We start from the raw sequence: 112,391 nt of genomic DNA on the forward strand, positions 1-112,391 counted from the left end.
CGAGCCGGGCCACGGTGAGGTCGTGGTGAAGATCCGCGCGTCGGGAATGTGCGGCTCGGATCTGCACTTCTATCACGGCGCCTTCGACTTCGATCGCTCGGTGATCCAGGGCCACGAACCCTGCGGTGAGGTGTACGCGATGGGCGCGGGCGTGGACGCGGCCCAGGCCGCGGTGGGCGATCGCGTGATGATCCACCACTACTTCGGCTGTGGCACCTGCCGTCGCTGTCGCGCGGGCTGGCCGCAGATGTGTGAGACCGCGCCCGGCAAGACGATGGCGGTCCATGTCCACGGCGGACACGCCGCCTTCACCGTGGTCCCGGTCTCCGCGCTGCTGCCGATGCCCGACGGGCTGTCGTTCGAAGCCGGTGCGGCCATCGGGTGCGGCACCGGCACCGCGTGGGGCGCGATCAAACGACTCGGTGAGGTATCGGACACGACCACCGTCGTCATCGGGCAAGGCCCGGTGGGGCTTTCGGCGACCATGTTCGCCGCGTCGATGGGCGCCCGGGTGATCGCGGTCGATGTCGACGACCGCCGTCTGGCCAACAGCGCCCGGTTCGGTGCCGGCCTGGTGGTCAATTCCCGAGAGCGCGACTTGGCCGAGGCGGTCGCCGAGTACACCGGCGGGCGCATGGCCGACGTCGTTCTCGAGACCTCCGGCCGGGCCGGCGACGACGCTCTCGCTGTCCTCGGCACCTTCGGCCGCGCGGTATTCACCGGCCTGCCCGGCGATGTCCAGTTCACGACGCAGGCCGTCTACAAGAAGCAGTGGACGCTCATGACGTCCTGGACCATGTCCTCGATCGAACAGGCGCGCTGCGCTGATTACGTTGTCGCGCACAACCTTCCGGTCGACGAGCTGTACTCGCACACCTGGACCATCGAGCAGGCCGACGAGGCATACCGGTGGTTCGACAAGCAGGACGCAGGCAAGGGCGTCTTCCTGTTCGACTGACCGCCGCGCGTCTTGTGTGATTCGGAGAAAACCATGACAACTGTTACCCACCCCCTGCCCACCTTCGTCGGCAATGCCCAGCGCAACCTGATCGGTGGTCGCTGGGTGCCCGCCGCGTCGGGCGAGACCATCCCCGTCGTCAATCCCGCCACCGGCGCCGAACTCGGCACCATCGCCGCGGGCGGCGCGGCGGACATCGATGCCGCGGTCGCGGCGGCCCGGGCCGCCTTCGACGGTGAATGGAGCCGGTGGACCCCGCATCAGCGGCGCTCGCTGATCCTGCGGGTCCACGACCTCGTCCTCGAGAATTTCGACGAGCTCGCGACCATCGAGACCCTGGACATGGGCGCACCCCTTACCCGGACCCGCGGTCTGCGCGAATGGACCTCGCAGGTACTGCAATTCTTCGCCTCCCAGGTCGACGCGGGCGCGGCCTCGACCCCGCCGAACTCGCTGCCCGGCGACTTCCTGACCCTGCGCTACCGCGAGCCGGTCGGCGTGGTGGGCGGCATCATTCCCTGGAACGGCCCGCTCATCGGCCTGTGGTGGATCTTCGGTCCGGCGCTCGCTACCGGGTGCACCGCCGTGCTCAAGCCCGCTGAAGACGCGTCGCTGTCGGTGCTGCGCGTGGCCGAATTGCTGACCGAAGCCGGTGTGCCCGACGGCGTCGTCAACGTGGTGACCGGCTACGGGAAGGACGCCGGTGCCACCCTGGCCGAGCATCCCGGCGTCGACCGGATCGCATTCACCGGCTCGGTGGGCACCGCGCAGACCATCGTGCGGGCCTCGGCCGGGAACATGAAACGGCTGCAACTCGAGCTCGGCGGCAAGTCACCCGACATCGTCTTCGCCGACGCCGATCTGGACCTTGCCGTGCCGGGCGCGGCGATGGGCGTGTACACCAACAGCGGTCAGGTCTGCGTCGCCGGGACGCGAATCTTCGTCCAGCGCGCGATCCACGACGAATTCGTCTCGCGCATGGCCGAATTCACCCAGACGATTCGCGTGGGTGACGGCCTCGACCCGAACAGCCAATTGGGCCCGCTGATCTCGCAACGACAGCTCGACAGGGTACTGAACTACATCGACATCGGCTCCGGTGAAGCCGAGCTGGTCAGCGGTGGACGGCGTCTGGACGGCGACCGCGCATCGGGCTTCTTCGTCGAACCGACGATATTCGCCTCCGCGACCAACGAGATGACCATCGCCCAGGAGGAGATCTTCGGCCCGGTGGCGACGGTGATCCCCTTCGACGATGTGGACCAGGCGCTGCACCTGGCCAACGCCACCCCGTACGGCCTGGCCGGCGGTGTCTGGACCAGGGATCTCGCCACCGCCCACAAGGTTTCGCGCGGCATCACGGCCGGCACCGTCTGGGTCAACTGCTACGGCGTGCTCGACCCCTCCGTCGGATTCGGCGGCACCAAAATGAGCGGCTACGGCTGGAAGGGCGGGCGCGAACATGTGGAGAGCTACCTCTACCCCAAGGCGGTGTACATGAACCTGGGTTGACCGGCAACGGCGATGATGCATCACGCACGGAGATTGTGACTCGGCACACTATGTGTGATATATAATCTACAAATCTAAATCATCCGGGGCGGGGTTAGAAGGTCGACTATGAAACAGCCGTTCGATTCCAGCGACGAGGTCGCGGCGCGCCCAGCGAGGGGTCGGTCCGTCGGACCCGCGGTGGTCATCGGTACCTCGTTGGAATGGTTCGACTTCTACCTCTACGCCTCGATGGCGGCACTGGTGTTCGGCAAGGTCTTCTTCCCGTCGAGCAATTCCTCGATCAGCACCCTCGCGGCGTTCGCGACCTTCGCGGTCGGCTTCCTGGCCCGTCCGCTCGGTGGCATTCTGTTCGGGATTCTGGGCGACAAGATCGGACGCAAGGCGGTGCTCTCGCTCAGCTTGCTGATCATGGGCATCGCGTCCGGCTTGATCGGACTACTGCCGTCCTATGAGTCGATCGGCATCGCGGCGCCGATCCTGCTGGTGATCCTGCGGATCCTGCAGGGCTTCGGCGCCAGTGCCGAACTGGGCAGCGCCATCGCTGTGGCCTATGAGTACGCCGACGAGAAGACCAGGGGCCGTTTCGGTGCACTGCCGGCGTTAGGTGCGCAGGTCGGCCTACTCGGCGCCTCGCTGGCGGTAACCGGTGTGACCAGCTTCGGAGACGAGTTCCTCTACGACTGGGGTTGGCGTATCCCGTTCGTCGCGAGCTTCGCCGTCGTCGGCGTCGGCTACTGGATCCGACGGAACATGCCGGAGACGCCGGACTTCGAGAGGGTCGCCGCGCAAGCCAAGCAGCGCAAGGGTTTCCAGGTGTTCAAGGATCTGCTGAAGTCCGACTGGCGTGGACTCGCGGTGGTCGCCGCGGTCTACGGTGGCTACGCCGCGATCTCCTACACCTTCAAGACCTTCTCGCTGTCCTACCTCACCCAGTTCCAGGACGTGGCCGCCAACGTCGGCGCCTTCGGCATCACCTTGGCCAGCACGGCGGCGATCGTGATGGTGCCGTTCTTCGGCAGGCTCTGCGACAGGGTGGACCTGCGGCGCGTCATGGTGGGTGGCGCGGTGGGCGTCATGCTGCTGGCGTTTCCCATGTTCTGGGTCCTGAACACCGGTGAGCCCGTGCTCATCTGGGCCCTGCTGATCCTGGCGACCGGTGTGCTCGCGCCGCTGATCATCGTGGCCGCGAGCCCGTTCATGGCGCGACAGTTCCCCACCGAGGTCCGTGCGTCGGGTCTCGGTGCGGGCCGCGAAGTCAGCGGCGCGACGGCAGGCGGGCTGGTCCCGCTGGCCGCACTGGCGATCGTCACCGTCTCGCCCACGCACGCGACCTGGGGTGTCTCGCTGTTGATCATCGGCGCGGCCGTCCTGGTGGTCGTCGGTGTGCTCTTCGATCAGAAGGACCGGGCGCACTCACGGATCGTCGGTAAGGATCCGATGACGGAGGCTGAGGCGTATTGACGATGCCCCTTTACAAAGAGCATTTAGAACATAATGCTGAATGTTCACGGCCTCGCTGGGCATGAAGTGCCCGCGGCCCGGGGCCGATGTGCCGAACCATCGGTAGAGCACGACGGGAGAGGAAGCTCATGGCAACCGACAACATCGAGCACGTCCGAATCAAGGCCCTGGCCTGGGACCTCGCGGCCGACATCTACTATCCGCCAGGGTTCGACGCCGAACAGACATACACCACGATCATCAGCGCCCACCCCACCGGTAGCTGCAAGGAACAGACCTCGGGCAATATCTACGCCACGGCGCTGGCTCGGCAGGGATTCGTCGCGATCGCCTTCGACGCCAGCTTCCAGGGCGACAGTGGCGGCGAACCACGCCTGATCGAAGACCCCGGATTCCGTACCGAGGACTTCAGCTATGTCATCGACTACCTGGTCACCCAGCCATGGGTCGACGAGAACCGCATCGGGGTACTCGCGATTTGCGGCGGCGGCGGCTACGCGGTGAACGCCACCATGACAGAACGACGTATCAAGGCGCTGGGTACCGTCACCGGCGCCAACGTCGGGCGCCGGATGCTCGAGGGGTTCACCGAGTACGACCCGCTCGGCGCGCTCGAGGCGATGGCCGCGCAGCGCACCGCAGAGGCGCGTGGCACGTCCGAGCAGGTCAACGATCTGCTGCCGCCGTCTCCGGAAGCGGCCGCGCAGGCGGGTCTGACCGATATCGATCTGGTCGAGGCGACCGAGTATTACAAGACCGATCGTGGGCGTAAACCCAACGGCCGCACCAGCTTCCTGTTCTCCCGTCAAGCCCGTCTCGTCGGCTGGGACGCGTATACCCGCGCCGAGATCCTGCTCACCCAGCCACTGTGCATCGTGGTCGGCGACAAGCCCGGCGCGTTCGGCGCCTACCGCGACGCCTTCGAGCTCTACCAGCGTGCCGCCTCTGACGACAAGGAACTCGTCGTCTTGGAAGGGGTGTCCCACTACGAGCTCTACGACCAGCCCGAAGCGGTCTCGCAGGCGCTGGACCATCTCATCCCGTTCTTCAAGAAGCACCTCTGAACGGAGATCTACCTCGCAGGTGACGGCCGGGCTCGATGCCCGGCCGTCTCTCTGTCTCGCCGGGCAGACCCCCGTGCCGGTGATTGGCGACCGCGAACGCGGGTATGCGCCTGTCGTACGCAGATAAAGCATTATGCGTAATCATCGACAAGGGTTGGACTGGGGAGACGCACATGGCAAGGATCAAGCTAGAACCGCTCGCGCAGCAGGTGGTTGTCGTAGCTGGTGGATCCAGCGGGATCGGACGGGAGACGGCACTTCGTCTGGCCGCTGCAGGAGCCAAGGTCGTGGTCGCGGCGCGGAACGAGGAAGGCCTCGCGACACTCGTACGTCAGATCGAGGACGCCGGCGGCGAAGCAGTTTACGCGGTCTGTGACGTCAGCGACCGAACTCAGGTCGAGGCCGTTGCCGAACTGGCCGTAGCGACATTCGGTCGCATCAATACCTGGGTCGCGGTGGCCGCGACGGTCGTCTACGCGGATTTCGAGGAGACCACGCCCGAGGAATTCCGTCGGCTCATGGAGGTCAACTTCATGGGGCAGGTGCACGGTTTCCAGGTCGCACTACCGCACCTGCGGCGTGCCGGGGGCGGTGCGCTGGTATCGGTCGGATCGGGTGAGACGGTGATTTCCATGCCGCTCAACAGCGCCTATGCCGCGTCCAAGCACGCGGTGGAAGGGATGATCGATGCGCTGCGGCGCGAGCTGAAAGCCTCCGGGATACCGGTTTCCGTCACCAGTATCAAACCGGCCGCGATCAACACGCTCTTCTTCACCAACGGCCGCAACAAGATGGACGTGAAACCGAAGGGCGCTCCGCCCTTCTACGATCCGTCCGTCGTTGCGGACTGTGTGCTGTTCGCCGCCGCTCACCCGGTGCGCGATCTCTATGCCGGGGGCGCGGCCAAACTTATGAAGGTGACCCAGCACCTCACTCCGAGGGTGGCCGACGCTTTCCTGGCCAAGTTCGGTATTCCGTTGGAGCGCACAGACGAGCCAGCCGGGAACGCCGACGGCAATCTCTACGAGACCAGCGGAGATGCCCGCGTGCAAGGCGATTTCAGCAAGCAAGCCCTCCCTGCCAGTCCCTACACATGGTTGGCGACGCACCCCGCCGTTCGGCGTCTGATCTGGGCCGGTGCCGCGGGTGCGGTGGGAGCAAAGTGGGTCGGAGGGCGCGCGATGCGGCGCGCCTGAGGCACGCGACGGGCCCGTATTCGTTCGGTCCTCAGGCGCGATGACGCTTGTGAGGCGGGTCGACGAAGATGTCGTATTCCAGATCGCCTACGCCACCGTAGGGCGAGAGATCGGTGATGCCCTCGGCGCGCAGCACATCGACGTCGAGGAACGTGTTCCCGGTGACGGTGCGCGCTTCCTTTCTCAAGAGCGCCACGGCGGCATCAGCCATGATTTCTTCGACTGGCTCGGGCAGATTTTTGCGATTCTCGGACTCGGGTTCCTCGTTGCTGCCCTGATCTAGGGCGGGGAGCGGGGCTGGACCGACCCACTGACAATCGTTGCACTGGTGGCGGGCCCCGCGCTGTTGATCGCGTTCATCGCTACGGAATTGCATGTCCGTGCCCCCGTCCTTCCACTGAACATGTTCGGGAACTCGGCCTTCTCCGCATCCATCGCCAACGGATTCGCTTTCCAGTTCGGGGCCTACGGACTGCAGTTCATGATCGCGATCTTCCTGCAGAGCCGATGGGGATACGACGCCCTCGGCGCCGGCCTGTTCTTCGTTCCCTTCGCCGCGCTGTGGACTTTTGCAACCCTCGTCCTGAACAGGCGATGGGCCTACAAAGGAGCACGCTGGTTGCTGATCGCAGGCGCTGTCGTCGCGGCGCTGGCTTCACTGATCTGCCTGGGCGTGAGTGATCGAAGTAGTTGGCCGGTGCTGCTGCTCGGAACCGCTGTCGCAGGATTCGGATGCGGGCTCTTCGGGCCGAGCTGCAATGGAGCGGCAATTTCCTCGGCAGACCCCGACTACGCGGGGCTCGCCTCCGGGGTGTTGAACACTGCCCGCCAGATCGGCATGGCGGTCGGGATCGCCGTCTTGGGACTGTGCCTGGTCCAAACGGACCCAATACTCGGCGCACGGATCGGCATCGCCATAACAGCTGTCGGGTTTGTATCCATCGCTATCTCCGCTTACCGCTATCTCCCCGGGCACCAGAACTGATGGCAGAGACCGGGCACCGCACCGCCAGCAGCGAGGCCAGCGGTCTCGCTCCACGTTCCCCTACCTAGCCAGCGTAAGTCGGGCACTCGGAGGGGCGCCCTACAGATGGCAACGGGTTTCCGCAGTCGGCCCCGGCATGCCACCCGCTCGCGGCTGCACCGTCGCGAGCGGGCTGATGACACAGGGGTCGTCAGGCCGACTGCGGTATTAGTCGTGTTGGAGGTCATTGAGCACGCCGCTTGATCCGATAGTTGTCAGTGACCCGCAGTCCGCTGGCCTTCCGGGATGCGACCTGGTTGCTTGCGTGGCCGGGCGGAGGGAACCGATCGCGCGGCAGCCCGTTCTCGGGATCTGCCAACAGCGGTTCTGTGGCAGGAGTAGATCGGGGCTGTTAGCGTCCAAAGCATGATGCGGTGGGGAAAGTCTGTCGTCGTGCCGAGTGTGAGATCAGTTCCGGGGTGGCTGTACTGTGACTGATCTCTACGAGCAGTGGCGCGAGGTCCGTGAGATCTTGGACCGGGGACGCAGAGCTACTGGGCATTTCGCGATCGCGTCGGTAGACAGCGATGGCGTTCCGAACATCACGCCGGTCGGCACGGTCTTCTTCCGCGAAGATCGTACCGCGTTCTACTTCGACCAGTACACATCGGCGCTTGCGCGCAATCTCGATACGAACCCCCGCGTCTGCCTGATGGCAGTCGATCGTGGCACGTTGTTCTGGTTCCGATCTTTGCTGGTCGGCCGATTCGCTGTGGCCCCCGGCGTGCGGCTCTACGGAACAGCAGGAACTCTCCGTCCGGCAACAGACTCGGAACTCGCACAAGTACGGCGGCGGGTACGTCCGATGCGATTCCTCAAGGGTGGTCGGCTGCTGTGGTCGGACTTCCGCCACGTTCGTGACATCACCTTCACCTGCTCGCGACTTGTGCGCTACCCCATGATGATGGCGAATCTTTCCCAAACTGATTCGGTGCCCTTCCACGATCCTGAGGTTTGACGCTGCCGTCCGGGAACAGCCCCACAAGTTGTACGCACTCTTCTGCCGCTGGGCGTGCGGTCACGAACGTTCGCATCTGCCGATTTGCGCTCGATCACGAGGCCAGGAGTGGCTACCACAGACCGGTCGTTCGCGCCATTGGCCCGTGCCGCGCCGACGCACCTGCGGTGGTGGGTCGGGCTGAACCCGACCGGACCCGCCGCGCCTCGGTGCTCGGCCTGCATATGACTGCACTCGGGCTTGCTTAGCCACACGAACAACCCTGCACCAGCGCCCGCGATCGACCTGCGGAAGGCGCCGATGACTTGATGCCCATGACCATTTTGGCAGTGAAACTGATCCACGCCGGTGGCGGTCACGGCAAAACCCGTCTGGCCGACCAATCGATCCCCTTCGGGCGCGCGGCAGTAACAGCCACGCAGGAAGTTCACCACGACGTCGCGTTCAGGCATTGCTGTTCTGCCCCTAGTCGGTCATTGTCGCTCCATGGAGCTCACACGACGAAACATCCTGCACAACAACAGGACTTGCCGCTACGTACCTGATCCTGCGGGAGCTCTGAGGGTAGGTCTTCGGTCACCAGTCGATAACCTGCGGGCCGTTGAGTTGCGTGCACACATCGTCGGTCTGCGCGGTCTCGTACAACAAGGCCACGAATGCACGCATCCGGGCGCTCGTGCCCGCCTTCGGCCAGATAGCCGCGAACCTGATCGGATGCTCCTCCTCGACCGGGATCCAGGTGACACCGGGGCTGCCGGCATGGGTGGCCGCACCGACGCTGGCCAGGGAGACACCGGCGCCCGCGGCGACGAGGAAGGGTATCTCCTGCCAGGAGATAGCGGCATGGCCGTGGGGAATCCGACGGCCGGTCGGGGTAAAGCGCGGAAAGTGGTAGTCGAGCCAATGTTGTGGGGCCACGCCGCCGATAGTCAGCAAGGTGGTGTCCGCGAGATCTTCCAGGGACACCGAGGTGCGGCGGGCGAGTGGATGGCCACTCGGTACCAGCAGAGCTCGGTTGGAGAAGAAAAGCTCCGGGCCCACAGTGAGATCGGGCTCGTCCACGGGTAGCTCGGTGACCTGGAAATGCACCTGCTGGTTGCGCAGCGGGCTGTACGGGTCGGAGAGCTGGATCTCCTGAATCCTGAATTCGCAGTATCCGACTCGGGGCCGCCGCCAGGATTGATTCTGTTCCCATCTAACCGACCGAGAACGGTGCCGATACGGCCGCCGATCGATTCGAACTCATCTCCGAACGAAATGAATCGCACTATGCGCTTAGTTCCATGGTTGTTCCTTTCCCACGTCGAGATTCCGGTCAGATCAGGGGCGTACGTGCTACCGCGGCGGCCATTTCTCGATAGCCGGCATCGTTGGGGTGCTTGTGGTCTCCGCTGTCGAATGCGGGGTTGAGACCTTCGGGATCGCCGGGGTTGGCGAGGACGCGGTACGTCTCCACGGAAAGGTCTTCGTTGTGACCGGTGACTCGGCGGGTATCGGCGCCGCCACCACGCGCGTACTCGCCGCCGAAGGGGCATTTGTCGTCGGGGTGGCACGGACAGCCGCCGCGATCACCGACCGCAGTGCGGGTATCGAGGGAATCGCGGTAGACGTGACCGACCCCGACGCACCCGCACGCATCGTCGACGCCGCCCTGGAACGCCACGGGCGACTCGACGGGCTGGTGAACAATGTCGGCGGATTGTGCTCGCGTGCAGGCTTTCTCGACGTGAGCGGCGAGCAATGGCGGCAGAGCTTCGAGCTCAACTTCCACTCGGCGGTGAGCATGACCAGAGCAGCGCTCCCGGTGCTACTCGAGCACAGGCCCGCGAGCATTGTGCATATCGCCAGCGAGGTCGCGCGGCTACCAGACACGCCGATCATCGATTATGCCGCAGCCAAGACCGCATTGTTGGCAGTCTCCAAGGCGCTGGCTGCGGATTTCGGGCCGCGCGGAGTACGCTCCAACATCGTCTCGCCCGGACCGATTCGCACGGCATTGTTCGACGCTCCAGGAGGTTTCGCCGAGCAACTCGCCGAACGCTTCGGGCTGCCGGCCGAAGAAGCCGTCGACCATTTCGTTCGCAATGTGCGTCGACTACCGAGTGGCCGCATCGGCACGGCTGACGACGTCGCTCGCGTTGTCGCGTACCTACTGTCGCCACTGGCCGGGCAGGTCACCGGCGCCGAATGGGCCGTCGATGGCGGAGCCCTCTGCCAGCTCTGACACCGCTGGACTGGTCACCACACTCCGTGAATCACCTACAGCGGATAGCTTCGACAACCAGCCACGCGCTCAAATGCACAGGGCGTCGTTTCTATTGTCGATCTAACCCCGCCGTGCGCACCATCGAAGCAGCGAAACGGACTGGCGCGTTGCACGACGGGTCGGTTCTTTCCGCCCAGTTGGGCGGTGCGCGCGCGTTACCGGGCTGTTAGCGCGCCGCGGCGTGGGTGGCAAGGACAGTCTGCCGATCTCCGTTACACGGCTGGACCCATTCGCCGGGCACTTCGATCCATACCCAATAGCCGCGGCGACGGCAGGCACGATAATTTGATGTCGGCATCAGCCATCGCAAGTCCGTTCGAGCAGGTCCCGCCAGGACACGTCGGTCTTCACTGACCCGACCCGGCCGGCCATAGTCAACCGTGCCGGCATCGGACCTGTGGCCCTACTCCTGTCGTGCGCTCACCCTGTGTGTTGGCAAGTGTCCTGGCCCGCAAGCGATCCAATCAGACGACGGCAGAAGCGACGTGCGCTTGACAGGTACAGGATGGGCCAATCAGCGCCTAGGAATCAGCGACGGTTCGTCACATCGTGTGAATTGACTGGCGTCCAGACGAAAAATCAGGTTTCATGGACTGCGGAAGAGCCGTTGACAGGGATCACAGGAGTCTGTCATGTCATCTTCCAATCAACCCTCTTCGCCGAATCCGGCCAACCGCCCGGTCGAGCGTGATGATGGTGTCGACCCCGACGCAGTCCGCGTCGTCGGCCCTCGAGACCTACCCGTTCTCAATGCTGCTGCAGCAGATGCACTTTTGCGGCCGCTGCAGCGAATCCCGCGTTCAGAGCCAGCCCTCAGTCAGTTGGCAACTCCGGCAGAAGCCGCGAAGTACCTGCGAACTTCCGTCGGAAAGCTCGCCAATGACCGGCACCACGGCGTCGGGCCCTCCTATGTGAAGTACGGCCGCAGGGTCCTGTATCCGTGGGACGCTCTACGCGCCTTCATAGAAGAGCGCACGGTCGGCGATGACTAGTACCACTCGCAGACTCCGTAGCCAACTTACAGCTATCTTTATGGGCTTTCATGTTCGTCCTGGTCTTCCTACGCTCTCGCTGGACGTCATAGCTGATGGCGAGCCCGATCGCGCCGAAGCGACCACGTGGCCGGGAGGTCGGTGAAGTATGCCGCAGATTGAGCTGGAACCTGGAGTCCCAGGGAAGTTCAGCGAGCCGAAGTGGAACCCCGCGCGCCGACATTTTCAGATTCACTGTCTGGTGGGCGAGCCGTATGGGAAACCGTCGAAGCTGCACGCCTCGGGGAATAGCAAACCGAAAGCCCGCGCGAATCTGAAGAGACGCGTCGCCGGATGGAAGCCAAGAGTCGAATCGCTCGGTGCGTACAGCTCGAATGTGACTGTCGAGGAACTGTGCCAAGCCTGGCTTCACCGCTATGAGCGCGACGCGACGAAACGCCCCCAGAACGCCAAACACTATCGTCGGGAGATCAACCCTGCGACCAAGGGCCGAGGCGACAAAGACAAGATCACGATTTCGGGTTCGGTGCTGGGCAAGATGAAGGCATTGAACGTCAGGCCATTCCACGTCCGCATTCACCTAGAGCAGATGAACGGAACCGCGTACAAGAAGAACAGGCAGAAGTCGATCCTGCGCAACGCGTTCCAGTTGTTGATCGACGACGGCCTCCGAGATGACAATCCGGTGAACAGCGTAGCGGGTAACGGTGGCGCCCGCACGAAGGCAACCGACCGCGCACGCGGTCGGAACCCCGTCAACCCGTACTTTCCTGCCGAGCCGCAGCCGTTCAGCAGGAACGAGATGAACCAGTATTGGGAGGCAGAGCGTGACTACTTCCCTCGTCCCAACGCTAGCCGTTGGTTCGAGCAGCGATACATGGACTTCACGCTCCTCGCGTACGAACTAGCTGCGCGTCCCAGCGAAGCGCTTGCTGTGCGGCTGGACGAGGACGTCGACTACGACCGGTGCGAGGTCACGATTGCAGGAACAATTATCGATTCTGAGCTGCGCGTACATCAGGTCAGGAGCATTGTCGAGCAGTACAACCTCCAGGACGGTGAGATCGTCTACCCACGGGGCTGGCCAGATTTTGACGACGAGGACGTGGTGTGCGTCGCGTATCGGCAGCCGTTCACCAAGACTGCGAAGTCGATGCGAACGATTAGAGCTGGCCCCGCATGCATGGCGATGTTGCGGCGCCGGAGGATCGGCGCGAGGCCTGGACATCGACTGGTTATCCCGTCGCGCACGGGAAAGGTAGTGCGGTCGGAGCGGATGTCGTTGACCTGGAGCAAAGTCGTGAAGGGAACCGGCCTGCAATGGTCCACTCCCAGGACACTGCGCTCCACACGCGCGACCCGGGTAGCGGAAAAGTACGACCTGCCGGCTGCTCGGCTGATCCTCGGGCACGAGGTGGATTCTCCTGTAACAGCACGGCACTACGTTCCTGACGCGCGCCGGGTTGTCGATCTGGCTGATGCGCGATGATGGCCGGTTATGCCTGCTGACCCGCTCAAGACGTCCACAAAACGGGCACGGGACGGCATCCGACAGCAGTAATAGCAGGTCAGACCAAGTAAGGAGCTGGAGCGAGCTACCACGAGCCGATCCTGCACCGGCGTCGTCGTGAGTTCAAGGCCGCGCAGAAGTAGTGGTGTCGAGTGCATGAAAAGTAGCTCATAGCAGCTCTTTTCGCTTGCGGCCCCGCCTCGGAGATCTCCGAGGCGGGGCCGCTGCCGTCACCGGACATCATCTTGGTTACCGGGTCGTCTGCCTCGAAACGGTCAGTGAAGCCCATGTCCGGCACGGGCCCGGCTGGGACCGGTCGGGGTGCCGAGCATCTGGTAGTAAGAAGTATAGATATTCGCATCTGAATATGTTTGCAACTCACGACACGGCGGAGAGGCGCGGCTGTGGGCTGTGAGGCAAGTGGGCTTCGCGATGAATCCGGAGCAGCAGAATCTGCAGTTACCGGCAAGGTCTGGGTAACGACCTGCGAGAAGGCGATATCCAAGCGCCTTCGGCCCTACGCGGACCGCGGCAGCCGGTCGTCCGGGACCAAATAGGTGATGCCGAGATCGCGCAGGACGATGCCGGGCTCGCTCGCGTGAACCGGACCGAGCGCCTTCACCAGATCCACCGACGTCAGATGATCGGCCGGGTGAACGCCGTCGGTGGGATGGAAATCGACTGTGGCCGTGGCAGTTCCAGCTGCGGTTGTAGTGACCAGGCGATAGCGCAACGCAACGGTACCGGTGTCTCGGGTGCGGATCGAACGGTAAGTGATCCGGTCGCCCAGGGTGTAGACGGCACCGGCCTGCTCGGGAGTGTCGGAGCGTGAGCCGGTGAAGGCGGCGTCGTCCAGTACGCGCAGACCGGAGAAGTAGTAGCCGGGCAACATCTCCTCCGGCACCGTGTTCCACGGATACACGCCGTCGTCGGGTAGCTCGAGCTCCTCGATCAGTTCGATCCTGGTGATCTCCCGCGTCGCGGCGGCGAGCGAGCGGGTGAGCCGCGCCGCGACCGCCGACTGGAAGCCGCCGGTGGCGTGCAGGCTGGACGATCCGTTGCGGCAGGCGTCCCGCACCTCGTCCAGGGGGAGGGCTTCGAGGGGCAGCGCGGTCACCACGTCACGGCCCGCGCCGAGCTGGGCGACAACCGCATCGACATCGGCAGTCAGGTGGACGACCACCGCGGCCGAGGAAGGGGGCGCGACAGCGATATCGGGGTGCGCGGCGATCCGGTCGGCGAGCGGCCCGGCGCCGAGCACCGCGACCAGCAGCGGGGAGGTCATACTGTCTCCAGACGGTATCGAGGGCTCAGGTCGGGCGTCGCGACACCGGCCGGCGCCGCACACAGTTCCGGGATGACGTCGAGCATCGCCTTGACCGAGATGTCGGTGACCGCGGACCAATCGCCCTCGTAGGACTCGTCGTCGAGTTCGTTGCGCATCTCGATCCGGGCGGGGCTGCCGTCCAGCGTGATCACATGCCCGCCGGCCAGGCTGCGCGGATGATCCGGCCCGAGGTGGGCGTTGCCCGGGCCGACGTGCCAGCATTCGGCGTTGGTCATGAACAACCGGTCGCCGAGGTAGCCGCGGTAGCTCATGTGGATGGCGCCGACCGTGCCCGGCTCGATCACACTGCCGCCGGCCTGCACCCGGGTCCGCGCCGGCACGGGATAGACGTGCCGTTCCACCCGCACCTCCTCGGCGCGGGCGCCGAACAGCGTGTGCGCGACGGTGGCGAGCACCGCGTCGAAGTAGAAGTGCTGCATGAGCGCGATGGCGTGGTCGGAGTCGACCGCGCTGAGCGGCATCCCGAAACCGAGGCTGGCCAGACCGCCCCACATGCCGTCCGGCGCGGCCGAAAGATCACCGACCTCCAGGAATTTCACCTCGCGCACCTCGTCGAGCAGCCCGGCCAGACGCAGCAGCAGTTGCTCCACCATGAGTCCGGGGTGCAGGCCAGTGCCGTGCAGCGATACCCCGCCCCGCAGGCAGGCAGCCTGAAGTCGCTCGCCTGTCGCTCGGCGTGGGATCGCCCGGTCCACCACCGGTGCGGCCAGACGCTCCATGACCGGACCGGCGAACCGAAGCGGGCCCGAATCTGCCACGCGCATGAGCGTTTTCAGCGCCGACAGCGCCTTGGGCAACTGCGGCCCGAAGGCGCCTCCGGTCACCCGCATCTGCGCGACAGTGCGCAATACCTCCAGCGGCGAACGCGATTCGGACAGCCAGGTGGACATGGCCGGATTGTGATAGGACGCCGCGGACACCACGTTCTTGCCGGACTCGAGCAGGTCGAGCACATCGGCATCGGCGCCCTGCACCAGAGACGGTGTCGTCGGCGTGTGCACGACGCAATCCGCTTTCAGTGCAAGGATTTCCGCCTTGGACGTAGTCGCCGTGATGCCCACCGGCGCCAGCCCGACCAGTTCGCCGATGTCCTTGCCGTGCTTGTGCGGGCTGAACACCTTGACTCCCACGACCTCGAAATCGGGGGATGCCAGCGCTGTGCGCAGCGCCCGCCCGCCCATATCGCCGGGGCCCCACACGATCAGCCGATACGGACGTGTCACAACCGCCTCCTTGCCGTTGGCGGTATTTCTAACACGCCAAGTCGTGAGATATATAGGCTTTGAGTCTCTTATTGTCTCGTTGCGCGATCTGCCGTAGCTTCACCTTCGAGTCAAAACGCTGAGTTCGTTCACGATGGCGGCAGCGCCAGAGGTGTCACTGTGCAGAATCAACCACCCGCAGCCGAGCTGCTGGAGTCCCTGGCCGAACTACTGGAGAACACATTGCTGCCGGCCTTGCCACCCGCGCTGCAGCACCGTGCGCGGGTGGGGGCGAATCTGGCCAGGATCGTGCGGCGCGAGATCGATCTCGCGCCGGCGGCGACGCGGCACGAACACGAACTACTCGCCGCGGCCGACGACGAGCGCGCCCTGTGGCAGGCGCTTGTCGAGGTGGTGCGCGCCGACCTGGCGATCGCCAAACCCGGTTACGACAGCTGGGAGGGGCAGTGACCACCGATCTCGTCGCAGGTCTGGCCGAGTTCCTGACCTGGACCTGGGCCGCGCCTACGCGAGTAGACGAGCTGGAGTACCTTTCGGCCGGTGCGCGCCGACGCAATGTCGGCTTCACCGCGCACGTCGAGGGGGAGCGGGCCCGCAAGCTGGTCGCCACGCTCGTGCCTGCCGCCGTGCAGATCATGTCGGTCGAGGATGAGGCGGCGGTGCGTGAGCTGGCGCGCACGCACGGAGTGGCGGTGCCCGCGGTGGTGGCGGTCTGCGCGGATCCGGCCGTGGTGGGCGAGCCGTTCGTTGTCAGCGAGCACGTGGCCGGGGAGACCGTCCCGCGCAGGGTATTACGCCTCATCGCGGCCGCGGGCACCGCCGAGACGGTGGCCCGCGAGTGGGGCGAGGCGATGGGCAGGCTGCACGCCATCGATCCGGCCGTCGCTCCGCGCACCGTGCCCGCCGCGGGCGCCGATCCGGCCGCGGCCCTATTCGCCGCGGCCGAGGCGGACGTGCGTGTGCTGCTCGGCGACCGGCCGGTGTTCGAGCTGGCGCTGCGCTGGCTGGAACAGCGGCTCCCTGGCCCGCCGCCGCGCACCGCGCTGCTGCATACCGACCTGCGCAACGGCAATATCGTCGTCGCCGCCGACGGTTTGCGGGCCGTGCTGGATTGGGAGGGCGCTCAGCGTTTCGGCGACCCGATGCGTGACGTCGCCTGGCCCGCGCTGCGGATGTGGCGCTTCGGTGCGGACGAACGAGAGTTCGGCGGTTTCGCCGACCGCGCGAGCTTCCTGCGCGGCTACCAGGCCGCGGGCGGTGACTTCGACCTCGACAGATTCCGCTGGTGGAAGGTGATGGGCACGCTGGCCTGGGGCGTCGGCCTGGCCGCCCAGGCCGCCGCGCATGTCGACGGCAGCGTGCGCGACATCGTCATGGCCGCCAGCGGACGTCGTGTTTCGGAAATCGAGTGGGACCTGCTCATGCAGATTCGTCCCGAGGCGAAAGGTTAGGAGAGACAGTGGATTTCGAACTGCCCGAAGATCTGGCCGGATATCTGACCGAGCTGGATGCCTTCATCGAAGCCGAGATCGTCCCGCTCGAGCAGCAGGCCGACAACATTCGTTTCTTCGACCACCGCCGTGAGGACGCCCGCACCGACTGGGACCGTGGCGGCCTGCCGACCGCGGAGTGGGAGCGACTACTGGCCGAAGCGCGTCGTCGTGCCGATGCCGCGGGTCACTACCGCTATGCCTTCCCACGCGAGTTCGGCGGGCGCGACGGCACCAATCTCGGGATGGCCGTGATTCGTGAGCACCTGGCCGGACGGGGGCTCGGTCTGCATTGCGACCTGCAGAACGAGCACGCCATCGTCGCCAACAATGTGGGTCTGCTGCTGATGCTCGAGTACGGCACCCCGGCCCAGCAGGCCCAGTGGGTGGACGGGCTGGCCGCGGGCACCAAGTTCTTCGCCTTCGGCATCACCGAGCCCGATCACGGTTCCGACGCCACCCACATGGCGACCACCGCTGTCCGGGCGGGCGAGGACTGGATCATCAACGGCGCCAAGACCTGGAACACCGGAGTCCACATCGCCGACGCCGATCTGATCTTCGCCCGCACCGCGGGGCGACCCGGCGACGGACACGGCATCACCGCGTTCCTGGTGCCGACCGACGCGCCCGGCTTCCGGATCGAGGAGTACCTCTGGACCTTCAACATGCCCACCGACCACGCGCGCATCTCGCTGACCGAGGTGCGGGTCCCGAGTTCGGCGATCTTCGGGCAGGAGGGTCTCGGGCTCGGCGTCGTCCAGCATTTCTTCAACGAGAACCGGATCCGCCAAGCGGCCTCCAGTCTCGGTGCGGCGCAGTACTGCATCGACCAGTCCGTCGCCTACGCCAAGGAGCGCAAGCCTTTCGGCAAGCCGCTGGCAGTCAACCAGGCCGTCCAATTCCCGCTGGTGGAATTGCACACACAGTGCGAGATGCTGCGCGCGCTCGTTCACAAGACCGCCTGGTCCATGGACACCTACGGCACTTTCGCTGCCTCCGAACAGGTTTCGATGTGCAACTACTGGGCCAACCGGCTGTGCTGTGAAGCCGCCGACCGGGCCATGCAAGTGCACGGTGGTCTCGGCTACTCGCGGCACAAGCCCTTCGAGCACATCTATCGGCACCATCGGCGCTACCGCATCACCGAGGGGGCGGAGGAGATTCAGATGCGGCGGGTGGCCGGGTACCTGTTCGGGTTCATGGACCGAACCGCGGTCAAGGGGGTGTGAGTCAGCCTCCTCTATCGCCGCCTGGGTCGAGGCGAACTACACCGTGGTCAGCGTCGGCGGCACCACGGTCTACGGCCTCACCCAGTCGGTCGATTCGTGAGTTCGCCCCGGTGCGCGGGTGTTTCACGCACCGAGGATCGACCCGGCCGGTTCCATTCGAATTGGTATGGATAGCCATACCTGGTGGTATGGTCGCCCCGTTCGGGTGGGCAACGGTGCCGCCCGGAAAGGGTTCGACCATGGAACATCCGATCGACCGCCGCCGGTTGCTACGCGCAGCGGGGGCGGGTCTGCTCGGCGCGGCGCTGCTCGAAATACCGGTCTCGGCCTTCCCGCCCGGCGTACGAAGTCCACTGTTGTTTCATTCCCCGCAGGTCGAACCGTTCGTCGACGAGCTACCCCGGCTGCCCGTGTTGCGGGGCACCCGGCTCGATCTCATCGCCTCGACCACCACCCATCGCTTCCACCGTGACCTGCCGGAATCGGCGGCACTCGGCTACAACGGCCTGAGCTATCTGGGCCCGACGATCGAGCATCCGGTGGGCACAGCACTGCGGCTGCGGTTCGAGAATCGCCTGACCACCCACCCGCTCGCCGACGACGTCGACACCAGCCTGCACGGCGTCGCAGCGAGTTTCCGCACCGCCGCACCGTCATCGCTGCACCTGCACGGCGGTGTGACACCGCCCGACAGCGACGGGCACCCGGAGCAACTCGTCTATCCCGGCGGCGGCATCGACCACGAATTCCCGCTGGCCCAGGACGCAGGACACCTCTGGTATCACGACCACGCCATGGGTATCACCCGACTCAACGTCTACGCCGGGCTGGCCGGAATGCTGCTGCTGCGCGACGAATTCGACACCGGCGAACCCGGCAATCCGCTCGGCCTGCCCGCAGGCGAGTTCGAGATTCCCCTCGTCCTGCAGGAGAAACTGTTCACCGCCGCTGGGCAACAGTCGGTCCGTTCGACTCCGATCGTGCCGGCAGGCGGATGGGAGGGCGGTGCGGTGGGCGACATCGGTCTGGTCAACGGCAAGATCTGGCCGTACCTGCCGGTCGCCCGTGGTCTGTACCGGTTCCGGGTGCTCAACGCGGCGTCGTTCAGTGTGTGGAATCTGTTCTTCGGCAACCGGATGCGGTTCTGGGTGATCGGCGGCGATCACGGGCTGCTCGACGCCGCGGTCGCCGTCCGCGAGTTGCGGTTGTCACCGGGCGAACGGGTGGACGTGCTCGTCGACTTCGCCGAGTTGGCGCCGGGCGAGACCGTGGAGCTGTGCAACGACGAAGCACCGGTATCCCAAGCCGCGATCCTCGGCGAGGTCGCGATGCCGAGGTTCTGCCAGTTCCGGGTGCAGGATCGGCCCGGTTGGTCCGGCGGCGTGCCGCAACGGTTGCGCGGCGGGGCATTTCAGCCGCCGATGGTGCCGCCGATCGAGACACCGACGGTGATTCGCGATGTCACCGTGAGTCAGCCCTACGAACTGCGGGTGCCGCCGGCGATCATGTCGCTCAACAACCTCACCTTCACCAGTCCCGAGATCGAAATGCCACGGCAGGGCACCGTCGAGCAGTGGAACATCATCAACATCACGCCCGATCCGCACCCGATCCACTTGCACCTGGTCACTTTTCGCATTCTCGGCCGGACGCCGCTGCGGACTCTCGACTATCAGAGCGCGCATCCGCAGCCACCGATCGGGACCAGGTGGGCGCCGTTGGCCGATGGCTTCCTAGCCGGTCCGATGCAGCCGCCGCAGCCGTGGGAAGCGGGCCGCAAAGACATCGTTCGCGTCGATGGCGGCACCGTCACCAGCATCATCGTCCGGTTCCCGACCGCGGCCGAATTGGGCTTCGATCCGGACGCGACGTTCCCGCGCCGGGTTCCGACCGAGCTCGCCGGGGGCCACGATCACGGCGACCACCGGCACTCCGACCATGCGACCAGTGCGCTGCAGGGCTATGTCTGGCACTGCCACCTGCTCGACCACGAAGACCACGACATGATGCTGCGATACCGCATTGTGCCGTAGCGGGTGGAGATCGGCGCATGAACGGGGTCGCGACGCGGTGACCTGCGCTCGGTGGCTCCGAGTCACCGGCACATGATGGCGCACCGCGCGTTACCGTAGGTCGCGATGGCGTACGCGGCCATCGCGGGCCCGGATGGCTGTGTGACTCCGAAAACCACTGAGTCATAAGCGATGCCGAGACCGAACCCCGCGCTGCCGATTCCGCACTCGCGGCGACCGCGGTGCTGCCGGCGGCGGGTGTGGTGCTGTGGCGAAAGGAAGGGTCGCGGTTCCCGCCAAGGGGGGCCGGCCCTGTGACCTGCGGCTTGCCAAGTATCCGGTTGATCGCCAGGTACCGTTGCGCGGTGAACCCAGCTGATGTGCGACTCCTGAAAGACGGCGATCTCGAGACCCGCGAGGACAATCTGCGGCTCCTGCTCGTGCGGGCTGAGGACGGCGATGCATCCGCCGAGGAGACGCTGCGCGCGCTCGTTCGCGACTATCCCGACTACCATCGGTCGCTCTACAGCAGGGCGCTGAACCGGGCGGAGGTCTTCGGCGACGACACCCTGCGCGAACCCCTGCTCGCGTCCCTCGCCGACACCCGTTACAACTGCCAGGCATGGGCCGCGATGGGCTGCGCGGCCCTCGGCATCCGCGATGCGGTTCCCGGCTTGGTCGCGATGCTGGACCACCCACAGGACATCGCCCGAGACCAGGCGGTGATCGCCCTCGGCGTCCTCGGCGACGAAGCGGTGGTCCCGGCCCTCGCGCCCCTGCTGCAGGACTCGATCAGCGGAATGCGCGAACGCACCGCCGAAGCGCTCGGCATGATCGGTGGTGACGCGGCACTGGCAGCGCTCTGGGACGAATTCGAGAACCGCCGCTATTACCGCATCGGCTACATCGCCAGTGCGTTGTCGGAGTTCGCTCCCGGCATCATCCCGAGGCTGATCGAGGCGGCCTCGGGCGACGATCCCGACAAGCGGTACTGGGCGGCCGTCGCCCTCGGTTCGACCGGCGACGATCGCGCCGTGCCGACACTGGAACGATTGATGGCCAACGATCGCGGCTCCACCGTCTTCGACGGCATGGTGAGCGTCGCCGCGAAGAAGGGCCTGCGCACGCTACGCAGAATCCAAGCCGCGATCGCCGCGCGCGAATCCTGAGCGTTCAGCTCGAGAAACGTTGTCGGTGGCGGGCGATAGTTTCGTCCGGTGTCAGTGAATATCGATGTCGCCCTGACTGTTCGGGGGCTCGCGAACGAACGCGAGTGGGTGGGAATGACCGACTTGCTCGTCGAAGTGTTCAAGGACGAGCGGCTGGAAGACGAGGTGTTCGTCTGGATGGGGGAGACCGAGGACGGTCTGTTCGTCCGCGCGGACTCGGACTACCCGGTGATCTTCAGCGGATTCTTCCGCTGGAGTGAGGCTTTCGAAGATCGCCTCACTCGTCGGGTGACGGCGCTCGTCCCGCAGGCCCGCGTGGCTTTCGACTGGGGGTATCCGGATGAAGAATGACAACACCGGCCACGAATGGCCCGACGTACTGCCGGAAACAGCGCCGGCGATACACAGAAATCTGGACGTGACGGTCGGCGGGCGCACCCTGACCACACTCACCCGCACCCAGCTGAGCTATTGGATCAGCAAACTGCAATACAGTCGCGGCGGCCCGTTTATGACGGTATCCCGTCCTGACCACCCTGAATTCATCCAGACCTACCGTCACAGCGACACCGACTTCTACCTCGAGATCCGCTCACCCGATTCCCTCGACGAACTGGCATCGACAACGTTGCGCGATGGTGAATCGGCCGCCGAGCTGATCTGGGAGTGGTTGGAACGCAAGGGAACCCGCCTGGGCGTAGGTGGATCCGACAACTCATAGGATCTTCGACGGCCTCGGTCCGTGAAACTCGTGAACCGGCGACTCGCGGTGCTGGTGGCCGAAACCACGACAGGCTCTCGTACGGTGGTGGCATGGGCGCACGGATGGTGGTTGTCGGGGCGGATGCGACGGGGATGGCGGCGGCGTCGCAGGCGCGGAGATTGCGCGATGCCGGTGAGCTCGAGATCGTGGTGTTCGAGAAGGGGCACCATTCCTCGTATTCGGCGTGCGGGATTCCGTACTGGGTGGCCGGTGACGTTGCCCATGCCGATCATCTGATCGCGCGCTCGGTGGCCGAACATCGCGCTCGTGACATCGACCTGCGGATGCGGACCGAGGCTCTCGAGATCGATCCGGTGGGGCGACGGGTCCTGTCTCGCGATCTCGACACCGGCGCACAAGCGTGGACGGGTTACGACCAGCTCGTGTTGGCCACGGGGGCGACACCGATCCGTCCGCCACTGCCCGGGATCGACGCCGAGGGGGTCTACGGAGTGCAGACCCTCGACGACGGGCAGGCGCTGATCGAAGGCCTGGAGTCTGCCGGCGGGCGTAGAGCCGTTGTGGTGGGTGCGGGCTACATCGGTGTCGAGATGGCTGAGGCGTTGGTGCGTCGGGGGTTCGAGGTCACCATGGTCACTCGGGGCGCTGAACCCATGTCCACGTTGGATCCGGATATGGGTGCGCGCGTGCGAGAAGCCATGGAGGGGATGGGAATACGGGTCGTTCGCGGTACCGAGGTAACCGGAATGCGGACCTCGGAGGAGGGCAGGGTCCGCGCCGTGACGACCGCCGACACCGAGTACCCGGCCGATGTGGTCGTGCTCGGGATCGGCGTGCAACCGGCGACCGAGCTGGCGCGTCGGGCCGGGCTTCCGCTGGGGGAGAGCGGTGGTCTGCTCACCGATCTCGCTCAGCGCGTGCGCGGATACGACGACATCTGGGCCGGCGGTGACTGCGTGGAGGTGCTGGACCTGGTGTCGGGCTCGCTGCGCCACATTCCGCTCGGCACCCACGCGAACAAGCACGGGCAGGTGATCGGATCAGGGGTCGGCGGCGGATACGCCACCTTCCCCGGCGTGGTCGGTACCGCCATGAGCAAAGTCTGCGACCTCGAGGTGGCGCGGACCGGCCTGGGAGAGGACGACGCTAGGCGGGCGGGGTTGCAGTTCCACTCCGTCACCATCGAATCCACCGGTCGCGCAGGGTATTTCCCCGGCGCGGAACCCATGACGGTGAAGATGCTCGCCGAACGTCGCACCGGGCGGCTGCTCGGCGTGCAGATCGTCGGCTACACCGGCGCCGCCAAGCGAATCGACATCGCGGCAGTGGCGCTCACCGCCAGGATGACGGTGGAACAGGTGACCGCGCTCGACCTCGGCTACGCCCCACCGTTCTCCCCGGTATGGGACCCCGTCCTCGTCGCGGCTCGGGCGGCTGTGCGTGCGGTGGCGACGGGTCACTGACGCGGAGGAGTCACCAGAAGTCGGGGGCGAGACCCCACGACGCGCATTCTGCCGTCAGCAGCTCACGCAGGGCGGTGCGGCTGGGAAAGCGGTCAGGGTCGGCGCCGGTGACAGCCAAGGTGACCGTGTGGCCGTCGGTGGAGAAGGAGAGATTCACACCTACCTCCACTCGGCGGAACATGGCGGTGTCGTTGGTGCAGACGACAGGCCGCATGAGGACGGCGGAGGCGTGATGACCTGCGAAATCGGCTACGCCACTAGCAGTTTCGCCGAGGTTTGTGCACAGGCATTCTGGGGCCTTGGCGGTGCGCGCGAAACGACGGAGGACGAAACGGGGCAGGATCATCTGCAACGGCTGGAGGTGTTGCAGAGCGGGCGTGGTCGCCGGGTCGCGATAGGCGGTAGCCGCGCGCTTCACAGCCGAGCGAACGGCGGCGAGGTCGATGCGTTCGCCGGTGCGGTAGGTGACCGAGATCGGCAGGCCGGTGGTGGCATTGGCCCGGGGGTCGTCGGGGATGCGCATCGAATGGGGGATGTCGACGCGGATGCCGGCGGTGTCACCGACGCGCCCGCTGCGCCCGAGGAGACCGGCGCCCAGGGCGATCAGGAGCCCGTTCGTGGTGCCGGAATGCCGTGTGGCGGCGGCGTTCCACTCCGCGAGATCGACCTGGACCACCAGATCCGCCGGTGACCACTGGGCCGGCAGGGGCAGCTCGGGCAGCGCGGGGCGAGGGTTGCGGTCCGGCTCGATGACGCCACGGGTGGCGATCGCCGCGCGAATCCCGTGTGCGACCGCACGTAGCTGGCGGCCCGCGTCGATGATATTCGCACCCAGGGTGTTCCGCGGCTGCGTCCCGACAAGCAGGCCCGAACCGGTGGTCACGTCCGGGCTCTCATCGAGCCGCGCCAGTGCGTCGCCCACGGCGAACAGCACCGCGCCGCCGTCGGATGCCACATGCGAGGTGACCAGCGACACCAGCGTCCCACCCGCCGTGGTCGGCGCCGCGGACAGTCGCCACACCCGACCGGTCTCGGGATCGAAGTCGACCCGGCTCTGCGCGAAGTACCAATCGAGGATCTCCTCGTCGATGACGGGCACCGAATCCCAGACCAGCGGAAGCGATTCCGTCGCGGGCAGCCAGTAGGGACGGGCGAACGGCACCCGGGTCGGTTGCACGCGCCGGGCCAGGAAACCCTGGGTCAATCGGGTGTGGAATCGGGCGAGTAGTGCGGGGTCGAGGGGCTCGTCGAACCGCCACGCGAGCTGATTGACCAGGGCGTTGCCGTAGAGGCTGTGCAGCTTGAGGAACAGGTCGTCGTCGGCGGTGAGCCGGTTGACGCCGACCCGGGAGATGACGGGCGGGGTCGACATGGTGAGTGTCATCAGAACTCCTCAGCGAGCACGCAGGGTGCGGACGGTCAGGGGTGCGAAGACGGCGGCGATCACGAGCGAGGCCACCACCGACCACAGGGCGTCGGTGCCGATGACGCCGTTCTCGGCGAGCCCGCGCACCGCGGACACCAGATAGGACACCGGGTTGTAATCGGAGACATAGCGCAGCCAGGTCGGCATCGCCGACTCGGGCACCAGGGCATTGGACGCGAAGCTCAGGAAGGTGAGCACCAGCATCGACATGCCTTGGACCGCGGCGGGTCTCGATACGGTGACGCCGATGAACGCGAACAACCAGCTGATCGCGGTGGTGGCCAGGACGACGAGCACCGCACCGGCGGCGAACCCGACCGGATGATCGGGCCGATACCCCATTGCGACCCCCACGATCACCACCGTGGTCGCGGCGATGACATACCGGGTCGCCCCGGCCAGCAGCGCTCCGGCGACCGGTGCGGATCGGGCGATCGGCATGGCGACGAACCGATCGAAGACCCCGGACCGAATGTCTTCGGACAACTGCACGCCGGTCGCGACCGACGACGTCAGCACGATCTGCACCAGCACGCCGGGAATCAGAATCGGTAGGTAGGCCTGCATGCTGCCCGCGATGGCAGTGCCGAAGATGCTGCCGAACAGCAACGGCCCCACAATGGGCAGCAGCAGCGCGTCGTAGAGCAACTGCGGGCTGTGCCGGAAGGTGAGCAGACCGCGCCACGCCATCATCAGCGACTGGAACAGCGAGGCGCGCAGGCTGACATGGGTGATCCGGGGACGGCGGTCGATCGTCGGTGCTGCGGTGAGCTCGACGGTGCTCTCGGCGATGGTGGCAGTCATGGTGGCCTCGGTCTTTCGGATCAGGCGGCGACGCGGTCGGTGCCGGTCAGCGCGAGGAAGACCTCGTTGAGATCGGGACGGTCGACAGCGAACCCGCGCAGTGCGATGCCCGCGCCACGGCAGGCGGCGACGATATCGGCGGCGGTGCCCGCATCGGTGAGTGCGACGGTGAGCATGCCCGCCGACGACCCTTCCGGTACCTCGCCGGTGAGCGAGACGATGATGGCCTCGGCGTGCGCGGATCGGGCGGGGTCGGCGAGTTCCAGGCGTAACACCTGATCGCCGATGGACGACTTCAACTCGGCCGCAGTGCCCTCGGCGACGATCGTCCCGCGGTCGATGACGGCGATCCGGTCGGCCAGCGCGTCGGCCTCTTCGAGGTACTGCGTGGTGAGCAGAACGGTCGCGCCGCGGGCGACCAGACGCCGGATCACGCCCCACATCTTGTCGCGGGTGTGCGGGTCGAGTCCGGTGGTCGGCTCGTCGAGGAAGATCAGCGGCGGATCGGTGATCAGCGTCGCCGCCAGATCGAGCCGCCGGCGCATACCACCGGAGAACTGGTTCACCGGCCGGTCGGTGACCTTCGACAGCTCGAACTCCTCGAGCAGCTCGGCACTGCGGCGTGCGGCATCACGGCGGGACAGCCCGAGCAAGCGCCCGAAGAGCCGCAAATTCTCACCGGCGGTGAGGGTTTCGTCGACGGAGGCGTACTGGCCGGTGAGCCCGATCATCGAGCGCACGGCGGTCGCGTCGCGTGTGATGTCGTAGCCGAAGATCTCGGCGGAGCCGCGATCGGGACGGACCAGGGTCGCGAGCATGCGCACGGTGGTGGTCTTACCCGCGCCGTTGGGGCCGAGCAGGGCGAACACGGTCCCCGCCGCGATGGTGAGGTCGACGCTGCCGACGGCGGTGAAATCGCCGTAGGACTTGCCGAGACCGGTGGTGCGGATGGCGATGTCGGTACTCACAGTTGCCTCCCGGCGGAATGGAGCAGTTCAGGGGCGTCCGGCGAACCCCGCAGCGCCTCGACGGCATCGGCGGCTCGCTTGACACCGTCGGTGGTGAAACCGGCGGCCCAGGAGGCCGCTCGCTCGACCACGTCGGGACGCGAGACCTGGTCGAGTAGTGCGTCGAGGCGTTCGGCGGTGAGCTTCGTCGCGGGAATCGTGGCCGCGAGACCGAGTCGCCGTAACGCCTGGCCCCAGTAGGGCTGGTCGGCCTGGACCGAGCAGATCACTTGCGGCACACCTGCTCTCAGTGCGGCCGCCGTCGTGCCGGCGCCGCCGTGGTGCACGGCCACGGCGCAACGAGGCAGTATCCGAGCGTGGTCGATGTGACCGACGATCGCGACGGCATCCTCGAATCCCGGATCGATCCTCGCCCAGCCCGACGCCAGCAGCAGCCGACGGCCCCGCCGGGCGCACACCTCGCGCAACATCGCGACGAAGGCAGCCGGATCGCCGACATCCATGGAACCGAACCCGACATAGATCGGCGCGGTTCCCGCATCGAGCCACGCATCGAGATCCTCGGCCGCGGTGGCGGCAGGTGCGTGGCTCGCGAAACCTGGTACACCGGTGAGGAATCCGTCCACATCGGTCAGGAATCCCGTGAACGGGCCCGGCAACTGCTGACGCAGACCAGGGAACAGCCGCGGGTCATAGGCCTGGATTCGCGCAGTCGCCCCAGCTTCGGCGGACGCTACCGATGACGCTGTCGCCGCGCGAGCGGGCGGCCGCCCGCTCGGCAGAACGGGGGCCAACGCGGCCGCACGTGCCCATGCCAGGAGCGACCAGCCCCATCGGTGCACGAACCCGGGAAGCCGGTCGGCCCAGCGCACCGGCGCGACCGGGACCGTACTGTTCGGCTGGATCGGGAAGAAGTGCACCGCCGCGAACGGCAGTCCGAGCGCCCGCGCCACCGCCTCGGCCACTTCCTCGCCTGCCATCCCCGCGACCACCAGGTCATGTCCGGGTGCCAGTGTGCGCAGGTCGTGAAGCTGCTCGGGCACGCCACGCCGTTGCAGATCGAACAGCGCCCGTAGCCGGGCGCGCGGATCGCGGCCGGCGAACCGTCGATCGGTGCGCTGCGCCACCAAGAGGTCGGCCGTATCGCAGCCGAACGGCACCGCCGCAACCCCGTGGTCACGGGCGAAGGCGACGAGGTTCGGGGCGAGCGCCAAGGTCACGTCGTGACCGCGCGCACGCAGCGCACGAGCCAGCAGGATGCCGGGTTGGGCGTCTCCTCGGCTGCCGGTGAAGGCCAACAGGGGGCGCATCCGCTCACCCCGCCTGCACGGCGACACGCAGCGTGCCGGCTCGCAGAGCTCGGGCATCGGTCGGCATCGGTGTTTCCGCCACGACCGACGGCGGCAGTCCGTCGGCCGCCGACCCCGCACGAACCGCTGCGGACGGCTGTCCGGCGCCGGCCTGGTCGACCGCCGGATCCGCGTGCACCGCGGCCGTGATCGACGACAGTGCCTGACCGAACGCGGTCAGGAACTCGTCCATGACCTCGGCGGGGAAGCCGGCGGGATACCGTGTCGACACGTACAGGCCGTCGGCGGCGCGCACAACCCACAGGAACACCTCGTCGGCCGAGTACGACTCGGCCCGCAGGGTCCGTCCGCGCAGGTCGGCGACCAATTCATAGCCGGGCAGTACGCGGATGTCGAGGAAGGAGATGCCGAAACGCGGCGTCTCGGCGACATCGAGCAGGTCGAGGACGCGCGACCAGGAGGCGTCGTTGGCGGTGCGTGAACGACGCAGTGCGGCCCGCGCCAGATCCATGGCTCCGGCGATGCCGACACCGGGGGTGAGCGCGATATCGACCGGGACCACATTGACGAACCAGCCCATCGACTCCAGCCAGCGCAGATCGGGGCGGGTCGCGATCGGCATCGCGGTACGCATCCGGTCCGCGCCGAACCGCCGCTGATTGGCCACCGCCAGCGCGGCGAACACCGCCACCGACATCCGGTGGCGCACCTGGTCGAGGACCGCTTCGACCTGCTCGAGTTCGGGGAGATCGAGCAGCCGTCGCGACACACTGGGCTGGGGCAGATCCGCGCGCGCGGGCCGCTGGGCCTGCGGGGCGAAGCGCGGCATGGCACCGTCGGCGAGGAATTCGCGCCACGTCGCGACCGCGGGCGAATCCGGACCGAGTTCGGCCGCGCTCGCTCGCTCCAGGACGGCGAAGTCGGCCGCGCTACCGAAGGTGACCGACTCGCGCGACGCCTCGCCCGCCATGACCTCCCGGTAGAGCGTGCGCAGTTCGAGGATCAGGATGGCCTGGGCGTAGGCGTCCATCACGGAATGATCGGCCGCGACGAGGACGGTGAAGTCACCGGTGGCGGCGTGCTCGACCGTGGCGGCCAGGCAGTGCGGCCACACCAGTGGCGACAGGCGCTCTTCGAGTGTGCCGCTGAGGAATTCGTTGATCCGGGTACCGTCGGTGCAGTCGGCAACGGGCTGTTCGGTGATATCGACGGCGGTGGGCGCGGCGACGAGTCTGCGCGGCTCGCCCGCCGATGCAGTGGTCACCGTGGTGCGCAGACCCTCGTGCCTGGCATGCCAGCGCCGCAGCGTCTCACGCCAGGTGGGACCGTCGAGCGGGGCGTCCATCTCGAAGACGGTGCCGATCCAGCGCCCGCGACCGGGCAGCGGATCGGTGGGATCGACGCTCGCGCAGTAATCGGCGTGCACGCTGGTGAGCGGGCGATCGTCGGGCTGCCACGCGTCGGCGGCGAGCTCGGGCGTCCACATCGACAAAGCGCCTGAACGGATTTCGAATTCGGACAGGTGGGTGTATTCCATGACCGGTTCACCTCGTGACGAATGCATGCCGAAGCGGCGGAAGGATGGGGGAGGAGAACACCGCACTGTGTCACCTGCTGCGTTGAACTTCGGCGGTGAAAACATTTCCGTGAAGCCTCGGCGAGATTGATCGTATATGTGATTCTGCTGAGAGCGGCACAGTGATGGGCATCACGGTTTAGCTGAACAAAACTCTGTTGCCTGCTGCTTTTTGCGATTGCGGCACGGATTCACCTGTCCTGCATCGGGGTTGGAAAAGGCCGTATTCGGGTACGTGATTGTCTGTCTATATTTTGTTCATTCCGGATGGGATGATTTTTGTAGGCACCATCACACTGTCGGCAGCCGTCTTTACAGGTGCGTTTCCCTGGCGTTCACCTGGCGCGTTTCATATGGGCATTTCGCTATATGGCGACCGGTGCATCCGATGATCGGCTGCCGGATTCATCCGGTCACGGCGATCAGGCTCGTCACCGGAGACCATCATGGTCGCTGTCATCTGTCCGTTATCACAACGTTGCTCACTCGATGCCGGTTGCTATGGTGAACGCGCGAAGTGTTCGTTCGGATGTGAAGGAAGACAATGGGAAGCACTGCCCTCGACATCATGGCGTTGGTCCTCAACCGCGTCACCGAGTTCTGGAACTGGATGGCGACCGGATCGTCGGGATTCCCGCCGCTGTGATCGGCTGACATCACGTGGTGTCCGCGAAACCCCTGGAGGCCGTTGGCCTTCGGGGGTTTCGCCGTCACTGCGGGGGCGGGGCGCTCGTAGAGTGGGCTGATGACGACGGTGGGGACGGTTCGGGCGCCACGGCGATGGTCGGTGGCGATGCGGGTCACCACCGGGGCCGCGATGGGGGCGATCGCGCTGATGCTAGTGGTCGATGCCACGCACATCGACGTTCTCGGCTGGGTTCTCGCGGTACTGATACTGCTGGCCTGCGGGCTGTCGTGGATGATTCTGGCGCCGATCGGGTGTGCTCGGTATCGGGAGTACCGAGCCGTCGCCGTCGCGCCGGTAGTGGTGATCGCCGGGCTGGGTCTGGTGTGGTTCGGGGTGCCGGAGAAAGTCGGGTGGTGGCTGTCGGCCGACGCGATGACCGATGCCGCGCAGAGCTGCCGGGAATCGGAGGAAGAGTGGTTCGGGGTCATTCGGACCGACAGGGTCAGGTCCAGTGACGGCGGGTGCCAGTTCACTATCGACGACATGGCGATTGTGGGCGGTCTGGCCTACTTCCCGCCGGGAACTCCGCCGCCGGATCACGGCGGTGCGGGATATCAGCCCGTCTACACCCCCTATGACGGGAACTGGCACCGATTCGCGGTGACGATGTACGACCACCCCTGACCTCCGTGCCGAGTGTCCGATTCATGTCGGACCCCGGCGTTACCGTTGTCGCACAACCCGAGTCGAGGGAGGGTGGCGATGGCCGAGAAGATGCGCGAACGTGCGCAGCGCCCGGAGGATCTGAGTCGGCTGGTGGTCGAGCGATTGAACGCCGGTGATGTGGACGGACTCGTCGAGCTGTACGAGTCCGACGCGGTGCTCGCACTGCCCGACGGTGTCGTCGCGACGGGCGTGGACGAGATACGGGCGGCGTACGCGCGGCTGGTCGCCGATCGACCGGTGTTCCAACCCGGGCACCAGGCGCCCGCCTTGCTCGCGGGCGATCTGGCGCTGACGTCGTCGCGGTTGCCGGGAGGCACCGGCGCGACCGTCGAGGTGGCGCGCAGGCAACCCGACGGGAGCTGGCGCTGGATTCTCGATCAACCGAACGCGCCCTGGGTGGTCAGCGAAGCGGGAGAACGGTCGAACGTGCCCGGATGATCAGTTCGGGTTCAGGCCGGTCGCGAAGACGACGACGACCTTGTCGTCGGTCACCTCGCTGACCCGCACATCGGTCCCGTTGCTGGCCTGCGACTGGCCGACCGGAACCGTGATCTGCTGACCGCCGACGCTCAAGGTGACCATGTCACCGTTCACCGCGACGAGCTCCACGTCGATACCGAGCACCGAGGCTTTGGCGCTCACTCCACGATCGAAGGTGACGGTGCACCCGCTCACACTGCATTCGGAGGTGGTACCGGGTCCGGTCATCGTGCACGCGGAAACAGTGAGGGGAAGCAGGAGGGCGAACGCGGAGAGCGTGATCAGCCGTCGAACAGGCATGGCGTCAGTGTAGTGCGTCGAAGACACAACGGAACGGTCTCACCAGGTTGCCCGCCGATCACACCGGGAATACCGTCGCTGTGAGGTAACTGGCATCGCAGCATCGGTGCCGATCGTGTCGGGCGGACGACCGGCCAGCCGGGTGTTCACCCGCGGGTCGGCCGAGATCGGGAGGTGGCGCACGATGATCGCGAGCGAAATGACTGTTGCCAGTCGCTGGTGGTGGCGTCCGGGGTGGACGCCGGGTCGTTCGTTCTACAACTGGCAGATCATGCCGACCCAGCCGGTCGCCGACAAGCTGGTCGAGATCTTCGCGCCCACGTTGTCACGCCTGCCCGGACTCGAACAGGTCGATGCCGCCCGGCTGCGGATCGGCGTGCAGGGCATCGGGTTCGCCGACGGGGTCAAAGGGGTGCACCTGGCGGCGCTGGTGGCGGGCGCCCGCGACCTGCTCGCCGAACTCGCGCCGTTCCAGCTCGCCTTCGGGCCGCCCGAGGTCACCGCCGAGACGATCCGGCTGCCGGTCACTGTGTCGGAGGAACTGCTGCGGGTGCGCGCGGATCTGACCGATGCGCTGACCGATGTGTGGATCCGCGAGCGGATCCCCGATTTCGGGGAGCCGCTGCGTCCCTACCTGGCGCTGGCCCACGTGACCCACCCGTCACCGGTGCACGAGATCCGCACCGCGCTCGCCGAGGACGGGTTCGCCGACTTCGCCCTCGACGACACCGTCTCGGCGGTCTCGATGGTCGAGATGCAGTGCGAGGACGGACGTTACGACTGGTCCGACATCAGCACCGCCGAGCTGTTGCGGGAGCCGGACCCGGTCGTCGAGCGGAGCGTGTTCGACGACCCGCTGTTCGGTCCGCTGCGGCAGCCGACGGTGGCCGCGTTCAAGAGTTGAGCCGCGGCGGCGGCGCGCCGTGCGGAAGCCGCGGCCCCACCGCGAGCTGGGCGCCGGCGATGCGCCCGTGTCCCCACCCGAGCTTCTCCCGATATCGACCGATGTGCTCGGTGGGGACCGGCGCGTCCGGCGGCAGCGGGGTCACCTCGGGCGCGACGTAGAGCGCGTCGGTGGGGCAGTACGCCTCGCACATGAAGCAGGTCTGGCAATCGGATTGCCGTGCGATAACCGGGATCCCGCCGTCGACGCGGTCGAAGACGTTGGTGGGGCAGGCACTCACGCACTTGTCGCAGCCGATGCAGTCCTGCGCGCGCAGTAGTTCGATCACGACGCCACCGCCAGACCCGAGTTGTGCGCGTCCGACGGATCGACCCACGGCTGGTCGAGACCGCCCGAGTGCAGGTGGTGATGCTGTGCCGCGTCGAGGTCGGGATGATCGGCGCGCTTGCTCATGCCGCGAGTCTCGGTGCGCGCCAACGCGGATCGGTACACGAGACGTCCGACCGCGGTGATCGCCGCCGCTTGCCGGGCCCTGACCCGCTCGTCGCCGGTTCCGCCGCCGAGACCGGCTGCCGCGACGTCCCACAGTTCGTCGAGGCGAGCCAGTGCGGGGCGCATCCGGTCACCGTGGCGCAGGTAGTTCTTCTCGAAGGGGATCAGCTCGTCCTGCGCGGCGGCGACGACTTCCGCCGCGGTCACCGACGGTGCGTCGCCGGGGCGCAGGCCGACCCCGCCGATGCCGTGCACCGCACCGGTGGATCGGGTCGCTGTCACAGCATGTTCGGCGGCGCCCGTGCCTGCCCAGCTTCCCGACGACATCGCCCACGCGGCGTTGTGGCTCCCGCCTCCGGTGAAACCACCGCAGATGCGTTCGCGGGTGGCCGCGTCCCCCGCGACGTAGAGGCCGGGAACTGTTGTCGCGCAGTCGTCGTCGACCACGTCGATGCCGCCGGTGCCGCGCACCGTGCCCTCGGCGAGCAGGTCGATCTCGAATCGGTCGGTGAACGGATCGATGCCGCGCCGGTCGAACTGCAGGAAGAAGTTCGGCTGACCGACCCGCATCTGCGCCTGCACGCTCTCGTCCGCGCGATCCAGCTGGGCGAACACCTTCTCCTGCAGGAGGGTTCGGGCGATCACCGAGCGGCCCTTCGTCGACCCCGCCTCCTCGAGCACCCTGCCGTCCTCGCCGAAGAAGGTGGCGTAGCCGTAGTAGGCGGTCTTGGTGATGGTGGAACCCTTGGGCACGATGGCATAGGCGTTGGAGAACTCCATACCGGAGAATCGCGCGCCGGCCTCGGCCGCCATCAGCGCGCCGTCACCGGTGTCGACGTTGGTGCCGAGGGCACGCGAGAGGAACGCACAACCACCGGTCGCGAGTACCACCGCTCCCGCGGTGATCCGGTAGTCCCGGTCGAGTTGACGCTGGTAACCCGCCGCGCCGCGCACCGCGCCCGCTTCGTCGACCAGCAGTTCCAGCGCGGGGGAGTGATCGTGGACCTGGACGCCGAGCCGGGTGAGCCACGCGCGCATCCGGCGCATGTACTCCGGCCCCTGGACGCCCGTGCGCAACTGCGCACCGGTGGCCGGGTCGACCGGGAACGGGTAGCGGCCCTCGACGGCGAGCCGGTTCATGTTGACGTAGGTCTGATCGAGGACGCGATCCATCCAGTAGTGGTCGGCGAGGTAGCCGCCGAGGGCTTCCCTGCTCGCTTTCGCGTTGGCGCGGGCCTCGGCCTCGGGCGCGACATACCAGACACCGGTGCCCGAAGGTGCTGTGGCGCCGCTGGTTCCGCAGTAGCCCTTGTCGACCAGGATCACCTCGGCGCCTGCCTCGCGGGCGTGGATCGCGGCCCAGGATGCCGCGGGACCGCCGCCGATGACGAGCACGTCGGTCCTGGTGTGCCATGGTTCGGTCATAGTGTGCTCCTGTGTGTGTCGCGCGGGGAGGTGGTGGCCACCGAGGGCCGAGAATGCGGTGCCCGCATCGAGGACGCGGGCACCGCAACGGTTCTCAGGCGCCGGTGAACTTCGCGCCGGCGATCGGGGTGGACGACCGGCCGTCGACGCCGACCGGGATGTCGCCCTCGAGGGTGGTGCGGTAGAGGACCCGGGTGACGTCGAGGTGGTCGAGGTCGCTGGGGGCCAGGTGCGCGGTGGCGCGGTTGTCCCAGAACGCGATGGAGCCCTTGCTCCAGCGGAAGCGGACGGTGTAGGAGGGATGGGAGATCTCGTCGAACAGCAGCTGCAACAGGGCATCGCTCTGTGGCGGGGTCAGCCCCAGGATCCTGGTGGTGAAGCCGGGGTTGACGAACAGCACGCGCTCACCGGTCACCGGGTGGACGCGGACGACGGGGTGTTCGGTCACCAGCGGCGCGGCGGCGATCTTGCGGGCGTACTCGCTGCCCGCCTCCCACGGCGGGATCCGGCCGCCGAAGCGGTGTTCGGCGCGCAGCCCGTCCAGGAAGGTGCGCAGCGATTCCGGCAGCCCGGCGTAGGCCGCGGCGAGGTTGGTCCACTGGGTGTCGCCGCCGGTCTCCGGCGCGATCTCGGCGCGCAGGATCGAGGCCGCGGGCGGGTTGATCAGCGGCGAGACGTCGGTGTGCCACTGGTTGGTGTAGCTGAACTTCTTGCGGCCGAACTTCTTCTCGTAGAGGCGACTGTCGACAGCCAGGATCTCGGGGTGCTCGGTGGGCGCGTCGTCGTCGTAGGGGTGTGACGGGGTGACCGCGCCGAAGCGGCGCGAGAACGCGATCTGTTCGGTGTGCCCGATCTGCTGGTCGCGGAAGAACAGCACCTTGTGCCGGTGCAGCGCCGCGGTGAGCTCGTCGACCTGGGAGTCGGCGAGTTCCTCGCGCAGGTCGACGCCGGTCACCTCGGCGCCGATGTGGCCCGCGACCGGGGTGATCTCGAGAGCGGTGACGACGCTGGGGTTTTCGATGGTGGTCATGTCGGTGGTCCTTCGTGGGAAGTCTGTTGCGGGGGTGCGGGAGTCCTCACTCCCGACAGGAACTGCTCACCACCCGCATGAACTCGATATCGAGTCGGCGGGCGCGCATCAGGCGCTCACCCGTGCGTCCTGCTCGGCGAACTGGCTTTCCACCGGAGCGAGCCCGTAATGGCCGCGCAGGGTGGTGGATTCGTAATCGGTGCGGAACAGTCCGCGTTCCTGCAGGATCGGCACCACGCGGTCCACGAAGTCCGCCAGGCCGCCGGGCAGGTAGGGCGCCATGATGTTGAACCCGTCGGCCGCGCCCGCGTCGAACCAGCTCTGCAGCTCATCGGCTACCTGTTCGGGGGTGCCGGCGAAGGTGCGGTGACCGCGGCCGCCGCCCAGCTTGCCGATGAGCTGACGCACCGTGAGGTCCTCGGTCTCGGCGAGTTGCTTGACCAGCGTGAACCGGCTCTTACCGCCCTCGATCTCGCTCTCGGCGGGCAGCGGCGGCAACGGAGCGTCGAGCGCGTGCGCGGTGAGGTCGACGCCGAGCATCGAGGACAGTTGGCGCAGTGCGTAATCGGGCGAGATCAGGTCGGTGAACTCCTGCTCGAGCGCCCTGGCCTCCTCGACAGTGTCGGCGATGAACGGCACCAGGCCCGGCAGCACCTTCAAGTCGTCGTGGGCGCGACCGTATTTCGCCAGGCGCGACTTGAGATCGCGGTAGAACTGCACGCCCTCGTCGAGGGTGCGCTGGGCGGTGAACACGGCTTCGGCACGATGAGCGGCGAACTCCTTGCCCGATTCCGAGGACCCGGCCTGCACCAGCAGCGGACGACCCTGCGGTCCACGGGGGGAGTTCAGTGGCCCGCGCACACGGAACCGTTCGCCCGCGTAGTCGAGGGTGTGCACCCGGCTCGGGTCGGCGAAGACACCGGTCTCGGTGTCGAGCACGATCGCCTCGGCTTCCCAGCTGTCCCACAGCGCCAGCGCCACGTCGACGAATTCCTCGGCGCGTTCGTAGCGGCGGGCATGCTCGGGTATCGCGTCGAGCCCGAAGTTGTAGGCCTCGTCGACATTGCCGGAGGTGACGATGTTCCATCCGGCCCGGCCCGCGCTGATGTGATCGAGCGAGGCGAACTTGCGTGCGAGATTGAACGGTTCGTTGTAGCTGGTGGACGCGGTGGCGATCAGGCCGATCCGCTCGGTGACCGCGGCGATCGCCGACAGCAGGGTGATCGGTTCGAACACGGTGAGGGTGTTGCGTTCGATCCGCGGTCCCACGGCGAGGGTGTCGGCGAAGAACACCGAGTCGAGCTTGCCGCGCTCGGCGATGCGGGCCAGCTCCTGGAAGTGGCGCACATCGAGTACGCGCTGTTCGTCGGTGCGGGGATGGCGCCACGCGGCCTCGTGGTGGCCGACGCCCATCAGGAAGGCGTTCAGGTGGAAAGTCTTGCGAGCCATGGTGATCTCCTGATCAGGCGTTGGTCGGTGAGGTGCGCCAGCGCGAGAGCCGGCGTTCCAGCGCGACGAGGGCGAAGTTGAAACCGAGACCGATCAGCGAGATCGCGACGATCCCCGCGTACATCTGCGGAATCTGGAAGTTCTGCTGCGCGGCGGTGATGAGATAGCCCAAACCGGCTCGCGCGCCGATCATCTCGGCGGCGATGAGGACCAAAATCGAGCCCGCCGCGGCCATCCGGATGCCGGTGAAGATGGACGGGATCGCCGCGGGCAGAATCACCTTCTGGAACAACCGCAGTGGCGAGAAGCCCAGTGAGACCGCCGATTTCACGAGCAGCGGGTCGACGGTGCGCACGCCGGTGATGGTGTTGAGCAGGATCGGGAAGAACGTGGCGTAGCCGATCAGCGCGATCTTCGAGGTCTCGCCGATGCCGAGGATCAGCACGAACACCGGCAGCAGCGCGAGCGCGGCGGTGTTGCGGAACAGTTCGAGCACCGGATTGAGGAAATCCGATACCGGCTTGTACCAGGCGATGGCGATGCCGACCGGGACGGCGATCACCAGGGCGAAGGAGAAGCCGGTGACCGAGCGGGTGAGGCTCGCCGAGGTGTGTTCGGCCAGCTGGCCGTTGCCCGCCAACTCGAAGAAGGCCTGCACCACCGTGGAGAACGGCGGGAGGAATACCTCGTCGACCAGGCCGAACCGGGGCGCCAACTCCCACGCGCCGAGCAGCAACGCGAAGGCGAGCAGTGGTTTGGCGATGCGGAGCACCGCGCTGCCCGCCGAGCCCGCCGCCCGGGTGAGCGTGGAGCGGGCAGCGGGCGCCGCGATGGGGGTAACCGGCGATGCGGCCGGTTCGGCGGCGGCGACTTCGACGGGGCGGACGAGCAGGGGGACGGCGCTAGACATGGGCGGGACTCCTGTCGGTGGACGCGACCGCCGCAGCGGCCGTGCTGTCGTCGGCGGCGAGTTCGAGGCGCTGGGCCCGGCTCACCTCGCTTTGCAGTTCCGTCCAGATCCGATGGCGGTAGTCGCGGAACTGTTCGCTGGAGCGGACATCGATATCGCCACTGCGGTCGATGTCGATATCGATCACGGCCTTCACCCGGCCGGGACGCGAGGTGAGTACCGCGACGCGCTGGCCCAGGTACACCGCCTCGTCGATGCCGTGGGTGATGAACAGGATCGTCTTGCCGGTCGTGCGCCAGATCCGCAGCAGTTCGTCCTGCAGCGACTCTCTGGTCTGCGCGTCGAGCGCGGCGAATGGTTCATCCATCAGCAGCACTTCCGGATCGAAGGCCAGGCTGCGCGCGATCGCCACTCGTTGCTTCATGCCGCCGGACAATTCGTGCGGATACCGGTCACCGAAGCCGGCCAGGCCGACCAGTTCCAGGTAGTGCTCGGCGATCGCCTTGCGTTCCTTGCGAGCGATGCCCTTGGCTTCGAGGCCGAACTGGATGTTGGCGCGGGCGGTGCGCCACGGCAGCAGCGCGTACTGCTGGAACACCACACCGCGGTCGAGGCCGGGACCGGTGATCGGGGCTCCGTCCAGGAGGATCTGGCCGGAGCTGGGCTTGCTCAGCCCGCCGAGCAGATCGAGCAGCGTGGATTTGCCGGAGCCGCTGGGCCCGACCAGGACGAGGAATTCGCCTGCTTCGACCTCGATGGAGATGTCGTCGATCGCGGTGAACTTCTCGTCGGTGCCGCGCACGGCGAACTGTTTGCCCACTGATCGCAACGCGAGTTTGGCTGGGGTGCCGGTCATTTCGCGGCCACCACCTCTCCGGTCGGGCCGCTCGTCGGCTGGTAGGTGCCGTTGGCGTAAGGGTTGTCCTTGTTGGTGAACAGGTCCTTGGCGACGATCTTCCCCTTGGGCAGTTCGCCGTTGCGCTCGAGCCAGTCGATCCAGATCTGGATCTCCTTGTCCGCGATCACCGCTCCGGGCACCGGCAGGCCGGGGCTGCGCCAGTAGTCGAGCAGCTTGAGGTTCTCGTTGCGGCCACGCTTGTTGATGATCTCGGTGAACTTGGCGACGACCTGATCACGCGGGGTGAGCTGCAGCCAGCGGGTGGCACGCGCGGTGCCCTGCACGAAGTCCTTGACGGCCTCGGGATTCTGCGCGATGTAGTCCTTGCGGAAAACGTAGGTGCCGTAATCGAATTCGCCGAAAATGTCCTTGTCGGTGAACAGCGGGTGCAAGCCTCCGCGCTCGACGGCGGTCTCCCGGAATACGCTGCCGAGCGCGCCTACGTCGATCTGACCGCTGCGCAGCGCCTCCTCGGTGTTGACCGGCGGCACCACGATCAGCTGGACCTGCTTGATCTCGGCCTCGCTCAGGCCCTGCTGGTGCAGCCATTCGCGGGTGACGAACTCGTGGTGCGCGCCGAGGGTGTTGACGCCGACCTTCTTGCCGATCAGGTCACGGGCGTTGGTGATGCCGGCGTTGTCGCGCACGAAGTAACCGGTGAACGACTTGGCATCGGAGCCGTAGGAGCTGAGCACGGCCTGCACCGGCGCGCCGCCCGCGGCGAGCTTGACCACCGCGCCGTTGAACGCGCTACCGAATTCGACCTGCTTGGTGGCGGCCGCCTGGATGTTGGCCGGGCCACTGGTGGTGTCGCCCTCCCACTGAAAGCTGATCTTGGTGAAGTAGCCCAGGTTGTCGGCGAGCTCGTACGGTGTGACCTGTCCGGTCTGTCCCTGGTAGCGCAGCACGGTCTTGCCGTCGGCGGTCGTCACCGCATCGGTGCCGCCGCATGCGGTGACGACCGCGAGGACGGCGGGTGCGACGAGCGCGGCGGCGAGCGCACGCAGCGGACGTCGTCGGAAGGTATTGGACAACATGGTTCGCGAATTCTTTCTACGGCGTGGAGGACCACGCGACGGGCCACCAGGGGCGCACGTCGCGACGATCCGCACACGAAGGGCGGATCAACGGGTATGAGAGAAAGTGGAGATCGGCGACGGAGGAATGCCGCCGCTGTTTCAGCTGCGACAGAATCCGGGGGACAGGCGCATCAAGTCCACCGTACGACGGCGGACGAGCGCGGGGGATTCGATCATGATGAGACTTTCGTGAGCGGGATCGGCGTAGGGGACGCCGCCTGTATTCAATAGTGCGTCAACAGATAACGGCTCGGCAATACTGTTTCCACATCGTGAAAATCATGGTGCGTCGAATCCCTCACCTGCGGCCGCGGTATGGAAATACGGACCGATACGTACCGCGATCTGGTGCATGGCGGGCAGTACGGCACGAACGAGATCGCGATCCAGACGTACCGCGCGCGCCTGCACACCGATCGCACCCCACACCTGCCGATCCGGACCGAGGACCGGGACGGCGATCGCGCGGATCGGTTCGTCGCTGTCGATCTCCTCGATGGCGAACCCACGACGACGAATGGTGTCGAAGAGTTCGCCGTTGCCGCGGTCGAGTCCCACCGAGGCATGCGCGAGCAGCGCGTGACCGACCGCGCTGGTGCTCAACGGTCGCCGCTCCTGCGGAATCTGGTTGTGGCAGAAGTGGATCGGTGGTCTGGCCTGGAACACCGTGAGGGCTTCGTCGGCATCGGCGACACTGAGACTGACGGTGATCTTGATGCCGGCGGCCAGCGCGTACAGGTGCGGCGCCGCGTCGTCGAGCCCGAGCCGTGACAGCGCGGGACGGGCCAGGCACGCCAGTCCGTGCCCGATCCGGTAGCGGTCGGTTGCCGGGTCCTGCTCCAGCAGCCTGCCGCGCACCAGCGCCTGCGCCAGCCGGAAGGTGGTGCTCACCGGGAGCCCGGCCCGCTGCGCCAATTCGCTCAGCGACAATTCGGGGTCCCCGCCCTGAAAGCAGTTCAACACGTACACGGCACGGTCGACGGCTTGTGCGCCGGAGCGGGGTGGTTCGGTCGCGGTCATGGCGGCCTCCTGGTCGACGACGTGCCGAGAACTATCGCCACCACGCTGTCCAGGCGCAATGATTCGGCGCACCGGTGCGAGTAATTCACGAGGCGCCGATCGAATCCGGGTGAGAACAAACCTGTCGACGCGGCGCGGTGGCGAGGAATCTGGAATGTGCACGCGCGGCCGAGGGTCCGCGCCGAATTGTGCTCGGAGAAAGCGGTTTCGACCCCGACTATCTGCGACGGCGGTGTGCAGTGCCGCGGTCGCTCGGCGAAACAGGAAGTTCGGACGCATGACCATCGACATCGATCACACTGTGCGCACCGCCACGGTGTTCGATTCCATCGACCAGGCCATCGGGCACACCCCGCTGGTCCGGTTGAACCGGATCACCGACGACATCGCCGCCACGGTGTATGTGAAGCTCGAATATCTCAATCCCGCGGGGAGCGTGAAGGATCGGGCGGCGCTGTTCATGCTCGACGCGGCCGAGGCCGCGGGGGAGTTGCGGCCCGGTGGGGTCGTGGTGGAGGCGACTTCCGGCAACACCGGCATCGGGTTGGCCGCCATCGCGGCGGCACGCGGCTACCGCACGGTGGTGGTCGTGCCGGACAAGTCGAGCCGCGACAAGATCGCGCTGCTGCGGGCCTACGGCGCCGAGGTGCATGTGACACCCGGTGGCCGTCCGGTCGGGCACCCCGAGCACCTGCGCAGTGTCGCGCTGCGGCTCGCGGAGGAAATCCCGGGTGCCTGGTTCGCGGGCCAGTACGACAACCCGGCCAACCCCACCGCTCATCGTGAAACCACCGGTCCCGAGATCTGGGCGCAGACCGGCGGCGGCGTCACCCACTTTGTCGCGGGCATCGGCACCGGCGGAACCGTCAGCGGCACAGGGGAATTCCTGAAGCAGGCCTCGGGTGGCCGGGTCCAGGTCGTCGGCGCCGATCCCGAGACATCGGTGTACGGCGGCGGTGACGGTCGTGCCTGGTATGTCGAGTCGGTGGGCCACTACCGGCATCCCGACACCGAGCTCGACGAATGGCCGCAGTCCTACCACACCGAGGTGATCGACCGTGTCGAGCGGATCTCCGATGGGGAATCGCTCCGAGTGCTGCACCGGCTGGCCAAGGAGGAAGGTCTGCTGCTCGGTGGTTCCTCCGGCACGTCGATCGCCGCGGCGCTGCGGGTGGCCCGCGCGCTCGGGCCCGAGGATGTGGTGGTGGTGATCGCGCCCGACTCGGGACGCGGATACCTGTCGAAGTACTTCGACGACGGTTGGCTCGGGCAGTACGGATTTCCGTTGCTCGCGGCCCATGGTGAGCTGACGGTCGGTTCGGCGCTCGGTGTGGTCGAGGGAGCCCGGTCGGTCGGGGCGGGTTCGTCGGTGCTCGCCGAGGCGCGGTTGCTCCCGTCGACAACGACCGTGGCGTCGGTCCGCCGAGAACTGGCTTCGCGACGATCTCTTCCGGTCGTCCTCGCCCGGCAGACCGCGGGGCCGGTGGTAGTCGCCGAGGTGCTGGGTACCGCAACGCAGGCGCGCCTCGTCGGCGCTCCGGACGAGGATCCGATCGGCGCGCACCTGGATCCGCCGCCGGCCTTCGCCGGCACCCCCGAGCCGGTGGGAGCCGCGGTGACACGGCTCGCCGACTATCACGGTGAGGTGCTGATCGTGCACGAGGGCCGCGTGGTCGGTGGGGTCGACGCTGCTGCGTTCGTCGCCGCACTCGTGCGCGCGGAGGCGTCATGAGACGCATGACATGGGCCGCGCTGGGGGCGCTCGGTGTGTCCACAGTGGCCTCCGTCCATGGCCGACGCGCGCATCCGGCCGCCGACGCTTCCTCGGCGCAGTGATGGCGACGGTAGCGATGGGCGGCGAACACCCCCGCTGGGGTGTGCGCCGATGGAGGGATCCGGTCGCCGCCTCGACCCCGAATCGGCGGGCGATTCCGCCTTCGGGATCGCGCGACGAACCATGGGAGCGGGAACCGGAATGGGAGAACGCGCTCGCCGCTTCGATGCTCGCTTGGACGGCCTTCCTCGGTGGTTAGTGACTCGCGAGGCGACCGCGGCGCATGCGAGCGCCGGCCCGGCCCAGAGACGGCATGTCAGAACGGTCGCGTCGATCGAGTGGCCCGCGAACGACAGCGCACTGCCGAGCCGGTCACGCGGACCGACGGTGGCAGGTCAGGCGTCGGGTTCGTCGTCGGTCGGGGGCGCGGTGGTGGCGCCGGAGACCCGGATGACGCCTGCTTCGAGGTCCAAGTCGAGGTGGGGTTGACCGTTGGAGTCGCCGCTGCCCTCGTTCTGCAGCTTCTTGCCTGGGAAGAGTTCACCGATGATGCCCACGGTGTCCAGGATAGTCGCGATAGCGACCTGGTTGCCGGAGTCGGGCGGGTGGCTACCGCTGCCGGTCTGCCGGGCTCGGTGCGGGAAGGTCGGCTTCGAGCATGGCGACGATGCGATCGAGCAGGGCTTCGAGGCGGGCCTCGATGCCCGCGCCGTTGCGTGCCGACACGGTCAGGTCGGTGTGGCCGTCGAACTCGGTCAGCCCGAACAGCAGGGGCATGGCGATGCTGTGCTGGGGCAGGACGAACAGTCCGGTCGGGCGGAAGCCGGGGACGGCGAGTTCGTCGGCGGTGAAGCGGCCCATATGGGAGACGGTGGCCGAGGCGAGGTTTCGGCCGAGGCGGGCGCCGAGCCAGTTCGTGGTGCGCAGCACGCTGCGGTTGATCGGGTCCGGGACCAGGGTGATGCGGGTGCTGGCCAGCTGATTCAGCTCGCGCCGTTCGTGCAAACCGGCCTTGATCTGGTCTTTGATCGAGATCCAGTCGCGTCCGGGCTCGATATCGAGGAACAGCGGTAGCGCGAGGTTGGCGGTGGAGCGCAGCGCCGGGTCGTGGCGGCGCAGGTCCACGGGCATCATGATGCGCGAGGTGCCGGGAGTCTCGGCGGCCAGCAGGGCACAGACGCGGGCCAATGCGCCGGAACCAGCGGCCGCGATTCGGCGATGACGCAGCAGATGCGGCGCGAGATCACGGCGCTGCCGGCCTCGGCCGACGGCGGTGCGGTAGCGCGGAACCATCGGAGTCGGCCTGCCGGGAGCGCCGATTCTCGCGACGAGTTCCTGGTCGGCGATCGGATCGGGCTGGGGAACCGGGTCGTCACCGCGTAGTGCGCGCAGCACATTCGTCACCCACGCCACCATGCCGATGCCGTCCATCACGCCGTGGAAGACGCGGAAGATCAGCGTGGTCGGCGCGCCGGCGAGCAGCAGCACCTCGACGGTGGCATCAGGGGTCGGTCCGATCGCGCCCGTGAGGACGGGATCGGTCTCGAGGGCGGGGTAGCTCAGCCGGTGGTCGAGAACGCGCACGGCCGGGGCGATGTCACTGTCGACCCACTCGTTGCCGCGCCGCCGCAGTCGCGCACCGGGGGTGGCCGCCGCGGCGGTGGTTACCGCTGTGCGCAATGCATCCGGGTCGATGTTGCCCTCACCGGGAACCACCAGTTGCATGAGGAAGGGCGGGGCCAGCTCGCGCATGGGGAAATACATCCGCTCGGTGGTCGTCACCGGACGACGGAAAACGTTGCTGCCGTTCATGATTGCCTCCTGGGGCGTCGTCGGTGCCGCGCGGGCCGTGCCGAAGGTGTCGTGGCGGGTGTGACGGTGGCCGCGAACTATCGAAGGTTCTCGGCGAGCACCTCGATGCCGCCCTGCTCGTCGAGCCACGTCAGGAATCCGGCCAGACCGGTCTCGCGATCCACCACAGGCACGTAGCCGAGATCGCGGCGAGCCGCACCGGTGTCGTAGGTGGCGGTGCGTGTCATCAGCGCGACGGCGTAGCGCGACAGCGGAGGCGACCAGCGATCGGCCACCGCCGGTATCCGCCAGATCGTTTCGATGGTCGCGACGACGGCGGCGAGCACCCGCGGGTTGGGCCGGCGCGCCGGGGCCTGGAAGCCCAATCGCGTGGCGACCTCACCGAGGAACCCCCAGACATCGGTCTTCTCGGCATCGGCGATGAAATACGCCTTGCCGCCCACCGTGTCCGAGCGCACCGCCAGGAGGCAGGCGTGCACGATATTGTCCACGTGGCACAGCGAGGCCTCGACGGTGCGACCGTAGGACAGGTCCGGCAGCGAGCCCGCGGCGGTGCGATCGAGCAATCGAACGATCGGCCCCGATCGGTCTCCGGCGCCCCAGATCGCTCGCGGTCGTAGCGCCACGGTCGTGAATTCCGCTGTGTCCGCGGCGAGTACGGCGCGTTCGGCCGCGGCCTTGGTTTCGGAGTAGTGATTGAGGTAGCGGCTCGGATACGGCAGCGACTCGTCGACGTCGACTTGATCGCCGCCGTCTCGCTCCATCAGGGCACTCGGACTCGAGATGAAAACGAACCGGCCCGCGCCGCCGCGCCGCGCCGCATCCAGGAGCAGCACGGTGGCCCGCACGTTCTCGGTCCAGAAGCGGTCCCTGGTGCCGCGTTCGTCGACCCGCGCGGCGCTATGGATCACCGCGTCCATGCCGCTGGTGGCCCGGCTCAGCGACGCCGCGTCGGCCAGGTCCCCGTAGACGAGGGTGACGTGCTCCACGGCTGGACCGAGATCGTCGAGAATACTGCTGCGCCGCACCAGGATCGAGACATCGTGGGAGCCCTGCGCGACCAGCGCCCGCACGATGGCGCCGCCGAGGAATCCGGACGCGCCGGTGACCAGGATCTTCATCGTCGCGAGTCCAGTTTCTTCGTGGCCCAGCGGGCGAGTTGTTCGCGGCCGATCTTGGCGTTGTGCCGGATATCGACCGGGAAGCGCGGATGTACGAGGAATTCGGCGACCGGAGCGAGAGTGTCGAATTCGGTGGCGCGCGTCCGCAATCGCGTGAGTGCGGCCACCGCGTCCGCGCCGGGTTCGAGCTCCACGCACAGGACCGGACGCTGGGCGCCGGGGGCGCCGACACCGACCAGCGCCGTGCGCGTAACTCCGGCGACCGCGTTGAAGACCTGTTCGATCTGCACGGTGAACATCGGACCACGCGCGGTCGTGATCCGTTGACTCTTGCGCCCGCAGAACCAGATCCGGCCCTGCTCGTCGAGCCATCCCAGATCACCGGTGCGGTGCCAGATCTGCTCGCCATCGCTGATCTTGCCCGCGGTGTTGGCCTGCGCGGGCCAGTAGTAGCGCGTACTCACATTCGGGCCCGCGACCACGATCTCGCCGACCTCGCGTGCGCCGAGTTCTTCGGTGTCGTCCCAGGTCGCGACGGGATCATCGGTGATGGCGAGCAGCCGGACACGCACTCGATCGGTGGGCAGGCCGATGCAGGTGCCCTCGCCGCTCTTGGCGCGCTCGACCAGACCGGCGAGCAATTCCCGCGATTCGATCGTCGACATGGGCAGCGCCTCGGTCGAGCCGTATCCGGCGTAGATCTCGACATCGGGGCGCAAGACCTCGCGCAACCCGGCGACGCACCAGTGCGGAACAGGGGCGCCACCGGAGAAGATACTGGCCAGCGACGGTAGGTCGACCGGATGCGCGCGCAACCGTTCCAGCAGCGGGATGAGGACCGCGGGCGAGGCGAACATCGTGCGCACGCCGAAACGCCCGATCGCGTCGACCACGTGCGCCGGATCGGTCGAGCCGACCTTGCTCGGAATCAGCGGTGGCAACACACACCGCGACCCGAGCAGCAGATCGAGGACGCCCACCAGCGGCAGTGTCACCAGGGACGTGCCGGGTGGCGTGTGCCCGCGGGCGGCGTGCACCTGCTCCACCATCGCCGCGAGATTGCCGTGCGTCAGCTCGACGGCTTTGGCGGGACCGGTACTGCCCGTGGTGAATCCGATGATCAGCAACTCGTCGGGATCGGCGGGTACGCGCTCGGGCGGCGTACCGGAGGGGGTGCGAGTCCACGAATCCAGCGTCGGCCCACCCCAGAACCAGCGGCGCCCCACGGTGAGCGTGGTGCGCACACCCCGGAAACTGCGCGGGAACAGCACCCGCAGGGCATGCGCCTGCGGGATCCCGATGAACGCCTGCGCTTCGACCGCGCGCAGACAGTGCACCATGCGGCGCACACCCATGCCCGGATCGATGACGACCGGAACGGCGCCGATCTTCAACAGCGCGAACAGGATCGCGTACAGCTCCGGGCTCGGCAGCACGAGCACGATCGTGCGGGTGCCGCTGCCCACCCCGGAATCGGTGAGATGTTCGGCGATGGCGTCGGACCAGCGATCGAGGTCGCGATAGGTGATGTCGCGGTAGTCGGGTAGCCCTTCGGCGGTCGTGCCGTCGGGATAGATGACCGCCTCGCGGTCGGGCTCCTCGCGGGCGAGCGTGCGGAAGCGGTCGATCGTGGCCCAGTAGGTCGCCGTCGTCACGCGGTGGTCTCCGCGGGGAGCCGGTACAGCGTCGCGGCGGCGGACGGGCCCGCGCCCGCGGCGACGAACAGCACGTGGGTGTAGCCGGCGAGCGTACCCTCGGCGCTCGCGCGGGCGTAGGCCAACGGCAGTGCGGCGGTGTGCGGGTCGCCGTCGGACAGGTCGGGCACCCGTACCGCGTCCTGGTCGATGCCGAGCGCGTCGGCCAGGCGCCCGGGAAAGCGCGGGCTCGGAGTGGAGGCGATCAACGCGACGAAGGCGCCCTCGAAGTCGGCGAGCGCGGAGTGCGCGACTTCGGTGGCCACCGCGAGGATGCGGTCCTCGAAGTCGGGTTCGCGTTCGATCGTCATCAGCGTTCGCCCGACGGTGCCCATGGCGGCCGTGTCGACGTAGGCCTGTCCCGCGGCGGTGCCGGGTGCGGTCGCGGTGTACACCGGGCCGAAGCCCTCGGGGTCGTCGACCTGCTCGAGCAGCAGCGCGGCACCCGAGGTGGCGTAAGGGAAGTCGGCGTCGGCGCTCGACCGGGTCATCGACGGGTGCGTGTCGCCCGCGACGATCAGAACGTGCTCGGTGCTGCCCGTCGCCAAGACCGAGCCCGCCACCTGTACGGCGTTGACGACGCCGACCGCGCCGTTCATCAGGTCGAAGGAGAAGGTCCGCGGATCGGTCCTGGTGTAGTCGAGCCCGATACCCGCCGCTTTCTGGATCAGCGCGGCCACCGCCGGTTCCACGGTGTTCGAGTCGCGGAACACGCCGGTATTGATCAGCACGCCGACCTGGTCGGGGCGGACGCCGGCCTGCTCCAGACATTGTGCGGCGGCCCGCCCGCTGTGGGTGACGACGCTGTGGGTGTCGGTCGACCTGCTCGTGCCCGTGGCTCGGATGCGAATGCCCATTGTTGACCTCAGACCTTCAGGGAGGAGATGGTGGCGGACAGGAATCCCGCGACGACACCGGACGCGGCGGGCACCATGAGCAGTTTCGATCCCGCGGCGATGTTGTCGTCGGCGAGCTGATCGTGCAGAACGATGAAATGTGATGTGGTCGAAGTATTTCCGTACTTCTCGATCACATTGAGGTCCGGCGGCATCTCGGCGCCGAACTCACGCGCGGCGACCGCGTTGATGTAGGGCACTGCGGCAGCACCGAACTGGTGATGGATGATGTAGTCGAACTGCTCGCCGGCGAAGTCGCGGCCCTGCTGTTCGAGGAAACTGCCCTGGGCGTCGGGCCAGAGCAGGAACCGCGCTTCGTTGTGCATCTTGCGGTTGTCGGTGTAGAGCGCGACGCCCGACGACTTGTCGCTGGGCATACCGAGGCACAGGTGTGAATGTTCTGCGGCGGTGAGCAATTCGATGTAGTGGATCTTGTCGGCGTCGTCGACCGCGCGGTCCAGCACGACCGCGCACCCGGAGTCGCCCACCGACAGCGAGGCGAACTGCAGATCGTATTTCTCGGTGATCTCGTTCACCGCGGTCTCGGCGATGGGGGTGATCGCCTCGCCGCTGACCACCATGCCGTTGCGCACCACGCCCGAGCGGATCATCCGGTCCAGAATGTAGGTGCCGGTGAGCATTCCGGCACAGGCGTTGGAGACGTCGAAGGTGATGGCGCGTTCGGCGCCGAGGGTCTTGGCGATCGTCGACGCGAACGAGGGCTCCATGTACATGCGGGTGCCGTCGTTGCTGCGGGTGATCGAACACGAGATGATCACGTCCAGCTCGCCCGGCGCGTAGCTCGACCGCGACAGGCAGTCGCGCGCGGCGTTCACGGCGAGGGTGAACGAGTCCTCGACCGACTCCGGGCGGGTGTCGCGCACACGGCGTTCTTTCACGCCGGTGATGCGCTCCAGATCGAACGACGGTGGCGTTTTCAACCGGGAGATCAATTCGGTGGTGGACAAGATGTTCGACGGAAGATATGCCCCGATGGATTCGAAACGCGATTGTGACACGTGAGCTCCCGGATGCGGTCGAAAGAATGGTTTACCGGACGAATCTCGAGCGCCGGTGGACTCGAACCATACCGGTCATCGGCCGGCATCGGGTGCAGTGATCCAGCGCACTGGCCGGTCCGAGATCGTTTGTGCGACACGGTGTTGCGGAAACTTCGGCAATCCACTCGAGTCCCACAGATCACCTGGACCAGGGCGTTTGTGTGGCTGTGGGCAATGGTACGGCTATCGGGCCGATCCGCCTCGCCGCGGTGATGTGGTCCTGCAGAACGGTGCTCGCGCAGTGAGTCACTTCACGATTGTTTACACCGTCGAATAAATTGCGAGCCGGGCGGGTTTGTTTTCGGAGTACAAGTGGTCTCGCGAATTTTGTCGGCGAGAACTAGCCGCCCAGGCCCACGATGCGGGCCAGCCGTCGATGTGATTCCAGACGCGCCGCTCGATCGAAAGTGCTGGTGTGGACCAGGATTTCATCGGCCTCGGTGCGGCTCACCAGTTTCTCCAATACTTCGGCCACCTGATCCTCGGTGCCGTGGATCTGGTGGCCGAGCGCCTGCTCGAACAGGTGGCGCTGGCGGTCGGTCATCGTCGCGGGGTCGATCTCCTCGGGTGGGATCAGTGCGGGAAACTCGCCGTGCGTGCGCGAGTAGGCGCTCGACCAGGCCTCCGGGAGCAGCAGTCGGTGCGCCTGCTCGATCGAGTCGGCGATCATCGCCGTCGCGGAGACGACGACGTACGGGCGGGGGACTCGAGCCGAGGGCTGGAACAGGGTGCGGTACCGCTCGATCGCGTCCACCATCGCCTGCGTGCCCGCGATCGGGGCGATCACCAGGGGCAGCCCGAATCGTGCGGCGCGCTCGGCCCCGGAGCCGGTGGCGAGCAGGAACGCCGGGACGTCCGCGCCCTCCGCGGAGCGGACGTGCACACCCTGCCTGCCCACCGCGAAGTAGTCGAGAACCTCGGTGAGGCGTGCGTCGATATCGTCGGCGTCGTCGAGGCCGTGGCCGAGCGCGCGGCGGACGCCGTCGGTGAATCCGACCGAACGCCCGAGGCCCATGTCGATTCGTCCGGGGAACAGCGACCCGAGCACGCCGAACTGCTCGGCGACCACGAGTGGCTGATGATTGGGCAGCATCACCCCACCGGTGCCGACGCGGATGCGCGTGGTGGCCGCCGCGACCGCCGCCGCCAGCACGGTCGGCGCGGTTCCGGCGACACCGGGAACGCTGTGATGCTCGGCGACCCAGAACCGGTGGTAGCCCCACTGCTCGGCGAGGACCGCGAACGCGACCGTCTCCCGCAGGGCGTCGGTGTGGTCCTGCCCGCGCCGCACGCGTGAGCGGTCCAGGATCGAGAAGCGAACCGATTCGAGTGCCATATCAGTAGTCAACGTCGCAGACACGAGGTGATTCCGTGGCGGTGACACGCGCGGGTGATCTTCGAAGGTTTGGACCGGTACCAACCCTGGACCAACCTTTCGCAACGATAGTGTGCCCCGAGCACGATCACCGGCGAGAAAACTGCGAGGAGCGCACTATGGTTCGACATCCCAACGGCCGCAAGGTAGATCATCGCCACCGTGCGGTCGAGGCCAGCGATGATGCGCTGCGTGTGCTGCGGCTGCTGCTCGAGATGCACGGCCCGGTGGTGCTGTACCTCGCGCCCGACACCGACGGGTACACGCCGGTCTGTGTGCGGCTGCGGGACTTCCGGCCCGCGCCCGGCGATGTCCTCGCCGGGCAGACGGCGTGGCACACCCAACTGTGGATGGCCGACCGGTTCCACGTCGGGTTCGACGACCTCGATGTCAGCATCGAGGTACGCAACCGTCCGCAGCCAGGCTCCGCCTCACTCGAGACGGCATGCGGATTCCGGTTCGCGCTGCGGATCGACAAGGCAGAGGCGGCCGTCGACTTCGTCGAGGAAGCCTCCTAGCCCGTCACCAGAACCGCGGCGTCAGTCCCCAGTCCGCGAATTCGGCGGCCAGTAGCTCGCGCAGTGCCGCGCGGGTGGGGAAACGATCGGGGTCGCCGCCGGTCACCACGAGTGTCACCGTGTCGTCATCGCAGGAGAACGCGAGATTGACACCGACCTCTACCTGGCGGAACAACTCGACCGGACCGGGATTGACCACCGGGCGCATGATCACATCGCGTGCGCGGTGTGATCCGAGGACCGCGATGTTCTGCGCGGTGCGACCCATGTTGGTGCACAGGCATTCCGGCGCCTTGGCGGTGCGCGCGAACTTGTGCAGCACCACCTTGGGCAACAGCATCTGCACCGGTTGCAGGTGCTGGATGGGTGGGATGGTCGCCGGATCGCGATAGGCAAGGCCCGCCGCCTTGAGCGCGGCGCGGATCGCGGGCAGATCGGCGCGTTCGCCCGCCCGGTAGCCGACGCTGATCGGCAGCCCGGTGGTGGCGTTGGCGCGTGGGTCGTCGGCCTCGCGCATCGAATGCGGAATGTCGACGCGCACCTCGGCGCCGTCGGCGACGCGGCCACTGCGACCGAGCAGCCCGACCGCGACACCGATCAGCAGGCCGTTGGTGGTGCCGCCGTGCGCGGTGGCCACGGCGTCCCATTCGGCGAGATCGAGCTGGACGATGGCCTCGGCCGCCTGCCAGGTGTCGGCATGGGGCAGCCGCGGCGCCGCCGGGCGCGGATTGCGGGCGGGTTCGCTGACACCGCGGGCGCGGCGTGCCGCCCGGACGCCACGGGCGACGGCACCGAGTTGGCTACGCGCATCCGCGAGATCGGCGGCGAAGCGGCCCGCGCCCGCGACCGGGCCGACGAGCCTGCCCGCGCTGGTGTGGCGGTCGGGTGTCTCGCCGCGGTTGAGCCGGTCCAGGGAATCGACGATCGCGTGCATCATGGCGCCGCCGTCGCACGCCACGTGCGAGGCGACCAAGGTGACCACGGTGCCACCGGATGCGAGCGGCGCACCCGCGAGCTGCCACACGAGCCCGCGCTCGGGGTCGAACTCGACGGCGGCCTGCTCGAGGAACCAGTCGAGGACCCGCTCCTCGGGAATCGGGGTGTCCGACCAGCGCAGCGGCAGTGATTCGGTGGCGGGCTCCCAGTGCGCACGCGCGATCGGGAAGCGCGTGGTGCGGACCCGGCGCGCGATGAACCCGGTCGCCAGGTGCGCGTGCCAGTCGGCGAGCAGATCCCGGCTCAACGCGCTGTCGAAGCGGTACGCCAGCTGGTTGACCAGGGCGTTCGGGTAGAGGCTGTGCAGTTTGAAGAACAGATCGTCGTCGGCGGTGATCCGGTTGAGGTCGGTGGACACCGTGACAGCGGGGGCGATGACAGTCATCGAATGGCTCCTTAGCGGGAACGGAGAGTGCGCACGGTCAGCGGCGCGAAAACAGCGACCACGACCACCGAGGCGACCAGCGACCACCAGGCATCGGCGCCGACGGTGCCGTCCGCGGCGAGGGTGCGTACGGCAGAGACCAGGTAGGACACCGGATTCAGGTCCGAGACGTGCCGCATCCAGCTCGGCATCGATTCCTCGGGGACCAGCGCATTGGAGGCGAAGCCGAGAAAGGTGAGCACCAGCATGGACATGCCCTGCACGGCGGCTGGGCGGGCGATGGTGGCACCGATGAACGCGAACAACCAGCTGATGGCGGTGGTGGCGAACACGACCAGCACCGCGCCCGCCAGGAATCCGGCGGTGTGCGCGGGGTGGTAGCCCATGCAGAAGCCGACGATCACCACAGTGGTCGCGGCGATCAGGTAGCGCACGGCCCCGGCCAGCAATGCCCCGGCAACCGGGGCGGACCGGGCGATCGGCATGGCGACGAAACGGTCGAAGACACCGGAGTGGATGTCCTCGGACAATTGCACACCGGTGGCGACCGAGGAGGTGAGCACGATCTGGACCAGCACGCCGGGGATCATGATCGGCAGATACGCCGCCATGCTGCCGGCGATGGCGGTGCCGAAGATGCTGCCGAACAGCACCGGACCGACGATCGGCAGCAGAATGGCGTCGTAGAGCAGCTGCGGGCTGTGCCGGAAGGTGAGCAGTCCGCGCCAGGCCATCATCAGCGAATGCCGCAGGGCGGCAAGCGGACCGACACGGGTCACGCGCGGCGCGCGCACCACCTGGAGCGGCTTGTCGACCGTGTGGGTCATGGTGGTCCTCGAACTTTCGCGAAGGGTGCTCATGCCGCGTCCACGGTGCGCGCGTGCCCGGTCAGCGACAGGAACACCTCGTTGAGATCGGGCCGGTCCACCGCGAAACCTCGTAGGGTGATGCCCTCGGCGCGGCAGGCGGCGACGATATCGGCGCCGCGCGTGACGTCGTGCAGTGCCACGGTCAACGTCCCCGTCGACGACCCTTCCGGGACGTCGCCGGTGATCTCCTGGATCAGCGCCTCGGCCCGGCGCAGGTCGGCGGTGTCGGGGATGTCCAGGCGCAGCACCTGCTCACCGATCGAGGACTTGAGTTCGGCGGGAGTGCCGTCGGCGACGAGCGTGCCGCGGTCGATGACCGCGATCCGGTCGGCGAGTGCGTCGGCCTCCTCCAGATACTGGGTGGTGAGCAACACGGTGGCCCCGCGGGCGACCAGTCCGCGCACGATGCCCCACATGCGGTCGCGGGTGTGCGGGTCGAGGCCGGTGGTCGGCTCGTCGAGGAAGATCAGCGGTGGCACCGTGATCAGCGTCGCGGCCAGATCGAGTCGACGTCGCATGCCGCCGGAGAACGCGCTGACGCTGCGGCGCGCGACGGCCGTGAGCTCGAATTCCTCGAGAAGTTGCTCGGCCCGGTCGGCGGCAGCGCGCCGCGACAGGCCGAGCAGCCGTCCGAACAATCGCAAATTCTCACCGGCGGTGAGGGTTTCGTCGACGGAGGCGTACTGGCCGGTGAGCCCGATCATCGAGCGCACCGCGGTCGCCTCGCGCACCACATCGTAGCCGAATACCTCGGCGCTGCCCCGGTCGGGTCGCAGCAACGTGGCGAGCATGCGGACGGTGGTGGTCTTGCCCGCGCCGTTGGGACCGAGCATCGCGAACACCGATCCGGCCGCGATGCTGAGGTCGACGCTGCCGACGGCGGTGAAGTCGCCGTAGGACTTACCGAGACCGCGGGTGCGGACGGCGATATCGGTGCTCACTGCGGCCTCCCGGCGTGGATGGACAAACTACTCGGGAACGGCAGGGGGACAAGGGATTCCACCTCGTCGGCAGCGCGTGCCACTCCGGTGCCGGCGAACCGGCCGGCGTACGCGGCCGCTCGCGAGACCACGTCCGGGTCCGCGACGCGATCGAGCAGGGCGGTGAGCCCGTCCTCGGTGAGCTCGGCGGCACGCACGGTACCCGCCATCTCGAGCCGTTCCAGTGCCCGGCCCCAATAGGGCTGATCGGCCTGGATCGCGCAGATCACCTGCGGGACACCGGCTCTCAGTGCGGCGGCGGTGGTGCCCGCGCCGCCGTGGTGTACCGCGGCGATACAGCGCGCGAACACCGACGCGTGATCGACCTGCTCGACGACGGCCATCTCGGGCGACAGGACAGGTGCGATGCCCGCCCACCCCGCGGCCAGCAGCAGCCTGCGACCACGACGGGCGCAGACCGCGCGCAACATCGCCACCAGCGCGGCCGGGTCGTCGACCGCCATCGAGCCGAAGCCGACATAGATCGGCGCCGAACCGGCGTCGAGCCACGCGGTCAGCGCGGGATCGGCCGCAGCGCTGAGGAATCCGTCGGCATCGACGGCGAAGCCGGTCACCGGGTGTCGATCCGGCAGCTCGGCGGCCAGCCCGGGAAACAGGTCGACGTCATAGGCCTGGATCGACACCCGATCGGGCAGTTGATGTTCGACGATCCCGAACTCCGACAGCGGCTGTTCCAGCGCGGCGTCGCGTGCCCAGCGCAGCGCCGACCAGATCCGCCGGTTGAGCGCCTTCGGAATACGGGCGCCCCACGCGGTGGGGACCACGGGGACCGATCGATTCGGATGGATCGGAAAGAAGTGCACCGCGGCCAGCGGCAACCCGACGCGTCGCGCGGCCTTCTCGGCCGCCTCCTCGCCCGCCATCCCGGTCACGAGCACGTCGTGACCGGGGGCGAGCACGAGCAGATCGCGCACCGCCTCGACGACTCCGCGCCGTTGCAGATCCAGCACCGCGCGCACCCGCTGTCGCGGATTCGGGCTGCGAAAGCGGTGATCGTCGTGCTGGGTGCGCAGCAGTTCGGCGCTGTCGCGGCCGAAACCGACGGCGGCGACGCCGTGCGCGGTGGCGAAGTCGACGAGATTGGGCGAGAGTGCGAGCGTCACCGAGTGCCCGCGAGCCAGCAGCTCGCGAGCGAGAAGAATGCCGGGCTGGGCGTCGCCCCGGCTCCCGGTGAAGGCCAGCAGTGCACGCATTCTCAGCCCGCGCTCAGCGCTGCCGCGGCATCGGTGACCGGTGCGGGAGCGGGCGCCACCATGGTCACCGCGTACATGGCCCTGGCGAACTCGGCGAGGAAGCGTTCCATGACCTCGCCGGGCAGGCCCGCGGGGTGGCGGGTGGAGACATAGAGCCCGTCGGGGCCGCGCACGACCCAGAAGTACACCTCGTCGGTGGAGTACGACACCGCCCGCAGGGTGCGTCCGCGCAGGTCGGCGACCAATTCGTAATCCGGAAGCATGCGGATGTCGAGGAAGGACGCGCCGTAGGTCGGACCCTCCACGGCGCCGACCATCGCCAGGGAACGGCCCCAGGACGCGTCGTTGCAGAGGTGGGCGCGTTTGAGCGAGGCGCGGGTGGCCTCCAGCGCGACGGTCATGTCCGCGCCCGGCGGCAGCGTCACGTCGACCGGGACGACATTGACGAACCAGCCCATCGACTCGAGCCAGGTGAGGTCGGGCCTGGTCGCGATCGGCATCACGGTGCGGAACCGGTCGTCGCCGAAGGTTTCCCGAGAGGCCATCGCCAGGGCGGCGAACACGGTCACCGACAGCCGGTGCTTGAGCCGATCGAGAGCCGCCTCGACCTCCTCGAGCTGTTCGATGCTGAGCAGGGTGCGCGAGACGCTGGGCTGGGCGTGTTCACCGTCGAGGACGGCGACCTGATCCGCGGCGAAGCGGGGCATGGGCGAGCCCGGCGTACCGAGGAACTCGCGCCACACCGCGACGGCGGGGGAGTCGGGATCGAGTTCCTCAGCGGCGGCGCGCTCGATGACGGCGTAGTCGGCCGGGCTGCCGAAGGTGGCCGAGTCGCGGATCTCGCCGCCGGTGGTGACCGCGGTGTAGAGGGTGCGCAGCTCGAGGATGAGCACGGCCTGGGAGTAGGCGTCGAGCACCGAGTGGTCGGCGCCGACCAGGACGGTGAAGTCGTCGGTGTCGTGGGCCACCGTGGCCACCAGCAGATGCGGCCACACCAGTGCCGACAGGCGCAATTCCAATGCGTCGCAGAGGTATTCGTTGATCTCGTCGCCGTCGGAGAGATCGGCGACCGGGGCGCCGGTGACTCGAACGGTGCCGGGCGCGGTGGTCACACGGTGGTAGCCGCCGTCGCCGGTGGGGGCGACGGTGGTGCGGAAGCCCTCGTGGCGGTCGTGCCACAGCCGCAGGGTCGTGGCCCAGGCGTCGGCGTCGAGTGGGGCGTCCATCTCGAAGATCGTGCCGATCCAGCGGCCGCGGCCGGGGCGGGCGTCTTCGGGGTCGAGGAACCCGAGGTACTGCTCGTGGACGCTGGCGAGGGGGCGTTCGTCGTCGCGCCAGGCGTCGGGGGAGGTGAGCTCGGGGGTCCAGATCACCAGGTCGCCGGAGCGGATCCGGAATTCGGAGAGATGGGTGTATTCCATGGCGGGTCACCTCATGGGAGTGCAAGCCGAGAACGGCGCGACGGGGATTCGGTGATCGCGGGCGCGTCACCGGATGTTGCTCTGGATCCCGCACCGGACGTAGCTGGCGAACCCTGGGCTATTCGGAGTCTATAACTCTGAGAGTTTTCTGAAATATTACTTCTTCACAACTGGGCAGTGTGAAGAAGCTCACTTTCATATTTGTTCCGAATCACAACCTAGATCAGGTGCCCCTGGAGTAATGGGGTTTTAGTTCAGATCACTGGGCTGAACTCGGTCAGCACCGTGCCATGCCGGATGAGGCCCGACAGACCTGGCAGTTCGACCGGTGGCGACCACGTGCGGAAGCCGTCGACACTGTCGCTGAAGAGGTACCGGCCCTCGGTGTAGGCGTCCAGGTAGATGCGGTGCCCACCGTCGGGAAGCCGGACGATCGACTGTCCCTCCCGTGGCCCGCCCCACCCCGCCCAGTCGCCGGTGGCGACGAAGCTGTACGGCCCGAGCGGGCGGTCGGCGACGGCGAGTTCGATCAGCTTGGAGTCCTCGTTCTTCACGAACGCGAACAGACGTCCGTCCAGGCGGACCAAGGTGGTGTCGATATGGCCGAGTGAGCCGGGCCCGGCAGGGCCGAGCCCGAGCATCGGCACCGGCGGCGCCCAGACGGTGAGCCCGGCATCGAGCGGGATGAGCAGGTGCGGGGTGAAGCCGTGCCCCCAGGTCAGCGACACGATGATGCCTACTCGCCCCGCCGCGTCGGCGTACCACTCCGGCGCCCACGCGCCTTCGAGCCTGCCCGCCACCAGCATCGGCACGTTGGCGAGAAACGTCCAGGTGATCCGGTCGCGGCTGCGGGCCAAGCCGATCGCGGTGGCGTCACCGGCGATCGTGTATGTGAGGTAGTAGTTCCCGTCGGTGTGCAGCAGCACGCTCGGATCGCGGACCAGGCCGGTCGGCGGCACGTACGCGTGCTCGCTGACCGGGGTGAAATCGGTGCCGTCCGCGGACTCGTAGACCGCGAGGGTGGTATCACTGTCGGCACGGAAGGCCGTCATCGTGTACCGGACCGGGGTGCGGTGGGCGTCGATGCCCACCCCGGGGCCGAGCGAGGATTGCGCGCGGGCCGTGCCCGCTGCCAGGAGTGGGAGTCCCGCCAGAAGTGCGAGTGCGGATCTGCGTCCCACCGTGATCGCCATGACCTGGGATTATCCGCACGGATCGCGACGGCTCGGGGTAGGCGCGCCGTCGGTCAGGAGGTGGCGGGTTCCGGCTCCGGCGCTGCCGGGTCGACCGGTAGCCGCAGGTCGACGATCAGCCCGATCAGCCCGACCGACAGGCAGATGGCCGACACGGTGATCGCGATCGGGTGGCTGTCGCCTGCCAGGGAACCGGCCAGCACCACCGTCGAGATCGTGCCGGGGGCCGAACCGGCCACTGTCGCAGCGAGATACGGGGCAAGGCGGACCGACGACAGGCCGCAGCAGTAGTTGAGGATCGAGAAGGGGACGACGGGGATCAGCCGCAGCGCGGCCACCGCGAGCCAGCCACGGCGGGCCAGCCGGTCGTCGACTGCCCGCACCGCCGGATGCGTGAGGTGTTCGGCGACCCGGTCGCGGCCCAGCCTGCGTACCCCGAGCAGCGCCACGGTCGCGCTCACCGCCGTGGCGGCCAGGGCGATGACCGAACCGAGGATCGGACCGAACAGCACACCGCTGGTCACGGTGAGCACGGTGCGCGGAACGGGCGCGACGGCAGCCACCGCGTAGAAGAGGAAGAACAGCAGCGGCAACAGCGGCCCGGCGTCGCCGGCCCAGTCCCGGATCTGCTGCGGGCCCGGCAACGGAACCATCATCGCCACCACGAACAGCGCGGCGAGCCCGGCCAGGGCGATGAGCAGGCGCGGGGAGCGGATCAGTCGAGACACCCGGGTAAGCGTACCGGCCGGTAGGGGATGGCCCGGGTGGTCGGACACCCTGTCACAGATAGCATCATCAGGGAACCGGATACATCCTGGTTCGCTGTGGGCCCGTTTGTGGGATTTCACGGACCGGCAGCACACCGGGGTGCGGTCGTCGAATGGAAGAGAGAACAGCAGCTATGCCGATTGGTTCAGAGTCCGGGGCGGGGCTCGCACCGGATCCGGTGCCCGAGTACGCCGCGTGGCGCAAGGGCGTGGCGGGTGTGCTGGCGAAAGCGCGACGGGTCGAGGCTTCCGAGCTCCCCGCCGAACCGGAACATCTGCTCGACGAGACCACCTATGACGGGCTCACGATCGCCCCGCTCTACACCCGCCGCGACGAGCTGCCCGAGCAGCCGCTGCCCGGCGCCTTCCCCTATGTGCGCGGTGGCGACGCCGCGCGCGACCCGCAGCGCGGCTGGTTCGTCGGCGCGTTCGCCGGTGAGGACGATGCCGAGGCCACCAACCGGGCGATTCTGACCGGTCTGGAGAACGGCGTGAGCGCGATCGCGCTCGGAGTGGGCACCTACGGCGTCGCCGTCGACGACATCCCCCTTGCCCTGCGTGGGCTGCTGTTCGAGCTGGCACCGCTGACGCTGGTGGCCGGTGCGGCGACCGGCACGGCCGCCGAGCGGGTGTTCGACGTCCTCGACGGGTACTCGATCGCCGATCGCACGCAGATCCGGGTCGGCCTCGGCGCGGCCCCGCTGACCAGCGCCTTCGCCGGTGCCGAAGACCTCGATCACGCCGAGACCGTGGCGCTGGCCGTGCGCGCGATCGCCCGGCCCGAGACGGTACGCGCGATCACGGTGGACGGCATCGCCTTCCACAACGCCGGTGCCGCCGACGCACAGGAAGTGGGCGCCGCCGTCGCGGCAGGTCTGGCCTACCTGCGCCTGCTCACCGGTGCCGGGGTCGACATCGCCGACGCGTTCGGTCAGCTCGAGTTCCGCTTCGCGGCGACCGACGACCAATTCGCCACCATCGTGAAATTCCGGGCGGCCCGGCGCCTGTGGGCCCGAGTGGCCCAGGTCTCCGGTGCGCCCGCCTTCGGCGCCGCCCCGCAGCACGCGATCACCTCGGCCGCCATGATGACTCAGCGCGATCCCTGGGTGAACCTGTTGCGCACCACGCTCGCCGCGTTCGGCGCCGGCGTCGGCGGTGCCGATTCGGTGACCGTACTGCCCTTCGACGCGGCCCTGCCCGCAGGCGAACTCGGCGTATCCACGACGTTCTCCCAGCGCCTGGCGCGCAACACCCAGCTGCTGCTGCTCGAGGAATCCCGTCTCGGGCACGTGCAGGACCCGGCCGCCGGTTCCTGGTACGTCGACAAGCTGACCGACGAACTCGCCGCCAAGGCATGGGAGTTCATGCAGGAGCTCGAGTCGGCGGGCGGCTACCTCGCCGCGCTCGACACCGGTGTGCTCGCGGCCCGGATCGCCGAGACCGCCGCCGCGCGCGCTGCCGACGTCGCCCATCGCCGCACCGCGGTCACCGGCGTCAACGAGTTCCCCAACCTCGCCGAGACCCCGCTCTCGGAGCAGGCGCGCGAGCCTGGCCCGAATGCGCGATACGGCGCTGCCTTCGAAGCGCTGCGCAACCGCTCCGATGCCTACCTGGCGGCCAACGGTGCCCGTCCGAAGGCGCTGATCGTGCCGCTCGGCTTGGTCGCCGAGCACAACGCGCGCACCATCTTCACCGCGAACGTGCTCGCCTCGGGCGGCATCGAGTCGGTCAACCCCGGTCCGCTCACGGTCGACGCGATCACTGCCGCCGCCACCGAATCCGGTGCGCGCATCGCGGTTCTGTGCGGTGCGGACAAGCGCTACGGCGAGCAGGCGGGAGCCGCCACCGACGCCCTGCGCGCCGCCGGAATCGAGACCGTGCTGCTGGCCGGACCGGAGAAGGCGGTCGAGCAATTCAGCGGGACGCAGCGTCCCGACGGGTACCTGGCCCTGCGTATCGACGCGGTCGCGGTTCTGTCGCAGCTGCTGGAGAAGGTGGGAGCCTGATGACCACGTCCGATATCGAGCACGTCATCGGCAGTTTCGCCGAGGTGCCGCTGACCGATCACGCGTCCGCGCCGGCCGACGTCGACGCCGAGCAGGTCCGCGCGTTCGTGGCCGACGCGGCGACGGCGAACCACACCACGCCCGAACAGCTGGTCTGGTCGACCCCGGAGGGCATCGACGTTCCGCCGGTGTTCACCAAGGCCGATCGGGATGCTGTGGTCGCGCAGGGCTATCCGCTCGACACCGTGCCCGGCGTCGCGCCGTTCCTGCGTGGCCCGTACCCGACCATGTACGTGAATCAGCCGTGGACCATCCGCCAGTACGCGGGCTTCTCCACCGCCGCCGATTCCAACGCCTTCTACCGCCGCAACCTGCAGGCGGGCCAGAAGGGGCTCTCGGTCGCCTTCGACCTCGCCACCCACCGTGGCTACGACTCCGACCACCCCCGCGTCCAGGGCGACGTCGGTATGGCCGGTGTCGCGATCGACTCGATCCTGGACATGCGCCAGCTCTTCGACCAGATCCCCCTGGACCAGGTGTCGGTGTCGATGACCATGAACGGCGCGGTGCTGCCGATCCTGGCGCTCTACGTCGTCGCCGCCGAAGAGCAGGGCGTGACGCCCGAGCAGCTGGCCGGAACCATTCAGAACGACATTCTGAAAGAGTTCATGGTCCGCAACACCTACATCTACCCGCCCAAGCCCTCGATGCGGATCATCTCCGACATCTTCGCTTTCACCAGCGCGAAGATGCCGAAGTTCAACTCGATCTCCATCTCCGGATACCACATCCAAGAGGCCGGTGCGACAGCCGATCTGGAGCTGGCCTACACCCTCGCCGACGGTGTGGAGTACATCCGCGCCGGCATCGCCGCGGGCATGGATGTCGACAAGTTCGCGCCGCGTCTGTCGTTCTTCTGGGCCATCGGCATGAATTTCTTCATGGAGGTCGCCAAGCTGCGCGCGGGGCGGCTGCTGTGGAGCGAGCTGGTGTCGAAGTTCGAACCCAAGAGCGCGAAATCGCTGTCGCTGCGGACACATTCGCAGACCTCGGGCTGGTCGCTGACCGCGCAGGACGCCTACAACAACGTGGCGCGCACCTGCATCGAGGCGATGGCCGCGACCCAGGGACACACCCAGTCGCTGCACACCAACGCGCTCGACGAGGCCCTGGCCCTGCCGACGGACTTCTCCGCCCGCATCGCCCGCAACACCCAGCTGCTCATCCAGCAGGAGTCCAACACCACCCGCCCGATCGACCCGTGGGGCGGCTCGTACTACGTCGAGTGGCTCACCCACCAGCTCGCCGAGCGGGCGCGCGCCCACATCGCCGAGGTCGAGGCGCACGGCGGTATGGCACAGGCGATTTCGGAGGGTATTCCGAAGCTGCGCATCGAAGAGGCCGCCGCGCGGACCCAGGCGCGCATCGACACCGGCCAGCAGCCGGTGATCGGCGTCAACAAGTACCAGGTCGAAGAGGACCACGCCGTCGAAGTTCTCAAGGTCGAGAACTCGCGGGTGCGGGCCGAGCAGATCGAGAAGCTGGAACGGCTTCGCGCCGACCGTGATTCGGTCGCGGTGGAGCAGGCGCTGTCCGAATTGACCCGTGCGGCAGCGTCTTCCGAAGGCGGTATGGAGAACAACCTCCTCGCGCTCGCCATCGACGCCGCGCGCGCGAAGGCCACGGTCGGTGAGATCTCCGACGCGCTGGAGAAGGTGTACGGCCGTCATCAGGCCGAAATCCGTACCCTGTCCGGTGTGTACCGTGACGAAGCAGGCAAGGCATCCAACATCGGCGCCGCCATCGCGCTGGTCGAGGAATTCGGTGAGGCCGAGGGACGCCGTCCGCGCATTCTGGTCGCCAAGATGGGCCAGGACGGACACGATCGCGGCCAGAAGGTGATCGCGACCGCGTTCGCCGACCTCGGCATGGACGTCGACGTGGGCCCGCTGTTCCAGACGCCCGAAGAGGTGGCTCGCCAGGCCGCCGACAACGACGTGCACATTGTCGGTGTGTCCTCGCTGGCCGCCGGTCACCTCACGCTGGTGCCCGCGCTGCGGCAGGCGCTTGCCGATGTGGGTCGCCCCGACATCATGGTCATCGTGGGCGGTGTGATCCCGCCCGGCGACTTCGACGAGCTCTACGAGGCCGGTGCGGCCGCGATCTTCCCGCCCGGCACCGTCATCGCCGACGCGGCCATCGACCTGCTGAAGAAACTGGGCGCGGCACTCGGGCACGAGATCGGTGGCGGCACAGCCGAATGAGCGACGGCGCACAGGTGGCCGGGGGTGCCGACGCGCACCCTCGGCTCGGGACCACCGCGGGCGTCGGCTCGCCACGCAACGAGGGGCGCACCGCCGTGGGCGTTCGCCGGACGATCGATGTCGACGCGCTCGCCGAGCAGGTCAAGGCAGGGCAGCGTTCGGCGCTGGCCCGTGCGATCACGTTGGTCGAATCCACCCGCTCCGATCACCGGGAACTCGCGCAGCAGCTGCTGCTGCGGGTGGCGGCGGAACCGGGCAGCGTCGTCTCGAACCGGGTCGGCATCACCGGTGTTCCGGGCGTCGGCAAGTCCACGTTCATCGACGCGCTCGGGATGTACTTGCTGGCCAAGGGGCATCGGGTCGCGGTCCTCGCGGTCGACCCGTCCTCGACCCGCACCGGTGGCTCGATCCTCGGTGACAAGACGCGGATGGCGCGGTTGTCGCTCGAGGCGGACGCTTTCATCCGGCCGTCCCCGACGGCGGGCACCCTCGGCGGCGTGGCCAAGGCGACCCGGGAGACGATCGTGCTCCTGGAGGCCGCCGGGTACGACGTGATCCTCGTGGAGACCGTCGGCGTCGGCCAGTCCGAGGTGACCGTCGCCAACATGGTCGATGTGTTCTGCTTCCTCACGCTGGCCCGCACCGGAGACCAGTTGCAGGGCATCAAGAAAGGCGTGCTGGAACTCGCCGAGCTGGTGGCGGTCAACAAAGCCGACGGCAAACACGAGATCGAAGCCAAGGGCGCCGCGCGCGAACTGGCGGGCGCCCTGCGCCTGATCCACCCGCACGACGCCCTGTGGAAACCGCCGGTACTCACCATGAGCGGTCTGGAAGGTGTCGGCCTCGACAAGTTCTGGGGTACCGTCCTCGACCACCGCCGGGTCCTCACCGAGGCAGGCGAATTCGCCGAGAAGCGCCGCCGCCAGCAGGTCGACTGGACCTGGACCATGGTGCACGACCAGATCCTGCGCCGCCTGGCCGACAATCCGAACGTGAAAGATGTTCGCGCGCAGGTGGAATCGGCTGTCCGCGCCGGAACGCTCACTCCCGCCCTCGCCGCCGAACAGATCCTCACGGCCTTCGACCGGAGTTGAGACACCTGCACGGTGCCCACCGGTAGCTGATGGCGTCGTCAGTGAGTCGTATCCAGGGTGATCGCCGAGGATTTTCGGCTTTCACGTCGGGGTTTGTGGATGATATTCCGATTCCGTCTCCTTTGCCAGCTGTTGCCTGTGCCGATTTCCGAGGATCCTCGGAAGTGGACGTCGAGAGCTGACGGCCGAGGAGGTAGTGATGACGATCTTCCGCACGAATCGGACTATGAGCAGCGACAGGACGCCCGAGCGGGCGATTCTCGGGGGCGACGGTCGCTGGCGGCTCACCTGGCTGCCAGAACTCGGCCTGACGTCTGATCAGGCGATATCAGGACTGAGGCTGGACGAGATCCTCAGTGATCCGGCCCTGGTCTATGACCGGATGGCACTGGCGGAGGCCACCACCTGTGCCGACCGCATCGGCATCATCCTCGAGCTCGCGATGGTGCGACTCTGGAAGCGGATGAACACCGCCATCGCGCTCTGCGGGTTCGTGGCGACCCGATGGGGTCGACTCGTCTGACCGGGCCGGATTATCACAACCAGCGGATACGTCGGAAGGCGACGATCAGGGTGGCGCAGATGGTGGCCATGACGATCAGGGTGGCGGGGTAACCCCAGGTCTGCCGGAGTTCGGGCATGTGATCGAAGTTCATGCCGTAGATGCCGGCGATCATGGTGGGAACCGCCAGGATCGCGATGTAGGCGGAGATCTTACGCATGTCCGTGTTCTGCTGGACGGCGATCTTGGCCACCGCGGCGCCCACGAGAGTGGTGAGGGTTTCGTCCAGGTCGTTGATGCGTTCGGCGACGCCGCTGTGATGGTCGGCGACGTCGCGCAGGTAGCGGCGCACCTCCTTGGGCAGGGGAGTACGCGGCGCGGTGAGGGTTTGCAGCGGGCCCGCGAGCGGGCGAACGGCGCGGCGTAGCTCGACGATCTCGCGTTTGAGCTGGTAGATGGCCTCGATCGGGATCTTGCTCCGCGGGCTGAAGAGCTCTTCCTCCATCGACTCGACGTCGAACTCCGTCGCCTGGGTGACGTCGATGTAGGTGTCGACGACGTGGTCGGCGATCGCGTGCAGCACGACGCCGGGGCCGAGCGCGAGGCGATCGGGTTCGTCTTCGAGCCGGTGCCGCACGGCGGTGAGTTCGTTGTGTTCGCCGTGGCGGACCGCGACCACGAAATCGGCGCCGAGGAAGACCATGATCTCGCCGGTCTGCACGATCTCGCTGACGGTGTGCATATCGTGCTCGACGTAGGCGACGGTCCGCATCACGGTGACCATGGTGTCGTCGTAGCGTTCGAACTTCGGGCGCTGTCTGCCGGTGACGGCGTCCTCGACGGCGAGTTCGTGTAGCCCGAACGTCGCGGCGATCTCGCCCATCTGGTGCAGGTCCGGTTCGAACAGGCCGATCCACGCGAAACCTGTGCCACGCCTGCGGATTTCGGTCAGCGCGGTCTCGGGGGTGAAGCGGCCGGGCAGACGTTTGCCGTCGACATAGGCGGCGCAGTCGATGATGGCGCGCGCGGTCGGTACCGAGGGTTTGTGGACGACTTCCACTCGCCGTCGGCTGCGCGACAGGAACGGGGAATCCGCCACCCGGGCTCCGATACCGCGCCGGGTCGCGGTGGGAGCGGGTGTGATGCGAGGGCCGTCGACCATCGTTCACCTCGCTCTCTTCGATCGTGCCGCAGCATCCCACGGCGGCCGATGCGGACGCAACCGAAGCGGGGGTTGCGCAGATCGATCCAACTGTGAATACTTAGGTATGTGCCTAAGTATTCGAGCGGCGAACCGGACGGAGGACTCGACAGTGTCTTTCGGGCATTGGCCGATCCGACTCGTCGCGCGATCGTCGAACGGCTGGCGCGCGGGCCCGCATCGGTATCGGATCTCGCCGCACCGTTCGAGGTCGCGCTCCCGACGATCGTGCAGCACTTGAAAGCGCTCGAAGCCGGTCGGCTCGTCAGCTCGGCGAAGATCGGCCGTGTGCGCACCTACCAACTGGTGCCGGACGCCTTCGCAACGGCGATCGACTGGCTGCACGGCCACCGTCCACCGGCGCAACGGCAGGTGGACCGGCTCACGGCACTACTCGTGGAATCAACCAGAAACTCAGAGGGAGAACAACAATGACCGACACGGCGACCCGCTCCATCAACCACGCCCAGTTCACCATCGAACGCGAGGTGCCCGTCGCGCCCGCCGTCGTCTTCCAGGCCTTCGCCGACCCCGCCATCAAGGCGAAGTGGTTCGGCGGCGAGGAAGGCTGGGAGCAGGGCGAGTCCTCGATCGACTTCCAGGTCGGCGGCCGCGAGATCAACGAAGGCACTTTCCAGCAGACGATGACCTCCCGCTTCGTCGCCACCTACACCGACATCATCGCCAACGAACGCCTCGTCTACACCTACGACATGTGGCTCAACGGCTCCCACATCTCCACCTCGGTGGCCACCTGGGAATTCGAACCCACCACCACCGGCACCAAGCTCACCCTCGTCGAATTCGGCGCCCACCTGGACGGTTTCGACACCGGTGACCAACGCGAGGAAGGCACCCTCGGCCTCGTCGACGCCCTGGTGACCTATCTCGCCGGTCAAGCCTGAGCGAATCGCTCACCGCACCATGACCACGCGCGAGTGCCTGCCCGTCGCGCCGTCGGGGAACGGGGTCGCCCTGGCGTCGGTCTGCACCGATCCAGTGGCGTCGACCGCGCGCACCCGAAGCGAATGGGTGCCGGGCGAGGCATCCCACGTCCAGGTCCACTGGCGCCAGGTATCGAGGGAGTAGGCGGCGGCGAGTGTGGTCGGTTGCCACGGTCCGTCGTCGACCTGGACTTCCACGGCATCGATTCCGCGCCCCTGGGCCCACGCCACGCCTGCCACGATCACCGGTCCGGCGTCCAGGTGCGCGAATGCCGCCGGGACGTCGATCCGGGATGCGGTTTTGATCGGTGCCCGAGTCGCCCAGCCGCGTTGCGTCCAGTACGCCTGTGCGCGGTCGAATCTCGTGAGTTCCAGATCGACAACCCACTTGGTGGCCGAAACGTAGCCGTAGAGACCGGGCACGATCATCCGGGCCGGGTAGCCGTGAGCGACAGGCAGTGGCTCGCCGTTCATCGCGACGGCGAGCAGGGCGTCGGGGTTGCCCAGCACAGCGGCCGATGGCGTGCTCGCGGTGAATCCGTCGACGCTGCGCGACAGGATCATGTCGGCATCGGGGGAGGGTCCCGCCTCGGCCAGGAGATCGGCCAGGCGGTAACCGGTCCACAGCGCGGTTCCGGCGAGGTCTCCGCCGACTTCGTTCGAGACACAGGTGAGCGTGATGAGTGACTCGACCGCGCGCCGGGCGCTCAATTCGTCGAAGTCGAGCCGGATCTCGCGCTCCACCATCCCGTGGATGCGCAATCGCCACTGCGCGCGAGTCAACGACGGAAGCTGCAGCGCGGTGTCGACGCGATAGAAATCCGGTGCGGGAGTGATGAATCGGGTGAGCCCGGGCACGACTCGGTCCATCTCGGGGGTGACCGGTGGCACCGGCGCCGCGACCCGGGGGAGTACGAAAGCCGCCCGGTCGGCGGCGATATCGCGCAGACGGCTACCGATGACGCGGCCCGCCGCCCCGGCCGCCACTGCGCCGGCGGTCACTGCCGTCAGAGCGAGCAGGAACCCGCGCCGCGTCGGCCCGGCCCGCCGGTCGGCCTCGGCGGGCACGAGGAACAGCGCGCACAGCGCCGCCATCCCCGTCAGTGCACCGATCACCGCCGGAACGGCGAACAGTGGTGTGGCGGTGGGGCGGAGCAGCGCCAAGCCGCTCACGGCGATACCGAGAGCGCCGAGCAGACCGGCCGCCCACGCCGGGCTGCGGCGGGCCACCAAGCCGATCATCGCGGCAGCCACGGCCATGACCGCGGCCATAGTGACGGCCAGTGCCAGTTTGTCGTTGGTGCCGAACCAGCGGATCGCGCTGTCCTTCAACCACTTCGGCGTGTGATCGACCACGGTGGCACCGAGGACGAAGAAGGGGGAGGACACCGGGTCGATGAACACGGCGACGAGGTGTCCGACCCCGAGGACCAGCGCGGCGGCGGCCGCGGCCGCGACTGCCGCCGCGAACCGGCCCGGATGGCGACGGGTGAAGCTGAAACGGCGGACCATGCTGTCACTCCTGGGGTTTCGAGTGTCGGCACGGCCCGCCGCAGCGGGTCAGCCGACTGTCATGCTGACGATCGGGGAGGTGGTCGGCCCGGGTGAACCACCGGCGGGTTCGACCGTCACCGCGAGCGTGTCGGCGACGTCGACCGTGGTCACGACCGAGGCCGGACCGTCCATCACCGCCACCGATGTCGGTGTCCCCGCGCGGATCAGCCACAGCTGATACGCGCGGTCGGCAGGCAGCGCGGGCATGTCCTGGAACGACACCGCGGCCGCGCCCAGCGACTTCGACTCGTACACCGTCATCGCGCCGCCACCGGTGACCGCCACCGAGGACTCCCGGCTGTCGGGCTGGTCGAGCACCTGCTGCGCGGTGACCGCACCCGTCCCGTCGTTCGCGCGTTCGATCACCACCCCGATACCGGCACCGGCACCGACCGCCACGATCGCCGCCGCGGCGACGGTCAACCATCGAAGGTGCCAGCGCCTGCCGGTCGCGCCGCGCCGCGCGAGCGGAGACGGCTGTGTGTCGTACCGGTCCAGTGCTCGCATCAGCGCGGTTTCGAGGCGTGCCGGTGGCGGGACCGAGTCGAACACGGTCAGGTCCGCCATCGTCTCCTGGATGCGGCGAACGGCGGCCTGGAACTCGGCCACCCGGTCGGGGCCTGCGGCGTCGAGCCACTCCTCGAGCGCCTGTCGCTGTGGTGGATCCAGCGCGTCGATGGCATAGGGGTAGGCCTCGTCCAGCCACGACCAAGGGGTCCGCCGATCGGTCTCGCTCATCGGGTATTCCCTCCGGTCAAACAGTTCTCCAGCCTTTTCAGGCCGTCTTTGATGCGGCTCTTCACTGTCGGCAACGGCACCGCCAAGGTCTCGGAAACCTCGAGGTAGGTGCGCCCGCCGTAGTACGCCAGCGCCACCGCTTGGCGTTGGAGTTCGGTCATGGTCTGCAGACAGTCCAGCACCGACTGCTCGTCGAGACGCTGGGTGACCTCCTCGGCCACGACGTCGTGGTCGCGGCCGAGGTGGGCGTGGCCGAACACGATGTCGCGGCGGGTGGCCGACTGCTCGGCCCGTACCCGGTCGACCGCGCGCCGGTGGGTCAGCATCATCAGCCAGCCGATCGGGCTGGCCTTGGTCGCGTCGTACTGTCCGGCCAGCGACCAGACCTGGAGGAACACCTCCTGAGCGATGTCCTCGGCGGCGCCGTGGTTGCGCACCACGCGGAGCGCGAGCCCGAACACCCGCGGGCTCGTGGCGCGGTAGAACTCGGCGAACGCCGCCCGATCGCCTGCCGCGACGTCGTCGAGCAGGTCGACCAGCTGCTCTTGGGCGGCATGGTCGCGGCGGTCGCCCGTCGGGCAGGCCGGAGCGGGCTCGGTGACCGATCGCAGGTTGATCGGTGCGGAGCCGCGCCGGGCCGTCATCGGAGGGTCCCTGCTTGCATCAGCATGAGAGGGATTTCGGCCTGCCTTCGGGTTCGGATGGGCGCCGCCGGGAAATTTCCGCGGCGACGCCGGGAAAAGCGCCGTCGCCGTCATCACGCCGCGGGCGGCATGAGCACGCTGTCGATCATGTACACGGTGGCGTTCGCGGTGCGCACGCCACCGCAGATCACATTCGCGTCGCCGACCTTCAATGTGTCACCCGAGCCGCTGACCGTCACGTCGGCGCCCTGGACAGTTTTGTGCGTGCCCGCGATGCTCTGCGGCGCGATCTGGCCCGGCACCACGTGATAGGTGAGGATCGAGGTGAGCGTAGCCGAGTCGGTCTTCAACGAGTCGATCGTAGCCGGATCGATCTTCGCGAACGCCGAGTCGACGGGCGCGAAGACGGTGAACTGGCCACCGTTGAGGGTGTCGACGAGATTGACGTCGGGATTGAGTTTGCCCGAGACCGCCGAGGTCAACGTGGTGAGCATCGGGTTGTTGGACGCGGCGACGGCGACCGGCTCTTGGGCCATCCCGCTGACCGAGCCGGGACCACTGGGAACCTGGGCGGCATATGCCGCGCAACCGGGCCCGACGAGGTCGGCGGCCGCGGACGCGCCGGTGGTCATCGGTGCCGACGTCATCGGCGCGGAGGAGCTCGCGGACGTGGTGCTCGAGTCGTCGTCGGAACAGGCAGAGAGGCCGAGTGCCGAGCCGAGGAGCATCGCCGCAACGAGGGCTTTTGGCAAGGATCGCATGGTGGTTCCGTCACTTCCGTCGAGGCGGCGAGGTGCCGCGTAGATGTTGGATGCAACGGAGTTCGGCTGGCTCGGCGGTTCGGATTGCCGACCGTGGCCGTCGATATTCCCGACACGGTGCTAGCGCCCGGGCGTCGAACCGGACGACCCTCGTCCGACGGCGTCCTCGGCCACCGATTCCGGGTGGAGCACCAGTATGGCGGCGAGCAGTCGATCCCACGTGACGTCGGGAAGTTCGTGGCCGATGCCGGTCAGCGGGAGCAGATCGGCGCCGGGGATCTCGCGAGCCATGGCCTCTCCGTTGCCGTACGGAAAGAACGGGTCATCGGTGCCGTGCGCGACCAGGGTCGGCACGGCGATCTCGCCCAGACGTTCCCGCCACCGGTCGCCGGCCTCGACATAGGCCAGGTTGAGCACACTGGAGGCCATGTCGGTGGTGCGGTCGACCATGTGGGTCGCGTGGCGGCGGGCCCGCAGTTCGTCGAATCCGTGTGTGCCCGCGCGTACCCGGGCCTGTTCCACGCCGTAGTCGATCACCGCCGCCCGGTCGGACCAGTCCGGGTGGGGTCTCTCGGTGAAGAACGCGATGATCCGGTCCGAGTGCTCGGGCAGATCCGGGTCCGCCGGGCCGGGGGCGGTCGGACGGGTGTTGATCAGCGTCAGGGCGGATACCCGATCGGGGTGGTCGAGGGCAGCGAGCTGACAGATCCATCCGGCCACCGAGAAACCCACCAGGTGGGCTCGCGGAAGTTCGAAGACATCCATCAGCCCGACGAGATCCGCCACCAGATCCCGGAGGCTGTAGCCGGGAGCGCCCGGCGCGGAGGCGGTCGACCGGCCGGTATCGCGAATGTCGTAGCGCAGCACGAACCGGCCCGCGTCGGCGAGCCGGTCGCAGAACCGGTCCTCCCAGAACAGTCTCGACGTGTTCGGCAGCAGCACCGGGGGATGGCGCCGGTCCCCGAAGGTGCTCACACACAGGTCGACGTCACCGACGGTGACCCTGTGCTCGGGCGATCCCTGACCATGAAGCGGCATGGCGACTCCTCTGCGGTTGCGTCTGTGGAAAAGACGATCTCCGCAGCCGGAATTCATCGGTCTAGCTGCCCACGCAGTCGATGATCGGCGCGGGATAGTCCGCCGGGTCGATGGCCGCGCGCCACGGTCGGTGAATGCTCGCACCGGGCAGGTGCGCCAACTCGGGCAGCCACCGCCGCACATAGACGCCGTCGGGGTCGTAGCGCTCGGCCTGGCGCAGCGGATTGAGGACCCGGTTGGGCCGGGTGTCGGTGCCCGTGCCCGCGACCCACTGCCAGTTGAGCTGATTGTTGGCGAGGTCGGCGTCGACGAGCCAGCGCAGGAAGTGGGCCGCGCCGACCCGCCAGTCCTGGCGCAGTGATTTGGCGAGAAAGCTCGCCGCGATCAGCCGTGCTCGCCCCGGCATCCAGCCTTCGGCACGGAGCTGCCGCATACCCGCGTCGACGATCGGGTAGCCGGTGCGCCCGTCTCGCCAGGCCGCGACGGCCTGTTCGTCGTCGGGGCCCGCGGCCACCCGCGTGCGGTAGTCCGACCAGGCGGCATCGGGACGGGCGGCGAGCACCTGATGGTGGAAATCGCGCCAGGCCAGCTGCCGGACGAAGGCGAGTCCGCCGTCGGTCGCCGTATCGACCCGGCGCACCACCTCGGTGGGGGACACGCACCCGAAGTGGAGGTACGGCGAGAGCCGGGAGGTGGCGTCGGCGGCGAGATCGTCGTTGTCGCGGGCATAGCCGGTGATCGGGCCGTCGAGCCAGTCGTGCAGCAGCGCACGTCCGGTGGATTCCCCGCCGACCCGCAATTGCGGCGACGGTTGCCCGGAATCGAGATCCGTCGGCTCCGGCAGCGGCTCGCTGTGGATCGGCGGCACCGACAGCGAGCGGGGCGCGGGCAGCGGGGTGCGGCGGTGGGCCGCGCTCCAGCGCCGGAAATAGGGGGTGAAGACGGCGAAGTGATCGCGTCCGGTCGACGGGACGAGTTCGGCGGAGGTGGCTGTGACGGAACCGGAATGGCAGTGCACGACGATGTCGGGGTTGCGGCGCAGCGCCTGCTCGCGCTGCCTGCTGTAGCGGCTGACATCCTCGGCCAGGTGCACGCTCGTGGCGCCGGTCTCCTCGATCACGTGGTCGAGGACATCGGCCACCGCGCCGCGGCGCACGACGAGCGGTCCGCCGAGCGAGCGCAGCTCCTTGTCGAGTTCGGCGAGTGCGGCGGCGAGGAAGTGCGCGCGGTTGGGCGGGCAGCGATCGGGCACCAGTACCTCGTCGACGACGAACAGCGGTACCACCCGGTCGGCTTCGCGAACGGCCGCGGTGAGTACCGGATTGTCGTGAACGCGCAGGTCGCGGGTGAACAGAGCGATCGCGACGCTCATCGTGCGCAGAGGGGCAGCACACCCTCGCGGCCGCCGGTCGTGGGTGAGGTGAGGTAGACGCACGGGTCCTGGCCCGCGATTCTGATCGCCTCGTCGATCCGCTGCCAGGTGCTTTCGTCCAGGGCCGGGGTGCGGGAGAGGACGAAACCCGACAGTCTGCTCGGCGAGGTGACCAGGGCCCACGAGTAGTCCGGGCCGAGTGCGGTCACCAGGTAGTTGGTCGGTCCCTCGCGCCCGTCCTGGCCGATGACACCCGGAAAGCTCACGTGCAGTTGCGCGTTCGTGACCGGGTCGTTCACGGTCGCGGTACCGCGGATCTCGTCGACGCCGCCACTCCAGGTGTGGCAGCGATTGTGGACGGCGATGTCGCCGCGCGCGTCGAGGCTGTAGTTCGCGGAGGTGTCGCGTGCGCAATTGAGGTTGAACACCTGCGGTACTGCCGCGAGCTGATGCCAATCGCCGAGATAGCGGTCGAGGTCCAGGCTCGGCACCGGTGCGGGTGGCTCGGCGGCCGCGGAGCCGGAGCCTGCCACGGTGAGGCCGGCGGCGATCAGCAAGGCGGTGGTCCACGGGCCGAATCGGGTGCGCACAGGAAACTCCTCGCGTAGTCGGTGTTCTTCCATGCTAACAGTAATTGATGCACTATTGATGCATGATGTGGACGGTTCAGCGGGTTGTCGGCTCGACGGGCGAGACCCGGCGCCGACGCGCGGAGGCCGGGCCGTGACACGCCCGCCGAGGCGTTCCGGGCAGAATGAGGCGATGCCCGCCGGTTCTGCTCCTGTCTCCGCCGCGGCCGGTTTCACGGTTCGCGCGGTGGCCGACCGTCTCGGCATCCCGACCGCGACCCTGCGGAGCTGGAATCGCCGGTACGGCATCGGTCCCGCCCAGGATCGGCCCGGCCGCCATCGGCTCTACACCGACACCGATATCGCTGTGCTCGAGCACATGCTCGAGCTGATCGGCGGGGGCGCGAGTCCCGCCGGGGCCGCGGCGGCGGCCCGTGGACCCGCGCCTGCCCTCGGTGACCGTGCCGGCCTGCTCGACGCGGCGTTCGCGCTGGACACCACCACCGTCTGTGCCCATCTGGACGCCCATGTGCGGGCTCATGGCGTCGTACAGACCTGGGAGGCCCTGTGCCGCCCCGCGTTCACCGATATCGTCGCGCGCCAGGGCGGCGGTGAGGGCTGCATCGACGTCGAACACCTGCTGTCGTGGTCCATCGCGGCGGTCATGCAGCAGGTGAGACCGGCGCGCAGCAGCGCGCCCGTGCTGCTCGCGTGCACCAGCGGCGAAACGCATTCGCTCCCGCTCGATGTGCTGCGTGCCGCTTTGGCGCAGGCCGGGGTAGGTGCGCGCATGCTGGGCGCTGACGTGCCGACGGTCGCGTTGTCCGATGCGCTCGCCCGGCATTCGAACGAGGCCTCGGTTTTGCTGTGGTCGCAACGTGAGTCGACCGCGTTGACCTCGGCGGTGCTCGCCTGCGCGGGGTCCGGCGCCCGGGTGCTCGTCGGCGGGCCGGGCTGGGACGCCGTGCTGTTGCCCGACACGGTCGAGCGGATCGGTAGCCTGACGGCCGCGGTCGACGCGCTGGGCTGAATGCGTTCGGGGACATCATGTTTGCGCCTCGGTGTCGCCGATCAACCGCGCTCCCGGCTGGACACAACCGCGCGATCTGACCTGCCGACCATCGAACGATGCGCAGGCGATGCGATACAGGAACTAGTCGACTCCCACGTCGGCGAACTCGCTGACACGCATCGTCCGCTCGCGACGACCGGTGCCGGACCGTGTCAGCCCGCCGTCCGCCCCAGCAGGTGCCGCAGCGTCTGCTCCAAATCCTCGCTCCGGAAGAGGTGCCCGGCCTTCGTCAGCTGGGTCGGCGTCACCCGCTGACTGGCCTCGGCGAGTTCGCGCGCGCCCTGCTTGCCCAGCAGTACCGCCGGGCCGAAGCTCGGGACCGGCAGCAGCGCCGGGCGATGCAGCACTCGCGCCAGCACGCGGGTGTACTCGCTGTTGCGAACCGGCTGTGGCGCAACGGCATTGACCGGACCGGCCAGCGTGTCGTCCCAGAGGGCGCGGTGGTAGACATCGACGAGATCGTCGATACCGATCCATGACAACCACTGCCGGCCGTCCCCGATCCGACCGCCGAGACCGGCGCTGAACAACGGCCGCAGCAACCGCAGGGTGCCCCCACGCGGAGACTGCACGATGCCGGTACGCACCCGCACGACCCGGACTCCGCCCAGTGCGGCGGGCTCGCACGCGTCCTCCCACTGTTCGACCACATCGGCCAGGAATCCGTCACCGCGCTCGGACTTCTCGGTCAGCGCCTGCTCGCCACGGTCATAGCCGTAATAACCGATGGCGGAGGCGCTGACGAAGGTTTCGACGCCCGAGGCCGCGGCCAGCTCGGCGAGCCGCCGGGTCGGCTCGATGCGGCTGTCGGCCACCACACGCCGGTGCGCGGCGGTGAATCGGCCCGCGATCGACGCCCCGGCCAGATGCACCACGGCATCGATGTCGGCGAGCAGGTCGGCGGCGGGCGCGTCGGGGTCCCACTGTCGTTCGTCGGGATGCTGTGCGCGATGGCGGACCAACCGCACCACGCGGTGGCCGCCGGTGCTGAGGAAGGCGCTCAGCGCGGAGCCGACCAGCCCTGACGCGCCGGTCATCGCGATCGTCGTGGTCGGCAGGCCGGCCTGCGCCGCACGGCGGTGGCTCGCCAGATCGTCGGTGAGCTGGCGATAGCGGTACTCGAACATCGGCCGCAACACCGACTCCGGAATCGGCGTCCGCACCCGATCGATGACACGGGTGTGCGTGGCGCCGACCTCGGCGAACTCGTGGATATGCTGCCACGGCAACAGCCGGGAGACCGGCAACGAGGCCGGTCCGCCCGCCGCGACGGCATCGGCGAACCGCTCGGGCGGCCGATACTGCTCGGGGTCGTGTTGAGCGATCCAGCGCAGCCCGCCGGGCAAGCCGAGCACCGCTCGCCCGGTGGCCAGCGAATCGGCTTCGGAGATCAGGGTGACCGGCTGCCACGGTGGCGCCAATCGCGTGAACGCACCGCGACGGGCGAACCAGGCGAAAACGTCGGATCGGGGTGTTGCAACGATGTCAGAACACTCGATGCCCATCCCTCGACTGTAGTCACGATCCGCCGTGATCCATGGCTCCCATGTCCATGTCCATCAGCGCAGGTGCGGGTTGCTGCCCGGGGGCCAGCACCAGGAACTGGCCCATCATGCCCTGGTCTTCGTGGTGGAGCAGGTGGCAGTGGTACATGTACGGATAGGTGGGGTCGGTGTGGTCGGCGAAGTGCATGGCCAGGGTGTAGGTGGCGCCCGGGGTCGTGTAGACGGTGTCCTTCCAGCCGGAAAGGGCTGGGGGAGGCGGTGTTCCGTCGACGGCGACGATCTGGAATTGGACGTCGTGGACGTGGAAGTTGTGGGGCCAGTTGTCCTTGTTGCGGACCGTCCAGACTTCGGTGGTGTCGACGGGAATGGTCATGTCGATGCGATTCATGTCCATGCGGCGATTGTTGATCATGAACCATTGGAGGTCGAACGAACGGGTCGGTGGGGTGGTCGCGGCGGCGAGGGCGGGCATCGGGATCAGCGTCGCCGGTAGTGCGGCGGAGGGTCGCACAGTGGCGCCGGCACGCAGTGTCAGGATGTCGAAGGTGTCGTCGAAACCGAACTCGCCCGCGCGGTCGATACCCGCGCGCTCGGCGATCGGCAGCGACCGTAACGTGACGTTCTCGCCCGGATCCAGGGCGACCACCAGCTCGACACGCTCGCCAGGGCTGACCTGAATCCGCTTCAGCGCAACGGGTTCGGCGAGCAGACCGCCGTCGGTGGCGATGAGCTGGAACGTTCTGCCGTCGCCGAAGGCGAGCTGGTAGAGCCGGCCCGACGAGCCGTTGAGGATCCGCAACCGGACCCGGTCGGTGGTGACGGGCAGGTGGGCGTTCGCGATGCCGTTGGTGACGATCGTGTCGCCGAGCAGGCCGACATCGGTGGCGTCGGAATTGTCGAGGGCGCCGTCGGCGGTGAACCGGCGGTCCTGGATCACCAGCGGAATGTCGTCGACGCCATAGTCTTTCGGCAGATCCAGGGCGTCCGACGCGTCGTCGTCGATCAGGAAGAAGCCGGAAAGGCCGCGCTGGACATGCTTTTCGGTCGCGCCGTGCGGATGTGGGTGGTACCAGAGTGTCGCGGCCTGCTGCTGCACGGTCCACTGCGGCGCCCACTGGGTACCCGGCGCGATCATCTGATGGGGGCCACCATCGAACTTCGCGGGCAGGTGCATGCCGTGCCAGTGCACCGACGTGGGTTCGGGCAGGTCGTTGGTGATGGTGAAGGCCACCTTCTCGCCGCGTCGAGCCCGCACGGTGGGTCCGAGGACCGAACCGCTGTACCCCCATGTCGGGGTCTGCTTGCCCCGGATCATCTCGGTCGTGCCCGGCTGGGCCCGCAGCCTGAATCGGCGGACGCCGTCCGCGCCGGCGGTGGATGCGGCCAGCGGTGGGATCGGCAACGGTCGCGTCGACCCGGGTGCTGAATCAGGTGCCGAGGGGCGGATCGAACACCCGGCCGCGTACGCCACCGGTGCGAGGGCGAGCCCGGTGAGAAATCCTCGTCGCGAGACCACGTGTGCTCCTTCTGTGCGGGAACCTCCAGCTTCGTTCGGGGGCGGCGGCGGGGACTCCGCCGAACGGCCCGACTCGATCCGCCGGATTCCACCCGCGCGGCCCTTGCGCGCACGCGGTTCGCCTGGTACTGGAGCCGATCCAGAACGGCTCGCCGATCGAGCCCCGTCGCGGATCGCGCCCGCTCTCGCACGGGCGCGCCGACCGCCTACTCGCGCGGCCCGAACCACTCGGTCGCTTACCGTGGGGGCGTGATCGACATCCGCGCCCACCGCGACTGGCGAGGGCTGCTGCGGTGGCTGCCGCTGGCGCTGATCCCGGTGTTGCTGCTGGCCAGCACCTACCCGGGCCAGTACCGCGTGCCGCCGCACTACTGGCTGCTGGCGATGACCGCGGCCGTGGTGTTTCTGGCCGGCGCTCGGTGGCCGCTCGCGGTGTCGCTCGCGGTGTCGGCGCTGGCTGTGCCGATGCTGCGCACCGATGCCTGGGGAGTGTCCGGGCTGGCGCCGTACCTCGGCGCGGTGGCCCTGGTGGATGTGGTGGCGCGCACCCACCGGTGGTCGACGGTCGCGGTGTCGACCGCGGGCTGGGCCGCGGCTGTGACGCTCGGGCGGGTCGGCCTCCACGACAACTCGATCGGGCGGGCGTCGACCCTCGTCGAGGCCGCGGCATATGTGGGACTTCCGTTGCTGCTCGGGTTGTACCTGCGGGGGCAGCGTGACCTGGCGCAGAATCTGCGCGTGCGCGCCGAGGAGGCGCAAGCGCGTACCCGCCTCGACGAGCGCGCCGCGCTGGCGCGGGAGCTCCACGATGTGGTCGCTCACCATATGGCCTCGATCGTGCTGCGGACCTCGGTGGCGGGACATGTTGTGCGCGAAGCCGATCCGCGGGTGGTCGCGGTGCTCGACGATGTGCGCGACACCGCGGCCGATGCGCTCGCCGACATTCGCCGCTTGCTCGCCGCCCTGCGCGATCCTGCCCTCGGCACGGTCGCCCTGGTCGACTCCGACGCGGTCACGACCGAGGTCGAGGCCGCGCTCGCTCGGGCTCGTGCTGCCGGGTTCACTGTCGTGACCGAAATCGACACCGACCTCGGCGGACTCGACGCGATCAGCAGGCTCACGCTGTTGCGTCTGGTCCAGGAATCGCTGACCAACGTGATGAAACACGCGGCTCGTGATGTGCCGGTACGGTTCGCAATTCTCCGGTGCGAAGGCGGGGTCACCATCGAAGTCGTCAACGGCGGACGCGACGGGGCGGCGGCGCCTCCTGGGCACGGAATCGTCGGGATGCGCGAGCGCGCCGAACTCGCCGGAGGCACTCTCACCGTCGGTACGGTCGCGAACGGCGACGCGACGTGGACAGTGCGCGCTCGGCTGCCGGACACCACGAGGGGAATGGGGCTGTCGTGATCACGGTCTTGCTGGTCGACGATCAGCGCCTTGTGCGCGCGGGCCTGCGGATGCTCATCGAGGACACCACCGACCTCGCCGTCGTCGGGGAGGCGGCCGACGGTGTCGCGGCGGTGCGGCTCTACGCCGAGCTCGCGCCCGACCTGGTCGTGATGGACCTGCGGATGCCAGGACTCGACGGTGTCGCGGCGACCCGGCAGATCCTGGCCGCGTCACCACGCGCGAAAGTGCTGGTGCTGACCACTTTCGACGATGACGAACACCTGTTTCCCGCGCTGTCGGCCGGGGCCGCGGGCTATTTCGTCAAGGACACCGAGCCCGCCGTGCTACTCGATGCGATCCGGCGCACGGTGGAGGGCGATCTGATGTTCTCGCCCGCGCTGCTGCGCCGCCTGGTCGATCGGGCGCTCGCGGCGCCGTCGGCGCTGGTCCGCACTCCTGATCTGACGCCACGGGAGCTCGACGTCCTTCGTCTTGTGGCCCAGGGGTACGGCAACCAGGAGATCGCTGACCAGCTCCACCTGGGCGTCAGCACCGTCAAGACCCACATCGCCAACCTGCTCGGCAAGACCGGCACCGACAACCGTGTTCGCCTCGCCGTCTACGCGGCAGAGGTCATCGGCCGCTGATATCTCGAGAGTGAGATAAGTCATCATTAACTAAGTCAACATTAAGATATATTTCCCTCTGTCAGGCAGTCGGATTGTCGTGCAGGAGGATTGGTCATGCGGATCGCGGTGTTCGGAGCTGGTGGGGCCGTCGGGAGTCGGGTCGTCGCCGAGGCGGTGGCGCGCGGGCACGAGGTGACCGCGGTGTCGCGGCGGGAGATGCCGGTTCCGGACGGTGTGCGGGTGCGGATCGGTGACGCGAGTCGAGCCGACGACGTCGAAAAGATCAGCGCCGGAAACGATCTCGTGATTTCGGCGACCCGGCCCGCGGTGGGACGTGAATCCGAACTGCCTGCCGTCGCGGCGGCGATGCTCGACGGCGTCGCACGCACCGGTGTGCGGCTGCTGGTCGTCGGTGGTGCGGCGACGCTGACGGTTCCCGGCGCCGGGGCGCCGCTGAGCCGAACCCCGGAGTTCCCGGCCGAACTCGCGGCGATCGCACAGGCGTGCGCCGATCAGCTCGCCGCGTGCCGATCGGACGCGGTGGCGGACTGGACCTATCTGAGCCCGCCCGCTGATCTGATTCCGGGGGAGCGCACCGGTGGGTACCGGGTCGGTGCCGACGAACTGCTGGTCGACGCGGACGGCGTCTCGGCGATCTCCATGGAGGACTTCGCGGTGGCATTGCTCGACGAGGCGGAGCGGCCCGCTCATCGACGGACCCGATTCACCGTCGCGGCACGCTGATTCACCGAATCGGCGTTGTGTTCGGTGACAAATCGGTAAGAAACCGGTAACGACAGTGTGATCCAGCCCGATATTGTGACGAGCCGCACTGAGCGGTCGGTTTTCGCATGGAGGTTGGATCGGTGAGGTGCCGCAGCGCGGTTTCGGCGGTGCTCGTCGTGGTGGGCTCGATGACGGGCGTCAGCGGGGCGCACGCGCAAGAGCCGGAACCGATTGTCGCGGTGGTGAATCAGACCGTCACAATCGATGGTTCGCGGGCCGAGGTGACCTCGATCGACGGTCGGCAGGTGACCGTACGGATCCACTCGGCCGCCATGGGACGCGAGGTCTCGGTGAAGGTTCAGCGCCCCGCCGACACGTCGGTGCCGCGGCCGTCGCTGTATCTGGTGAACGGCGCGGGCGGCGGCGAAGACACTGCCACCTGGGAACAGAACACCGATGTCGTCGACTTCTTGGCGGGCAAGGACGTCAACGTCGTCATGCCGATCGGTGGCGCGTGGAGTTACTACACCGACTGGCGCGAGCCGGATCCGATGCTGGGCGTGAACAAATGGCGGACCTTCTTCCTCGACGAACTGCCCACGCTCGTCGACACGATGTTCGCCACGACGGGGCGCAACGCGATCGCGGCGAACTCGATGACGGCCACCTCCGTGTTACAGCTCGCGATCGCGAAGCCGGGCCTGTTCCGCTCCGTCGCCGCCTACAGCGGCTGCGCCCAGATCAGCGACCCGGTGGGCAGGCAGTTCGTCAATGTCGTGGTCGGAACCGGCGGCGGCGACGCGTCGAACATGTACGGACCGCCCGGCGATCCGGCCTGGGCGGCCAACGATCCCGTCGTCAACGCCGAGGGCCTGCGCGGGACCAAGCTCTACGTCTCGAACGGCAACGGACTACCCGGCGAGTTCGACAAGCTCGGTGACTCGCACCTGGTGACCTGGGGCCCGGTCGGGTTGGCCAACCAGATCGTCGTCGGCGGCGTCATCGAGGCCACGACCCGCTGGTGCACCAAGAACCTGCAGAATCGCCTGGAAGAACTGGACATTCCGGCGACCTTCGACCTGTCGACCCAGGGCACCCACTCGTGGGGTTACTGGCAGAAGGCCTTCAAGAACTCCTGGCCGTTGCTGGCCGAGGGGATGGGGATCCCCGTCTGATCAGTCGAGCTCGAACAACCGCGCCGCGTTGTCGTGGCAGACCTTGCGCAGCCACTCCGGACCGAGGTCCAGGCGTTCCAGTGCGGCGACGGACTCGGCGTAGGGATACGGGATATTGGGGAAGTCGCTGCCGAACAGAATGCGATCGGCGAAGCGGCGCAGGCGTTCTCGTTCGGCGGGTGGGAAGGGCGCATCGCCTTCGCTGAAATCGGTCCACACCATGGTGGTGTCGAGGTAGAGCCGCGGGTACTGCTCGGCCAGGTCGAGGAACTCGCTGTACTCGGGGGTCCCCATGTGCGCGATGATCAAGCGCAGGGTCGGGAAGCGCCGCAGGAGTTCGGCGATGGGCACGGGTCCGGTGAATTCGCCGGGGGCGGGGCCCGATCCGCAGTGGATCAGAACGGGCGTGCCGGTTTCGGCGAGGATCGCCCACACCGGGTCGAGCAGCGGATCCAAGGGCGAGAACGCGCCGACCTGGATGTGCACCTTGAACACTCGCGCGCCACGGTCGATGGCCTCGCGAACGTAGCGTGGCGCGTCCGGCTCGGGGTAGAAGGTGGCGGTGTGCAGGCAATCGGGGGTGCGTGCGGCGAACTCGGCGGTCCAGTCGTTGAGCCAGGCGCCCATCTCCGGTTTGTGCGGGTACACCAGGGAGGTGAACGCCCGGATGCCGAAGTCGCGCAGGGTCTTCAGGCGCACCTGTTCGTCGTCGCGATAGGTGATCGGCCACGGTCGGCCCGTCAGTGGCCCCGCGGTGTCGAAGTAGGCCCAGACCTTGCGCATCACCTGGTCGGGCATGAAGTGGGTGTGGACGTCGATGATCGCGGGCAGCTGGTAGCGCGCGCGGAAGTCGGCGAGGTAGGCGACAGTGTCTACGGTCATGACTGCTCCGGGTAGAGGCGGCGGGCCAGGGCGCCGACGCGGGTGACGAGGCGTTCGAAGAAGACGGCGGGGTCGGTGCCGATCACGATGTCGGCGTTGGGTTCTCGGCCCCACATGCCCGCCCAGTCGGCGACCGTGGTGGCACGGGTGATGGTGCCGGCCAGTTCCACGTCGACGGTGGCCGGGCGGGTGGTCACCGAGGTCGGGTCGAGCGCGACCGCGGCCGCGAACGGGTCGTGCATGTGGGCCAGATATCCCAGGTCGTACTGGTGGTGGAAGTCGAAATAGAACCGCACCGCGTCGGTGAGATAGCGGATGATCGGATTGCTGGCCGCCGAACGGAATTCGGGGGGATCACCCGCTCCGACATGCTCGATCGGTGCGCTGCGTGCCGCCTGCGCGAGCAGGGCGAGGTGTTCGGGCAGCATCTCGATGGACTCGGTGATATCCAGCGCGCACACCAGCGGCCTGCGCTCCGGTGGCGCCGCCGAGAAGGCGTCGAACACTTCCTTGGCCGCTTCGGGGTCGACGTGGATGTTCCACTCGTTGGTCGGAGTCGTATTGCCGGGGTGGTTGAACGCGCCGCCCATGATGACGAGACGGTTCAGCAGACGCGGCAGCTCGGGTTCGATGCGCAGGGCCAGTGCGAGATTGGTCAGCGGACCGGTACACAGGCCGATCACCTCGCCCGGCGCGGCGTGAACCAGGTCCACCCAGAGCCGGGCCGCCGATCGAGGCGACAGCGCACGCGAGGACACAGGCAGCACGGCGTAGCCGAGTCCCTGCGGACCGTGGGTGTCCTCGGTGGTGCGCAAGGGCACGGCGAGCGGTTCGGGGGCGCCGAGCGCCACCTCGATCTCGGGTGCCCGGCCCAGGTCGAGCATCGCCAGGGTGTTCGCCGCGACCTGGGCGCCGTCCACGTTGCCCGCGGTGGCCGCGATGCCGATGATCTCGGCGTCGTCGCAGGCCAGCAGATACAGGATGGCCAGGGAGTCGTCGATTCCGGTATCGACGTCGAGGATGATCTTCTGCGGCACGTCATCGAGAGTAGCCGCGGACCTGTCGAGGTCCGCGGCCAGTCTGCGGGTGGGTCAGTAGGTCGGGAGGGCGAATTCCTCGGTGTGGCCGAAGAAGATCTTCTTGGTGAGCGGACGCATCGGGCGCGACATCATCAGCCGCACGTTCGTCTTGGCGAGCCGCGTCAACAGCGGGGACTTCGGGATCATCATCGCCATGCCGCCACCGGGGATCTCCTTGGCCTTGTCGAGGAACGGCGAGATCTTGTCCTGGTAGCGCTGCTGCGCGGCGGCCAGATCGTCCGGGGTGGCCGCGATCTCGGCGGCCAGGATGTAGGCGCCCACGATGGCCATCGCGGTGCCCATGCCGGTCAGCGGTGAGCCGCAGTAGCCCGCGTCGCCGATCAGTGTCACGCGCCCGACGGACAATTCGGGAACGTCGACGCGGGCGACTTCGTCGAAGTAGAAGTCGGGGGTGGATTCCATCGCAGCGAGGACGGCGGGAGCATGCCAGCCCGCGTCGCCGATCGTCTTCCTGATCAGCGCGCGCTGGGCGTCGACGTCGCGGCGCAGCGCCGGGTCCGGCTCGGTGCGCATGGTGATGATCGCCTTGGCGGTGCTCGGGTCGGCGTCGGGACGGATGCCGAGCATGGCGCCGGGCACCAGGCGCATGCTGAACCAGCCGGGCTCCACATCGGCGGGCTTGGGCATGGTGAAGAAGGCGCCGTAGCCGCCGAGGTTGGTGCTGAACTTCTCCTCGGGCCCGAAGACCAGTCGCCGCGTCGCCGAGTGGATGCCGTCGGCGCCGATCACCAGGTCGAACCGTTCGGTGGCCCCGGAGGCGAACGTGACGTCCACGCCGGTGTCGTCCTGGACGACCTGGTCGATCCACTCGCCGTAGCGGTAGTCCAGCTGACCGTTGTCGGCGGTGGCCAGCGCGTCGAGGAGCACTTGATTGAGGTCGCCCCGGGTGATCTCGATTTCGGCGACGGCGCCCTGCCCGTCGAAGTCCTCCATCGCCATCCTGGCGTAGATCTTGCCGTCGCCGTCGATGTAGGACATGCCGCGCTCGTCGAGCTGGTACTTGGCGATGCCTTCCATCAGGCCCATCCGCTCAGCGGCTTCCTTGCTCGGGCCACGCAGGTCGACGGCCTGGCCGCCGGGGCGGGGGGCCGCGGCGCGCTCGACCACGGTGGTGCGAATGCCGGTGCGCAGCAACTGGAGTGCGACCGCGTTGCCGGCGATGCCGCCGCCGGAGACGAGAACGTGGAGGGTGCTGGTGATGCTCATGATGGTGGTTCCCCGTCTGATGTACGAATGTCTTAGACATATGTCTAACAGAGATTGGCACGTATGTCTAGAACAAATGTCTTAGACGGTCGGGTAGGCTGCTGAGCATGGGAAACAGAGAAGACCTACTGGCGGGGGCGCGCAAAGTGATTCTCGAGCGCGGCGTCGCGAAGGCGACCGCGCGTGATATCGCCGCCGCGGCGGGGGTGAGCCTGGCCGCGATCGGCTACCACTTCGGGTCGAAGGATCGCCTCGTCACCGAGGCGTTGAGCGAGGCGCTCGGCACCGGGATGGGCGATGCGATGGACGAGCTGATCGCCGCGGGCACCGGCAAGTCACCGCTGGAGGGGCTCGCGCTGCTGTGGAACGGGATGCCCGAGGTGTTCGCGGGCAATCACGAGGCGATGCTGGCCAGCCTGGAGAACATCGTGCGGATCGTGCGCTCCGACGACGCACGAGCGCAGCTGGGCGACCAGCTGTCCGGGGCGTTCGCCGACCTCGGTGCCCATGTGCAGGCGGCCCACCCCGAGCTCGACGCGGCACAGGCCGCGGCGATCGGGCGGATGTATTTCGTGATCGCCCAGGGGCTCGGGATGCTGTGGCTGCTGGACCCGGGTGAGGTGGCTGTCGATGGCGATCAGCTCACTGTGGCGATCCGGGCGCTCGCGGGGAAGTGACCCGGCTGGTCACGGGCGGTGGTAGTGATCGCGTGCTTCGACCCAGAACGGTTGCGCTGATCCGTAAGGTGGTGCGGGCCAGCGATAGTCGTCGTAGTCGGCGAATGCCGGTGCGGCCGTGACCAGTTCGCTGTGCGTGACTGTCGACGCCGGGTCCGGCGGTGTCGGCGGGGGGTGGCCGGGGCAGCGGTCGTCCGCGGTCAGGAGCCAGGATGCGGTGCGTGCCAGGGAAACTCGGACGTTGCGGCCGAACCCGTCGTCGGCGCGAGCCAGCAGGGCATCCATGACGGCGGCGGCCAGCAGGTAGCCCGACCCGTGGTCGAGTGCCTGGGCGGGCAGTGCGCCGGGCCGATCGGGCGCTCCCTCGAGCAACGAAATGCCGGACACCGCCTGGACGATGCTGTCGAAGCCCCGTCGCTCGCCCCACGGCCCGCTCGTACCCCAGGCCGAGACCGTGGCCTCGATCAAGCCGGGACGTCCGGCGGCGCGGACACCGGCCGCGGCGAGTGCACCCGGGCGGTAGCCGGTGACCAGTACATCGGCCTCGTCGAGGAGGATCTCGAAGGTCGCCAGGTCGGTGCGCAGGTCGAGCAAGGTCGAGCGTTTGCCCTGGCAGTTGTCGGAGAACTGCCAGTCGATTTCGGGCAGGTGCGGTGGGTCGATCCGCAGCACGTCGGCGCCGAGCAAGGCCAGCGTTCGGGTGGCCACCGGGCCCGCGAGGACGCGGGTGAGGTCGAGCACGCGAAGGCCGGTCAGCGGTCGCTCGACGGTAGCGGCGCGCTCGCCCGCACCTGGCCACGATGTGATGGATGTGCGGGCGTCCCGGGCGTCGACGGCGACCAATGCTCCGAGAGCGGCCGCGCGGCCCATCGGGCTTTCCGCCCATTCGCCCTCGGTGCGGACTCGTGCCGCGATGGCGCCCACAGCCGCGGCGGCATCTTCGATCTCGGCGCCCTTCATCGCGGAAAACCGGGCGGTGAGCTGGGCGGCGTCACCGGCTGCCGGGAGGTCGAGCGCGCGCAGCAAGCGCTGGCGGTGATGTGGGTAGTTCGCGTGGGTGCGCACCCATCCGTCGGCGGTGGGAAAGAAGCCGGACAGCTCGGCGAAGAACGCGGGCGCGCTACCGCCCCGCCGGAACAGCCGTTCACTGCTGAACGCCGCGGTCACCCGGTCGGCATCGAGGCGAACGGGGCGCGCGGGCAGGCCGCGTGCGACTCTGATCCGGTTGGCGGCCGCGCTCACTGCCGCGACCGAACCCGCCGCGAGCGCCCACACCGGTAGGGTGGCCGCCAACCGCGCACCGGGATCCGGCACGTCGGCATCGCTCGACGGCGGGAGTCCCAGTCCCGTCTCGTAGGCGTGGACGAGCTGCTGCGCGGTGGTCACATCGACCAGCCTAGTTGCGGTGGAGAGGGTGAGGAGTGTGATGTGGGCGTGAATACGGCTGCGACGGAGTGGGTTCGGATCCTGCGATCGGAGGCGGCGGCCCGCGGGCGGGTGACGTGTTTCCCGCCCGGCGGGGGATCGGCGACCTTCTATCGGGAGTTGGCGCGACACATCGGCGCCGGCGTCGAAGTGACGGCAGTGCAATATCCGGGCAGGCAGGACCGGCTCGGCGATCCGACGATCACCGACCTGCATCTGCTCGCCGACCGGATCGCCGCGGACATCGCGCGGCAGCCGGGACCGGCCCGTGCGCTGTTCGGGCACAGCATGGGCGCGACCGTGGCCTACGAGACCGCACTGCGACTCGCCGCCGCCGGGCAACCGCCCCGCGTCCTCATCGTCTCCGGTCGTCCCGCACCGGAATTCGTCGAAACCGGACAGCTACACAGAGGATCGGACACCGCGCTCATCGACGAGCTGGAGCGGCTGGCGAACGATCCCGCACCGGTGCGACTGCTGCGCACCGAACCGGGCCTGGCCGATCTCGTGCTGCCCGCCGTGCGGGCCGACTACCAGGCGGTCGAGACCTATCGGCGTCGGCCGGGAGCACAGCTGAGCTGCCCGGTCGTCGCCTTGGTGAGTACCGAGGATCCGACGACCACGGTGGACCAGGCCGAACAGTGGCGTGCGGTCACCGACGGGCCGTTCAGCCTGCGCACGTTCGGTGGCGGGCACTTCTACCTCGACGAACAGCACGCCGCGGTGGCGCAGGAGATCACACGGCACGTGAACTGAGCCGGCGCTGGTGCAGGCGCGCGTAGCCCAGCCACGACACGAGCACCGCCAGCGCCGCCAGTGCCCGCACCAAGCCGAGCGCGCTGTCGGGGTAGATCACCCCGGTGAGGTAGTGGTCGATGAAGCCGGCGGCGGGCAACTCGCCCACCCCCGCTTGCCTGCGCGCCCAGTTCTCGGCGTAGGTGAGCGGGCAGTCGAAGCCGATCAGGATGGTGCCGAAGCCCCATGCCACGGCCAGTGCGTGCAGGCCGATCGTGCGGGGCCATCGCCACGCCAGGAAGCCGCCGGCGACCACGTACGCGATGAACGCGACGTGGGTGACGGCGAGAACGTCGGCCAGCACCCGGAACGGCACCTATTCAGGATATGTACCGTGCTCCCCGGGCGGCATCATGATCATCATTCCGGTTCGGCATCGCTTGCGTCACCAGGGTGAAGGCCGGTAGTCCTTGAGGAAGCAGCCGTAGAGGTCCACGCCGTCCTCGCCCTGCACGATCGGGTCGTAGACGCGGGCGGCGCCGTCGACGAGATCGAGGGGTGCGTGGAAGCCCTCCTCGGCGAGGCGGACCTTGGTGAAGTGCGGGCGTTCGTCGGTGATCCAGCCGGTGTCGACCGCGGTCATCAGGATCGAGTCGGCCTCGAACATCTCGAGGGCGCTGGTGCGGGTGAGCATGTTGAGCGCGGCCTTGGCCATGTTCGTGTGCGGGTGCCCCGGGCCCTTGTAGCCGCGGCCGAACTGGCCTTCCATCGCCGAGACGTTGACCACGTACTTGCGCCGGCCTGCCGCGGCGGCCAGGGCAGGGCGCAACCGTGACACCAGGATGAACGGCGCGACCGAGTTGCACAGCTGCACCTCGAGCAGCTCGGTGGCCTCCACCTCGCCGACGGTCTGCACCCAGCTGTTGGTGTGCGCGAGGTCGGGGACAAGACCACCGGCGTCGATGGCCACGCCCGCCGCGATCCGCTCCGGGGTGGCCGAACCGGCGACCAGCGCGAGTTCGGCGACATCGGTGGCCGACAGCGACGGCGTGAGGGAGGCGGTGAGTGCGGTCGGGTGGGCCTGCATGGTCTTGCCGAACGTGACCATCTCCGGCAGGACGCCCGCGGGCAGCGGCGCGGTCTCGGCGTCGACCAGCGCGCTGTAGGCGCCGGCCGATCGGCGCACCGTCTGGGCCGCGTTGTTGATCAGGATGTCGAGGGGGCCCTGGGCGGCGACGTCGTCGGCCAGCGCCACGACCTGCGCGGGGTCACGCAGATCGATGCCGATGATGCGCAGCCGGTGCAGCCAGTCGGCGCTGTCCTCCATGGCGGCGAAGCGACGGATCGCGTCGTTGGGGAAGCGAGTGGTGATGGTGGTGTGCGCACCGTCGCGCAGCAGCCGCAACGCGATGTACATGCCGATCTTGGCGCGACCGCCGGTGAGCAGGGCGCGTTTGCCGGACAGGTCGGTGCGCGCGTCGCGCTTGGTGTGGCTCGCTACCGCGCACTCAGGGCACAGCTGGTGGTAGAACGCGTCGACCTGGGTGTACTTCTGCTTGCAGATGTAGCAGGGACGCGCCTTGAGCAGGGTGCCCGCGCTGGCGCCCGTGGTGGACGAGCTGATCGGGATGCCCGCGGTCTCGTCGTCGATGCGCTGCGGGGAGCCCGTCGCGGTCGCGGCGATGACGGCGCGGTCGTTCGAGGAGATCTGCTCCCTGGCCTCGATGCGACGGCGGTGCTTGAGCTTTTTGAACATGTGCCCGACGGCGCGCTGCACGGCGATGGAGTCGGGATGTTCCTTCTCCAGCTGCCCGGCGCGTTCCAGTACCCGCAGACAGGTCGCCAACTCGTCCGGATCGATCATGTTCTCGGTCATCGGGGAGTGCGACATTCCTTCGTGCGGGAGCGGTGGACGACATCTATTGTCGCATTGGCCGCGCGAGCGACCCGCTGGGTATCGTGATGGGCCGTCGTCGCAACCGTGCGACGGCTATCGAACTCGACGGAGAACCGCGATTTCCCCGCTGGACACCGACACCGCAGACGCGCCGCGCAGGCGCAGGCTCGAACCCGACGAGCGACGAGCGCAGATCCTGGCGTGTGCCATCGATATGTTCGGTGAGCGGCCCTACGCGGCGGTGTCGACCGCGGAACTGGCCCAGCGCGCGGGGGTGGCCCGTGGCCTGATCAACCACTACTTCGGCAACAAGCGCGACCTGTATCTGGCGGTGGTGCGCCGCATGGTGACTCTGCCGCGTCAGGACAAGGTGTCCATTCCCGACGGCACACCGGGTGAGCGGGTCGACGCGATCGTGGGCTGGCTGCTCGACACCATCGCCGAGCACGGCACCACCTGGGTGAAGGTGACCAGCCACGAGGGCGTCGGCGACGACCCCGAGGTGCAGCAGATCCTCGATCAGGCCGACGATGCCGCCGCCGAACGCATGCTGGTGATGATCGGGCGCGCCGATCTGGCAGACAGTGCACGTTTGCGCGCGCTGGTCCTCGCCTACGCGGGACTGGTGAAAGTCGCCGGGCGCGAATGGATCACCCGCGGCACCCTCACCAGGGCGCAGGTGCATCAACTGCTGGCCGACACCCTGCTCACGATGATCACCGTGACGATTCCCAGCGTGCTGATCACCGAGCCGGAACCGACCGTGGAATCGGGCGAGCGCTAGGAATCGAGCGCGCGATTCGAGCGCCGCATCGCGATCGCGGCGGCACTGTAGCGCTGGGGTCCGGCATGGCCGGGCGCGTGCCCGGTGCGGCCGAGCATCTGCTCGATCTTCTTCTCCCGGTGATGCTCGAACATCAGCGCACCGACACCGCCGCCGAGGAAAAGTAACGTCATGATCCCGGCCAGTACGGCCCATCCGGTGTGCTCGGTACCAGCCGCGACGAGGGTGCACGCGAGCCCCACCACCCCGATCGCACACATGATGATGCCGGGAACGTTGTAATCGTCGGCCAGCAGATCACCGGCTTGGGCATGCCAGGCGCGGTCTGCCGACGGCGTGCTGTCGGACATGAGTCCTCCTCGCGAGCTCAGGGGTGCGCGCAACGGTGCACTTGATGACCAGCATGAACCTGTTCCGTCCGCCGGGGTAAGGGTGTTAGCCGGTTCGTTACCAGGGCGCTCGCGCGAGTTGACACGTTATGTCACTGTGACCCTATTTCGCGTTTGAGCTGTGCTACTGGGCTGTGAGTCCTTATTCTCGTCGCGTAACCCGGCGCCGCACCTGTTTCGTTGTGCGCCCGGGGAGATCGGAGAGGGACCCGGGGTTGATGGCACGGTACGAGGAATGGGATGACGACCCCGAGCAGGAGTCCGACGATCGGCGTTGGGACGGCCAGCGCTGGCCGCAGGTGAGCGCGGACAGTGCGACCGGCGGTCGCCGCGGTGACCAACCGCGCGTGAATCCGTACTCGATGGTGGCACTGGCCGCCGCGCTGGTGCTGCTGTTCCCGATCGCGATCGTGTTCGGGCTGCTGTCGTTCGGGCATCCACGCGGGCGGGGGATCGCGGTGCTGGCACTGCTGCTCGGTATCTCCGAGGTGGCGGTCGCGGCAGCGATCGGGCTCGCCGTTTTCGGCGGGTTGGACGTGTCGATGCCGGCTCTCGCCCAGTCGGCGGCGACCACGACGCCGACGCCGGTGTCGGTGACCTCGCACACGGCACCGACGGTGACCGAGGCTGTCCCGGTGACGAGCCCCGCGGGCGGCGGCGAGAAGAGCGGCGTGGTCGAGAAGGGCACGGAGTGCACCGCGGAGAAGGCCGGTCTGCTCGGCGTCGCGGCAGACGGTGCGACATTGCTGTGTCTGCGCGGACCGAGTGGTCATACCTGGTCGGGGCCGTTCAAGGTATCGGGGTCCTACTACACCGCGGGGGCGAAATGCGATCCCTCGGTGGACAAATCGGGCCGTACCTCCGACAACCACGCGCTTGTGTGCGAGGGCAAGGGCAGCGCCGCGGTCTGGTCGCTGTGGACCACCGAATAGGTTCTCACTCCTTCTTGGCCCGGCTCGGTTGCACGCGCGGCGGCTCGTTGGGCATCTTCGGATACTGCGGTGGCCACGGTGCGTCCATCAGCCCCGCTGCCATGTCGCGCTCCGACATCGTCAGCAGCGGTTCGATCGATTGCGGTGCCCGGTTCGCCCAGGGATCACCCGACTCGGCGAGGCGGGCGGGCACGGTGGCCAGCGTGAGCTCATCGGGGACGACGGTGTCGAGTTCGGCCCAGGTGATCGGTGTCGACACCTGACCGCCGACCTTCGGTCGCACCGACCAGGCGCCGAACACGGTCTTGTGCGGGGCGTTCTGATTGAAGTCGATGAACACCCGCGAGCCGCGTTCCTCTTTCCACCACTGCGCGGTGATCTCCTCGGGATGCCTGCGCTCGAGCTCCCTGGCCAGCGCCACCGCGGCGGCCCGCACCTCGTAGCCGTCCCAGCGCGGTTCCAGCGCCGCGTAGATGTGCAGGCCACGTGAGCCCGAGGTCTTGATGGACGAGTCGACGCCGAGTTCGGCCAGCAGTTCGCGGGTGAGCACCGCGGCCCGGCGCAGATCATCGAAACCGATGCCGGGCGAGGGATCGAGATCGATGCGTAGTTCGTCGGCGATCCGCAGATCCGGAACATGATTGGGCCACACGTGAAAACCGAGACAGCCCTGATTCACCGCCCACAGGATGTGGGCGAGATCGTGGGCCACCAGCGCGTCGCTGGTGGTGCCGTTGGGGGTGGACACCTCCACGGTCTGCAACCAGTCCGGCGCGGACTTCGGCACCCGCTTCTGGAACCACGATTTGCCCGACGCGCCGTCGGGATAGCGTTCCAGCAGTAGCGGGCGGCCACCGATCACACCGAGCAGCGGTTCGGCGACAGCGCGGTAGTAGTTGACCAGATCGAGCTTGGTCTCGCCGCGTTTGGTGAAGTAGACCTTGTCGGGATTGCTGATGGTGAGCGCCCGGCCGTCGATGTCGAGTTCTACCGCGGCGCTCATCGGCCGACTCCGAAGATCGCGTCGAGCTCGGCGGGCGCCACTTCATCGAGCTGGGCGTACGTGCACGAATCGGGGGTTCGGTCGGCGCGGAACCGCGCCAGCCGCCCGCCGTGGCGGAACCGTCCCGACTGCACGTGCTCGTAGCGCACTTCGGCGACCAGCTCGGGCCGCAGCGGCTCCCACGACAGATCCTTGCCCCCGCTCCAGCGGCTCTGCCCGCCGGGCATCTTGCCGTCGGCGTTCGCCTGCGCGGCGGCGTCGGCCCAGGTGCGCCACGGATGGTCGTCGAGCGCGTTCTCGCGCAACGGCGCCAGCTCGCCGAGCAATTCGCGGCGCCGGGCCGCGGTGAAACTCGACGCCACCCCGACATGGTGCAGATTGCCCTCGTCGTCGAACAGGCCGAGCAGCAGCGAACCGACGCCTTCGCCGTCCTTGTGCATCCGGTAACCGGCGACCACGCAGTCGGCGGTGCGCTCGTGCTTGATCTTGAGCATCACTCGCTTGTCCTGCAGGTAGGCCAGCTCGTCGGACTTGGCCATCACGCCGTCGAAGCCCGCGCCTTCGAAGCGGGTGAACCAGTCCTGAGCCACGTCGGGATCCTGGGTGATCGGTGTGAGATGGATCCGGCCGGGCGCGGCGTCGAGCAACGACTCGAGTTCGCGGCGCCGCTGCGCGAACGGTGCGGTGGTGAGATCGCGATCGCCGAGGGCGAGCAGGTCGAAGGCGACGAAACTGGCCGGTGTCTGCGCCGCGAGTTTGGTGACCCGCGACGCGGCCGGGTGCAACCGCTGCTGCAAGGTGTCGAAATCGAGGCCGTGATCGGTGACGACCACGATCTCCCCGTCGATGACGCAGCGTTGCGGCAGCGCCTCCTTCAGCAGCTCGGCCAGCTCGGGGAAGTACCGGGTGAGCGGGCGGTCGTTGCGGGAGCCGAGTTCGATCTCGTCACCGTCGCGGAACACGACGCAGCGGAAGCCGTCCCACTTCGGCTCATAGCTGAGTCCTGGCTCGCGCGGTAGCGACGGCGTCGACTTGGCCAGCATGGGGCGCACTGGCGGCATCACCGGTAGATCCATCCGATCCTCCTCGCGGGTGTGTTCACCCGTGTCGACGATGCGAGCACGCCCGATTCATCGGTGTGTGAGGCGATCGTAGGACGGGGGACCGACACGTGCGCGGACATCGAGTGCGTGCCTGTCGTGCTCGCCGAGTCCGCGCCGGAGTTCATCGGCGGGCGCGACAACCGCCCTGGCGTGAGATCAGCTGTCGAGCCAGCCGTGCTCGTCGGCGAAGGTGGTGAACCGGTCGCGGATGGTGATGATCTCGGCCGCGGTGAGCGCGGGGGACGCCTCCAGCAGCAATTCGGTGATCTGCTGACGCAGTTCGTCGGGACCGAGCCGGTCGCCGCCCTTGCGTGTCTTCGGAGCGGCGGGGGGCTGTCCGACCCCGGTCAGGTTGATCGCCTTGGGACCCCGATCGCCTTCGGTCACATCGAATTCGAACAGGCGACCCTGGCGCAACTCGTCCTCGTCGAGTCCGATGTCGTTGACGTGGACGAATACATCGGGCCCGCCGTCATCGGGCCGGATGAAACCGAAACCCCGTGAACCGTCGAACGACACCAATTTCCCGATGGACACCAACCAACTCCTCGCTCCGCTTCCCGTCGCTACTCTAACGCGGCTTTTGGGCGATTTCGCCCGGAAAGTGGATAGTCGGCGAAATCTTGGGATTCGCGATGCGGGCGGGCTGACCGAGCATGGTCACGATCCGGTAACTGCGTGTTCACATCGGCTCGTTAGCGTGGCTCACCTGTCGAAACTGTGTGGAGGTTGTAGACGCGTGTCGGACCCCGGTGTGGGGCGGAGATCGGGGGGATACGGCGCCGGCAGTGGCGTTTTGCCGGCGACGGCGCGCACCGGGAGCGACCCGGTCTGTGCGCGGCCCGCCGCGTCACCGGTGCTCGGCCCGCGACCGTGTCCGTCGCATGTGCCCCTGGCGCCCGCGCAGGAGCGGATGTGGCATGCGGCGCGACTCGGCCGGTCGGCGGATTGGAATGTCGCGCGGGCGATGCGCTTGCGTGGCGCGTCGGTCGACGTGGCAGCACTGCGAGCGGCGCTGAAACTTCTTGTCGGTCGCCATGTTCCGCTGCGGACCCGGTTTCCGGCGACCGAGCTGGGTCCGGCTCAGTGCGTCGTCGACCCCGACGATGCCGTCCTCGATGTGGCCGAATGCGGCGTCGGCGAAGCCGACCTCGCCCCCGCCGTCGCCGCGCTGGCCGGGCAGCCCTTCGACCTCGCCCGCGATCTGCCGGTGCGGGCGCGGCTGTTCGTGCTCGGGCCCGACGATGTGGTGCTCGCCCTTGTCGTGCACCACATCTCGGTCGACGGTCGCTCGATGGGCCCGCTGATCCGCGACCTCGTTACCGCCTATCTGGCCTGTCGCGCCGGCACCACCCCGCACTGGCCGCCGCTGCCGATCAGCTACATCGACTACACCCTGTGGAAGCACGAGCAGCTCGGCGAGTTCACCGACGAGTGGAGCCGAGCCACCCATCAGCTGCGGTACTGGGCCAATGCGCTGGCCGGCCGCCCGGCCCTGCTGGACCTACCCGCGCGTGAGCTCCCCGCGGCCCCGATCGACCCGGTTGCCGGTGCGCTGCTGCCGATTTCGTTCGACGCCGAGACCCATGCCGGGCTGCTGCGGATGGCGCAGGAGGGGCGGGCGAGCCTGTTCATGGTGTTGCAGACCGCGTTCGCGCTCACCGTCGGCGCGTTCGCGCGCAGCGCCGATGTCACGGTCGCCACAGCGGTTTCGGGTCGCGATCACCGCCTGCTCGACGATCTCGTCGGCAATTTCTCCGCTGATGTGCTGATGCGCGTGCGCCTCGACCGTGCCGCCGATGTCGGCGAACTTCTCGAGCAGGTGCGCCGGGTCGCGCTCGCCGCGTACGCCCATCCCGACACCCCCAACCCACGCCTCAAGCGCTGCCTGCCGCAGGACGCGGCGCTGCCGCTGTTCCAGGCCACACTCATCCTGCAGCGAGCCGGGGCCCCACGCATCGCCGTCGAACACCTTCCTGCACAGGGGCTTTCGATCACCGAGTTGCCGACCGGGGTGGTCAGGGCCAAGCATGACCTCGAGTTCGGGCTCACCGACCACTACGATCCACTCGGCGCGCCCGCCGGGGTCGACGGGTCGTTCATCTACCCGATCGCCCGGTTCGACGAGGCGACCGCGCAGCAGTTCGTGGCGCGCTTCCGTGCGGTCGTCGGGCTGCTCGCCGATGGGTATCGCGGACCGCTCACGGCGCTGCTGGCGACCACCGGTCGCGGTCGTGCGCTGAGCACCGCGCGCCGCGCCACCAGGGTGCTCGTCTGATCAGCCGCCGCGCTCCATCGCGTATCCGGCGTCGCGCCACGCGACGATGCCGCCCGCGAGGCTGTATGCGTCGTAGCCCGCGCGGTGGGCCACCGCGGCGAAACGCAGCGAGGTTTCCCCGACCGGGCACACGAACACCACCGGCCGTGACCGCGGAAACGGCACGCCCTGGGTGAGCATCTCGTCGAGCTGGTCGTCGCGGATGTTGAGCGCGCCGGGGACATGCCCGACGCGGTAGGCCATCGCGCCGCGGGTATCGACGACGGTGGGTCTGGCGGTGCGGTCGAGTTCGGCCAGCTCAGCGGGAGACAGCGTCGGCGCGGTGTCGTCGGGGCTCGGGGGTGCGGGCCCGGTGGGCTTGCCGAACAGCTCCGGCCTGCGTTTGGCGAGATAGGACAGATACGGTTCGATCCGGTCGCACACGATCAGCACAGCCACCAGTGCTCTGCCCTCGGGGCGCGGTGCCGCGGCCAGGGTGCGAAGGGCGGCGCAATAGCCCGCGCCGCTGGTGGGTCCGGCGAGTACGCCGTAGCCGCGCATCAGGTCGAGGGTCGACTCGATGGCCGCGGCGGAGTCGACGGTGACGATCTCGTCGTAGAAATCGGGCCGGAACAGCCCGACGTCCCACATCTCGCGCTCGGAGCGGATACCGGGGATGAAATCGAAGCGGTCCGACACCACCCCGACGGTGCGCAGGTCCGGATGGTGGGCGAGCAGGGCGGTCGCGGTGCCCCGGGTGGAGCCGGTGGTGCCGAGTCCGCCGATCAGGTAGTCCAGGTGGTCGATGCCCGCGTCCGCGAGGTCGGTGGCGATCTCGGTGCCGGTGCCGTCGTGATGGGCGGCGATATTGCGCTCGTTCGTGTATTGCGAGGGGTGATACCAGTGGTCGGGCGCCTGGCCGATGGTCTGTTCGATGACCGCCGAAACATCATCGGCGGCATGGGGATCAGGGCATTCGGACAGGCCGGGAAGTTCCACGATCTCGGTCCCGAGCAGTTGCAGCAATTGGCGGACCTCGCTCACCCGGATCCGATTGGTGACCGCGCGCAACGGGATGCCGTGCAGCGCGCCGAGTACCCGAAGCGCTTTGGCGGTGTTCCCGCTCGACGCCTCGATGAACGACTGCCCGCTTGCGCGGACGCGCTCGAGATCGTCGCGGATCATCGCCCAGGCAACGCGGTCCTTCACCGAACCGAAGGGGTTGTGCGACTCCAGTTTCGCGTACAGCTCGACGTCGGCCAGCCCGTGGACGGCGGGGTCCAGGCGCAGCAGGGGAGTGTTGCCGATCAGCTCGGTGATGTGGGTGTAGACCATCACCGGCCCCCGGGCCGATAGTCGGCATCAGGGCACAGAACGAACTGTCCTTCTCGCTGCAGCACAGCGACTTTCGCGGGTGTCGGGTGCATGCCGGCCTGCGCGGCCGACAGGTCCGTGTGGTAAGCGGCGGTATTGGGGAACACCACCGGATCGCCGGGGGACGGCAGCTGCGCGACTCGCACCTGCCGCTGGGTGATCAGGTCGCGCTCGAGACACAGGTGCCCGGCGAAATACACCCCGGCAGGCCGTGACTCGGCTACGTCGGTCAGCACGATCGGATCGATGAGCACCTCCTGGTCGGCGGCGGTGACGGTGTCGCGGCTGAGATCCAGATGGACCAGCGTCGCGCCGTTGCCCGCCTGTTTGACGAACTCGACCTGGGCCACGGTGATGCCTGCCTGGTCGACCAGCGCTTTGCCCGGTTCGAGCCACAGGTCGAGGAGATTGTCGGTGAGGACCGCCGCCAGCGCCCGTCCACCGTGCCCGGGCAACGGAGCGGCGAGCAGTTCGGCGAGGATGCCGGCGGCGGGTTCGGTATTGGCGTACTTGTGGAACACCGGTGCGCCGTGCACCATTCCCTCGGCGACGTGATAGCCGAAAGTGTTGTTGCCCCAGTGCATCGCGGGGCCACGCCCGAGCAGGCCCGCCCGCAGTGCGTGGTCGTAGGCGTCGTACCCCCCGGCATCGGCGGTGAAGACCTGGCGCAAGCCGCCGCCGATATCGAGCACCGTCGGCGTCAGGCCGTGCGCGTAGGCCCGTTCGATCAGTTCCAGACAGTCGCCCACGGCGTTGACCCGTTCCGCGGTGGCAGCGGTATCGAGGTGAAAGGCGAATCCCAGCAGCCGCAGCCGGTCGCGGTGACGTACCAGCAGCTCCAGCGCCGTGGCCATGTCGGCGAGATCGATCCCGAACCGGCTCGGTGAGCTGCCGGAGAAACCCGAAATGCGTAGCAGTACCGGGACAGCCGCCGCCGGTGACGCCAGCTCGGCCAGGGTCGCGAGTTCCCAGAGGTTGTCGACATTGATCGTCGCCGTGGCCGTCACCGCGGCCCGCAGCATCGTGGCGCCCTTGGGGCCGGTCACCTCGATGCGATCGGCGGGAAATCCGGCGGACAGCGCGGAACGCAGTTCCCCCGTGGACGCCACGTCGACGGCGATTCCCGCGTGCGCGGCCGTGTGGGCGAACGCCACGGAGCGATTCACTTTGTGCGCATAGCAGATTCGATGCCGGACCGCTCCCGCGTCGAGCACGGCGCGCAGTGCGGCGAGGTTGGCGGTGAAGATCTGCGGGAACACCAGATGCACGGGGGAGCCGTAGCGGCGCAGGGCGGCGCGCACGCCGTCGCGATCGGCGAGGAACGCGGCGACGAGCGGATGCAGCGCGGCGGGAACGGCGGGCGGGATCATCCCACCGACGCGCCGGGCACCTGCGCCGGCACGTCGTCGACCGGGTTGTAGCCGCCATCGCGCAGTGCCTCGAAGACACGGAACCTGTTGCGCGGACTGCGGATCCGGGCGATCACCCGCTTGGACTCCAGATCGATCTCGACGACCGGGATCTCCATCGACTCGAGCAGGGCGGTGATCGTGCGGACGCAATGCCGGCAGCTCATATCGGGGACGTAGAAGACGCCGTCGTCGCCGGTGGGGGCGGTACCCGGCTGTTCCTCGGTCGGGTCCTCGAGCACTTCCACCGAGCCTGTCAGCGCGGCGAACGTCTCGACGAACCGATCGACGACCGTGGCGAGGACGTGCACATCGGCGCCGTCGATATCGTGTTGGGTCGCCGCGAGACAGGTGGGTCGCGTGTCGGCGGGCAGCAGCGCGTATTGCCGTGAGATCAGGTCGAGGTCGTCGTGGTATTTCGCGACGGCCGCTTCGGTCTCGAGTCCCTCCTCGCCGGTCGCGCGCAGCATCACCGCGTGCGCGTCGGCGATGGTGGCGTCTTTCATCGCACGCAGGACGGCGATCGAGTCGGCGGTGTAGCGCACGGACCCGTCGGGCTGGGTGGCAAAGCGCACCGGGATCATCCCGCGCCGGAATGTCGATGCCTGCAGTTCCCAGAACCAGCGGGTGGCGACGGCGGTGAAGATGCCGCAATCACGCATGCCGGTGGCGAATTCGACGAGCCCGCGATAGGGGGTGTCGGCGGCGATCAGCCCGTGCTGGACCAGTGCGCGCCCTGTGGCCTCGATACCGACCCGGAAGATCTCGTGCGGATCGTGATCGGTGGTGGTCGCGCGAAGAACGCCGTGATCGTGGGCGGACAGGGCCGCAGCGCGCGCCGGGAGTTCGGATGCCGCCAGCGAATGCCACAGCGCGAGGACTGTTTCCCGCGCGAGCACCGCGAGTTCGGGGCCCGCGCCCGCGGTGTGGAAGTACCCGGTGTTGGGAATTCCCGCGCTGTCGGTCCACGTGAGGCGATGGGTCGCGCTGGTCACCTGATCCGGGCGGCAGGGGCGCATGAACCGTTCCAGGTACATCCGCTGGGACTGTGTCAGCGCGGCACCCGATTCAGGCTGTAATGCTGTGGCACGGTAGGTGATTCGGGCCGGAGGCGGCGGTTCGGTGGCGGCGAACAGTCCGGGAGCGGCCAGGCGGGCCAGTACCCGGGACGCGGCGCGACGATCGTAGTGCTGCACGGTGGGCGAGCCCATCGTTCCTCCTCGGCGTCGGGGGCTTGAAGGACAGGTTGTTCAGCGCCCGTCACCGGCGAGGCCGGCCACGCAGGCGACGAATCGGTCGATCTCGTCGAGGGTGTTGTAGAGGTGGGTACTCACCCGCACCGAACCGTTCCCGGTGTCGGCCGAGGGCACGCAATGCGCTCCGGTTCGCACCAGGAATCCGGCATCGGCCAGGACGAACCCGAGGTCGGCGGCGCTGATCGCGTCGAGGGTGAACGAGACGATCCCATAGCCGACGGCGCAGGTGGCGTGTGCCGGCCCGGGGAGGAAGTCGAGCCCGGGGACCTCGCGCAGGCCGTCGATAAGCCGCAGGGTGAGCACCCGGTTGTGCTCGGCGACAGCGAATCGGTCGAGCTCGTCGAGCAGGTCGAAAGCCGGTGCGAGGGAGAGGATCCCGGGGATGTTGTGGGTACCGCCTTCGAGCAGCTCGGGCATTCCGGTGGTGACGAGACCGTCTTCGGTGATCCTGACCCCGGTGTTCCCGCCGGGAAGGAAGGGGCGCAGCCTGGCGTGCACCCGGCGGTGGCAGTACAGCAGGCCGATCCCGGGCGTACCGAACATCTTATGTCCCGCGAAGACCGCGAAATCGGCTCGCAGCGCGGTGACGTCGACCGGCAGGTGCCCTCCGCTCTGCGAGCAGTCGAAGCACAGCAGGATCTCGGGGTCGATCCGGCCGTGCAATTCCTCGAGGGTGGTGAGCCCGCCGTACACGTGATGGAGATGGCTGGTGGTGATCAGACGGGTGCGCGGACCGACCCGCGCGAGGATGTCGTCGATGTCGGCTTCGCCGGTAGCGGTGCTGCGATAGGGCCGCAACACTATTCGGCGCCCGAACCTGGCGAGGGTGTCGCGCAGGTGGTGCCACGGCAGCACATTGGCGGCGTGATCGGCCGGGTTGTAGAGGATCTCGTCGCCGTCGTCGAGCTCGGCCAGGCCCCAACTGTGCGCGATCGCGCCGAGTGCGGCGGTGGCTCCACTGGTGAACACCATCTCGTCGCTGTGGTGCGCGCCGAGGAAACCGGCTGCCCGGGTACGGACGGCGGCGATCCGCGCCGACAGCGCGGTGGCCCAGCCGTAGGTGCCGCGGCCCGCGTTGGCGGTGTGCTCGCGGTGGTAGTCGGTGACGGCCGCGATGACGGTATCGGGCTTCTGCGTCGTCGCGGCACTGTCGAGATAGACCACCGCGGGATCGGCCAGGGCCGGAAACCGCGTGCGAATCGAGGCGGGCACCGGGGTGGGCGCGTGCCGGATCGCCGAGGCGGCGGCGAGCTCGGGCCGGACGGGGTGCACCCGCTCAACGATACGCACGTTTCTGGTACAGCTCGCGAAGAATTCTCAGGCGCAAGGCTTTTCGGTGTCGCCGGTCGGTGCCGGGCTCAGTAGTTGCCCTGCAGGTATTCGACGAGGTGTTCACGTTCGGCGGCCAGTTCGGTGATCTCGCTCTTCACCACGTCACCGATGCTGACGATGCCGATGAGCCGGTCGGACTTCACCACCGGCATGTGCCGGATCCGGTGCTCGGTCATCACATCGCGCAGCGAGGACACATCCTCATCGGGCCCACAGGTGCGAACCCGGGCGGTCATGATGTCGGTGACCGGCCGATCCAGCAGCGCGGCGCCGTGGGCGTGCAGATGACGCACCACATCGCGTTCGGAGACGATGCCCGTGATCACGGCACCATCGGGGGAAACGACCACCGCGCCGATATTGTGGTCGGCCAGCGCCGCGAGCAGGTCGCGCACGGTGGTCTGCGGCGGCACGGTCGTGACCGCCCTGCCCTTGTTGCGCAGGATCTCCGCTATCCGCATACGCGCACCACCTGTCCGGATCGATCGTCGCCCACCAGCATGACCTGTCGGAACCGGTCTGACCAGCACGAAGACGTTACGACCGCACTATTCGTCGTCCAGTCCCGCGGACAGGTACGCGGCAGCGGCCAGCCACTGACGGCACTGCGGACCATGGATGTCGTGTTGGCTCAGCATCTCGCGCGCCTGACGGTAGGTGAGCCCGTTCGGCTCGTCGCTACACGCCGTGGGCGGTGCGCCTGCGGCACCGAGGTGTCGCTGAAACGGACTGCTCATCGAGTCCCCTCCCATTCGGCGACGGGAGGCCCGCCCGGCTGGTGGAGCCGCGGTACCTCCCGGTGATCTTGCGGCCTGAGTCTACGGGCGGTTCGTTTTCGAATGCAAGCACATCTGCACGCTCGTTGCGGCCGTGTCGGCTCGCGATGGGGTTGCGGCGCTTACGAATTCAGGGGGCTGGACGAGACGGTCGGCGCCTGGCCGCGGTCATGACGCCGGGAAAGTACCGACCGGTGCGCGGTGGCGTTTCGCGTGTTAATGTCCCCATCGCGCAAGGCAGATGCAAGAACGTTTGTGCGTGCATCTGCAATTTTCGTACCGGTGGGCATCATTCGACAACGAGGAGTGCGGTATGTCCGGAATGCAGCATGATCAGCGTGAACGCCCGGGAGACGGTGCGTGGCGCAAAAGCACCTACAGCAACCCCAGCGGCAACTGTGTCGAGGTCGCCGAAGCCGCCGACGGCTCGGTCGCCGTACGCAACTCGCGCGACCCGCAGGGGTCGGTGATCTTCTACACCCGGCCCGAGATCGACGCATTCATCCGCGGCGCGAAGGCCGGAGAGTTCGACTACCTCACCGGGTAATCGGTAGGATCTGGGTCCATGACGGCTGAACCCGACGAGATCGGTCGCGTACAACCTGTTGTCGACCGTGGCCCCACCGTGTTGCGTATCGCGCTCGGCGGCCAGTTGCGCAAGCTACGCGAGGGCAAAGGCATCACCCGCGAGGCCGCGGGCGACGCGATCCGCGGCTCGCACGCCAAGATCAGCCGACTCGAGCTGGGCCGCACCGGTTTCAAGGAACGCGACATCCGGGATCTGCTCACGCTCTACGGCGTGCACGACCCGGTGGAACGCACCTCGTTCTTCGAGTTGGCCAGGCAGGCAAGCGAACCCGGCTGGTGGCATCGCTACAGCGACCTGCTGCCGTCGTGGTTCAGCACCTACCTCGGGCTCGAGCAGGCGGCCAGCCAGATCCGCACCTACGAAGCACAGCTGGTACCCGGCCTGCTGCAGACGCCGGAGTACACCAGGGCGATCGTCACCCTCGGTTTCGACGACGCCGAAACCGACCGCCGGGTCCAGGTTCGGCAGTTACGCCAGGATGTCCTGCGCCGGGTCGACCCGCCGGTGGTGTGGGCGGTGATCGACGAGGCAGTGCTGCATCGTCCGATCGGCGGACGTGACGTGCACCGGGCCCAGCTTCGCTACCTGGCCGAGCTCTCGGAACTGCCGAATGTGACGGTGCAGGTGCTGCCGTACTCGGCGGGCGGGCACGCGGCGGCGGGTAGTTCGTTCAGCATTCTGCGCTTCGGCGAGCCGGAACTGCCCGATATCGTCTACCTCGAGCAACTCACCAGCGCGCTCTACCTCGAGCGCCGCCAGGACCTCGCGATGTATCTATCGGTGATGGATCAGCTCAGCGTCCAAGCCGAACGGCCGGATCGCTCACGCGAGATACTGCTGTCCTACTCCGAGCGGGACTGACAGCCGAGCGGAGCTGATCGGTCGGGCGGAATCGAACACACGGAGAGCTGATCGGACTGCGCGCGAGGGGCGGGACAGTCGATCGGTGGATACCGATTCGTAGTCAGTACCGGATACAGCCGGCGGCGATACGCCAGAAAGTATCGGGAGTCAGCGTTTGCAGATCCCAGTCATCGGCCAGTTCGTGCGCAGTGGTCACGATTCGGTCGATATCGAAATCGTTGCGGGTCGCCGCGCCGGTGGATTCCACGGCATCGATGACGAAGGCGACCGCGCTTTCCCTGGACCATCGAGCGGAGCCTGGGTGATCGGCCGCCGCGCGATCGGCGAGGCCGAAACGGCCCGTGGTGTTGTTCATGTGAATGCCCCTGTGCTTCTCAGGCAGTGGCAAACCCAAGGCAATCCTGGCCCCGGGTGTGCCGCTCGCGGCCTCCCCTGACTGTCCCCTGAATTGTGTTGCGGCCCTGAGTTTAGGACGGGGAGACTTTCAGATGCAAGCACATCTGCACGATCGATTCCGTCTCGATGCGGTGCATTTCCCGGCTTCTGAGCGGCGAATCCAGGGTGGCGCCACCATCTCCGTCATATGTGGCGCTCGAATATCGGCGTGACCGGCGGCTGGCCGTGTTCATCAGGTGACGACAATGTGGCGCGAGTTGACGACAATGGCGTTCAACGGGCGAAATATGTTGTGATAGTTAATTTGTGGCTATCAAATGGCCGCGACCGCTGACTCGATCGTCTCCGATCCGGAGACCAGCTCCAGTGTGCGTCGAAAAGTGTTGTCCGCGACCAAGATCGACGCGAGTGTCGCGGCGACATCGGCGCGTGGCACCGAATCGCGCGGAATCGGCGGCGGTCCGAGCGTGATCAGACCGTTGCCTTCGGTGTCGGTGAGCCGGCCCGGTCGCAGGATCGTCCACTCCAGCTCGCGAGTCCGCAGGTCCTGCTCGGCGCGGGTCTTGGCGTCGATATAGGCGGCCCACACCTCATCGGTCCCCGGCGCGGGCGGGCTGCCCGCGCCCATCGTGGAGATCTGCACGAACCGCGTGACGCCCGTGTGCTCGGCGGCGTCGGCCAGTTGTACCGAACCGTTGAGGTCGACCGTGTACTTGCGCGCGGCACCGCTACCCGCGCCCGCACCCGCTGCGAACACCACCGCGTCCGAACCGGCGACCGCGGCCGCGAGGTCGGCGGGGGTGTCGCGTTCCATGTCGTAGATGACCGGCACGCCGCCGGTCGCGGCGATATCGGCGGCTTGGCCGGGTTCACGGATGAGGGCGTGGACGTGATCGCCGCGCCGGGTCAGGACCTGGGCGAGCAGGAGAGCGATTTTGCCGTGTCCACCGGCGATGACGATGCGCATGGGATGCTCCTATCAGCGTTCGGGGCCGCCGGGATTGCAGTTCGCCGCCACCGTGGCCTGATATCCGACGTCGGGGCGCCACGGTTCGAGATTCCAGCTCGGCTTGTCGGGCGCTACCATCCTGGCCCAAACCCAGTGGCAGACGAACTGGTCGCGCATCCCCGGCGCGTCGGCGTCGGCGTCGAGGGCACGTACTTCCTGCCACGCGAGTTCGTCGGTGCCGGGCGCGGCGGTCTTGCGGCCCGCCTGGGTGGGGAAGACGAGCAGACGGGGGCCGTCGACGTTCTTGGTCCAGGTCACGTGATCGATCAGGGGTAGGCCCGCGTAGGGGTCGAGGGTGGTGGTGGGCGGCGCGATGGTGGCGGGCACCCGCTTGGTGGTGGTCGTCGTCGGGGTGGTGGTGCTGGGTGGGGTGGCGACCTCGGTGGTGTCTGCCGAGCCGCAGCCGGTGAGGACGGCCGCCGCGGCCAGTGCGAGCGGGAACTGCCACCGTGTCACGAATGCCCTTTCTGTCACCGCGGGCCGAGCAGCGCCCGCCGTGCCAGCCTAGTGCGGCCGGCGGTGCGGCGCCGCGAGCGTCAGTGCCACAGCGACCGGCAGGGCAGCCGGCGCAGGCCGGGGCCGACATTGCCGTCGACGGTCACCAGCAGGCCGGAATGCACGGCCGCCGAGGTGAACTCCCACGCCTCGGCCTGGGTCGCGGCGTATTCCAGGACCAGTGCGTCCTCGGGGGTGGGGCCGTCGAAGTAGACCGTGATCCGCCGGGTCGGTATCTCGTTCGGGTCGATGCGGTGGAGGGTGGCGGCGATGTTCTCGTCGGTGGGAATCATGGCGTGCTCCTTTCGCCCCGGCACTGGTGAGCGCCTTCCTACTCGACGGTAGGTCTTGCACCATCGAGAGGAACACGTTCCGATTTCGCTTGGAGATCTCACAATCCACCTGTCGCCGCGGCGGTGCGCCCGCATATCGGCGTGCTGCCTCCGGTCACAACCACACACAGATGAGGTTGTGAGCTCCGCCGATGTTCGCGGCGACCCGTCGACGAGGAGCCACGGTACCGGCGAAGATCGGTCCCGACAGCAGCGACACGGGAGGGACAGCCGCATGATCTGGGATGCCGCGGCACGACACAGCAGGCCGGGCCGAACACTGTTGGTCTGCCTGGCGGCAGCGGTGCTCACCGTGGTCCCCGCCGCGGCAGGCCACACCACACCGCTGTACCCGACCGCCGACCCCGACCCCTTCTACAGCCAGCCGGCCGACCTGGCCGAGCACAAGCCCGGCGATGTACTCGGCGTACGGCAGATGCCGGCGCTGGCCATGTTCCCCGACACCACCATCACCCTGATCCAGTTCCGCTCCACCAATTCCGCGGGCGACCCGATCGCCGCGACGACGACGGTGCTGCAGCCGAACAACCACCGCACCGACGCCCCCGTGCTGTCATACCAGCACATCATCAACGGGCTCGGCACGCGCTGCTCGGTCTCCAAGGTCCTCTACACCGACGATCCGGATCTGATGGTGCGCGAGGCGGTGGCCTGGAACTACGCGCTCAAGCGAGGCTGGACGATGGCCGTGCCCGACCACCTCGGGCCGAATTTCGCCTACGGCGCAGCGAAATTGGGCGGCCAGGTGACCCTCGACGGTATCCGCGCGGTGCGCCAGGTCGAGCAGTTGCGGGTGAGTGGCAGCCGGGTCGCGATGGCGGGGTACTCCGGTGGCGGCATGGCGACGGCGTGGGCGGCGGCATTGCAGCCCGAGTACGCGCCCGAGCTCGAGATCGCGGGGGCGGCGATGGGCGGGGTGCCGATGAACCTGGTGTCGATGCTCGAGGGGCTCGGCTTCGGTTCACATCCCGTGTTCGGTCTCGCGCTGGCCGCGGGGATCGGGCTCGAACGGGAATACCCCCAACGGTTCCCGATCAGCGATCAGATGAATGCCAGCGGTTTGGCCGCCCGCGCGTCGATCCGTGACGCCTGCACCAACGACATCCTCGGGGCGGGAGCCGGGCGCGGCATCCTCGACTTCGCGGCCACCACCTCACTGGTGGAGGATCCCGAAGCTCGCGCTGTGGTGGAGGAGAACAGCCTGGAGCTGTATCCGGGCGCGCCGACAATGCCTGTCTTCGAATGGCATTCGCCGATCGACGGCCTCATCCCGGTCGACGCGATCACCTCCACCACTCATCGCTGGTGTGCCGCGGGCGCCAAGGTTGTCAGTCAGCAGACACCGACCCCGGACCATCTGACCGCAGCTGTGCTCGGACTGCCTTCCGCGCTGAGTTGGCTCGATGCCCGGCTGCAGGGGGAACCGGCGCCCAGCACCTGCTGAGCCGGTTCGATCGGCCCGGATCCGCTCGCCCCGAAGCGGATCCGGGCCGATTCGCGTCGCCATCGACGATTCTTGTTGCGATACAGCGGCATTGCGCACACGACTCGGGCACAACGCCGAAGTCGGTTCGCCGCGCCCCGTAGCGTGAAGGATCTGACGACGGCGCGGTGGGGGAGTTTCGGTAGGGGTCGGAGCACCGCATAGTGGCACGTCATCGACGAATCCGTTGCCACCCGAAGGCGTGTGTGCCATGAGATCTGTTCGAGTACTTATCGGTTCGGTGCTGCTGCTCGTCTCTTGTGCGGCAGGTACCGCGGCCGCCGAGCCGCCGCCGACCCAGGAATTCCCGGTGCCGCAGCTGGGGACACCCGGTTTCCTGCCCGATCTGCAGCGCTGGATCGACCAGGTGATTCCCTCGCCGATCCCGGCGAACGCCGCCGATCCGGCGGCCGAACTCGCGGCACTCCACGCGGCGGTGCTCCCGTCGGCGGTCGGCGATCCGATCTTCGACCAGTGGCCGGCCGGGCTCGACGAGTTGTCGCCCGGCGATCTGATCGAATCCCGCGACGTCACCGCGACCGCGGCCTGGTTGACCCTGGTCCCCATCCGCTCGGCGACGCTGCTGAAATTCCGCACCGACGACGCCCACGGCAGGCCGTCCTATGCCACTGCGACCCTGATCGTGCCCGCCACCGAGTGGACCGGGCCGGGGGATCGCCCTGTGCTGGTGAACAACCTGCCCATCGACGCGCTGGGTCGCAAGTGCACTCCCGGCTACTCGCTGGCGCACGGCCTGACATCGCAGTCGAGCTCGACAGAGTTCATTCCGCCGACGACGCAGCTGGCGGTCCTGCGCGGGTACGCGGTCCTGGTGCCCGACCACGAGGGCCCGTGGATGGCCTACGCCGAACCGTATGTCGCCGGGCACGCGGTGCTCGACGCGATCCGGGCGGTGCGCGGTGGTGACCCGGCGGCCTACGGCGACAGCCGATTCGCGATGACCGGCTATTCCGGTGGCGCCATCGCCACCCACGGTGCGGCCAAGCTGATCGATTCCTACGCACCGGAACTGGTCGACGTCATCGTCGGTGCGGCACTGGGCGGGGTGCCCGCCGACTTCGAAATCCTCTCGCGCAGTATGAATGCCAACCTCGCATCCGGAATATTTATGGCCGCGACCTTCGCAATCGGACGGGAGCGACCTGAAATCCTCGCCGCGATGAACAATCTCGGGCGCTGGGTCACCACCTCGATTATGAAAGATACGTGCGCCAGCGTGTTCGCGGTGCCGGGAATCTTGCAACTGCCGATCGATGTGGGCGCCAACATCGCCGACCCCCTGCGTTCGGAACTGGCCACCGACATCTACGAGATCACCCGGATGCAAGGAATGCGGTCGTCGACGCCGCTCTACATCTACAACGGCGACCAGGAGTGGTGGATTCCTGCCGAGGGCGCGCGCAATCTCTACGATGAGCAGTGCGAACTCGGGGCGAACGCGGTGTATCGCGGCGTGCTCGGTGAGCACATCATCGGTGCGGCGACGGGCTATCCGGAGGCGGTGCTGTGGCTCGACGAGCGACTTCTCGGAGTCGCGGCACGTAGCGAGTGCTGAATATTTTCCTGTGCCCTGTCATGGCAGTTTTCGAGGGGCTGTGGTGACCTGCCCAGACCGCGCGTGACAATCGTCTCGTAAGTAATTCTGCGGCTTATGTTTTGGGCGGTTTCGACAAGCCATTCGTTCTCCCGGAAGAAAAGGGCGACGAATATTCGAATCGCACAGGAAGACAAGTCAACACATGAAATCTCCCAGTCGCAGGCGCACGCTGCACACGGCGGTATTCGCCGGAGTCGGCGCTCTCTCCATGGTGTTCACCGGGCCGGGGGCGAGCGCGGCTCCCGCCTCGGCGCCGACCGAGCAGGATCTTGCCGGCATCATCTCCGAAGGCCGGCAGGTCGCCGGCTCCGGGTCGGCGTGCACCTCCGGCAGTGGCGCCGGCTCCGGTAACGGGTCCGGTGACTGCTACGGCGGTTCGGGTTCCAGCTCGGGTTCCTCGGGCGGTTATTCCTCCGATCCCGGTGCGTACGGACCGGAGTCGACGGCGTTCCTCGCCGCGTTCGCCTACGGCCTCGGCAACCCCGATGCGGCCGCGCCCGGGACGAACGACTGGAACTGCAAGCCGACGGCCGAGCATCCGCGCCCGGTCGTGCTGCTGCACGGCACCTGGATGAACGCCTACAACGGGTACGCCTACATGGGCCAGCCCATCAAGGACGCCGGCTACTGCACGTTCACGTTCAACTACGGTCGCTCCAACATCATGGAGGGCGGCGGCCTCGGTTCGTTCCTGCCCGGCGTGATGGGCACCGGTTACATCGAGGATTCGGCGAAGCAGACCGCGGCGTTCGTCGATCGCGTGCTCGCCGCGACCGGTTCCGACGAGGTCGACATCATCGCGCACTCCCAAGGTGGGTCGATGGCGAACTACTACACGAAGTTCGAGGGCGGCGCGGCCAAGGTCAACAAGCTGATCACCTTCGGCGCCACCCACCACGGCACCAGCCTCGACGGCATCGGCGCCCTGGGTCGCATGATCAACAACCTGGGCATCGACATCCTGGGTCCGATCGAGATCTTCGTCGGGCACGCGGGTATCCAGCAGACGATCGGCTCGGATTTCGTCAACAACCTCAATGCCGGCGGTGACACCGTCGCCGGTGTCGACTACACCATCGTCGGCACCCGCTACGACGAGGTGACCAACCCCTACGAACTGACCTTCATGAAGGCAGGCCCGGGGGCGACGGTCCACAACATCACCCTGCAGGACGGCTGCGAGCAGGACATCTCCGATCACCTGACGATGATGTACTCACCGCGCGCCCTCTCGATCGCGCTTCGCGCGCTCGACCCGGTGCAGAACCCGCAGCTGACCTGCGCGTTCAACCCGTGGCTGGTCGGTGGCGGCGGCTCGCTCTGACCCGCCCGCACTGAGCACGACGAAGGCGCTGCCCACCATGGTGGGCAGCGCCTTCGTCGTGTCGGGGATCAGGCCGGAACGGAGCGGTAACTGCGCGCGACGAGCGCGGAACGCAGGTACCACAGCCCCGAAGGCTGAGTCGGATCGAAGCCGGTGAGCTGGCCGATCCGCTTGAGCCGGTAGTCGACCGTATTGGTGTGCACGTGCAGCACGCGAGCGGTGCGCTGCCGGTTGAGGTTGTTGGCGATGTGACGCTGCAGGGTCTCGAGCAGCTCGGGGTACTGATCCAGCGGATCCAGCAGCGAGCCGAGGAATTCGCGGCCGGGCCCGGGACGGGTCAGCTGGTATTCCAGGGCGAGCTCGTCGAAGCGGTACAGACCCGAGGTCACCTCGAGCCGCTGCACCATGTCCAGCAGTTCGTGGGCCTGATCGGCGGCATCGGGAACCCCGGTGGTGCTCGTTTCGACCATCGCGGCGGTGATGCCGACCTGGGCCGCCTGGGAGAGCTGGGCGACGAGCGCGGTCAAACCCTCGCGGTCGAAGGCGTTGGCGGGGATCAGCACCGTCCCGCCGTCGACGCTGAGCAGCGACAGCGCCGAGTCGCCGCAGCGCTTGGCCAGTTCGGCTTGTACCCGGCGCAACTTGCGGCGGGCGACGACCTTCGAGTCCAGTGCCGGGTTGGCTTCCTCGCGGTGCTGGGGGATAGCCAGGGCGAAGACCGCGTAGGTCTCGGCGATGGTGATGCCGCATTCGCGGGCCATCGTCGAGGTGCTGTGCCCGCCGAGCAGGGCGGAGGTGAGGGTGTGCACGGCGGTGTGGTGCTCGCTCACCACGCCGCGCAGCTCGCGCACGTAGGCCAGCGAGATCTGGGCGGTGATGGTGTCGAGTAGTTCCATCACGACCTTGACGCCGCCGACCAAGCTGTCGAAATCCTTGCCCGAAGCGCTCGATACCACCAGGTCGAGGCCGATTTTGAAGCCCTCGGCGATCGAGTGGTGGATCGTGTCGATCGGTACGCCCTCCCGGGCCCACGCGCTGGCCGCGTCCTGCAGGCGCTGTAGCTGGCTCGGGACATCACGCCCGTCGAGCATGCCGACCGCGAATTCCAGGCATATCCGGGTGATCGTGGTGACATCGCCGGAGATGGCGTCACCGGGTAGCGTGCCACAGGGTGCGACGGTAGCGACGAAATGGCCGACCATCTGCCGCGAGAGTGCGCGAACGTCCTTGAGTGGCAACGACATCGGCTTGCCCGAGACGGTCAGCGACGGTCGGGGTGGATTGTGGACGGACATCTGTGTTCCCTTCGCCAGTTTCGGCTGTACCCCCCGCTGTCCAGCGAACCCCACCCTAACGAACGACAAAGGAAACCGGAATGGATTGTCAGGTTCTGGGTAGGGGGCCCAGCCCTGGCGGTCGCCGTAGTGACGGATCACAAGTCTGGTTCTTAGCTATCAGTGGTTGTAGAGTTCAGCGCCATGCGACCTGCCGTCCGTTGTCTGGTCTGGGAACTGGACGAGACCCTGTGGGAGGGTGTCGTCCACGACGAGACCGGCACCACGCCGCGCCCACCGGCACTGCGCACGCTGACGAAACTGAGCGAGCGCGGTGTGCTCCATGCTGTCGCCGCACGCGGTGACCGAGCCAGAACCATGCACACGCTGTACCGCCACGGTCTGTACGAGATGTTCTCGGCGGTCGAGGTGGGCTGGGGGCGCAAGTCCGCCTCGATCGTCCGCATCGCAGGCACCCTCGGCCTGGGTCTGGACTCCCTCGCGTTCGTGGACGCCGAGCCGGTCGAACGCGCGGAGGTCTCGCGAGCGCTGCCGATGGTGCGCTGCTACGCCGCTCGCAATGTCGACATGCTGCCGTTGCTCCCGGACTTCCGCCACGAACTCCGTTCGGGCCCCGTGCC

At 67.9% G+C, this 112,391-nt stretch carries 109 protein-coding genes (2 of these 109 only partly in view); 46 read left to right on the forward strand and 63 right to left on the reverse strand.

The features are described 5' to 3' along the window. From ACFVVI_RS07845 to ACFVVI_RS07880, 8 genes are all read left to right on the forward strand, one after another. Positions 1–958 carry the 3' portion of an alcohol dehydrogenase catalytic domain-containing protein gene (locus ACFVVI_RS07845; RefSeq protein WP_387444178.1) on the forward strand. Its footprint begins 59 nt before the window's first position, so the window shows 958 of its 1,017 coding nt (coding positions 60–1,017); its start codon lies beyond the left edge, outside the window; it ends in the stop codon at positions 956–958. Positions 959–991: 33 nt separating this feature from the next. Further along, positions 992–2,470 carry an aldehyde dehydrogenase family protein gene (locus tag ACFVVI_RS07850; RefSeq protein ID WP_387444180.1) on the forward strand — a complete coding sequence of 493 codons (1,479 nt, stop codon included), beginning with the start codon at positions 992–994 and terminating at the stop codon, positions 2,468–2,470. A 108-nt stretch (positions 2,471–2,578) separates the two neighbouring features. Then, positions 2,579–3,934, forward strand: coding sequence for an MFS transporter (locus tag ACFVVI_RS07855; RefSeq protein ID WP_387444182.1), 1,356 nt, complete (start codon positions 2,579–2,581; stop codon positions 3,932–3,934). Between the two features lie 128 nt (positions 3,935–4,062). Continuing rightward, a complete protein-coding gene (locus ACFVVI_RS07860) occupies positions 4,063–4,998 on the forward strand; it encodes an alpha/beta hydrolase (protein ID WP_387444184.1) in 936 nt (311 codons plus the stop codon). Positions 4,999–5,171: 173 nt separating this feature from the next. After that, on the forward strand, positions 5,172–6,194 hold the full coding sequence (locus ACFVVI_RS07865) for an SDR family oxidoreductase (RefSeq protein WP_387444186.1): 1,023 nt from the start codon (positions 5,172–5,174) through the stop codon (positions 6,192–6,194). 40 nt (positions 6,195–6,234) lie between these two features. Next, entirely contained in the window at positions 6,235–6,477 is a 243-nt protein-coding gene (locus ACFVVI_RS07870; RefSeq protein WP_387444188.1) for a hypothetical protein, read from the forward strand. A 45-nt stretch (positions 6,478–6,522) separates the two neighbouring features. Then, positions 6,523–7,179: an MFS transporter gene (locus tag ACFVVI_RS07875; protein WP_387444190.1), complete on the forward strand. Its 657-nt coding sequence runs from the start codon at positions 6,523–6,525 to the stop codon at positions 7,177–7,179. A gap of 511 nt (positions 7,180–7,690) precedes the next feature. Further along, positions 7,691–8,176, forward strand: a complete 486-nt coding sequence (locus ACFVVI_RS07880; RefSeq protein WP_387444192.1) for a pyridoxamine 5'-phosphate oxidase family protein — start codon at positions 7,691–7,693, stop codon at positions 8,174–8,176. Between the two features lie 576 nt (positions 8,177–8,752). Here the strand turns inward: ACFVVI_RS07880 and ACFVVI_RS07885 are convergent. Next, positions 8,753–9,412, reverse strand: coding sequence for a LysR family transcriptional regulator substrate-binding protein (locus ACFVVI_RS07885; RefSeq protein ID WP_387444494.1), 660 nt, complete (start codon positions 9,410–9,412; stop codon positions 8,753–8,755). 79 nt (positions 9,413–9,491) lie between these two features. Continuing rightward, entirely contained in the window at positions 9,492–9,632 is a 141-nt protein-coding gene (locus ACFVVI_RS07890) for a hypothetical protein (RefSeq protein WP_387444194.1), read from the reverse strand. A gap of 15 nt (positions 9,633–9,647) precedes the next feature. Here ACFVVI_RS07890 and ACFVVI_RS07895 point away from each other — a divergent pair, with 15 nt between their 5' ends. From ACFVVI_RS07895 to ACFVVI_RS07905, 3 genes are all read left to right on the forward strand, one after another. Then, positions 9,648–10,400 (forward strand): SDR family NAD(P)-dependent oxidoreductase, encoded by a 753-nt coding sequence (locus tag ACFVVI_RS07895; RefSeq protein ID WP_387444196.1) that lies wholly within the window; start codon positions 9,648–9,650, stop codon positions 10,398–10,400. A 674-nt stretch (positions 10,401–11,074) separates the two neighbouring features. Beyond that, positions 11,075–11,434, forward strand: coding sequence for a helix-turn-helix domain-containing protein (locus ACFVVI_RS07900; protein WP_387444198.1), 360 nt, complete (start codon positions 11,075–11,077; stop codon positions 11,432–11,434). Positions 11,435–11,582: 148 nt separating this feature from the next. After that, entirely contained in the window at positions 11,583–12,923 is a 1,341-nt protein-coding gene (locus ACFVVI_RS07905) for a tyrosine-type recombinase/integrase (protein ID WP_387444200.1), read from the forward strand. 538 nt (positions 12,924–13,461) lie between these two features. Here the strand turns inward: ACFVVI_RS07905 and ACFVVI_RS07910 are convergent. Together ACFVVI_RS07910 and ACFVVI_RS07915 are read right to left on the reverse strand one after the other, a co-directional pair. Further along, positions 13,462–14,229, reverse strand: a complete 768-nt coding sequence (locus ACFVVI_RS07910) for a hypothetical protein (RefSeq protein ID WP_387444202.1) — start codon at positions 14,227–14,229, stop codon at positions 13,462–13,464. Then, positions 14,226–15,515: a hypothetical protein gene (locus tag ACFVVI_RS07915; RefSeq protein WP_387444205.1), complete on the reverse strand. Its 1,290-nt coding sequence runs from the start codon at positions 15,513–15,515 to the stop codon at positions 14,226–14,228. The genes ACFVVI_RS07910 and ACFVVI_RS07915 overlap by 4 nt, the downstream gene beginning before the upstream one ends. Before the next feature lie 159 nt (positions 15,516–15,674). Between ACFVVI_RS07915 and ACFVVI_RS07920 the strand changes: the two genes are divergently transcribed. The 8 genes from ACFVVI_RS07920 to ACFVVI_RS07955 all read left to right on the forward strand — a co-directional run bounded on the left by ACFVVI_RS07920 (position 15,675) and on the right by ACFVVI_RS07955 (position 23,605). Further along, on the forward strand, positions 15,675–15,965 hold the full coding sequence (locus tag ACFVVI_RS07920; RefSeq protein WP_387444207.1) for a DUF6285 domain-containing protein: 291 nt from the start codon (positions 15,675–15,677) through the stop codon (positions 15,963–15,965). Then, positions 15,962–16,966, forward strand: a complete 1,005-nt coding sequence (locus ACFVVI_RS07925) for a phosphotransferase family protein (protein WP_387444209.1) — start codon at positions 15,962–15,964, stop codon at positions 16,964–16,966. The genes ACFVVI_RS07920 and ACFVVI_RS07925 overlap by 4 nt, the downstream gene beginning before the upstream one ends. An 8-nt stretch (positions 16,967–16,974) precedes the next feature. Then, on the forward strand, positions 16,975–18,237 hold the full coding sequence (locus tag ACFVVI_RS07930; RefSeq protein ID WP_387444212.1) for an acyl-CoA dehydrogenase family protein: 1,263 nt from the start codon (positions 16,975–16,977) through the stop codon (positions 18,235–18,237). Positions 18,238–18,476: 239 nt separating this feature from the next. Further along, complete coding sequence (locus ACFVVI_RS07935; protein ID WP_387444213.1) at positions 18,477–20,270, forward strand: multicopper oxidase family protein; 1,794 nt, start codon at positions 18,477–18,479, stop codon at positions 20,268–20,270. Positions 20,271–20,614: 344 nt separating this feature from the next. Beyond that, positions 20,615–21,418: a HEAT repeat domain-containing protein gene (locus ACFVVI_RS07940; RefSeq protein WP_387444215.1), complete on the forward strand. Its 804-nt coding sequence runs from the start codon at positions 20,615–20,617 to the stop codon at positions 21,416–21,418. 48 nt (positions 21,419–21,466) lie between these two features. Then, positions 21,467–21,769 (forward strand): hypothetical protein, encoded by a 303-nt coding sequence (locus tag ACFVVI_RS07945; RefSeq protein WP_378659886.1) that lies wholly within the window; start codon positions 21,467–21,469, stop codon positions 21,767–21,769. Then, positions 21,759–22,139 carry a hypothetical protein gene (locus ACFVVI_RS07950; RefSeq protein WP_387444218.1) on the forward strand — a complete coding sequence of 127 codons (381 nt, stop codon included), beginning with the start codon at positions 21,759–21,761 and terminating at the stop codon, positions 22,137–22,139. The genes ACFVVI_RS07945 and ACFVVI_RS07950 overlap by 11 nt, the downstream gene beginning before the upstream one ends. 92 nt (positions 22,140–22,231) lie before the next feature. Continuing rightward, positions 22,232–23,605: an FAD-dependent oxidoreductase gene (locus ACFVVI_RS07955; RefSeq protein WP_387444220.1), complete on the forward strand. Its 1,374-nt coding sequence runs from the start codon at positions 22,232–22,234 to the stop codon at positions 23,603–23,605. Between the two features lie 10 nt (positions 23,606–23,615). On the opposite strand, the gene ACFVVI_RS07960 is transcribed toward ACFVVI_RS07955, so the two are convergent. Genes ACFVVI_RS07960 through ACFVVI_RS07980 form a run of 5 tightly spaced genes read right to left on the reverse strand, consistent with a single transcriptional unit; the run spans position 23,616 to position 29,650 of the window. Beyond that, on the reverse strand, positions 23,616–24,989 hold the full coding sequence (locus ACFVVI_RS07960; RefSeq protein ID WP_387444223.1) for a hypothetical protein: 1,374 nt from the start codon (positions 24,987–24,989) through the stop codon (positions 23,616–23,618). A gap of 9 nt (positions 24,990–24,998) precedes the next feature. After that, positions 24,999–25,835: an ABC transporter permease gene (locus ACFVVI_RS07965; RefSeq protein WP_387444225.1), complete on the reverse strand. Its 837-nt coding sequence runs from the start codon at positions 25,833–25,835 to the stop codon at positions 24,999–25,001. Positions 25,836–25,855: 20 nt separating this feature from the next. Further along, on the reverse strand, positions 25,856–26,803 hold the full coding sequence (locus tag ACFVVI_RS07970; RefSeq protein ID WP_378991943.1) for an ATP-binding cassette domain-containing protein: 948 nt from the start codon (positions 26,801–26,803) through the stop codon (positions 25,856–25,858). Further along, positions 26,800–28,113 carry a glycosyltransferase gene (locus ACFVVI_RS07975; RefSeq protein ID WP_387444229.1) on the reverse strand — a complete coding sequence of 438 codons (1,314 nt, stop codon included), beginning with the start codon at positions 28,111–28,113 and terminating at the stop codon, positions 26,800–26,802. The genes ACFVVI_RS07970 and ACFVVI_RS07975 overlap by 4 nt, the downstream gene beginning before the upstream one ends. A 4-nt stretch (positions 28,114–28,117) precedes the next feature. Next, positions 28,118–29,650, reverse strand: a complete 1,533-nt coding sequence (locus ACFVVI_RS07980) for a condensation domain-containing protein (protein WP_387444231.1) — start codon at positions 29,648–29,650, stop codon at positions 28,118–28,120. 784 nt (positions 29,651–30,434) lie between these two features. Here ACFVVI_RS07980 and ACFVVI_RS07985 point away from each other — a divergent pair. Together ACFVVI_RS07985 and ACFVVI_RS07990 are read left to right on the forward strand one after the other, a co-directional pair. Then, entirely contained in the window at positions 30,435–31,001 is a 567-nt protein-coding gene (locus ACFVVI_RS07985) for a hypothetical protein (RefSeq protein ID WP_387444234.1), read from the forward strand. Between the two features lie 78 nt (positions 31,002–31,079). Continuing rightward, a complete protein-coding gene (locus ACFVVI_RS07990; RefSeq protein ID WP_378991950.1) occupies positions 31,080–31,481 on the forward strand; it encodes a YybH family protein in 402 nt (133 codons plus the stop codon). On the opposite strand, the gene ACFVVI_RS07995 is transcribed toward ACFVVI_RS07990, so the two are convergent. Continuing rightward, the gene (locus tag ACFVVI_RS07995) at positions 31,482–31,823 is read right to left on the reverse strand and encodes a hypothetical protein (protein WP_378991952.1); all 342 of its coding nucleotides are present in this window, start codon (positions 31,821–31,823) and stop codon (positions 31,482–31,484) included. It abuts the gene before it with no gap. Positions 31,824–32,007: 184 nt separating this feature from the next. Between ACFVVI_RS07995 and ACFVVI_RS08000 the strand changes: the two genes are divergently transcribed. Next, on the forward strand, positions 32,008–32,727 hold the full coding sequence (locus tag ACFVVI_RS08000; protein WP_387444236.1) for a 2'-5' RNA ligase family protein: 720 nt from the start codon (positions 32,008–32,010) through the stop codon (positions 32,725–32,727). Here the strand turns inward: ACFVVI_RS08000 and ACFVVI_RS08005 are convergent. From ACFVVI_RS08005 to ACFVVI_RS08040, 8 genes are all read right to left on the reverse strand, one after another. Beyond that, positions 32,717–33,055 carry a 4Fe-4S dicluster domain-containing protein gene (locus tag ACFVVI_RS08005; protein ID WP_379315814.1) on the reverse strand — a complete coding sequence of 113 codons (339 nt, stop codon included), beginning with the start codon at positions 33,053–33,055 and terminating at the stop codon, positions 32,717–32,719. The two genes, ACFVVI_RS08000 and ACFVVI_RS08005, sit on opposite strands and share 11 nt — an antisense overlap. Next, positions 33,052–34,644, reverse strand: coding sequence for an FAD-binding protein (locus ACFVVI_RS08010; RefSeq protein WP_387444238.1), 1,593 nt, complete (start codon positions 34,642–34,644; stop codon positions 33,052–33,054). Before ACFVVI_RS08010 ends, ACFVVI_RS08005 begins: the two co-directional genes overlap by 4 nt. A 94-nt stretch (positions 34,645–34,738) precedes the next feature. Further along, the gene (locus tag ACFVVI_RS08015; RefSeq protein WP_387444240.1) at positions 34,739–35,674 is read right to left on the reverse strand and encodes a TauD/TfdA dioxygenase family protein; all 936 of its coding nucleotides are present in this window, start codon (positions 35,672–35,674) and stop codon (positions 34,739–34,741) included. A gap of 108 nt (positions 35,675–35,782) precedes the next feature. Then, positions 35,783–37,123, reverse strand: coding sequence for an LLM class flavin-dependent oxidoreductase (locus ACFVVI_RS08020; RefSeq protein ID WP_378991958.1), 1,341 nt, complete (start codon positions 37,121–37,123; stop codon positions 35,783–35,785). A 13-nt stretch (positions 37,124–37,136) separates the two neighbouring features. Continuing rightward, the gene (locus ACFVVI_RS08025; protein ID WP_378991959.1) at positions 37,137–38,033 is read right to left on the reverse strand and encodes an ABC transporter permease; all 897 of its coding nucleotides are present in this window, start codon (positions 38,031–38,033) and stop codon (positions 37,137–37,139) included. Continuing rightward, a complete protein-coding gene (locus tag ACFVVI_RS08030; protein ID WP_378991960.1) occupies positions 38,026–38,889 on the reverse strand; it encodes an ABC transporter ATP-binding protein in 864 nt (287 codons plus the stop codon). Before ACFVVI_RS08030 ends, ACFVVI_RS08025 begins: the two co-directional genes overlap by 8 nt. Further along, on the reverse strand, positions 38,886–39,968 hold the full coding sequence (locus ACFVVI_RS08035; RefSeq protein ID WP_387444244.1) for an ABC transporter substrate-binding protein: 1,083 nt from the start codon (positions 39,966–39,968) through the stop codon (positions 38,886–38,888). Before ACFVVI_RS08035 ends, ACFVVI_RS08030 begins: the two co-directional genes overlap by 4 nt. A 321-nt stretch (positions 39,969–40,289) precedes the next feature. Beyond that, complete coding sequence (locus tag ACFVVI_RS08040; protein WP_378991964.1) at positions 40,290–41,030, reverse strand: IclR family transcriptional regulator; 741 nt, start codon at positions 41,028–41,030, stop codon at positions 40,290–40,292. Between the two features lie 277 nt (positions 41,031–41,307). On the opposite strand from ACFVVI_RS08040, the gene ACFVVI_RS08045 reads away from it, so the two are divergent. After that, a complete protein-coding gene (locus ACFVVI_RS08045) occupies positions 41,308–42,762 on the forward strand; it encodes a PLP-dependent cysteine synthase family protein (RefSeq protein ID WP_387444246.1) in 1,455 nt (484 codons plus the stop codon). 437 nt (positions 42,763–43,199) lie between these two features. On the opposite strand, the gene ACFVVI_RS08050 is transcribed toward ACFVVI_RS08045, so the two are convergent. From ACFVVI_RS08050 to ACFVVI_RS08080, 7 genes are all read right to left on the reverse strand, one after another. Beyond that, entirely contained in the window at positions 43,200–43,361 is a 162-nt protein-coding gene (locus ACFVVI_RS08050; RefSeq protein WP_378631280.1) for a hypothetical protein, read from the reverse strand. 52 nt (positions 43,362–43,413) lie between these two features. Continuing rightward, positions 43,414–44,616, reverse strand: coding sequence for a peptide synthetase (locus ACFVVI_RS08055; protein WP_387444248.1), 1,203 nt, complete (start codon positions 44,614–44,616; stop codon positions 43,414–43,416). Between the two features lie 77 nt (positions 44,617–44,693). Then, positions 44,694–45,737: an NAD-dependent epimerase/dehydratase family protein gene (locus tag ACFVVI_RS08060; protein ID WP_387444250.1), complete on the reverse strand. Its 1,044-nt coding sequence runs from the start codon at positions 45,735–45,737 to the stop codon at positions 44,694–44,696. Next, positions 45,734–47,392: a fatty acid CoA ligase family protein gene (locus ACFVVI_RS08065; protein ID WP_387444252.1), complete on the reverse strand. Its 1,659-nt coding sequence runs from the start codon at positions 47,390–47,392 to the stop codon at positions 45,734–45,736. Before ACFVVI_RS08065 ends, ACFVVI_RS08060 begins: the two co-directional genes overlap by 4 nt. Beyond that, positions 47,389–48,288 (reverse strand): hypothetical protein, encoded by a 900-nt coding sequence (locus ACFVVI_RS08070; protein ID WP_387444254.1) that lies wholly within the window; start codon positions 48,286–48,288, stop codon positions 47,389–47,391. Before ACFVVI_RS08070 ends, ACFVVI_RS08065 begins: the two co-directional genes overlap by 4 nt. 8 nt (positions 48,289–48,296) lie before the next feature. Continuing rightward, positions 48,297–49,346 (reverse strand): 3-oxoacyl-ACP synthase III family protein, encoded by a 1,050-nt coding sequence (locus ACFVVI_RS08075; protein ID WP_378631287.1) that lies wholly within the window; start codon positions 49,344–49,346, stop codon positions 48,297–48,299. A 382-nt stretch (positions 49,347–49,728) separates the two neighbouring features. Continuing rightward, entirely contained in the window at positions 49,729–50,724 is a 996-nt protein-coding gene (locus ACFVVI_RS08080; protein ID WP_387444257.1) for an MsnO8 family LLM class oxidoreductase, read from the reverse strand. A 158-nt stretch (positions 50,725–50,882) separates the two neighbouring features. Here ACFVVI_RS08080 and ACFVVI_RS08085 point away from each other — a divergent pair, with 158 nt between their 5' ends. Next, positions 50,883–51,281 carry a DUF779 domain-containing protein gene (locus tag ACFVVI_RS08085; RefSeq protein WP_378991972.1) on the forward strand — a complete coding sequence of 133 codons (399 nt, stop codon included), beginning with the start codon at positions 50,883–50,885 and terminating at the stop codon, positions 51,279–51,281. Positions 51,282–51,285: 4 nt separating this feature from the next. Here ACFVVI_RS08085 and ACFVVI_RS08090 read toward each other — a convergent pair whose 3' ends face one another. The 7 genes from ACFVVI_RS08090 to ACFVVI_RS08120 form a co-directional block, all read right to left on the reverse strand. After that, positions 51,286–52,662, reverse strand: a complete 1,377-nt coding sequence (locus tag ACFVVI_RS08090; protein ID WP_378991973.1) for a hypothetical protein — start codon at positions 52,660–52,662, stop codon at positions 51,286–51,288. 11 nt (positions 52,663–52,673) lie between these two features. Further along, the gene (locus tag ACFVVI_RS08095) at positions 52,674–53,489 is read right to left on the reverse strand and encodes an ABC transporter permease (RefSeq protein ID WP_387444260.1); all 816 of its coding nucleotides are present in this window, start codon (positions 53,487–53,489) and stop codon (positions 52,674–52,676) included. Positions 53,490–53,518: 29 nt separating this feature from the next. Further along, the gene (locus ACFVVI_RS08100) at positions 53,519–54,472 is read right to left on the reverse strand and encodes an ATP-binding cassette domain-containing protein (RefSeq protein WP_387444262.1); all 954 of its coding nucleotides are present in this window, start codon (positions 54,470–54,472) and stop codon (positions 53,519–53,521) included. Next, the gene (locus tag ACFVVI_RS08105; protein ID WP_387444264.1) at positions 54,469–55,725 is read right to left on the reverse strand and encodes a glycosyltransferase; all 1,257 of its coding nucleotides are present in this window, start codon (positions 55,723–55,725) and stop codon (positions 54,469–54,471) included. Before ACFVVI_RS08105 ends, ACFVVI_RS08100 begins: the two co-directional genes overlap by 4 nt. 2 nt (positions 55,726–55,727) lie before the next feature. Further along, positions 55,728–57,146 carry a condensation domain-containing protein gene (locus tag ACFVVI_RS08110; protein ID WP_378991977.1) on the reverse strand — a complete coding sequence of 473 codons (1,419 nt, stop codon included), beginning with the start codon at positions 57,144–57,146 and terminating at the stop codon, positions 55,728–55,730. Between the two features lie 254 nt (positions 57,147–57,400). After that, positions 57,401–58,339: a hypothetical protein gene (locus ACFVVI_RS08115; RefSeq protein ID WP_387444267.1), complete on the reverse strand. Its 939-nt coding sequence runs from the start codon at positions 58,337–58,339 to the stop codon at positions 57,401–57,403. Between the two features lie 53 nt (positions 58,340–58,392). After that, positions 58,393–59,067 carry a TVP38/TMEM64 family protein gene (locus ACFVVI_RS08120; protein ID WP_387444268.1) on the reverse strand — a complete coding sequence of 225 codons (675 nt, stop codon included), beginning with the start codon at positions 59,065–59,067 and terminating at the stop codon, positions 58,393–58,395. A 173-nt stretch (positions 59,068–59,240) separates the two neighbouring features. On the opposite strand from ACFVVI_RS08120, the gene ACFVVI_RS08125 reads away from it, so the two are divergent. The 4 genes from ACFVVI_RS08125 to ACFVVI_RS08140 all read left to right on the forward strand — a co-directional run bounded on the left by ACFVVI_RS08125 (position 59,241) and on the right by ACFVVI_RS08140 (position 64,993). Next, positions 59,241–61,112: a methylmalonyl-CoA mutase family protein gene (locus tag ACFVVI_RS08125; RefSeq protein ID WP_387444270.1), complete on the forward strand. Its 1,872-nt coding sequence runs from the start codon at positions 59,241–59,243 to the stop codon at positions 61,110–61,112. Then, positions 61,112–63,376 carry a methylmalonyl-CoA mutase gene (scpA, locus tag ACFVVI_RS08130; RefSeq protein ID WP_387444273.1) on the forward strand — a complete coding sequence of 755 codons (2,265 nt, stop codon included), beginning with the start codon at positions 61,112–61,114 and terminating at the stop codon, positions 63,374–63,376. Before ACFVVI_RS08125 ends, scpA begins: the two co-directional genes overlap by 1 nt. Beyond that, on the forward strand, positions 63,373–64,470 hold the full coding sequence (gene meaB, locus ACFVVI_RS08135) for a methylmalonyl Co-A mutase-associated GTPase MeaB (protein ID WP_387444275.1): 1,098 nt from the start codon (positions 63,373–63,375) through the stop codon (positions 64,468–64,470). Before scpA ends, meaB begins: the two co-directional genes overlap by 4 nt. A 226-nt stretch (positions 64,471–64,696) precedes the next feature. Then, on the forward strand, positions 64,697–64,993 hold the full coding sequence (locus ACFVVI_RS08140) for a hypothetical protein (RefSeq protein WP_387444277.1): 297 nt from the start codon (positions 64,697–64,699) through the stop codon (positions 64,991–64,993). A gap of 13 nt (positions 64,994–65,006) precedes the next feature. Here ACFVVI_RS08140 and ACFVVI_RS08145 read toward each other — a convergent pair whose 3' ends face one another. Continuing rightward, positions 65,007–66,134 (reverse strand): magnesium and cobalt transport protein CorA, encoded by a 1,128-nt coding sequence (locus ACFVVI_RS08145; RefSeq protein WP_387444280.1) that lies wholly within the window; start codon positions 66,132–66,134, stop codon positions 65,007–65,009. Between the two features lie 108 nt (positions 66,135–66,242). On the opposite strand from ACFVVI_RS08145, the gene ACFVVI_RS08150 reads away from it, so the two are divergent. Together ACFVVI_RS08150 and ACFVVI_RS08155 are read left to right on the forward strand one after the other, a co-directional pair. After that, positions 66,243–66,608: an ArsR/SmtB family transcription factor gene (locus tag ACFVVI_RS08150; RefSeq protein ID WP_387444282.1), complete on the forward strand. Its 366-nt coding sequence runs from the start codon at positions 66,243–66,245 to the stop codon at positions 66,606–66,608. Continuing rightward, positions 66,605–67,078: an SRPBCC domain-containing protein gene (locus tag ACFVVI_RS08155; RefSeq protein WP_379314931.1), complete on the forward strand. Its 474-nt coding sequence runs from the start codon at positions 66,605–66,607 to the stop codon at positions 67,076–67,078. Before ACFVVI_RS08150 ends, ACFVVI_RS08155 begins: the two co-directional genes overlap by 4 nt. Before the next feature lie 9 nt (positions 67,079–67,087). Here the strand turns inward: ACFVVI_RS08155 and ACFVVI_RS08160 are convergent, their stop codons facing one another. The 7 genes from ACFVVI_RS08160 to ACFVVI_RS08190 form a co-directional block, all read right to left on the reverse strand. Then, entirely contained in the window at positions 67,088–68,629 is a 1,542-nt protein-coding gene (locus ACFVVI_RS08160; protein WP_387444284.1) for a molybdopterin-dependent oxidoreductase, read from the reverse strand. A gap of 48 nt (positions 68,630–68,677) precedes the next feature. Continuing rightward, complete coding sequence (locus ACFVVI_RS08165) at positions 68,678–69,409, reverse strand: anti-sigma factor domain-containing protein (RefSeq protein ID WP_378991990.1); 732 nt, start codon at positions 69,407–69,409, stop codon at positions 68,678–68,680. Next, complete coding sequence (sigK, locus tag ACFVVI_RS08170; protein ID WP_387444287.1) at positions 69,406–70,053, reverse strand: ECF RNA polymerase sigma factor SigK; 648 nt, start codon at positions 70,051–70,053, stop codon at positions 69,406–69,408. The genes ACFVVI_RS08165 and sigK overlap by 4 nt, the downstream gene beginning before the upstream one ends. A 113-nt stretch (positions 70,054–70,166) precedes the next feature. Further along, on the reverse strand, positions 70,167–70,814 hold the full coding sequence (locus ACFVVI_RS08175; protein ID WP_378991992.1) for a fasciclin domain-containing protein: 648 nt from the start codon (positions 70,812–70,814) through the stop codon (positions 70,167–70,169). Positions 70,815–70,934: 120 nt separating this feature from the next. Further along, a complete protein-coding gene (locus ACFVVI_RS08180) occupies positions 70,935–71,852 on the reverse strand; it encodes an alpha/beta fold hydrolase (RefSeq protein WP_387444289.1) in 918 nt (305 codons plus the stop codon). Between the two features lie 61 nt (positions 71,853–71,913). Next, positions 71,914–73,224 carry a cryptochrome/photolyase family protein gene (locus ACFVVI_RS08185; protein WP_387444291.1) on the reverse strand — a complete coding sequence of 437 codons (1,311 nt, stop codon included), beginning with the start codon at positions 73,222–73,224 and terminating at the stop codon, positions 71,914–71,916. Then, entirely contained in the window at positions 73,221–73,814 is a 594-nt protein-coding gene (locus tag ACFVVI_RS08190) for a lipocalin family protein (protein ID WP_387444293.1), read from the reverse strand. Before ACFVVI_RS08190 ends, ACFVVI_RS08185 begins: the two co-directional genes overlap by 4 nt. Positions 73,815–73,986: 172 nt before the next feature. Between ACFVVI_RS08190 and ACFVVI_RS08195 the strand changes: the two genes are divergently transcribed. Further along, a complete protein-coding gene (locus tag ACFVVI_RS08195; RefSeq protein WP_387444296.1) occupies positions 73,987–74,823 on the forward strand; it encodes a MerR family transcriptional regulator in 837 nt (278 codons plus the stop codon). Between the two features lie 194 nt (positions 74,824–75,017). Here ACFVVI_RS08195 and ACFVVI_RS08200 read toward each other — a convergent pair whose 3' ends face one another. Both ACFVVI_RS08200 and ACFVVI_RS08205 read right to left on the reverse strand, forming a co-directional pair. Next, positions 75,018–76,370 carry a TIGR01777 family oxidoreductase gene (locus ACFVVI_RS08200; RefSeq protein ID WP_387444298.1) on the reverse strand — a complete coding sequence of 451 codons (1,353 nt, stop codon included), beginning with the start codon at positions 76,368–76,370 and terminating at the stop codon, positions 75,018–75,020. A gap of 13 nt (positions 76,371–76,383) precedes the next feature. Next, positions 76,384–77,886, reverse strand: a complete 1,503-nt coding sequence (locus ACFVVI_RS08205; RefSeq protein WP_387444300.1) for a multicopper oxidase family protein — start codon at positions 77,884–77,886, stop codon at positions 76,384–76,386. Between the two features lie 249 nt (positions 77,887–78,135). Here ACFVVI_RS08205 and ACFVVI_RS08210 point away from each other — a divergent pair, with 249 nt between their 5' ends. The 4 genes from ACFVVI_RS08210 (at position 78,136) to ACFVVI_RS08225 (ending at position 81,808) form a co-directional block, all read left to right on the forward strand. Next, the gene (locus ACFVVI_RS08210; RefSeq protein ID WP_387444303.1) at positions 78,136–79,296 is read left to right on the forward strand and encodes a sensor histidine kinase; all 1,161 of its coding nucleotides are present in this window, start codon (positions 78,136–78,138) and stop codon (positions 79,294–79,296) included. Continuing rightward, positions 79,293–79,925, forward strand: a complete 633-nt coding sequence (locus ACFVVI_RS08215) for a response regulator (RefSeq protein ID WP_378992002.1) — start codon at positions 79,293–79,295, stop codon at positions 79,923–79,925. The genes ACFVVI_RS08210 and ACFVVI_RS08215 overlap by 4 nt, the downstream gene beginning before the upstream one ends. Positions 79,926–80,021: 96 nt before the next feature. Then, positions 80,022–80,651, forward strand: coding sequence for an NAD(P)-dependent oxidoreductase (locus tag ACFVVI_RS08220; protein ID WP_387444305.1), 630 nt, complete (start codon positions 80,022–80,024; stop codon positions 80,649–80,651). 107 nt (positions 80,652–80,758) lie between these two features. Then, complete coding sequence (locus tag ACFVVI_RS08225) at positions 80,759–81,808, forward strand: alpha/beta hydrolase (RefSeq protein WP_387444308.1); 1,050 nt, start codon at positions 80,759–80,761, stop codon at positions 81,806–81,808. On the opposite strand, the gene ACFVVI_RS08230 is transcribed toward ACFVVI_RS08225, so the two are convergent. Genes ACFVVI_RS08230 through ACFVVI_RS08240 form a run of 3 tightly spaced genes read right to left on the reverse strand, consistent with a single transcriptional unit; the run spans position 81,809 to position 84,996 of the window. After that, on the reverse strand, positions 81,809–82,690 hold the full coding sequence (locus ACFVVI_RS08230) for an amidohydrolase family protein (RefSeq protein ID WP_387444311.1): 882 nt from the start codon (positions 82,688–82,690) through the stop codon (positions 81,809–81,811). Then, complete coding sequence (locus ACFVVI_RS08235; protein WP_387444313.1) at positions 82,687–83,727, reverse strand: nucleoside hydrolase; 1,041 nt, start codon at positions 83,725–83,727, stop codon at positions 82,687–82,689. Before ACFVVI_RS08235 ends, ACFVVI_RS08230 begins: the two co-directional genes overlap by 4 nt. A 54-nt stretch (positions 83,728–83,781) precedes the next feature. Beyond that, entirely contained in the window at positions 83,782–84,996 is a 1,215-nt protein-coding gene (locus ACFVVI_RS08240; protein WP_387444316.1) for an FAD-dependent monooxygenase, read from the reverse strand. 107 nt (positions 84,997–85,103) lie between these two features. On the opposite strand from ACFVVI_RS08240, the gene ACFVVI_RS08245 reads away from it, so the two are divergent. Next, a complete protein-coding gene (locus ACFVVI_RS08245) occupies positions 85,104–85,673 on the forward strand; it encodes a TetR family transcriptional regulator (RefSeq protein ID WP_378631336.1) in 570 nt (189 codons plus the stop codon). Between the two features lie 9 nt (positions 85,674–85,682). Here the strand turns inward: ACFVVI_RS08245 and ACFVVI_RS08250 are convergent, their stop codons facing one another. Beyond that, complete coding sequence (locus ACFVVI_RS08250) at positions 85,683–87,059, reverse strand: CoA transferase (protein ID WP_387444319.1); 1,377 nt, start codon at positions 87,057–87,059, stop codon at positions 85,683–85,685. A gap of 42 nt (positions 87,060–87,101) precedes the next feature. Between ACFVVI_RS08250 and ACFVVI_RS08255 the strand changes: the two genes are divergently transcribed. Then, on the forward strand, positions 87,102–87,854 hold the full coding sequence (locus ACFVVI_RS08255) for a thioesterase II family protein (protein ID WP_387444321.1): 753 nt from the start codon (positions 87,102–87,104) through the stop codon (positions 87,852–87,854). Here ACFVVI_RS08255 and ACFVVI_RS08260 read toward each other — a convergent pair. Together ACFVVI_RS08260 and ACFVVI_RS08265 are read right to left on the reverse strand one after the other, a co-directional pair. Further along, positions 87,835–88,209, reverse strand: coding sequence for a DUF2784 domain-containing protein (locus ACFVVI_RS08260; protein ID WP_387444323.1), 375 nt, complete (start codon positions 88,207–88,209; stop codon positions 87,835–87,837). The genes ACFVVI_RS08255 and ACFVVI_RS08260 overlap by 20 nt on opposite strands. Positions 88,210–88,278: 69 nt before the next feature. Next, entirely contained in the window at positions 88,279–89,709 is a 1,431-nt protein-coding gene (locus ACFVVI_RS08265; RefSeq protein WP_378992014.1) for an SDR family NAD(P)-dependent oxidoreductase, read from the reverse strand. Positions 89,710–89,944: 235 nt separating this feature from the next. On the opposite strand from ACFVVI_RS08265, the gene ACFVVI_RS08270 reads away from it, so the two are divergent. Then, entirely contained in the window at positions 89,945–90,514 is a 570-nt protein-coding gene (locus tag ACFVVI_RS08270; RefSeq protein ID WP_379317543.1) for a TetR/AcrR family transcriptional regulator, read from the forward strand. Here ACFVVI_RS08270 and ACFVVI_RS08275 read toward each other — a convergent pair. Beyond that, the gene (locus ACFVVI_RS08275) at positions 90,511–90,864 is read right to left on the reverse strand and encodes a hypothetical protein (protein ID WP_387444326.1); all 354 of its coding nucleotides are present in this window, start codon (positions 90,862–90,864) and stop codon (positions 90,511–90,513) included. The genes ACFVVI_RS08270 and ACFVVI_RS08275 overlap by 4 nt on opposite strands. Before the next feature lie 257 nt (positions 90,865–91,121). On the opposite strand from ACFVVI_RS08275, the gene ACFVVI_RS08280 reads away from it, so the two are divergent. Beyond that, entirely contained in the window at positions 91,122–91,835 is a 714-nt protein-coding gene (locus ACFVVI_RS08280) for a hypothetical protein (RefSeq protein WP_378992018.1), read from the forward strand. A 4-nt stretch (positions 91,836–91,839) separates the two neighbouring features. Here ACFVVI_RS08280 and ligD read toward each other — a convergent pair whose 3' ends face one another. The 3 genes from ligD to ACFVVI_RS08295 all read right to left on the reverse strand — a co-directional run bounded on the left by ligD (position 91,840) and on the right by ACFVVI_RS08295 (position 94,481). Next, positions 91,840–92,838 (reverse strand): non-homologous end-joining DNA ligase, encoded by a 999-nt coding sequence (gene ligD, locus ACFVVI_RS08285; protein ID WP_387444329.1) that lies wholly within the window; start codon positions 92,836–92,838, stop codon positions 91,840–91,842. Next, positions 92,835–93,914, reverse strand: coding sequence for an ATP-dependent DNA ligase (locus ACFVVI_RS08290; protein ID WP_378992021.1), 1,080 nt, complete (start codon positions 93,912–93,914; stop codon positions 92,835–92,837). Before ACFVVI_RS08290 ends, ligD begins: the two co-directional genes overlap by 4 nt. Positions 93,915–94,097: 183 nt before the next feature. Then, positions 94,098–94,481, reverse strand: coding sequence for a cold shock domain-containing protein (locus ACFVVI_RS08295; protein ID WP_378992022.1), 384 nt, complete (start codon positions 94,479–94,481; stop codon positions 94,098–94,100). A 346-nt stretch (positions 94,482–94,827) separates the two neighbouring features. On the opposite strand from ACFVVI_RS08295, the gene ACFVVI_RS08300 reads away from it, so the two are divergent. After that, positions 94,828–96,219, forward strand: coding sequence for a condensation domain-containing protein (locus ACFVVI_RS08300; protein WP_387444331.1), 1,392 nt, complete (start codon positions 94,828–94,830; stop codon positions 96,217–96,219). Here ACFVVI_RS08300 and ACFVVI_RS08305 read toward each other — a convergent pair whose 3' ends face one another. The 6 genes from ACFVVI_RS08305 to ACFVVI_RS08330 form a co-directional block, all read right to left on the reverse strand. Continuing rightward, positions 96,220–97,533, reverse strand: a complete 1,314-nt coding sequence (locus tag ACFVVI_RS08305) for a pyridoxal-phosphate dependent enzyme (RefSeq protein ID WP_387444333.1) — start codon at positions 97,531–97,533, stop codon at positions 96,220–96,222. It lies immediately after the preceding gene. Further along, the gene (locus tag ACFVVI_RS08310) at positions 97,533–98,942 is read right to left on the reverse strand and encodes a decarboxylase (RefSeq protein WP_387444335.1); all 1,410 of its coding nucleotides are present in this window, start codon (positions 98,940–98,942) and stop codon (positions 97,533–97,535) included. The genes ACFVVI_RS08305 and ACFVVI_RS08310 overlap by 1 nt, the downstream gene beginning before the upstream one ends. After that, positions 98,939–100,192 carry a heavy-metal-associated domain-containing protein gene (locus ACFVVI_RS08315; RefSeq protein ID WP_387444337.1) on the reverse strand — a complete coding sequence of 418 codons (1,254 nt, stop codon included), beginning with the start codon at positions 100,190–100,192 and terminating at the stop codon, positions 98,939–98,941. The genes ACFVVI_RS08310 and ACFVVI_RS08315 overlap by 4 nt, the downstream gene beginning before the upstream one ends. Before the next feature lie 39 nt (positions 100,193–100,231). Beyond that, positions 100,232–101,509, reverse strand: coding sequence for an aminotransferase class V-fold PLP-dependent enzyme (locus tag ACFVVI_RS08320; protein WP_387444339.1), 1,278 nt, complete (start codon positions 101,507–101,509; stop codon positions 100,232–100,234). Positions 101,510–101,595: 86 nt separating this feature from the next. Continuing rightward, on the reverse strand, positions 101,596–102,030 hold the full coding sequence (locus ACFVVI_RS08325; RefSeq protein WP_378992030.1) for a CBS domain-containing protein: 435 nt from the start codon (positions 102,028–102,030) through the stop codon (positions 101,596–101,598). Between the two features lie 87 nt (positions 102,031–102,117). Next, on the reverse strand, positions 102,118–102,306 hold the full coding sequence (locus ACFVVI_RS08330) for a hypothetical protein (RefSeq protein ID WP_067445892.1): 189 nt from the start codon (positions 102,304–102,306) through the stop codon (positions 102,118–102,120). A 352-nt stretch (positions 102,307–102,658) separates the two neighbouring features. Here ACFVVI_RS08330 and ACFVVI_RS08335 point away from each other — a divergent pair, with 352 nt between their 5' ends. Together ACFVVI_RS08335 and ACFVVI_RS08340 are read left to right on the forward strand one after the other, a co-directional pair. After that, entirely contained in the window at positions 102,659–102,892 is a 234-nt protein-coding gene (locus ACFVVI_RS08335) for a DUF397 domain-containing protein (RefSeq protein ID WP_056817490.1), read from the forward strand. Positions 102,893–102,910: 18 nt separating this feature from the next. Beyond that, entirely contained in the window at positions 102,911–103,795 is an 885-nt protein-coding gene (locus ACFVVI_RS08340) for a helix-turn-helix domain-containing protein (RefSeq protein WP_378992032.1), read from the forward strand. A 103-nt stretch (positions 103,796–103,898) separates the two neighbouring features. On the opposite strand, the gene ACFVVI_RS08345 is transcribed toward ACFVVI_RS08340, so the two are convergent. From ACFVVI_RS08345 to ACFVVI_RS08360, 4 genes are all read right to left on the reverse strand, one after another. Further along, on the reverse strand, positions 103,899–104,153 hold the full coding sequence (locus ACFVVI_RS08345) for a hypothetical protein (RefSeq protein ID WP_378659728.1): 255 nt from the start codon (positions 104,151–104,153) through the stop codon (positions 103,899–103,901). A gap of 354 nt (positions 104,154–104,507) precedes the next feature. Next, positions 104,508–105,161 (reverse strand): SDR family oxidoreductase, encoded by a 654-nt coding sequence (locus ACFVVI_RS08350; protein WP_387444342.1) that lies wholly within the window; start codon positions 105,159–105,161, stop codon positions 104,508–104,510. 12 nt (positions 105,162–105,173) lie between these two features. After that, positions 105,174–105,659: a DUF2599 domain-containing protein gene (locus ACFVVI_RS08355; RefSeq protein ID WP_387444344.1), complete on the reverse strand. Its 486-nt coding sequence runs from the start codon at positions 105,657–105,659 to the stop codon at positions 105,174–105,176. Positions 105,660–105,739: 80 nt separating this feature from the next. Beyond that, on the reverse strand, positions 105,740–105,991 hold the full coding sequence (locus tag ACFVVI_RS08360; RefSeq protein WP_378631365.1) for a hypothetical protein: 252 nt from the start codon (positions 105,989–105,991) through the stop codon (positions 105,740–105,742). 274 nt (positions 105,992–106,265) lie between these two features. Here ACFVVI_RS08360 and ACFVVI_RS08365 point away from each other — a divergent pair, with 274 nt between their 5' ends. From ACFVVI_RS08365 to ACFVVI_RS08375, 3 genes are all read left to right on the forward strand, one after another. Next, positions 106,266–107,495: a lipase family protein gene (locus ACFVVI_RS08365; RefSeq protein ID WP_378992035.1), complete on the forward strand. Its 1,230-nt coding sequence runs from the start codon at positions 106,266–106,268 to the stop codon at positions 107,493–107,495. 250 nt (positions 107,496–107,745) lie between these two features. Then, entirely contained in the window at positions 107,746–109,110 is a 1,365-nt protein-coding gene (locus ACFVVI_RS08370; RefSeq protein WP_378992037.1) for a lipase family protein, read from the forward strand. 184 nt (positions 109,111–109,294) lie between these two features. Further along, positions 109,295–110,476, forward strand: coding sequence for an esterase/lipase family protein (locus tag ACFVVI_RS08375; protein WP_379314825.1), 1,182 nt, complete (start codon positions 109,295–109,297; stop codon positions 110,474–110,476). 68 nt (positions 110,477–110,544) lie between these two features. Here the strand turns inward: ACFVVI_RS08375 and ACFVVI_RS08380 are convergent, their stop codons facing one another. Continuing rightward, positions 110,545–111,771 (reverse strand): PucR family transcriptional regulator, encoded by a 1,227-nt coding sequence (locus ACFVVI_RS08380; protein WP_378631369.1) that lies wholly within the window; start codon positions 111,769–111,771, stop codon positions 110,545–110,547. Positions 111,772–111,954: 183 nt separating this feature from the next. Here ACFVVI_RS08380 and ACFVVI_RS08385 point away from each other — a divergent pair, with 183 nt between their 5' ends. Continuing rightward, a protein-coding gene (locus tag ACFVVI_RS08385) for an HAD-IIIC family phosphatase (protein ID WP_378631370.1) crosses the window boundary here: on the forward strand, positions 111,955–112,391 show its 5' portion. Its footprint extends 40 nt past the window's final position; 437 of the gene's 477 nt are visible here — the first part of the coding sequence; the start codon lies at positions 111,955–111,957; the stop codon falls past the right edge of the window.

Source organism: Nocardia sp. NPDC058114 (genome assembly GCF_042884695.1).
Classification (GTDB): domain Bacteria; phylum Actinomycetota; class Actinomycetes; order Mycobacteriales; family Mycobacteriaceae; genus Nocardia.

What these genes read in the sequence shown, in the direction of transcription:
- ACFVVI_RS08090 (WP_378991973.1), bottom strand. Translation starts at nt 52,662, where the DNA reads ATGACTGTCATCGCCCCCGCTGTCACGGTGTCCACCGACCTCAACCGG.
- ACFVVI_RS08265 (WP_378992014.1), bottom strand. Translation starts at nt 89,709, where the DNA reads ATGACCGAGAACATGATCGATCCGGACGAGTTGGCGACCTGTCTGCGG.
- ACFVVI_RS08290 (WP_378992021.1), bottom strand. Translation starts at nt 93,914, where the DNA reads ATGGATCTACCGGTGATGCCGCCAGTGCGCCCCATGCTGGCCAAGTCG.
- ACFVVI_RS07965 (WP_387444225.1), bottom strand. Translation starts at nt 25,835, where the DNA reads ATGACTGCCACCATCGCCGAGAGCACCGTCGAGCTCACCGCAGCACCG.
- ACFVVI_RS08035 (WP_387444244.1), bottom strand. Translation starts at nt 39,968, where the DNA reads ATGTTGTCCAATACCTTCCGACGACGTCCGCTGCGTGCGCTCGCCGCC.
- ACFVVI_RS08340 (WP_378992032.1), top strand. Translation starts at nt 102,911, where the DNA reads ATGACGGCTGAACCCGACGAGATCGGTCGCGTACAACCTGTTGTCGAC.
- ACFVVI_RS08200 (WP_387444298.1), bottom strand. Translation starts at nt 76,370, where the DNA reads ATGGGCATCGAGTGTTCTGACATCGTTGCAACACCCCGATCCGACGTT.
- ACFVVI_RS08180 (WP_387444289.1), bottom strand. Translation starts at nt 71,852, where the DNA reads ATGCCGCTTCATGGTCAGGGATCGCCCGAGCACAGGGTCACCGTCGGT.
- ACFVVI_RS08335 (WP_056817490.1), top strand. Translation starts at nt 102,659, where the DNA reads ATGTCCGGAATGCAGCATGATCAGCGTGAACGCCCGGGAGACGGTGCG.
- ACFVVI_RS07950 (WP_387444218.1), top strand. Translation starts at nt 21,759, where the DNA reads ATGAAGAATGACAACACCGGCCACGAATGGCCCGACGTACTGCCGGAA.
- ACFVVI_RS07910 (WP_387444202.1), bottom strand. Translation starts at nt 14,229, where the DNA reads ATGACCTCCCCGCTGCTGGTCGCGGTGCTCGGCGCCGGGCCGCTCGCC.
- ACFVVI_RS08325 (WP_378992030.1), bottom strand. Translation starts at nt 102,030, where the DNA reads ATGCGGATAGCGGAGATCCTGCGCAACAAGGGCAGGGCGGTCACGACC.
- ACFVVI_RS08275 (WP_387444326.1), bottom strand. Translation starts at nt 90,864, where the DNA reads ATGTCCGACAGCACGCCGTCGGCAGACCGCGCCTGGCATGCCCAAGCC.
- ACFVVI_RS07990 (WP_378991950.1), top strand. Translation starts at nt 31,080, where the DNA reads ATGGCCGAGAAGATGCGCGAACGTGCGCAGCGCCCGGAGGATCTGAGT.
- ACFVVI_RS08305 (WP_387444333.1), bottom strand. Translation starts at nt 97,533, where the DNA reads ATGGTCTACACCCACATCACCGAGCTGATCGGCAACACTCCCCTGCTG.
- ACFVVI_RS07900 (WP_387444198.1), top strand. Translation starts at nt 11,075, where the DNA reads ATGTCATCTTCCAATCAACCCTCTTCGCCGAATCCGGCCAACCGCCCG.
- ACFVVI_RS08230 (WP_387444311.1), bottom strand. Translation starts at nt 82,690, where the DNA reads ATGACCGTAGACACTGTCGCCTACCTCGCCGACTTCCGCGCGCGCTAC.
- ACFVVI_RS07860 (WP_387444184.1), top strand. Translation starts at nt 4,063, where the DNA reads ATGGCAACCGACAACATCGAGCACGTCCGAATCAAGGCCCTGGCCTGG.
- ligD (WP_387444329.1), bottom strand. Translation starts at nt 92,838, where the DNA reads ATGAGCGCCGCGGTAGAACTCGACATCGACGGCCGGGCGCTCACCATC.
- ACFVVI_RS08060 (WP_387444250.1), bottom strand. Translation starts at nt 45,737, where the DNA reads ATGAAGATCCTGGTCACCGGCGCGTCCGGATTCCTCGGCGGCGCCATC.
- ACFVVI_RS08030 (WP_378991960.1), bottom strand. Translation starts at nt 38,889, where the DNA reads ATGACCGGCACCCCAGCCAAACTCGCGTTGCGATCAGTGGGCAAACAG.
- scpA (WP_387444273.1), top strand. Translation starts at nt 61,112, where the DNA reads ATGACCACGTCCGATATCGAGCACGTCATCGGCAGTTTCGCCGAGGTG.
- ACFVVI_RS08085 (WP_378991972.1), top strand. Translation starts at nt 50,883, where the DNA reads ATGGTTCGACATCCCAACGGCCGCAAGGTAGATCATCGCCACCGTGCG.
- ACFVVI_RS08140 (WP_387444277.1), top strand. Translation starts at nt 64,697, where the DNA reads ATGAGCAGCGACAGGACGCCCGAGCGGGCGATTCTCGGGGGCGACGGT.
- ACFVVI_RS08380 (WP_378631369.1), bottom strand. Translation starts at nt 111,771, where the DNA reads ATGTCCGTCCACAATCCACCCCGACCGTCGCTGACCGTCTCGGGCAAG.
- sigK (WP_387444287.1), bottom strand. Translation starts at nt 70,053, where the DNA reads ATGACGGCCCGGCGCGGCTCCGCACCGATCAACCTGCGATCGGTCACC.
- ACFVVI_RS07905 (WP_387444200.1), top strand. Translation starts at nt 11,583, where the DNA reads ATGCCGCAGATTGAGCTGGAACCTGGAGTCCCAGGGAAGTTCAGCGAG.
- ACFVVI_RS08015 (WP_387444240.1), bottom strand. Translation starts at nt 35,674, where the DNA reads ATGACCACCATCGAAAACCCCAGCGTCGTCACCGCTCTCGAGATCACC.
- ACFVVI_RS08195 (WP_387444296.1), top strand. Translation starts at nt 73,987, where the DNA reads ATGCCCGCCGGTTCTGCTCCTGTCTCCGCCGCGGCCGGTTTCACGGTT.
- ACFVVI_RS08000 (WP_387444236.1), top strand. Translation starts at nt 32,008, where the DNA reads ATGATCGCGAGCGAAATGACTGTTGCCAGTCGCTGGTGGTGGCGTCCG.
- ACFVVI_RS07975 (WP_387444229.1), bottom strand. Translation starts at nt 28,113, where the DNA reads ATGCGCCCCCTGTTGGCCTTCACCGGCAGCCGAGGAGACGCCCAACCC.
- ACFVVI_RS08145 (WP_387444280.1), bottom strand. Translation starts at nt 66,134, where the DNA reads ATGGTCGACGGCCCTCGCATCACACCCGCTCCCACCGCGACCCGGCGC.
- ACFVVI_RS08280 (WP_378992018.1), top strand. Translation starts at nt 91,122, where the DNA reads ATGGCACGGTACGAGGAATGGGATGACGACCCCGAGCAGGAGTCCGAC.
- ACFVVI_RS08025 (WP_378991959.1), bottom strand. Translation starts at nt 38,033, where the DNA reads ATGTCTAGCGCCGTCCCCCTGCTCGTCCGCCCCGTCGAAGTCGCCGCC.
- ACFVVI_RS08315 (WP_387444337.1), bottom strand. Translation starts at nt 100,192, where the DNA reads ATGGGCTCGCCCACCGTGCAGCACTACGATCGTCGCGCCGCGTCCCGG.
- meaB (WP_387444275.1), top strand. Translation starts at nt 63,373, where the DNA reads ATGAGCGACGGCGCACAGGTGGCCGGGGGTGCCGACGCGCACCCTCGG.
- ACFVVI_RS08045 (WP_387444246.1), top strand. Translation starts at nt 41,308, where the DNA reads ATGACCATCGACATCGATCACACTGTGCGCACCGCCACGGTGTTCGAT.
- ACFVVI_RS08345 (WP_378659728.1), bottom strand. Translation starts at nt 104,153, where the DNA reads ATGAACAACACCACGGGCCGTTTCGGCCTCGCCGATCGCGCGGCGGCC.
- ACFVVI_RS07865 (WP_387444186.1), top strand. Translation starts at nt 5,172, where the DNA reads ATGGCAAGGATCAAGCTAGAACCGCTCGCGCAGCAGGTGGTTGTCGTA.
- ACFVVI_RS08220 (WP_387444305.1), top strand. Translation starts at nt 80,022, where the DNA reads ATGCGGATCGCGGTGTTCGGAGCTGGTGGGGCCGTCGGGAGTCGGGTC.
- ACFVVI_RS07935 (WP_387444213.1), top strand. Translation starts at nt 18,477, where the DNA reads ATGGAACATCCGATCGACCGCCGCCGGTTGCTACGCGCAGCGGGGGCG.
- ACFVVI_RS08040 (WP_378991964.1), bottom strand. Translation starts at nt 41,030, where the DNA reads ATGACCGCGACCGAACCACCCCGCTCCGGCGCACAAGCCGTCGACCGT.
- ACFVVI_RS08155 (WP_379314931.1), top strand. Translation starts at nt 66,605, where the DNA reads ATGACCGACACGGCGACCCGCTCCATCAACCACGCCCAGTTCACCATC.
- ACFVVI_RS07870 (WP_387444188.1), top strand. Translation starts at nt 6,235, where the DNA reads ATGACGCTTGTGAGGCGGGTCGACGAAGATGTCGTATTCCAGATCGCC.
- ACFVVI_RS08070 (WP_387444254.1), bottom strand. Translation starts at nt 48,288, where the DNA reads ATGGGCATTCGCATCCGAGCCACGGGCACGAGCAGGTCGACCGACACC.
- ACFVVI_RS08095 (WP_387444260.1), bottom strand. Translation starts at nt 53,489, where the DNA reads ATGACCCACACGGTCGACAAGCCGCTCCAGGTGGTGCGCGCGCCGCGC.
- ACFVVI_RS08350 (WP_387444342.1), bottom strand. Translation starts at nt 105,161, where the DNA reads ATGCGCATCGTCATCGCCGGTGGACACGGCAAAATCGCTCTCCTGCTC.
- ACFVVI_RS08310 (WP_387444335.1), bottom strand. Translation starts at nt 98,942, where the DNA reads ATGATCCCGCCCGCCGTTCCCGCCGCGCTGCATCCGCTCGTCGCCGCG.
- ACFVVI_RS07855 (WP_387444182.1), top strand. Translation starts at nt 2,579, where the DNA reads ATGAAACAGCCGTTCGATTCCAGCGACGAGGTCGCGGCGCGCCCAGCG.
- ACFVVI_RS08360 (WP_378631365.1), bottom strand. Translation starts at nt 105,991, where the DNA reads ATGATTCCCACCGACGAGAACATCGCCGCCACCCTCCACCGCATCGAC.
- ACFVVI_RS08270 (WP_379317543.1), top strand. Translation starts at nt 89,945, where the DNA reads ATGTTCGGTGAGCGGCCCTACGCGGCGGTGTCGACCGCGGAACTGGCC.
- ACFVVI_RS08125 (WP_387444270.1), top strand. Translation starts at nt 59,241, where the DNA reads ATGCCGATTGGTTCAGAGTCCGGGGCGGGGCTCGCACCGGATCCGGTG.
- ACFVVI_RS08110 (WP_378991977.1), bottom strand. Translation starts at nt 57,146, where the DNA reads ATGGAATACACCCATCTCTCCGAATTCCGGATCCGCTCCGGCGACCTG.
- ACFVVI_RS08365 (WP_378992035.1), top strand. Translation starts at nt 106,266, where the DNA reads ATGATCTGGGATGCCGCGGCACGACACAGCAGGCCGGGCCGAACACTG.
- ACFVVI_RS08055 (WP_387444248.1), bottom strand. Translation starts at nt 44,616, where the DNA reads ATGAACGGCAGCAACGTTTTCCGTCGTCCGGTGACGACCACCGAGCGG.
- ACFVVI_RS08105 (WP_387444264.1), bottom strand. Translation starts at nt 55,725, where the DNA reads ATGCGTGCACTGCTGGCCTTCACCGGGAGCCGGGGCGACGCCCAGCCC.
- ACFVVI_RS07960 (WP_387444223.1), bottom strand. Translation starts at nt 24,989, where the DNA reads ATGACACTCACCATGTCGACCCCGCCCGTCATCTCCCGGGTCGGCGTC.
- ACFVVI_RS08080 (WP_387444257.1), bottom strand. Translation starts at nt 50,724, where the DNA reads ATGGCACTCGAATCGGTTCGCTTCTCGATCCTGGACCGCTCACGCGTG.
- ACFVVI_RS08245 (WP_378631336.1), top strand. Translation starts at nt 85,104, where the DNA reads ATGGGAAACAGAGAAGACCTACTGGCGGGGGCGCGCAAAGTGATTCTC.
- ACFVVI_RS08375 (WP_379314825.1), top strand. Translation starts at nt 109,295, where the DNA reads ATGAAATCTCCCAGTCGCAGGCGCACGCTGCACACGGCGGTATTCGCC.
- ACFVVI_RS07980 (WP_387444231.1), bottom strand. Translation starts at nt 29,650, where the DNA reads ATGGAATACACCCACCTGTCCGAATTCGAAATCCGTTCAGGCGCTTTG.
- ACFVVI_RS08225 (WP_387444308.1), top strand. Translation starts at nt 80,759, where the DNA reads ATGGAGGTTGGATCGGTGAGGTGCCGCAGCGCGGTTTCGGCGGTGCTC.
- ACFVVI_RS08160 (WP_387444284.1), bottom strand. Translation starts at nt 68,629, where the DNA reads ATGGTCCGCCGTTTCAGCTTCACCCGTCGCCATCCGGGCCGGTTCGCG.
- ACFVVI_RS08020 (WP_378991958.1), bottom strand. Translation starts at nt 37,123, where the DNA reads ATGGCTCGCAAGACTTTCCACCTGAACGCCTTCCTGATGGGCGTCGGC.
- ACFVVI_RS07985 (WP_387444234.1), top strand. Translation starts at nt 30,435, where the DNA reads ATGACGACGGTGGGGACGGTTCGGGCGCCACGGCGATGGTCGGTGGCG.
- ACFVVI_RS07850 (WP_387444180.1), top strand. Translation starts at nt 992, where the DNA reads ATGACAACTGTTACCCACCCCCTGCCCACCTTCGTCGGCAATGCCCAG.
- ACFVVI_RS08115 (WP_387444267.1), bottom strand. Translation starts at nt 58,339, where the DNA reads ATGGCGATCACGGTGGGACGCAGATCCGCACTCGCACTTCTGGCGGGA.
- ACFVVI_RS08175 (WP_378991992.1), bottom strand. Translation starts at nt 70,814, where the DNA reads ATGCGATCCTTGCCAAAAGCCCTCGTTGCGGCGATGCTCCTCGGCTCG.
- ACFVVI_RS07955 (WP_387444220.1), top strand. Translation starts at nt 22,232, where the DNA reads ATGGGCGCACGGATGGTGGTTGTCGGGGCGGATGCGACGGGGATGGCG.
- ACFVVI_RS08370 (WP_378992037.1), top strand. Translation starts at nt 107,746, where the DNA reads ATGAGATCTGTTCGAGTACTTATCGGTTCGGTGCTGCTGCTCGTCTCT.
- ACFVVI_RS08165 (WP_378991990.1), bottom strand. Translation starts at nt 69,409, where the DNA reads ATGAGCGAGACCGATCGGCGGACCCCTTGGTCGTGGCTGGACGAGGCC.
- ACFVVI_RS08330 (WP_067445892.1), bottom strand. Translation starts at nt 102,306, where the DNA reads ATGAGCAGTCCGTTTCAGCGACACCTCGGTGCCGCAGGCGCACCGCCC.
- ACFVVI_RS08240 (WP_387444316.1), bottom strand. Translation starts at nt 84,996, where the DNA reads ATGAGCATCACCAGCACCCTCCACGTTCTCGTCTCCGGCGGCGGCATC.
- ACFVVI_RS08010 (WP_387444238.1), bottom strand. Translation starts at nt 34,644, where the DNA reads ATGACCGAACCATGGCACACCAGGACCGACGTGCTCGTCATCGGCGGC.
- ACFVVI_RS08185 (WP_387444291.1), bottom strand. Translation starts at nt 73,224, where the DNA reads ATGAGCGTCGCGATCGCTCTGTTCACCCGCGACCTGCGCGTTCACGAC.
- ACFVVI_RS07995 (WP_378991952.1), bottom strand. Translation starts at nt 31,823, where the DNA reads ATGCCTGTTCGACGGCTGATCACGCTCTCCGCGTTCGCCCTCCTGCTT.